We start from the raw sequence: 113,623 nt of genomic DNA on the forward strand, positions 1-113,623 counted from the left end.
CACGTCCGGCTGCCCGTCACCGACGCCGGCGCCATGACCGTCGGCTCCGTGGTGCTCGTGTTCCGCGACAGCCTGGAGAAGGCGGAGAGCCGGACCCCGACGGTGCTCGCGCACGAGGAGCAGCACGCCTGGCAGTGGGCCTACTGCCTGGGGCTGCCGTTCCTGCTGTTCTACTTCGTGCAGGTGGGCTGGTCGCTGCTCCGGACCGGAGACCGGGCGGCGGCCAACTTCTTCGAGGTGCAGGCCGGCCTGGCCGACGGCGGCTACCGGGAACGTGCGCGGCGCCCGCTCCGGGAAGGCATCGCGGCGCTGCTGCGCCAGGGCCGTTGAACCGTGCCCCGGACGCCACCCTTACCGACCGACGCCACCCGTAACGACGGCCGCCACCCGTAACGACGGCCGCCACCCGTAACGACGGACGCCACCCGTAACGACGGACGCCACCCTTCTTCGCACCTGCCACCGCCATGGCGGTGGCATGTGTCGAGACGGGTGGCGTCTGCACGGAAGGGTGGCGTCTGCACGTAAGGGTGGCGTCCGGGGCGGTGGTGGCAGCGGTTCCCCTCGTCAGCGCTGGCGCGCTTCCTCGGCGCCTTTCGACAAGCTCAAGGAACCGGACAGGACGAGCTCGAGGAACCGGACAGGACAAGCTCGAGGAACCGGACAGGACAAGCTCAAGGAACCCGACAGGACAAGCTCAAGGAACCGGATCGTTGAGCTTGTCGAAACGCCCTGAGCGGAGCGAAGGGGCCGACTCAGCCCTGCAGCCGGCGGGCTGACCGCGCAGACTGGCGCTGGACGCGCATCCGGCGCAGGCGCTTCACCAGGAGCGGTTTGTAGGCCAGCGCCTCAGGGGTGTCGATCAGCGTGTTCAGGTGCTGGTAGTACCTGGCCGCCGTCATGGAGAAGTGCTCCATGATCGCCTGCTCCTTCGGCACCGACGACGTGAACCAGCTGTCCTCGAAATCGAGGATGGCGGCGTCACGCTCGGCCAGATCGGCTGCGCCGGCGAAGGAGAGGGCCTCGGACATGGCCGCCATTCTAGGCGCAAACCACACCCATGTCATTCACCCCGGCCCCAAGCCCGCGCACAACTGTGACCTGGCCCCAGCACTCGGGCTGTACGCGCTTGCTGGGGGCCAGGCCACTCTTCTGCACGGGAAGCCGGGCGATAGGGAGTCAGGCAGCGGGCAGCGGCCGCACGGCGGGCGACGAAGCAGCGGGCGGGCGGTGGCTCTGGGCTGCGACCGCGGCACTTTCGTGCCCCTCTCCACCGCTCGCCCGGGCGGACGTGTTCTGGTCGCGCTAGTCTCATAGCGCTGAGAAGAACTGACCATCAACGACGAGGACAAACAGATTCCATGCGCAGACTGAACGGATTCGTGCAGCGCTTCGCCTGGGGCAGCGAGGACGCCATCCCCGGAATCCTGGGGGTGGACCAGGACGGACTCCCCTGGGCTGAGTACTGGCTGGGCACGCATCCGAACGGGCCGGCCACGCTCGACGACGGAAGCCCGCTCTCCGAACTCCTGATGGAAACCCCCGAGTGCCTCGGCGAGGCGACGCGCACCTCCTTCGGGGGCAGGCTGCCCTTCATGGTCAAGCTGCTGTCGGCCTCGTCTCCGCTCAGCCTGCAGGCGCACCCCTCGAGGGAGCAGGCGGTCGTCGGCTACGCGAAGGAGTCTCTGCAGGGTCTGCACCCGAGCGACCCCCGCCGCTCGTACAAGGACGACTGGCCCAAGCCGGAGGCCATCGTCGCTCTGACGCCCTTCGAGGGCCTCCTCGGGTTCCGCGCCCCTCAGGAGACCGCCGGCCTGTTCGAGGCGCTGGGCGTCGACGAGGAGCTGACGTCGGTCATCGGCCCGCTCCGCGACCGCCGCGACGCCCCCGCGCTCCAGGAGGTCTTCCTCGACGTGCTGTCGATGGAGGACCGACGACACCTCGTCGACGTGGTGCTCGCCGCCGCCGTCAACCACCTCGACTCTCCCGGCCGGCTCGGCATGTTCGCCCGTACGGCCGTCGAGCTCGACGAGCACTTCCCCGGCGAGCCGGGGATCCTGGCTGCACTGCTGCTGAACCGCTTCTCCCTGCAACCCGGAGAGGCCGTTGCCCTCGAGGCGGGCGTGATGCACGCCTACCTCCGCGGCACCGCCATCGAGGTGATGGCTAACTCGGACAACGTGATGCGCGGCGGCCTGACGGCCAAGCACATCGACGTCGACGGGCTGCTGCAGGTAGTGGACTTCGAGCCCCGCCGCCCGAACGTCCTCCTGGCGGAGGGCGCCGACGGCGTCTACGTCTACCCGACGTCCTTCCCCGAGTTCGAACTGTGGCTCGTGGCCCCCGTCGACTGCCGCCCGCTGCTCGTCCCCCGCGGCGACTGCGGGCGCATCGCGCTGGTCGCCTCCGGCGAGTTCACCTTGGAGGGTGACGACGGCGCGTTCCCGCTGCGCTCGGGCGAGGCCGTGTTCATCCCCGCCGACGAACAGGTGTTCGCGCAGGGCAACGGGCAGCTGTTCATCACCGCTTCCGGCGCCTGACTTCGCACCCCGCGGGCAAACTTGGCACAATGGGTGCCCGCGCCTCCTTAGCTCAGCGGCCAGAGCGCTCGCCTTGTAAGCGAGTGGTCGAGGGTTCGACTCCCTCAGGAGGCTCCATCGCGGGCGGATCGACGCCCACGGCCGGTGCGGCACAATGGCGGGCATGACTGTTGAACCCAGCAAGTGGACCCGCATCATCGAGGCGGACCCCGGGCACTCCCAGCGCTACATCCAGCGCTTCAAGATCATGGAGGCCAACGGCGCCGACCTGTACGGCGAGGCCCGCACCGTCGACGCGATGGCCTCCCGCAACTCCCGCATCCTCGACGCGGGCTGCGGCCCGGGCCGACTGGGCACCTATCTCCACGAGCGCGGGCACCGGGTCGTCGGCATCGACGTCGACCCCGCGCTCATCGAAGCGGCCGAGGCCGACCACCCCGGACCGACGTGGGTCGTCGGCGACCTGGCTGAGATGGATCTCCCGGCGCGCGGCATCGAGGCGGACTTCGACGTCATCGTCAGCGCCGGCAACGTCATGGGGTTCCTGGCCCCGTCGACCCGCGTCGACGTGCTGACGAACATCGCAAGGCACCTGGCCCCGACGGGCCGCGCGATCATCGGGTTCGGCGCCGGCCGCGGCTACGAGTTCGGCGATTTCCTTGCCGACGCACAGCAGGGTGGCCTCGACCTCCAGGTGGCCCTGTCGACGTGGGACCTGCGCCCGTTCGAGCAGGACTCGGACTTCCTGGTCGCGATCTTCGGCCGCGCCTGAGCGGACGGCCGGGCCGGCTCAGGCCTGCCCGGCCTTCTTGGCCTTCTCCCTCTTCGACTGCGTCACGAAGGTGCTGACGATGATGAAGACCACCAGCGCGATGGCCACGTAGCCGGCGTACCGGGCGTAGATCTCGAGCACGTCGACGACGGGGGCGCCGAACCGCCAGCCGAGCCAGAAGTAGAAGACGAGCCAGATCGTCGAGGCCACGTAGTCGTAGAACAGGAACCGCTTCAGGCTCATGCCCGCGGCGCCGGACAGCACGAAGACCACCTGCATCAGCGGCAGCGGGATGGGGATGTAGGCGATGAAGAAGCCCAGCGGGCCGAGCTTCTCGGCCCAGCGCTCGGCGCGGGCGTAGTTGCGGGCCGCACGCTTCGAGTTGGAGGCCCAGACCTCGATCATGCCGCGACCCCACAGCTTGCCGGCCCACCAGTAGATCCAGTCGAACTTCAGGCTGGTCAGCGACGCGACGAACAGCACGACCGGCCAGTGCCCCATCTGCCCGACGGACGCGACGGCGCCGCTCAGCGCCACCGAAGTGCGGCCGCCGGTCACCATCGCGAAGATGTCGGGGAACTGGGGGATGAACGCGCGCAGCGGCAGCAGGATGAAGGAGAAGACGGCGATGACGCCGAACCACGCGAGGCACGCGTAGTCGGCCCTGCCGGGCTTCTTCTTCCACGGCATGCCGTCGGACTCCCACCATTCGGGTTCCGTCGACTCGTCGGACGCGGTCTCTGCGACGCGGTCCTCAGGCTCACCGTCGGCCGGCTTCTGCTGCTCACTCACGCGCTGCATCGTACGTGACGCGGCGGCGACGGCCACCCTTCGGTACCCCGCGGTGGCATCTCTTGCGGGACACGCTAGAGTCATTCTCGGAACTCCTCCATGAGGAGGACTTCCTCCACTCGGATCGTCGGGCACGTACCTGCCCGTGGAAAGGAATGTGGCATGGCCACCGTTAGCTACCGCGACGCCTCGCGCGTCTACCCCGGCTCCGACCGCCCCGCGGTCAACAAGCTGAACCTCGAGATCGAGGACGGCGAGTTCATGGTGCTGGTCGGCCCCTCCGGCTGTGGCAAGTCCACCTCGCTGCGCATGCTGGCCGGCCTCGAAGAGGTCAACTCCGGCTCCATCTTCATCGGCGACCGCGACGTCACCGACCTGCCGCCCAAGGACCGCGACATCGCGATGGTCTTCCAGAACTACGCGCTGTACCCGCACATGACCGTCGCGGACAACATGGGCTTCGCCCTCAAGATGCAGAACGTGCCGAAGGCCGAGCGCCAGCAGCGCGTCCAGGAGGCCGCGCACCTGCTGGGCCTCGAGGACTTCCTCAACCGGAAGCCGAAGGCCCTCTCCGGCGGTCAGCGTCAGCGCGTCGCCATGGGCCGCGCCATCGTGCGTCAGCCCCAGGTCTTCCTCATGGACGAGCCGCTGTCGAACCTCGACGCCAAGCTGCGCGTCTCCACCCGTACCCAGATCGCGGCTCTGCAGCAGCGCCTGGGCGTCACCACCGTCTACGTGACGCACGACCAGGTCGAGGCCATGACGATGGGTGACCGCGTCGCGGTCATGAAGGACGGCGTCCTGCAGCAGGTCGACACCCCGCTGGCCCTGTACGACGCGCCGGTCAACCTGTTCGTCGCCGGCTTCATCGGCTCGCCCGCCATGAACCTCATGTCGGGCAAGCGCGTCGAGGACGGCGTGCAGATCGGCGACTTCGTCGTCCGCATCGCGCGTGAGACCCTGGCGAAGGCGGACGGCGAGGAGACCCTCACCGTCGGTATCCGTCCCGAGCAGTTCCAGATCTCCACCGAGGGCATCGGCCTGGACGTGGCGGTCGTCGAGGAGCTCGGCGCCGACTCGTACCTGTACGGCCACCTCGCCGGCCTGCACGACGACGAGGTTGTCACCGCCCAGCAGTTCGTCGCCCGCGTCGGCGCCCGCACCGCCCCGGAGAAGGGCCAGGTCGTCCGCCTGTCCGCCCCCGCCGACCAGGTGCACGTGTTCAGCAACAAGACCGAAGAGCGCATCTCCTGATCCGTCTCTGATGTCCCGCCCGAGGGGCCGCAGCTTTCGAGCTGCGGCCCCTCGCCCGCGTCCTGGGGCGGACACGACGGATCGACACCGCCCGGGGTCGGCTACCGTGGCGGACATGGCTGAGCTGGGACGTTGGACACGTGGGATGCGAGCTGGCATGGGGGCCGACCCCGCCTACCGGGCGGTGGTCCCGCCGATCTACCTGAGCACCAACTACGTCTTCCCCGATCCGTCGACCGCTGGCCCATACGACTACTCGCGCTCGTCCAATCCGACGCGGGACCAGCTGACCGACGCGCTCGCCACCCTTGAGGGCGGAGTCGGCGCCACCGCGGTGGGCACCGGGCTCGCGGCCGTGACGCTGATCGCCGAGGCGTTCGTGCCGGGCGGCGGTCGCGCGATCGTGCAGCACGACTCCTACGGCGGCACCTGGCGCCTGTTCAGCTACCTCGCCTCACAGGACCGGTTCGAGGTGGAGTTCGTCGACTTCAACGACGAGGCCGCCTTCTCCGAGGCCCTGGGCCGCGGAGCGGATCTGGTCTGGATCGAGACCCCGAGCAACCCTCTGCTGCGCATCACCGATCTGGCCAGAACCTCCGAGAAGGCGCACGCCGTGGGGGCGGTGGTGGTCGCCGACAATACCTTCCTGACGCCCCTGCTGCAGCGGCCGCTGGAACACGGCGTCGACATCGTGGTGCACTCGACGACCAAGTTCATCAACGGCCACTCCGACGTGGTGGGCGGCGCGGCCATCGCCGCGGATCCGCAGGTGCACGAACGCCTGCGGATGTGGGCCAACGCGCTGGGCCTGACGGCCGGGGCCTTCGACTCCTACCTTGCGCTGCGCGGGCTGCGCACGCTCGACGCGCGCCTGCGCGTGCACGCCGAGAACACCTCGGCGCTCATGACGCTGCTGGACGGGCACCCCGCCGTGTCGAAGCTCCACTGGCCCGGCCTCAGATCGCACCCGCAGCACAAGCTCGCGAAGCGGCAGCAGTCCGGGTTCGGCTCGCTCTTCAGCCTTGAACTGGTCGGCGGCGCGCCCGCCGTCGGCGCCTTTCTCGACGGCCTGCAGATCTTCCACCTAGCCGAGTCCCTCGGCGGCGTCGAGTCCCTGATCTGCGTCCCCGCGACCATGACCCACGCCGGCATGACGCCCGAGGCGCGTGCGGAAGCCGGCATTTCCGACGGCCTCCTGCGGTTCAGCGTCGGCGTCGAATCCGCCGACGACCTGATGACGGTCGTCGACGAGGCGTTGGCGCGGGCGCTCGCCGTCAGCTGACTTCGACTCCGGCCCACTGCGCCCGACGGAGGCGGCCGAGTAGGCTGGAGGGCGTGCCCAGATTCCTCGCAGCCCGGCCTGACGCTGACCTGATCCGGCTGCCCTGGCAGGTTCCGCTAGCGGACTGGCCGACGCAGCACCTGGTCGCGCTGCCCCGCGGCATCTCCCGCCACGTCGTGCGCTTCATCCAGGTGGGTGACCAGTTCCTCGCGGCGAAGGAGATCCTGGAGGAGGTCGCGGTGCAGGAATACCGCCTGCTCGGCGAGCTCAAGCGCCTCGGCGTCCCATCGGTCGAACCGGTCGGCGTGGTGCTGGGCCGGGTCGACGTGGAGGGCAACCCCCTCGATCCCATCCTGCTGACCCGGCACCTCCCCTTCTCCCTGCCGTACCGGTCGCTGTTCTACCCCGGCGTGAAGCACGAGACAGTAAACCGCCTCCTCGACGCCATGGTCGTCCTCTTCGCCCGGCTGCATCTGAGCGGCTTCTACTGGGGCGACGTCTCCCTCTCGAACATCCTGTTCCGCCGCGACGCCGGCGAGTTCGCCGCGTACCTCGTCGACGCGGAGACCGGAGAGTTGCACGACCAGCTGACCGACGGGCAGCGCGCCCACGACCTGCAGAACGCCCGCACCAACCTGTTCGGTGAGTTCCTCGACCTCGAGGCGGGCGGCATCCTCGACCCGTCCCTTGACCCGACGTGGCTCGTCGAGACCATCGAGGACCGCTACGAGCAGCTGTGGGCGGAGCTCACGGGGGTCGAGGAGTTCGACCAGTCCGAGCTGTACCGCCTCGAGGGCCGTGTGCGGCGGCTCAACGCGCTCGGGTTCGACGTCGCCGAGATCGATATCGACGCGTCGCCCGACGGCGGGACGATCCGGATGCGGCCGAAGGTGGTCGACGCCGGCCACCATGCCCGCCGCCTGATGCGCCTGACCGGCCTCGACGCTGAGGAGCACCAGGCCCGCCGCCTACTCAACGACATGGACACCTTCCGCGCGAAGGTCGTCCCGCACGCTCCGGAGTCCGTTGCCGCGCACAAGTGGCTGGTCGAGGTGTTCGAGCCCGCGGTCAATCGCATCCCCTCGCACCTGCGGGGCAAGCGGGACGCGGCGCAGTTCTACCACGAGGTGCTCGACTACCGCTGGTACCAGTCGCAGCGCGAGCAACGCGAGGTGCCCACTGAGGAGGCCGCGGCGGGATACATCCACGAGATCCTCGCGACGCTGCCCGACGAGAAGCTGGGCGACGTGGACCGCGTCGGCGGCGAGCTCCGGGACAAGTACGACCCCTCCAAGGGTTTCATCGACGATGACGACGACGAGAAGCCCTACGACCCGTGGGAGGACGAGGCAAACGCCCCGGACGTTCCGGTGATGCAGGGCTTCGACATCAACGCGCTGCGCGCCAAGGCCGCAGCCAAGGACAAGAAGGGCTGAGGCCGGTCAGCAGCCGTCGGGGCCGCAGGCATCGCCCGACTCGCCGACCGTGATCAGCCGAGGGGTCTGCTCGGCGCGGGCCTGCTCCAGCACCTGCAGGAAGACCTCCGGAGGCTGCGCGCCGGAGATGGCGTACTTGCCGTCGACCACGAAGAAGGGCACCCCTCGGACACCGATCTGCGCGCCGAGCCGGATGTCGGCCTCCACGGCGTGGTCGAGTTCGTCCGACGAGGCGGCGGTCTCGGCGTCGTCGGGCGCGATGCCGACCTCCTCGGCCAGCGCGGCCAGCACCTCGATGTTTCCGATGTCGAGGGCCTTCTCGAAGTGCGCGGCAAGCAGCAGCTCCTTCAGGTCCGCGGCGCGCGTGCCTCCATCCCCGGCATCGATGTGTTTGGCCAGCTGGAGCAGGCGGTGCGCGCGGCGGGAGTTGGCGACGACGAGGTGGTCGAAGTCGTAGTGGAGCCCCTCGCCGAGCGCGTTCTCGGCGACCTGGCCGATCATCTGCTCGACGCTGGCCCGCGGGATGCCCTTGGCCTCGACGAGGTAGTCGACCTCGGAGCGGTCGTCGTGCTCGGGCAGCGTCGGGTCGAGCTGGAAGCTGCGCCAGGTCACGGTGACCTGCTCGCGCTGCGGGAACTGCGCCAGCGCCGTCTCGAGGCGGCGCTTGCCGATGAAACACCAGGGGCAGGCGATGTCGGACCAGATCTGTACGTCGATGCTCACCAGTTCATTGAATCATGAACTATCGGTGTGGGGAGGTCGGCAAGAAGATCACCGTAAGAGGTCACCGGCAGGAAGTCCAGCTACACCACCGCGACGAAGGCCTCCAAGGCCACCGCTAAGGTCGCCTGATCGACTCCCGACCGCCCCGGCCCCCTCCGCACCCGCGCAGGGGGTCGGGGCGCTTGTCACGGTAGACTCCGCTGCGTGACGCTCAAGCTCTATGACACCGCGACGCGGTCCGTGCGCGCCTTCGTCCCGCTGAACGAGGGACGGGTGTCGATCTACCACTGCGGGTTGACGGTGCAGGCCTCCCCGCACCTCGGTCACATCCGCAAGGAGGTCGTGTTCGACGTCCTGCGCCGCTGGCTCGAGGCCAAGGGCAACGAGGTCACCGTCGTCGCCAACGTCACCGACATCGACGACAAGATCCTCGCCAAGTCCGCCGAGCTGGGCACCCCGTGGTTCGCCCACGCCTACCACTTCGAACGCGAGCTGCACGCCGCCTACGCATCGCTCGGCTGCAAGCCCCCCACCTATGAGCCGCGCGCCACCGGCCACATCCCGGAGATGATCGAGCTGATCTCCGTCCTCATTGATCGCGGCCACGCCTATCCGGCGCCCGACGACTCGGGAGACGTGTACTTCGACGTCAAGAGCTGGCCCCGCTACGGCGAGCTCAGCGGCCAGAAGGTCGACGAGATGGAGTCCGCCGCCGACGCCGACCCGCGTGGCAAGCGTGACCCCCGCGACTTCGCCCTCTGGAAGGGGCACAAGCCCGAGGAGCCGCTCACCGCGTCGTGGCCCTCCCCCTGGGGACGCGGCCGTCCCGGCTGGCACATCGAGTGCTCCGCCATGGCGGGCAAGTACCTGGGCGACACCTTCGACATCCACGGCGGCGGCATCGATCTGCGCTTCCCGCACCACGAGAACGAACTCGCCCAGTCGGCGGCGGCGGGCCACGGCTTCGCCCGCTACTGGCTGCACAACGCCTGGGTCACGATGGCTGGCGAGAAGATGAGCAAGTCGCTCGGCAACACGGCGCTGGTCTCCGAGGTGACGCGGGCTTACGACCCGCGGGCCGTGCGCTTCTTCCTGCTCTCGCCGCACTACCGTTCGACGATCGAGTTCTCTCCCGCCGACGAGGCCTCCCGCGGCTCGCTCGAGGAGGCGGAGAAGGCCATCGACCGCATCGACAACTTCGTCGGCCGGGCGCGCGGGTTCCTGGGCGATGACTGGGAGCCGACCGAGGCCGTCGCCCCTCAGTGGGAGGCGTTCCGTGCCGCCATGGACGACGACCTCGCCACTCCCGCCGCGACGGCGGCCCTGTTCGATGCCATCAAGGCCGGCAACCAGGCGCTCGCAGCCTCCGACCGCGCGCAGGTCGGGGTCCTCAGCGACGCGGTCACCGCGATGTTGGCGGTCTTCGGCCTCGACCCGGAGGCCCCCGAATGGGCGGGAGACCCGCGCGGCTCGGCCGATCTCGTCCCCGTCGTCGACGGGCTCGTCGGGGCGTTGCTGGAGCAGCGGTCCGCGGCGCGTGCCGCGAAGGACTGGGCGGCCGCCGACACGATCCGCGACACTCTCACCCGGCTCGGCCTGGTGATTACCGACACCCCCACCGGGGCGTCCTGGAGCTTGGAGAAGTAGATGGCAGGCAACTCGCAGCGTCGTGGCGCTGGCAGCAAGGGAAAGAGCAAGGCGGCCGGGTCGGGTGGGCGCATCCGCCGCTCGCTCGAGGGGCGCGGCCCCACCCCCAAGGCCGAGGACCGCACCTACCACAAGGCCTACAAGGCCAAGCAGGCCGCGCAGCGCAAGCAGCAGACCGCGCCGAAACGGGCGAACCGCTCCGCCGTCGGCGCGGACTGGGTCGTCGGCCGCAACCCCGTGTACGAGGCGCTGATGGCCGGCCTGCCGGTCAAGCAGGCCTACGTCGCGGAGGGCGCCGAACGCGACGACCGTCTCCGGGAGATCTTCAAGTTCGCCGCGGAGAAGAGCCTGCCGCTGCTGCAGGTGACCCGCGGGGAGCTGGACCGTGTCACCGGCGGACTCGTGCACCAGGGCGTCGCGCTGCAGCTGCCCGCCTACGAGTACGCCGACGCTCAGGACCTCCTCGCCGAGGCCGCGCAGACCGACGGCATCGTCGTGGCCCTCGACGGCATCACCGACCCACGCAACCTGGGCGCGATCATCCGGTCCGCCGGCGCGTTCGGCGCGGTCGGCATCGTCATCCCCGCCCGCCGCTCCGCCTCCATGACGGCCGCGGCGTGGAAGACGTCCGCCGGGGCCGCCGCCCGCGTCCCCGTCGCGATGGCGACGAACCTGAACCGCGCGCTGGAGCAGGCGTCGAAGATGGGATTGACCATCGTCGGCCTGGCCGGCGAGGGCGACGTGCCCGTCTCCGGCATCCCCGGCGCCGACGGGCCGCTGCTGATCGTCGTCGGCTCGGAGGACGAGGGCCTTGCCCGGCTCACGCGGGAGAAGTGCGACGCGCTGGTATCCATCCCGATCGCGTCCGCCGTCGAGTCGCTCAACGCGTCGGTGGCCGCCTCCGTGGTGCTGTACGAGGTGTCTCAGCAGCGGACGGGGCTCCCCACTAAGTGACGATCAGAGGGTAGGCCGGGATAGAGTTGGCGCAACCCGTCGCCTTCATTCAAGGAGCACCGTGAGCGACCTCCAAGCGATCTCTTCGGCCTACCAGACCCTGCTCGGCATGATCGGGGAGGTGGAGCCCCGCATCGCCCAGGCGACGCGCCAGGAGCTCACCGACCAGCGAGGTTCCCTGAAGCTGATCGCCTCCGAGAACTACGCCAGCCTCCCCGTGCTCGCCACCATGGGCACCTGGCTGAGCGACAAGTACGCCGAGGGCACCGTCGGGCACCGCTTCTACGCCGGCTGCCAGAACGTCGACACCGTGGAGACCGTCGCGGCGGAGCACGCCCGCGAGCTGTTCGGCGCCGAGTACGCCTACGTGCAGCCGCACTCCGGCATCGACGCCAACCTGACCGCCTACTGGGCCATCCTCGCGAACCGCGTCGAGACGCCCGCACTGTCCGAGTTCGGCGTCAGGGGCGTCGCGGACCTCAGCGAGCAGGACTGGGAGACGCTGCGCCACCGCTTCGGCGACCAGCGGCTGCTCGGCATGTCGCTCGACGCGGGCGGCCACCTGACGCACGGCTTCCGCCCGAACGTCTCCGGCAAGATGTTCCACCAGCGCTCCTACGGCACCGACCCCGAGACGCAGCTGCTCGACTACGACGCGCTCGCCGCCCAGGCCCGCGAGTTCAAGCCGCTGATCATCGTCGCCGGCTACTCCGCCTACCCGCGCCGCGTGAACTTCGCGAAGATGCGCGAGATCGCCGACTCGGTCGGCGCGGTGCTGATGGTCGACATGGCGCACTTCGCCGGGCTCGTCGCCGGCAAGGTGTTCACCGGCGAGGAGGATCCGGTCCCCTACGCCCACGTCGTGACCACGACGACGCACAAGTCGCTGCGTGGCCCGCGCGGTGGCATGGTGCTGGCCACCGAGGAGTTCGCCCCCAGCGTCGACCGCGGCTGCCCGCTCGTGCTCGGCGGCCCGCTGTCGCACGTCATGGCCGCCAAGGCCGTCGCGCTGGCCGAGGCCCGCACCGAGGCTTTCCGCACCTACGCCCAGAACGTCGCCGACAACGCCAAGGCGCTCGCCGAGGGCCTGCTGACCCGCGGCGTGAACCTCGTCACCGGCGGCACCGACAACCACATCGTGCTGATGGACGTCGGCAGCTTCGGCATCACCGGCCGTCAGGCCGAGGCCGCGCTGCTCGAGTCGGGCATCGTCACCAACCGCAACTCCGTCCCGAACGACCCGAACGGCGCCTGGTACACCTCCGGCGTCCGCCTCGGCACCCCGGCCCTGACGTCGCGTGGCTTCACCACCTCAGACATGGACGCCGTCGCGGACCTCATCGCGGGCGTGCTGAAGCACACCGTGCCGACGACCACCGCGAAGGGCGAGCCGAGCAAGGCGAAGTACGACCTGTCGGCCGACGCGCGTCAGACCTCGCTCGACGGTGCCGCCGCACTGGTGGGGGCTCACCCGCTTTACCCGGGCTTCGAGATCTGAGTCGCGGTTCCCTGAGCCGGTCGAAGGGCCACCACACCGGTTCCCTGAGTCTGTCGAAGGGCCACCACACCGGTTCCCTGAGCTTGTCGAAGGGCCACCACACCGGTTCCCTGAGCCTGTCGAAGGGCCCTGAGCGCAGCGAAGGGTTCTCCTCTCGCTCCGCTCGAGGCACCTCGACAAGCTCGGCGACCCGGTCTCTGGTTCCCTGAGCCTGTCGAAGGGCCACCACACCGGTTCCCTGAGCCTGTCGAAGGGCCCTGAGCGCAGCGAAAGGGTTCTCCTCTCGCTCCGCTCGAGGCACCTCGACAAGCTCGGCGACCCGGTCTCTGGTTCCCTGAGCCTGTCGAAGGGCCACCACACCGGTTCCCTGAGCCTGTCGAAGGGCCACCACACCGGTTCCCTGAGCCTGTCGAAGGGCCCTGAGCGCAGCGAAAGGGTTCTCCTCTCGCTCCGCTCGAGGCACCTCGACAAGCTCGGCGACCCGGTCTCTGGTTCCCTGAGCCTGTCGAAGGGCCACCACACCGGTTCCCTGAGCCTGTCGAAGGGCCCTGAGCGCAGCGAAGGGACGACCGGGCACGATCAGGCGAGCGCAGCCTGCAGTTCCCGGATGATGGTCTCCACATCGGCCTGCGGGATGTCCGGGTCGGCGCCGACGTAGAAGGCCTCATCGCCGGCGACGAAATAGCAGCTGGGGTCGCTGGCCGACGCGTCGCAGAATGACGAGTCGTCGATCGGCTTCGCCTCGACGCCCAGCGCCGTGAGCAGATCGTCGAAGTTGTCGGTGCTGCCCATGGACATGACGTAGATCATGGGCGTCGACGCGTCGCCGCTGGTGCTGTAGTTGATGCCGGTGATCTCGTTGGCGAAGGCCGTGTAGTCGCCGATCGTCGCGGGCACCGTGTCGATGCTGAGTCCGGAGGCGGAGTCCTCGGTGTCGTCGGACGTGTCGTCCGCACTCTCGCTGGCGGCGTCGTCAGGGCCCTCGGCCGAGGGGCTCGCCTCAGCCGGTCCCGTGGCAGGGGAGGCATCCTGGCTGGGCGAGGCGGCGGAACTGCTCGTCAGGCCGGTGGCCGTCGGGGTGCCCGCCTCGTCGGCCGAGCCGCAGGCACCGAGCGTGAGAGCCACCGCCGCGACGACGGCGCGGATCGGCCTGTTCGTCATGGTGCGTCCTTTCCAGGTCAGAAGGCTACCTGCTCCCGGTTCCTCTACCGCCCCGTCCCCCCTGGCACCCCTTCCGCAGACGCCAACGGTATGCACGGACGCCAACGATATTCGCGTGAATATCGTTGGCGTCCGTTAACTTCGTTGGCGTCTGGGAAATACTGTTGGCGTCCGCAGGGGCGGGGCGGCGGGCTGGGTGCAGCGTCAGCGGGAGATCAGCAGGCCCTGCACCGTCGTGATGAACTGCGCCAGCGACGACGGCAGGTCGCGCAGGTGCCAGGTGTCCGGCGCGTGATACCAGTCCAAGGCCGTCGGGTCGGGACTCTGGTCGGCGTCGAACTCGACGAGGGCCTCCAGCCATCGTCGTGTGCCGCCCAGCACGACGGCGTAGCCGAGCACGCGCGACGCCTCCTCGAGCTCCCGGTCGCGTGGCAGCTGCCGGGTCGGCACCGTCGCGAGCTGACCGGCCAGCGTGCGCAGCCCGGACAGCGCCGCGGTCCCCTTCGCCGTGCGGCGCGGCATCTGGTCGGCGAGCCAGAGCGTCGCGGCGCCCAGCCCCAACAGGACCAGCGCGAGCAGACCCAGGCTCGTGAAGGCGATCAGCAACGCGGCCGCCAACACCGCCACAGCCAGCGCGACGACGCCGATGCGGCGCCACGTCGATCTGGTCGAGTCGGGGCGCGACGCGAACCAGCCGCGGCGCACCACGTCGTCGTACAGGGCGTCGCGGACCTCCGGCAGCGCGCCGGACACGGCGGCGGGCAGCTCGGACACCAGCGTGGACCCGCCGATCGGCGCCACGGCCTCCAGCATGCGGGTCTCGAAGGCGGCCGTCTCGTCCCCGCCAGTGCGGCGCTCGAGACGCCAGTCGGTGGCGCCGTGCGCCGTGCGCGGCAGCTCGACGATACGGAGATGTCCCCGCACCGCGAGGTCGATCAGGGTGGCGGTGATGTCGACGGGGTCGACGGTCTCGTCGGCCAAAGTCCCGACGTGTCCGGGCCGCACTCCCTCGACGGGCCGCAGCACGGCCTCCCCATCACCGACGGGAGTGAACAGGGCGACGGGGCTGGAGGCTCCGTCGGCCTCGTCGAAGCCCGTGCGCCGGTAGAGCAGCACCAGCACTGCGCCTCCGACGACCGCCGCCGCCAGCGCCGCGAGGGTTTGACGCCAGCCCAGCGTGAACGCCCGGTCGAGGCTCCAGCGGTGGACGAGGTCTTCCGTCACCGCGACGTGGGTCGCCGGGTAGCCGACGGTGAGCACGACCTGCTCCCCCGCGACGCGCGCGCCGTCCTGGAACGTCGCGTCGGCGGAGTCGACGGTTCCCGCGCTGGTCAGCGCGCACTTGCCGACGCTGCCGACCGGGCCGGACTGGCAGTCGATCAGTTGCGCGACGGCCGGACCGGTCACGGTTCCCGTGACCGACCCGACACCGACGCTCAGCCCGCTCAGCACCGGCCAGGCGACGACCGTCAGGTCCCCGCTCGCGTCCCGGCTGGCGAAGGTGGCGCCGGCGACGGTGTAGCTCAGGGTGAGCGGGTCGGCCGTGTCTGAGGCGATACGCACCTCAATCCCGCCGGGGACGTGGGAGGTGGCGACCGTCGCAGCGTCAGGCTCGACGGCGACGTCGGTGATGACGAAGCGACGGGTGCCGTCGGAGTCGGACTCGGCGGATGTCGGCAGTACCTGGACGATCTCTCCAGGCGCCGCCGGGAACGTCAGCGTCTGCGTGACGGCCAAGGTCCCGTCGGCGGCGACCGCAACGGTGTAGGTCGCCTCGTCGGCGACGACATCGGCGTACGCCGGGAGCGCCCAGACAACGGTCAGGAGCGTGGCCACGACCATCAGAGCCAGTCTGCGCACGATGCTCCTAGACGGGTGTGACGGCGGCCACCGCCATCGCAGCGACGCCCTCGCCGCGGCCGGTCAGCCCGAGGCCGTCGGTGGTCGTGGCGCTGACGCTCACGGGGGCCCCCACAGCCCCGGACATCGCCGCCTCGGCTTCGCTCCGGCGCCCTGCCATGCGCGGCCGGTTGCCGATGATCTGCACCGACACGTTGCCGATCTCGAACCCGGCCGCACGGACGCGCCGAGCCGTCTCGGCGAGGAAAGCGGCCCCGCTCGCGCCCGCCCACTCCGGCTCTGCAGTGCCGTAGTTGGAGCCCAGGTCACCGAGCCCTGCCGCGCTGAGCAGCGCGTCACAGGCGGCATGTGCGGCGACGTCCCCGTCGGAGTGTCCGGCGAGCCCCGCTGATTCGTCGGGGAAGTGCAGCCCCGCGACCCACATCTCGACGCCCGGTTCAAGCCGGTGGACGTCGGTGCCCATGCCGACCCTCATCATGACTGCCGCCTCTGTTCCAGGATCGCCTGGGCAAGCACCAGGTCGATCGGTTCGGTGATCTTGAGCGCGTCGCGGTGCCCGGGCACCAGCGTGACGCTGAGGCCGGCGTATTCGCACACGGCCGCGTCGTCGGTGACCTCGACGCCGTCACGCTCCACGAGGGCGTGCGCGTCGCGCAGCGTCTGCAGCCGCGCGGCCTGCGGGGTCTGCACCGCGCGCAGGTCAGCGCGATCGACGATCTCGTTCCCCTCGACGGTCACCCGACGAACCGAGTCGACGACGGGCATGACGGGGATGACGCAGTCGGCCCCGGCGCGGACCGCGGCGACGACGCCGCGTACCGTCTCGGCCGGCACCAGCGAGCGGGCGGCGTCGTGCACGAGCACGATCGCGTCCGCAGCGGCGCCCAGCGCGGCCAGTCCCCGCCGGACCGAGTCCTGGCGGATCCGGCCGCCGACGACGGTCGCGACGCGAGCCGGGGCGCCGCGCAGCGCCTCGGCGAACGCGTCGACCATACCTTCCGGGATCGTGACGACGATCTCGTCGATGCCGGCCTCGGCCAACGCATCGACGGCGCGACGCACCAGCGTCACGCCGTCGAGTTCAACGAGCGCCTTGGGGACGGCGGCGCCCAGCCGGGAACCAGAACCGGCCGCCACCACAACGGCGACGGCCGGCGCATCAGAAGATGTCACGGATGTGTCTGGGATCTTCAGGAGGCGAGAACCTCGTCCAGCATGATCTCCGCCTTGTCCTCCTCGACGTGCTCGGCAAGCGCGAGCTCGGCGACCAGGATGGCGCGGGCCTTCGCCAGCATCCGCTTCTCGCCGGCCGAGAGGCCCTTGTCGCGATCGCGGCGCCACAGATCGCGGACGACCTCGGAGACCTTGATGACATTGCCGGAGTGGAGCTTCTCCATGTTGGCCTTGAATCGACGCGACCAGTTGGCCGGCTCCTCGGTGTGCTCAGCGCGAAGGACGGAGAAGACTCTCTCCAGCCCGTCAGCGTCAACGACGTCGCGAACACCCACGAGGTCGAGGTTGCAGGCCGGGACCTTGATCACAAGATCGTTCTGGCCGATTACTCGAAGAACGAGGAAGAGCTTGTCCTCACCCTTGATGGTCCGATTTTCGATGTCCTCGATGACCGCAGTACCGTGATTGGGGTAGACAACGGTCTCACCGATCGAAAAAGTCATACTAGAAGACCCCTTTCCACAGCCAATTCTAGCAGTCCGGACCGCCTCCGCCCAGAGTCGTTCGCTGGCAGCGCTGGCTTTGTGACGCGGTGCCGCACACCGTCACCCCGATCTGGCTAGGATGTGGCCACCCACGCCCCGCTTCCGGAGGTCCCTGAAATGAGCAAGCCCCTGAGCCGTCTGACGGCTCTCGTCGCGTCCGCAGCGCTCGCCGTTTCGCTGAGCGCCTGCACGGCAAGCGGCTGGCAGGAGGAGGCGCCGCCCGCGGCGGGCGCGCAGACCGACGTCGGCGGCCTCAAGCTCCGCAACTTCATGATCGTCTCCGACGAGGCCGGCGACGCGATCGTCGCCGGCGGCATCACCTCGCGAGACGAGGCCGCCGAGGTGGTCGGCATCAGCGTCGCCCCGCAGGCCGAGGACGGCTCGTTCGGGACCGCGCAGACCATCGCCTACACCGCGGACCTGGCCAAGGGCGCGACCGTCACGCTGGACGGCGCCGATACGATGTTCTCCGATCCGGCGCTCATCCTCGGCCGCAACGCCACCATCACCGTCGCTTTCGCCGACGGGCAGAGCGCTGCCGTCGAGGCCCCCGTCTACTCCTCGGAGCACCCGGACTTCGCCGAGGAATGGTCGGCGGCCCAGGGCGCCGCCTGACCCCTCAGGCCTCGAACTTGTAGCCGAGCCCGCGGACCGTCACGAGCCGTCGCGGCTCGGCCGGATCCTGCTCGACCTTCGCACGCAGCCGCTTGACGTGGACGTCGAGGGTCTTGGTGTCGCCCACATAGTTGCTGCCCCAGATCCGGTCGATGAGCTGCCCCCGCGTCATGACCCTGCCCGCGTTGCGCAGCAGCAGCTCCAGCAGCTCGAACTCACGCAGGGCGAGGTGCACGTCGTTGCCGTCCACCACGACCTGGTGACGCTCCACGTCGAGGCGGACACCGCCGACCTCCACTACATCGGGCAGCAGCACAGCCTGCTCCTGGCCGCGCCGCAGGACGGCCCTGATGCGGGCCACCAGCTCCCGATGGCTGAACGGCTTGGTGACGTAGTCGTCGGCACCGATCTCCAGCCCGACGACCTTGTCGACCTCCGCGTCGCGGGCGGTCACCATCACGATGGGCACGCCGCTGCGGGCACGCAGCTGACGACACACCTCAAGCCCGGAGATGCCCGGCATCATGAGGTCGAGCAGCACGAGGTCGGCGCCCTGGGCGTCGAACAACGCGATCCCCTGGGTGCCGTCCGAGGCTGTGACGACCTCGAAGCCCTCCTTGCCGAGCATGAAGCTCAACGCCTCGCGGTAGGACTCCTCGTCCTCGATGATCAGGATCCGGGCCATCAGCTGCCCTCCATTTCCAGTTCTCGGTAGTGCGGGTCGGCGCGGTTCAGCGGCAGCCGCAGCGTGAAGGTCGACCCATGTCCCGGGCGTGACCATACGCGAACGCTGCCGCCGTGCGCCCGCGCGATGTGCTTGACGATGGACAGGCCGAGCCCGGTGCCGCCCGTCTCGCGGGAGCGCCCGTAATCGACGCGGTAGAACCGCTCGAAGATCCGGTCCTGGTCCTCGGGGCGGATGCCGATGCCGTTGTCGGAGACCTTGATGTCCGCCCAGCTCTGCCCGTCCTCGAACATCTCCACGAGGCTCACGGCGACGCGCGCGCGTTGGTCGGAGTAGTTGATGGCGTTGACGGTCAGGTTGGTGACGGCGTCGACGAGCTGCCAGCGGTCGCCGTTGACCGCCAGGTGGGCCGTGCGGGCCACGGTCAGCGTCACGTGGCGGGCTGCGGCCTTCTCCCGCGACCGTGAGACGGCCTCGTCGACGACGTCCCAGAGATCCACGACCTCGCGAGTCAGCATGGGGTCCTCGGTCTGCAGGCGGGACAGGTCGATGATCTGGTTGGTGAGCTCGGCCAGCCGCGCGGTCTCCCGTTGCAGCCTGCCGGCGAACCTCTCGACGGCCTCCGGGTCGTCGCGGGCGGCCTCCACAGCCTCGGCCAGCACGCTGATCGCGCCGATCGGGGTCTTCAGTTCGTGGGAGATGTTCGCGACGAAGTCCCGGCGGGCCGCCTCGATGCGGCGCAGCGTCGACTCGTCGACGGCGATCACGAGCACCTTGTCATCGCTCAGCCGGACCACGTTGACTGACAGTTCGAGCTTCTCCTCGCCGGGCTGCCGCTCACGCAGCACGACCCCGCTGAACGGATGCCCGTCCTCGCGGACGCTGCGGACCCGCTCCAGCAACGCCGGGAATCCGACGCGCGTGCCTCGGGCCAGCGTCATGGCCTCTCCGACGTCGTTGACGACGAGGACCTCGTCGTCGGCCCCGACGAGCAGTGCCCCGTTGCGGATGGCGGTCAACGCCTCCCGCAGCTCAGGCGAGACCCGGTCGGCGTTCCGCTGTGCCTCGAGCTGCCGCCACGCCTCACGTCCCCGGTGGATCAGGTAGGCGAACAGGCAGCACAGGAGGGCGAGTCCGGCCCCGATGAGACCGGCAAACGCTGGATGCATGGCTGCCATCATACGGTGATCCGGCGGCCCCGGCCTGAGCGTGATTCCCGACGGGTGGGACGCCTCCGGCGAGGTTTCACGCGTCGTTCACCTGTGGTTCACGCCATGAAGACCCCCGTTCATCTGCCTGGTCTAGCCTCGGTGCCGATCGTCGCGCCCGGCTAGACTCGGCGCCACCCACAAGGAGGAGCGACAGCACCATGCGCACCAGCTACCACGAGGAGCTCGATTCGATCATCGACCGCCTCGTCCACATGGCCGAGCTCGCGGAGGCAGCCATCAAGACGGCGTCCGAGGCGCTGCTGACAGCCGACCTGACCAAGGCCGAGACCGTCATCACGAACGACGCTGAGCTGGACCGGCTCCACGAGGAGATGGAGTACAAGTGCCTCTCCCTCCTCGCGCTGCAGGCTCCTGTCGCCGGCGAGCTGCGCATCATCGTCTCCGCGATCCGCGTCGTCTTCGAACTGGCACGCATGGGCGACCTGGCTGCGCACGTCGCGAAGATCGCCCGACTGCGCTATCCGGCGCACGCCGTCCCGCCGCAGTTCCAGGCGAGCTTCGCCGAGATGGCTGACATCGCCATCGAGGTCATCGACGTGGCCAGGCTCTCGCTGCACGACCGCGACGCGAACCAGGCCAAACGGCTGGTCGAGATCGACGAGCGGATGGATGATCTCCGCGCCGACCAGTTCACCACCATGCTGGCGGAGGACTCGGACATCAGCATCGAAGGTGCCGTGGATGTGGCTCTGCTCGGCCGCTACTTCGAGCGCTACGCCGACCACGCGGTCGCCGTCGGTCGCCGCGTCATCTACATCATCACCGGCCAGGTCCCGGAAGGCGAGGACTGGCCCAACGCCTGACCGTGGGCCCCGCCCCGGGCCCAGGGTCCGACCCGGCGACGACCACGCTCCGATTGGTCGTCGCCGGGTCGCGTCGTATTGTCGGCACGGTCGTCTTCCCCAGGAGGTGCAGAAATGCCCCTGCAGCGCGTCGCGCTCGCAACCGTCGCCGCTGTCGCCGTGGCCCTGACCGCATGCGCCCCGGCCGGGCTCACGACCGTCGCGGGCGACGCGGCCCAGGGCTCGGGTTCCAGCCCCGTCGCCTCGTCCACCGCCTCGCCATCCATGCCGGCCACCACGCGGTCGACGACCCCGACCTCGGCCCCGCCGACCTCGCCGCTGCCGACGAGTGCGTCGCCCCACAGCCCGGCCGGCCCGACGCAGCCGGCAACCGCCACACCAGGCACGCCCACCGCCGATGCCCCCTCAGCGAAGGTGACCGATCCCCCGGCGGACCTGACCCTGCTCAGGCCCGGCACGAACCACAGTTGGGCCGCCGACAAGGCCGGCTATGTCTACCCGGCCAGCACCGTCAACGCCTGGCTGACCGGCAGGAAGCGGCGCCCCGACAAGAAGATCGTCTTCCTGACCTTCGACGACGGCCCCAATCCGCAGACGAGCCACGTCATCCTCGATGCTCTGAAGAAGGGCGGCGTCCACGCGACCTTCTTCGTCGTGGGTTCCCAGATCGGCTCGGCGCCCGACGTGCTCTCCCGGCAGATCGCGGAGGGGCACTCGGTCAGCCCGCACAGCTGGTCGCACGACTACTCGCTGTTGTATCCCGGACGTCGGGGCAACACAGAGACGATCACGCAGGAGTGTGACCGGACGGTGGCGCGCATCCGAGAGGTGCTCGGCGAGGACTACACGCCGCAGTCGTGGCGCTACCCCGGCGGCCACATGTCCTGGACCGGGCTGAAGGGCGCGGACCGGGCGCTCGCCCAGCGCGGCATCACGTGGATCGACTGGAACTCGGACACCCGCGACAGCGCGCCCACCTCGGAACGCCCGAAGACGGTCAAGCAGACCGTGAAGAACGCCACGATCCAGGTCCGCGAGGGCTATCACGTGATCGTCGTGCTCGGTCACGACACACATGAGAAGAAACTGACGTCCGAGTCCGTCGGCGCGATGATCACGGCGTTCAAGCGCGCCGGCTACTCCTTCGGCACCATCTCCTGACACCGCGCGCACCCGCGGCGCATCGAACCCATGCCGCCCCGGGAGCGCTCCGGTGCCCGTTGTAGGGTTGGGGCCATGACCGCGAAGTTGATCCTGCTCCGCCATGGCGAGAGCGAGTGGAATGCCAAGAATCTCTTCACCGGTTGGGTGGACGTCGACATCAACGAGAAGGGCATCGCGGAAGGCAAGAACGCCGCGAAGCTGCTGAAGTCGGAGGGCCTGCTCCCCGACATCCTGCACACCTCGCTGCTGCGTCGCGCCATCCACACCGCGTATCTCGCGCTCGACGGCTGTGACCGACACTGGATCCCTGTCAAGCGCAACTGGCGCCTGAACGAGCGCCACTACGGCGCGCTGCAGGGCAAGGACAAGGCCCAGACGCTGGAGACCTACGGCGAGGAGCAGTTCATGCTCTGGCGCCGCAGCTACGACACCCCGCCGCCGCTGATCGACATCGACGACGAGTACTCGCAGTTCCACGATGCCCGCTACGCCGACATCCCCGAGGCCGAGCGCCCCCGTACCGAGTGCCTGAAGGATGTCGTCGCCCGCCTGCTGCCCTACTGGGAGGCGCACATCGTCCCCGACCTGGCCGAAGGCAAGACCGTGCTCGTCACGGCGCACGGCAACTCGCTGCGCGCTCTCGTCAAGCACCTCGATGGCATCTCGGACGAGGACATCGCCGGCCTGAACATCCCGACCGGCATCCCGCTGTTCTACGAGCTGGACGAGAACTTCAAGCCCGTCACGCCTGGCGGCCGCTACCTCGACCCTGAGGCCGCGAAGGCGTCCATCGAGGCCGTGAAGAACCAGGGCAAGAAGAAGTAGTCGCCACACGCCACCCTTACCGGCAGACGCCACCCTTCGTCGCATATGCCACCGCCCAGGCGGTGGCATCGGTCGACAGGGGTGGCGTCCGTCGTTAGGGCTGGTGTCTGGCGGGAGGGGTGGCGGGGGTCAGGGGGAAGGGGCCTAGAGTGAGGGCCATGCCTACCGCACTCGTCACCGGAGCAAGTTCAGGAATCGGCGCCGCCACCGCGCGCCGCCTCGCAGCGGAGGGTTTCCGCGTCGTCTGCGCGGCCCGCCGCGCGGACCGGGTCGAGGCCTTGGCCGCGGAGATCGACGGCGTCGCCGTCGCCTGCGACATCACCTCGGCCGACGACGTCGCACGCCTCGCCGCCGAGGTCGGCGACACCCTGGACGTGCTCGTCAACAACGCCGGCGGGGCCGTCGGGCTCGAGCCGGTCGCTGAGGCCGACCTCGACGCGTGGGAGCAGATGCTCGCCACGAACCTGATCGGCACGACCCGCGTCACCAAGGCCCTCCTTCCGGCGCTCACCGCAGCCGGCGGGGCCATCATCTTCGTCACCTCGACCGCCGCCGACTGGGGCTACGAGGGCGGCGCCGGCTACTGCGCGGCGAAGGCGGGCGAGCGCGCCGTCGTGGAGGCGCTCCGCCTCGAGCTGTTCGACCAGCCGGTCCGAATCATGGAGATCTGCCCCGGCATGGTGCGCACCGACGAGTTCGCGCTGACCCGCTTCGCCGGCGACAAGGAGAAGGCCGACAAGGTCTACGCGGGCGTCGACGAGCCCCTGACGGCCGACGACGTGGCGGACACCATCTCGTTCATGGCGACACGCCCCGCGCACGTCAACCTCGACCGGATCACCATCCGGCCGCGCGCGCAGGCCGCGCAGTACAAGGTGTTCCGGGGCTGACCTACTGGTCCGCGTCCCCACGGCGCCGCCACGGGCGCGGCAGGGACGGCAGCCGCGGCCTCCCGGTGGCCGATCGCGGCCCCGCGGCGGGCACGTCTGAGGCCGCATCGTCGGGTTCCGTGGCCTGGTGCGGGGTGTGGGTCGCGACGGGATCGTGACGGAGCCGGGCCAGCGAGAGCGCCGCCCGGAACAGGACAGAGGCCCGTTCGGACTCCGAGGCGACGTGCTGCCCCTCGTCGGTGGCCCAGGCGATGTCGCCCGCAACCTTCTCCCCCGTCCTGAGGTCCGTCAGGTCCCCCAGGTAGCGGAACACGACCGCGAGCACGGCGACGACGGGCACGGCGAGGAACATGCCGATGATGCCCGCCCACACGCCGCCGAGCACCACGCTGATCAGGATGACCACGGGGTGCAGCTTCATGACCTTCGACTGCAGTAGCGGCTGGAGGACGTTCCCCTCCAACTGCTGCACGCCGATGATCAGGATCAGGACGAACAGGGCCGTGTAGAAGCCGTTCGAGACGAGCGCGACCAGGACGGCCAGCGTGCCCACCGACACGGCACCGACGACGGGAATGAACCCCGCCATGAACGTCAGGACGGCGATCGGCATCGCGAGCGGGACGCCGAGCAGCACCAGGCCCAGCCCGATGAAGAAGGCGTCGACGAAGCTGACGATGGCCTGCGTGCGGATGTACCCGGACAGCGTGTTCCACATCCGCGTCAGCAGCTCGGAGGCGTGGAACCCTGCGCGGCGCCCGACAACCCCCTGCACCACACCGATGAACTTCACGCCGTCCTTCAGGAAGAAGAACGTCAGCACGAGCGTCAGGAGGAGCTTCACGACCCCGCTGCCGACGCTGCCGCCGAGGCTGACGGCCTGCCCGAGCAGCTCGCTGCTGTGAGTCTGCAGCCAGTTCAGCGCCTGATCGATCCAAAGGTTCAGTTCGTCGTCGTGCACGTTGAAGGGCGGCCCGGCGACCCAGTCCTGCAGCCTCCGCACGCCCGTGATGGCGGAACTCCACAACTGCGGCCACTGCGACACGACCGACGGCGCGACGTAGGACAGCATCGCCGCGACGAATCCGGCGGCCAGCAGCAGGGCGATCAGCGCGCCGAGGCCGTGGGGGACGCGCCACTTCTTCAGCTTCGCCACGACGGGCCACAGGACCGACGAGATGAGCAGCGCGAGCAGCAGCGGAAGGAGCCCGTCCCAGACCTTGCTGAGCCCCCAGCCAAGCACCCCGAGCGCCGCGGCGATCAGGAGGAAGCGCGCGCTCCACTCGGAGACCTTGCGGCCGCCCTCGGCGATGACCTCCGCCCGGTCGACGGGCTCCATCGGGTCGGGCGCCGGGAGCGCCCCGGCCGCGTGCTCGTCGAACTGCGTCGGCGACGTGTCGTCGCCGAGGGGCGCTGGCGACTGGTCACTCATCCGGTCTCCTTGCATGCGTCGGTCATCTCCCAGACTAGTGGGGCCGATCCTCAGGAAAACGCGGCGGCGCCCCGGACGGGGAGACCCGTCCGGGGCGCCGCCCGCTGTGCTGCGAATCAGAGCTCGATGAGAGCCTGACCACCCTGGACCGCGTCGCCGGGGGCGACGAGGATCGCAGAGACCTTGCCCGCGGCAGGCGCGGTGATCTCGGTCTCCATCTTCATGGCCTCGAGGACGAGGAGGACCTGGCCGGCCTCGATCTCGTCGCCCTCGGCCACCAGGATGCGGGCCACCGAACCGGCCAGCGGCGCCACGACGGCGTTGCTGCTGACGGCGGTCACGGACGCCTTGGTCGGGATGGGGTTGGACCCACCGTTGACACCGATCACGATCGGGCCGAGCTGAGGACGCTCCTCCTGCTCCACCTCCACGTCGATCTCGTACTCCGTCGCGTTGACGGTCACCTTGAGCTTCATTCTTCTTCCTTAGCGGACGTGCGGGACGGAACGGTCGTGGACGCGCTCGCGGGCGGCGGTGGCCCACTTGGACTGCGAGCCGAAGCGGATGGCGCGCACCTTCGGCGCGTAGCCGAAGTATGCGGCCAGGGCCGCGCCGATCGCGACGAGGTCCTCTTCGGGGATCTGCTGCTGGGCTTCCAGCCGCTGGATCTTCGTCTCGAGGGTCGAGACCTTATCCGTGAGCTGCGCGACGAGGTGGCGCAGCTCCTTGAGCGTTTCGTCTTCCATGGCTGTTCCGATCACGCCGGCCCGAGGCCGTGCTTCTTCGCGGGACGAAGCTCACGCTTGCCGACGAGGAGCTCCAGCGCCATCGCGACCTGGCGACGGGTGTCGGCCGGGTCGATGATGTCGTCGACCAGGCCACGGCTCGCGGCCATGTACGGCGTGGAGAACGTCTCGCGGTACTCCTCGACCAGCTCGGCCCGCTTGGCCTCCTGGTCCTCGGCCGCGTCGATCTCCCTGCGGAACACGACGTTGGCCGCGCCCTCGGCGCCCATCACGGCGATCTCGGCGGTCGGCCAGGCGAACACCTTGTCGGCGCCCAGGTCCTTCGAGCACATGGCCAGGTACGCGCCGCCGTAGGCCTTGCGCAGCACGACCGTGATCTTCGGGACCGTCGCCGCGGAGTACGCGTACAGCATCTTCGCGCCGTGGCGGATGATGCCGTTGTGCTCCTGCGCGACGCCGGGCAGGAAGCCGGGGACGTCGACGAGGTTCAGCACCGGGATGTTGAACGCGTTGCAGAAACGGACGAACTTGCTGGACTTGTCCGAGGAGTCGATGTCGAGCACGCCGGACATGACGCTCGGCTGGTTGGCGATGATGCCGACGGTGCGGCCCACGACGCGGCCGAAGCCGACGACGATGTTCATGGCCCACCCGGCCTGGACCTCGAGGAAGTCGCGGTGGTCGACGATCTCGTTGATGACATCGCGGACGTCGTAGCCCTTGTTGCTCTCGACGGGGATGATGTCGCGGAGCTTCGGGTTCGACTCCACCACGTCGTCGGGATCGACGATCGGGGCGTCCTCGGTGTTGTTCTGCGGCAAAAAGCTCAGGAGCTTCTGCGCGATCAGGATGGCCTGCTCGTCGTCATCGGCCACGAAGTGGACGACGCCGGAGCGGGACATGTGCGCGTCGGCACCGCCGAGCTCGTCCTGCGTGACGTTCTCTCCGGTGACCTGCTTGATGACGCCAGGGCCCGTGATGAACATGTGGGCCTTGCGGGTCTGGATGATGAAGTCGGTCAGGGCGGGCGAGTAGGCCGCGCCACCGGCGCAGGGGCCGGCGATGATCGAGATCTGCGGCACGGCGCCGGACAGCAAGACGTTGGCGTAGAACACCTTGCCGTAGCCGGACAGCGAGTCGATGCCCTCCTGGACCCGGGCGCCGCCCGAGTCGTTGATGAACACGAACGGGGTGCCCGTCTGCAGCGAGGCCTTCAGTGCCTCAGTGACCTTGATCGAGTGCGCCTCGCCGGCGGAGCCGCCCATGACAGTGAAGTCCTGGGAGGCGACGTGCACCGGGCGTCCGAACACCGCGCCGGAACCGGTGACGACGCCGTCGGCGGGCATGTCGGCCTTGTCCATGCCGAACGTGGTGGTCCGGTTGCGACGGAAGGCGCCGGTCTCCTGGAACGAGTTCTCGTCGAGCAGGGCCGCGAGGCGTTCGCGGGCGGTCATCTTGCCCTTCTCGCGCTGCTTCTCCAGCTTCTTCTCACCGCCTCCGGCCTCAACCTTGGCTCGACGCTCGGCGAGCTGCTCGAGGCGCTCGTCCATCGTGTGCTGCTTAGCCATTGGTCCTCCTTCAGGCCGGCTCGACAGTCACGCTGTGCGACTGACCGGCGATGGTGACGTTGTAGTTGACGGGGACCTTGATGCCGGGCACGTTGCCCGCGGCCTTCGCGGCCTCGGCAGCGAGCTGGGCGGGGGTCTTCCCGACGTTCTTGGGGCCTTCGGCGCGGGACGCGAAGAACTTGGGCGCGACACCGGGGAACATCGCGTTGGTGAGCACATCCTCGTCGGACCCGTCGAAGCCGTCGAGGTTCGACGCGTCGGAGACCAGCTTGTCCCACTCGGGCTCGAGCAGGTCTGCGGGGCGGACGGTGATCGGCTCCTTCTTGGTCTGGACCTTGGCCAGCTCCACGACCTCGGGGTTACGCTCGCCGAGGCACTCGCCGTAGTAGCCGAGCATCAGGTCGGCGAACTCGCCCGTCATGACCTTGTAGCGGCCCATGAGGACGTTGAAAACGGCCTGGGTGCCGACGATCTGCGACGACGGGGTGACCAGTGGCGGGTGGCCGGCGTCGGCCTTGACCCGCGGGACCTCGGCCATGACCTCGTTGATGCGGTCGCCCGCACCCTGGGCCTTCAGCTGCGACTCCATGTTCGACAGCATGCCGCCGGGGATCTGCGAGGAGAAGATGTTCGTGTCGACCAGCGTGGCGGACTCGAACTCCTGGTACTTCGGGCGCACGGCCGCGAAGTGGTCACGGATCCTCAGGAGGCGGTCCATGTCGAGGTCGGTCGTGTACTCGGTGCCCTCGAGCATCGCCACGAGCGACTCGGTGGGGTTGTGACCCGGGCCGAGCGACATGGACGAGATCGCGGTGTCGACGACGTCGGCGCCAGCCTCGATGGCCTTCATCAGCGAGACGAGCGTCACGCCTGTGGTGGAGTGGCAGTGCACGTTGATCTGCACATCACCGTAGGTGTCCTTGATGCCCTTGACGATGTCGTAGGCGGGCTGCGGCTGCAGCAGTGCAGCCATGTCCTTGAGCGCGATCGACTCGGCGCCCATGTCCAGCAGCTGGCCGGCGAGCTTGATGTAGCCGTCGACGGTGTGGACCGGGGAGATGGTGTAGCAGATGGTGCCCTGGGCGTGCTTGCCCGAGGCCTTCACCGCCGCCATCGCCCGCGCCATGTTGCGCGGATCGTTCAGCGCGTCGAACACGCGGAACACGTCCATGCCGTTCTCGGCTGCCTTGTCAACGAACTTCTCGACGACCATGTCCTCGTAGTGGCGGTAGCCGAGGAGGTTCTGGCCGCGGAGCAGCATCTGGAGCCGCGAGTTGGGAAGCAACTCACGGAACGTACGCAGGCGCTTCCAGGGATCCTCGTTGAGGAAGCGGATGCAGGCGTCGAACGTCGCCCCGCCCCAACACTCAACCGACCAGTAGCCGGCATTGTCGATGTCCTCGCAGGCGCCGACCATGTCTTCCATGGCCATGCGGGTTGCCATCAAGCTTTGATGCGCGTCACGGAGCACTACCTCGGTGACGCCGATCTTCCGAGCTGTCATAGGGCAATCCAACCACGCCACCGGTCCCGGGCTGAGCCCGCCCCCCGCTAACAGGGGCCGGCCGTGCAGACGTGCAGGTCCACGTCCTCCGCCTGTGGAGAAGGTGCAGGAAGAGCCATGTCAGCCACGTTTCGCCCGGAAGGCGAAGCATGGCAGCCACGCCAGGCGGGCATGAAGAACGGGGCCGCCCATGAGGGCGGCCCCGTCGTCTAGTTCTGGATGCCAGGATGCGCCGGCGCTACTTGTCGCCCTTGGCGGTCAACTTGTCCTTGAGAGATTCGACCGTGTCGGCCAAACCGCTGCCCACGTCACCCATACGCCTCTTGGCGTCATCAGCGACTTGTTTGGCGTTGGCCTCGATTCGATCCTTGACTCCGTCTTGGCGAAGGTCCTCGTTTCCGATGGCCTCGCCGACGCCTTCCTTGGCCTTACCGACGGCCTCTTGGGCCGCATCATCGATGCCCATAGATTGCCTCCCGAGTGGTAGGGGACGGGTACGAGATTCACCATACGCCGGTGGGGGACCAGGGGGAACAGGTTCGGAGAAATCTCTACATAAACCCTTGTCAAGGAGATTTCGGCAGCGACTCGGGGACCCTGGCCCACCCATGCAGCCGACCACCTCGCGCCCGCCCCGTCCCCACCTGGCCCCTGGAGACGCTCGGAAAATCGGTCAGTGGTCGATTCTCCCCGGTCCGCCTCCGAAAACCGCCCACAGCCCCATGCCCGACGACGACCGCCACCAGGGCACCGTCACCCAAGGATCTGCACGCAAGGCGACACGCCGTGTCGGCTAGGGTTTTCTCCTCTGATTCCTCGAGACCTCTTGCCAAAGCCGAGCCGGAGGAGTAGACACTCCTGTACGAAAACCCGCGAGGGGATTCGCGAGGACAGCCAGACCGACGTCCATCACCTCCTCAGAGGGCACGCGCAGCGGCGGTGCGAACACACGGCGGACAGTCCTCAGGCGGTGGAACGCTGACCACGGCCTCACACCGAGAGATGCACCGGAGCTCCTCACCTGGAGCGGGCGTCAAGCCCGCGGGGCCGCAGAGACGAGGCGGCGGGTAACGGTACATCGATCAGATCCGGACGGTCGTCCCGGGCGGATCACCCGACGGAAGAGTCCTTCTTCCTCGTACCCGCAGGCTGCGGCCCGCGGGGCTCCCAGGGCATGGGGGCGAGGAATACCCGGATGTCCGTCAGATCGGCGACGGCCCACCGTCGGTCAACACACAGGGACCCGAGCAACTCATATTTGCTCGGGTCCCGCCCTATTGTGCGACGTGTCGTCCCCGTCGGCGAAATCGACGCGCGGCCTGGTCCCAGAATCTGGACGCCGGCCCCGGCTCTCTGCCTGCGCACCCATCAAAAACCCAGACGCCACCCTGCTTCACCGACGCCACCGCTCTTCACACATGCCACCGCCATGGCGGTGGCGTGTGTCGAGAAGGGTGGCATGTGTCGGGAAGGGTGGCGTCGGCAGAGTCAGCTGCTCAGCATCACCTGACCGCCGGTGACCGGAAGCGCCTGGCCCGTCTCGTACTCCTGCTCGACGAGGTAGTACAGCGCCCGCATGACGTCGGAGCCGTAGGTCCCGCGGTTGAGGGGCACCTTGGCCTCGTAGAAGCGGCGGACCTCCTCGATCGTCGTGGCGCCGGGCACCTTGCCGGAGCGCAGGTACTGCACGAACAGGCCGCGGTCGGGGTCGGACCACAGCGGGCCGTCGAGAAAGTTGCCCGGGCAGATCGCATTCACCTTGATGCCGTGCTCGACCAGCTCCAGCGCGAAGCTCTGCACCAGCCCGATGCCCCCGAACTTGGACCCGGCGTACGCGCCGTTCTTGTTCGATCCGACGAGGCCCGACTTGGAGTTGATCTGGACGATGTCGGTGGTCCAGGCGGGCGCCGTGCGGCGCTGGGCAGCCATCAGGCCGCCCAGGTGCTTGGTGACCAGGAAGAACGCGACGTAGTTGATGTCGGTCGTGAGCCGGAAGGCGTCGGCGTCCTGCTCCAGCACACTGCCCGCGCGGACGATGCCCGCGTTGGACACGACGAGGTCGAGGCCGCCGGTGGTGGCCGCGATCTGCTCGGTCATGGCCGCCACCGATTCCTCGTCTGCGACGTTGACCGTCAGCGCCGCGGTGTGCGGGCCGAGCTCATCGGCGAGCTTCGCAGCCCCGTCGGCGTTCAGGTCGGCGATGTAGACGAAGGCCCCGGAGGCGACGAGCCCACGGACGATCTCCGCACCGAACCCCTGCGCGCCGCCGGTGACGAGCGCCACCTTCCCCGCGACGACCCGGGACCGCGGCTCCGCGGCCGACGCCTGCGCGTCCTTGCCGTGCGGCAGCGGCGACACATCCCCGACGGTGTGGGCGCGGAACCCGTGCCGCTCCCCCGACACCGTCACCGCGACGGTGTCCGGCAGGTCGACGGGGAACGCCTCGGCCAGCTGATCCACCGACTCGACGCTCAGCTCCAGCTCCGTCTCGTCCGACGGCGACAGGATCACCGGCACGTTGCGGGCGGCCAGGTAGGCGCCGCGGACGAGCGGCGCGATCTCCAGGATGCTCATGCTGCTTCCTTCCTCAGGGCGTCGGCGGCCTCGCCGACGGTGCTGGTGCCGGCCACGAGCGACCGCCCGACGGCGCTGTAGCGACGGACGCGCTCGGAAAGCGGGAGCGAGGCCAGCGGGCCGGCCTCGGCGAACAGACCGAGGCCGAGGTCGGCCTCGGCGAGCCGCTCGTGGGCGACCATCGCCCAGGTCGCGTCGTTCAGGTGCGCCAGCTCCTGGCGCTGCAGTTCCGGGCAGTTGAACTGCTGGCGCGGGGTGTTGATGTCGACGCCGGAGACCTCGAGGAGGCCGTTGTCGGCGGCGAGCGACGCGAGGCGCGCCATCTGCTCCGCGGTGTTGCGCGGCGGCATGTACGTGATGGCGGGCATCCCGAGCCTGCGGAGCTCTGCGACCAACTCGTCGAGGAAGTCGTCCTCGAACTTCTCGGCCTTCTTGTCGCCCGTCGGCGACGCGGTCACGTCGCCGAGGTAGGCGTAGGCGGGAATGGCGCCGACGGACGTCGCGAAGGCCGCGACCTCCGCCATCGTCGGGCACTCCTCCCGGTCCGGGACGAGGTAGATCTGGTCGAGGAAGCCGGCCTTCATGACGCCGAGCAGGTCGAACTCCAGGTACGGGTTCGCCTCGTCGCCCAGCTGGGCCGCGACCTTCTCCGACAGCTCGAGGCCGAGCTCGCCCAGCCCATCGACCAGCGCCCGGCCGCGGCCGTAGCGCTCGATGAGCTTGTCGGCGATGCCCGCGAGCAGGTGCCGCTCGGTCACCTCTCCGCCGTTTGAGTACTGCGACCGGTCGACGACGTCGCGCTGGAAGTCCAGCACGGGCGCCCCGAGGCCCTCGAGGATCGCGTTGGCCCGCTCGACCATCCGTGCGGTCCGCGCGAGGCGGGCGGCACGGATGGGCGCCAGGTATTCGGCGACCCGTTCGCGCTGCGACGCCGGGATGCCCTGCACCGTCATGTAGGCGATGCCCGCGGTGTCGGGGTTGTTGAGCTTGCGGTCGTGCAGCGGCGCGCGGCCCTCGGCGACCTCGTCGGCGCTGTACAGGTAGACGCGACACTCGAAGCCGGTCACCGACCCGAGGCCGACGGCGGCGGCGGCCGCCGCCATCTCGCCCGCGCCCGCGGCCGAGTCGTGGTCGACGGAGCCGACGACCATCAGCCCGGCCTCTCGGGCCCGTAGCGCCGCCATCGCGGGCGTGTACGGGCTGAAGCTGTAGATGGTGTGGACGTGGTTGTTCGACTCGGTCACGAAGCCCGGGAACGCGGGCGAGCCCTGCAGGTACTCCTGCAGGGCCGCCACGCGCTCGGCGGGCGTCAGCGACGGGTCGTTGATGCGCTCGCGGAGCATGTCTCTCCTTGTCAGAGGCCCTGCCGCGAACGGCGGGCGATCTCGGCGTCGGTCTGGTTGGTGGTCGGGACGTGGCCCTTGAGCGGCAGCACGCGCTCGTGAATCGCGTCGAGCAGCCACTCGGGCTGCGGGAAGAACTCCTTCTCCAGCTCGGCCGCCGGCGTGATGGCGTTGCGGGAGCCGACGACCGTGACGGGCGCGTCGAGGTGGTCGAAGGCGAGGGTCTGGATCTGCGACGCGACGGTGTGGAGGAACGAGCCGCGGTCCACCGCGTCGGAGGTCAGCACGAGGCGGCCGGTCTTCTTCACCGACTCCACGATGGGGTCGAGGTTCAGCGGGGCGACGAAGCGCAGGTCGATCACCTCGGTGGAGATGCCGTACTTCTCCTGCAGCAGGTCGGCGGCCTCCATCACGCGGTAGAGGGTGGGGCCGATGACCGCGATGGTCAGGTCGGTGCCCTCGCGGCGCACGACGGGCTCGCCCTCGGGGACCTCGTAGTAGCCGGTCGGGACGCCGTCGGCGACGAACTCCTCAGCCTTGTCGTAGAGCAGCTGGGACTCGAAGAACACCACCGGGTCGGTGCCGCGCAGCGCGAGGTTCATCATGCCCTTGGCGTCGTATGGGGTCGACGGGTAGTAGACCTTGAGCCCGGGCATGTGGGCGACCAGCGCCGCCCAGTCCTGCGAGTGCTGGGCGCCGTACTTGGAGCCGACGGAGACGCGCATGACGAGCGGCATCTTGAGCAGGCCTGCGGACATGGACTGCCACTTGGCGGCCTGGTTGAAGATCTCGTCGCCGGCGCGGCCGAGGAAGTCGCAGTACATCAGCTCGACGATCGCCCGGCCGCCGGACAGCGCGTAGCCGACGCCGGCGCCGATGATCGCGGCCTCGGAGATCGGCGAGTTGAACAGGCGGTGGTACGGCAGCAGCTCGGTCAGGCCGCGGTAGACGGCGAACGCGCCGCCCCAGTCGCGGTTCTCCTCTCCCCAGGCGGCCAGCGTCGGGTCGGTGGCGAAGCGGTGGGCGACGGCCTCGAACAGCGCGTCGCGGTAGGAGTAGGCCTTGGCCTTGCTGACGGGCTTGCCGTTGGCGTCGGTGGCGGTGCGGACCTTGGCGGCCAGCGACTTGACGCGGGCGTTCTCCTCGAGCGGCTGCTTGAGCTCGGGGGCGCGGTCGTCGAAGGCCTCGACGTTGCCATTGGAGTACATGACCGACTCGATGAAGTCCATGCCCACCCGGGGCGAGGAGACCTCGTCCTTCGTGGCGATGGCGATAACCTTCGTGAGACGCTCATCGAACTTCGCCTGCAGGTCGTCGACCTCGCCCTGGCTGAGGACGCCGTTCTCGACGAGATAGGCGGCGTAGTTCTTCAGGCCGTCGTGCTGCTCCCACAGCTCGACCTCCTCGCGGGTGCGGTAGGAGGACGCGTCCGACGGCGAGTGCCCGGAGAAGCGGTAGGTGATGGTGTCGGTCAGGACCGGGCCGCGACCCTCGACGAGGAGCTGGCGCTTGCGGGCGACGGCGTCGGCGACGGCGAGCGGGTTGAGCCCGTCGACGCGCTCGGCGTGCATCGCCTCGGGGTTCACGCCCATGCCGACGCGGGCGAGGATGTCGTAGCCCATGGTCTCGCCGGAGGTCTGGCCGCCCATGCCGTAGAAGTTGTTGAAGAAGTTGAACCAGATCGGCGGGTTGCCGTTCACGCCGTCATTCCAGAGGCTGCGGTACTGGTCCATGGACGCCATGGCCATGGCCTCCCAGACGGGGCCACAGCCCATGGAGGCGTCGCCGATGTTGGCGATCACGATGCCGGACTTGCGGTTGATCAGCTTGAACAGCGCCGAGCCGGTGGCGATGTCGGCCGAGCCGCCGACGATCGCGTTGTTCGGCATCGAGCCGAAGGGCGCGAAGAAGGCGTGCATGGAGCCGCCGAGGCCGCGGTTGAAGCCGGCCTTGCGGGCGAACGTCTCGGCGACGGTGCCGTAGAGGATGAAGTTCTCGGTCAGGTCGGCGGCACTGTCGTAGCCGACCTGCTCGGCGAAGGCGAGGGTCTCACCGTCGAGGAACGTCTTCATGATGTCCTCGACCTGCGCCGGGTCGAGCTTGCGGGCAGCCGAGAAGCACTTGGCCAGGATCTCGCCGTGGCTGCGGTGCGAGCCGAACAGGAAGTCCTCGGGGTCGAGCTGCGAGGCCTGGCCGACCACGGCCGACTCCTGCCCGATCGACAGGTGCGCGGGGCCGCGGTGGTTGTACTCGACCCCGTTCCACGCACCCGTGGTCTTGATCGAGTTGAGCATGGTCTCGAACTGCCGCACCGCGATCATGTCGTGCAGGATGTCGATGAGCCCCTGCTTGCCGTACTTGTCGAGCTCGGCGGCGAAGTTCGGCCGGTACTGGTTGACCGGGATCTCGGGGGCCGTGATGGTCGAGGCGGAGCGGACATTGCTCGGGTCGACGATGAGGTTCTTTGGCATGTTTCGTATCTCCTTGTCGGGGCTCAGGCCTGGGCGGCCCAGGCGGCCTCACGGATGAGTTCGCTGACGGTGGGGTGGGGGAAGACGACCTGGCGCAGGTCGGTGATGCTGAGTTCGGTCTCGAGCACGACGGAGGCGCCCCAGATCATCTCGGAGGCGTAGGAGCCGAGCACGTGGATGCCGAGCACCTGGCCGGTGGCGCCGTCCCAGATGAGCTTGGCGGCGCCGGGAGCCTTGACGCCGGCCTCGGCGACGAAGCGACCGGACAGGTAGCCGGGCACGGTCACGGACTTCGCGTCGATGCCCTTGGCCTTCGCCTGGGCCTCGGTGAGACCGATGCCCGCGGCCTCCGGGTTGGAGTACACGGCCCACGGGATGGTGTTCCAGCGCATGATCTCGCCGCGCCTGAACGCCTCGGGGTCGAGGATGTTCGCGACGGCGATCTCGCCCATCCGGTAGGCGGCGTGCGCCAGGAGCGAGCGGCCGGTGACGTCGCCCACGGCCCACACGTTGGGCAGGTTGGTGCGCATCCGGTCGTCGACGACCACGCCCTTACCGGAGAACTCCAGGCCGGAGTCCTCGGCGCCCCAGCCGGCGACGGCGGGACGGCGGCCCACCGCCATCAGCACCACGTCGGCATCGACCGACTCGGCGGTGCCGGACATGGTCTCGTAGTGGACCGTGCCGCCGTCGATGCCGGTGACCCTGCACTCGAGCTTCACGTCAATATCGGCCAGGCCCTTGCGGAGCTGGGCGGCGAGCTCGTCGTCCATGAAGGGGACGACCTCGGGCAGCATCTCGATGACGGTGACCTCGGAGCCGAGCATCGCGAACAGGCTGGCGAACTCGAGCCCGATGACGCCGCCGCCGATGACCGCGAGCCGCGCCGGGATCTCGGGAACCGACAGCATGCCGGTGGAGTCGAGCACGCGGGGGTTGTCCGCGGCGCCCGGGATGGGCGGCATGACCGGGACGGAGCCGGTGGCCAGGATGACGTGCTCGGCGGTGTAGGTGGTGCCGTCGACCGTGACGCGTCCGGGGCCCTCAAAGCGGCCGTACCCCTTGACGACGGTGACGCCGGCCTTCTTCTCGGCCGCGCCGACGCCGCCAACCAGGGTGGCGACGGTCTTGTTCTTCCACTTCTGCAGCTCGGCCCAGTCGACGCTGGCGCCGTCGACGCGGACGCCCAGCTGGGCGCCGTGCACGGCGTGCTCGTAGGTCTTCGCCGCGTTCAGCAGCGCCTTGGTGGGGATGCAGCCGACGTTGAGGCAGGTGCCGCCCAGGGCGTCGGCCTCGATGAGGAGGACGTTCTTCTTCGCGTGCCCGAGGCGCTCGGCGGCGATGTAGCCGCCGGGGCCGCCGCCCAGCACGATGACGTCGAAGGTGGTGCTCATGTGGGTTGCTCCTTGTCTCAGCCGAGGACGGTGATGTCGATGTTCTCGACGTAGGCGACGAGGTCCTGCAGGAAGCGGGCGGCGTCGGCGCCATCGATCACGCGGTGGTCGGCGGTCAGCGAGAAGCCGATGCGCTGCTCGACGCCGAAGCTGCCGTCGGCGTTCACGACGGCGCGCGGGAAGATCGCGTCGACGCCGAGGATGGCGACCTGGGGCACGTTCAGCAGCGGGGTGAAGGACTCGATGCCGAAGCCGCCGAGGTTGCTGACCGTGAAGGTGGCGCCCTGCAGCAGGTCGGGGCTGATGCTGCCGCCGATGGCCTGCTGTGCGAGGTCCTTGCTGGCGGCGGAGAACTCGCGCAGCCCCATCTCGGAGGCGTTGCGGACGGTCGGGACCAGCAGGCCTCGCGGGGTGTCGCAAGCGAAGCCGAGGTGGACCTGCTCGAAGACGGTGAGCTTGCCGTCGGCGAGGTGGGCGTTGTGGCCGGTGTTCTTGGCCGCGGCCTTGACGGCGGCGTAGCCGACCAGGTCGCCGATGGTCACCTTGCTGAGGCCGAGCTCCTCGGGCGAGCCCTTGAGCTTCTTGCGGAGCGCGAGCAGGCCGGCCGCGTTGGCCGTCGAGGTGTAGGTCAGCTGGGCGGAGCTGGCCAGCGAGTGCATCATGCGATCCGCAATGGTCTTGCGGATGCCCTTGAGCGGCGTCGTCGTCGAGGCTCCGGGGAACTCGCGGGAGCCGGCCGCCGGCGTCGCCGGTGCGGTCGTCGTGGTCTCCGCGGTCTGCGTGCCTGCGACGAGGTCCGACGTGGTGACGCGGCCGCCGAGGCCGGTGCCGGTGGCCCCCGAGCCGTGGGCGCCGGCGCGGGCCGATCCCTTGGTTGCGTGGGCGAGGGCAGCGGTGACGTCGCGCTCGATGACGCGTCCGCCGGGGCCTGAGCCTTCGGCGACGTCGTTGATGTCGAGGTGGCTGGCTGCGGCCAGCGTGCGGGCCCGCGGGCTGGAAGCGCCGGTGGAGGCGACACGCTCGACCTGGGCCGCGGGGGCCTCAGCGTCGGGAGCGGCCTCGGCTGCGGCGGCTTCGGGAATGGCAGCTTCGTCGCCGTCCCTGCCCTTCCAACCGGCTGCGGCCAGGGCGTCGGCCGGGTCCTCGCCCGCCACGCCGACCACCAGGAGCGGCTCCTTGACGGGGACGTCGTCGCCCTCGTCCCAGAGGATGGCGAGCACGGTGCCGGCGGCCGACGTCGGGACCTCCATGGAGGCCTTGTCGGTCTCGACCTCACACACGATGGCGTTCTCGGCGATCTCGTCGCCGAGACCCACCTGCCACGACACGATCAGGCAGGACTCGACAGAGTTGCCGAGCTGCGGCATGACTACGACGGTTGCCATAGACGTTGACCTTCCCTAGACGATGCACACGCGTGTGTGCTCTTGCAGTGCTTCAGCGGCCCCGGCGACGAGCCCGGAATCGGTGATGATCCCAGTGACCTTGTCGAGGGGCAGAAAACTGACGAACCCGGCCTGACCGAACTTGGAGGAGTCGGCGACCAGCCAGGTCTCCTCGGCGCGACGGCTCATGAGCGCGGCAACCTGGGCGCCGTCGACGAAACGGGTGGTGAGTCCCCGCTCGGGGGAGAACCCGTCGGTGCCGAGAAAGGCGAGACGGGTGTTGAAGTCGGAGACGGTGCGCTCCGCGTCAGGGCCGACGAGCGACTCGGACTCTCGGCGGAACACTCCCCCGGCGAGGATGATGTTGAGCGCGGGGTTGGTGCGGGCGACATTGAACACGAGCGTCGAGTTGGTGACGATCTGGACGTCGCGACGCTGCGCGAGGTGGCCGGTGATCGAGGCGACGGTGGTCCCCGCTTCCATCATAACGGTGTCACCGTCGGTGATCATCGACGCGGCGAAGGCCGCGATGCGCTGCTTGGCCTCGACGTTGACCTTCTCGCGCTGGAGGATCGTCTTGAAGGAGCTGGGGCGTGCTCCGCCACGCGTCCGCACCAGCATGCCGCGCTGCTCGAGGGCGCGGAGATCGCCGCGGATGGTGACCTCGGACACGCCGAGCTTCTCGGCCATGGAGGCGACGGTGAGCGTGCCGTCGTCGGTCAGGCGCGTGAGGATCGCCTCTTCGCGGCTGGCTCTCTCCTGCGTCACTTCGAAACCTCGTTGTCTTCGATTGCCTTTCGTTTCACGAGCGTAGCAGTTTCGAAGCGGTTTCAAAACAGGGGGCGGTTCGAAAGTTCGGAAAACCCGGGCATAGGCTGGGACAGTCCCGCGACGAAGCTGGTGTTTGAGCATCCGCCCTGCTCGGGGCTGGCGCTCCGCACCCGGCTCCGTGGTGGAATGGACCAGCTTCCGCACCTCGAAAGGCGACCATGGACATCCTGTTCGACACGGCCAACCTCGACGACATCGAGCGCCTCACGCCCATCTACCCCGTCACGGGCGTGACGACGAACCCGTCGATCCTGAAGAAGGAGGGCCGGGTCGACGTCTACAAGCACCTCCGCCGGATCCGCGAGATCATCGGCCCCGACCGCACGCTGCACGTGCAGGTGCTGCAGAAGACGGCTCAGGGCATGATCGACGACGCGCACAGGCTGCTCGACAAGATCGACGACAAGGTCTACCCCAAGATCCCCACCACCGAAGCCGGCATCCTCGCCATGCGCACCCTCAAGGCGGAGGGCGTCCACGTGACCGCGACCGCGATCTACTCCAAGACGCAGGGCTTCCTCGCCATCGCGTCCGGCGTCGACTACCTCGCGCCCTACTACAACCGGATGCAGTCGCTTGACATCGACACCAAAGGCACGCTGACCGCGTTGTCCGGTTTCATCCGTCGTTTCGACGCCCCCTGCAAGATCATGGCCGCCAGCTTCAAGAACATCGTGCAGGTGTCGCACGCTCTGGAGGCTGGGGCCGACGCCGTCACGCTGTCACCCAAGCTGCTGCGCCAGGCGCTGTCGGTGCCGGACATCACCAACGCCGTCGACACGTTCATCGCCGACTGGGAGTCCGTCTACGGCACCCGCTCCCTCCCCGACGACTGAGCCCGCCTCTCCCCGACTACTGACCCCGCGTCTTCCCGGAGAATCGGGCAGTGGTCGATTCTCCCCGGTCCGGCGCCGAGAAACGCACACAGCCTTCCCCAGCTGACCCATCGAGAGACCTGTCGGCCGCTCACCCGGGGGCGGCGCGCCATCCCGTGCAGAAAAGTGGGTGGGGCCGCAGCACTCGGAAAGACGACGCGTGCTCCGGCTCCAGCCACAGTTGTGCTCGACGGGGTACCTGGCCGGCATCGTCGGCGGCGGGCCCGGCGCGCCCCTCGACGACTAGGCTCCGGGCATGAGCGAGTCGCAGGGCGTGCGCACCACGGGCCGGGTGCTGCTGATCCGGCACGGGCAGACAGAATGGTCGATGACGAACCGGCACACCGGTCGGACCGACATCGACCTGACCGAGAAGGGCGTCGCTGACGCGCGGGCGCTCGTGGGAATCAGGGAGAGGCTGGGACTCATCGACCCGTACGTCTTCGCCTCCCCACGCATCCGGGCACAGCGGACGGCTGCGCTGGCTGGACTCACGGTCGACGAGACCGACGACGTGTTCGCCGAGTGGGACTACGGCGACTACGAGGGCCTGACCCGCGCGCAGATCCACGAGCAGGGTGCACCCGGGTGGACGATCTGGACCGGCGGAGCCCCCGGCGGAGAGTCCGTCGACGACATGACGGTGCGGGTGGACCGCGCAGTCGAGGTCGTCTCCGAGCGTCTCGAGAGTTCCGACGTCGTCGTCGTGTCACATGGGCACTTCTCCAGGTCGTTCGTCTGCCGATTCCTCGGCTGGCCCGTGTCTCTCGGCATCGCGATCGACCTTCGCCCCGCAGGTGCGGCCCTTCTGATGGAGTTTGGCGGCCCTGCCGACCGGCGCCTCTGCACGCTGGTCGGCCCCGAAGGCGCGGCCGCCACACGCTCTTCGCTCTGACGCCGTCGTCACAGGGCGTCCCGCCCTGTGGGCATGCCATCGGCATCCCCACCGACTGCCGGCCAGGCAGCCCCGAGGCCCAACGCACTGACGTCGGCAACCTCCAGACGGCTCACCGCATGCGACCCGACGTGGGGCGGTGGGCGAAACTCGATGCCGGACCGGGGAGAATCGACCACTGAACGCTTTTCGCGCCAAGCGGCACCCACCCGGCCGGGGGCGGTGGGCGAAACTCGGCGCCGGACCGGGGAGAATCGACCACTGAACGATTTTCGGAAGTGGACCACCGACACAACCGCCGACAAGGGAGTGACAGGAGGAGTTCGGCGCACGCCCGAGGATGGACTCAGGCGAGGGACAGCGAACGGCGCACGCCCGAGGACGGGCGAGGGACACGCACACCCGACGGTGCATGTACGGGGGATGGGACCCCGCGGTGGAGAAAGCTGCTCTGACAAGGCGGAATACAGGTATCCGGCGATCGGGCGGTAAGGTACTACCCAGCGGTCCGCCCAGTCTTACCCCGGGCCGCCGGCGCGCAGGCCACTCCAAGCCCTGCCTCAGTCGCCTTCCAGCTCTTCGAAGCTCCTCCATCGGTGAGACACTCCCGATAGGTCACAGACACCTTGTCAGAATCCTTCGCGCGCCTCGGCGTGCCCACTTCCCTCGTCGACGCCCTCGCAACCCAGGGCATCGACACCCCGACCCCCATCCAAGCTGCGACGCTGCCTGACTCGCTGGCCGGGCGCGACGTGCTCGGCCGCGGCCGCACCGGCTCCGGCAAGACCTTCGCGTTCCTGCTCCCGCTCGTCGCGCGACTCGTCGCTGACCCCAAGCGCCCGCAGCCGAAGCGCCCCCGCTCCCTGATCCTTGCGCCGACCCGCGAGCTCGCCACGCAGATCCACGAGTCGCACGTCATCCTCGAGAAGACCACGCGCCTGACCTCGACCGTCGTCTTCGGTGGCGTCGGCCAGAACCCGCAGGCCAAGGCGCTGGCGCGCGGCGTCGACGTGCTCATCGCGTGCCCCGGCCGCCTCCTCGACCTGATGGGCCAGGGGCTCGTCGACCTCGGCTCGGTAGAGATCACCGTCATCGACGAGGCCGACCACATGGCCGACATGGGCTTCCTCCCCGGCGTCCGCAAGATCCTCCAGGCGACGCCCGGCAGCGGACAGCGCATGCTCTTCTCCGCCACGCTCGACTCGGGCGTCAACACGCTGGTAAAGCAGTTCCTCCACAACCCCGTCACCCACGAGGCCGACTCGGAACTGTCCCCCGTCGCGACGATGGAGCACCACGTGCTGCGCATCGACGGCGACGACCGCACCCGCGTCGTGGCCGAGCTGGCCGCAGCCCCCGGCAACACCATCGTCTTCACCCGCACGAAGTACGGCGCCAAGAAGCTCGCCAAACAGCTCAACGGCCTCGGCGTTCCCGCGGTCGACCTGCACGGCAACCTGAGCCAGAACGCCCGCACGCGCAACATGGAGGCGTTCCACTCCGGCCGCGTCTCGACGCTCGTCGCTACCGACATCGCCGCCCGCGGCATCCACGTCGACGACGTGTCGCTGGTCATCCACGCCGACCCGCCGGCCGAGCACAAGGCCTACCTGCACCGCTCGGGCCGCACCGCCCGCGCCGGGCAGTCCGGCAAGGTCGTGACGCTGCAGACCCCGTCGCAGCGCGCCGACGTCGCGACCCTGATGCGCCAGGCCAAGATCAAGCCGCAGGTCGATGACGCCGCCCCCGGCGCGCAGATCCTGCAGGACATCACCCCTGGTGACCGCGTGTTCCTGTCCGCGACCGAGGCCGCGGAGCTGGCCGGCGTCGCGTCGAAGCAGCCCCAGCAGCCGCAGCAGCCGCAGGGCAACGGTGGCGGCCGCGGTCGTCGCGGCGGCTCGCATCCCGCGAACGGTTCGGGTCGTGGCAACGGGTCGGGTCGCCCGAACGGGTCTGGTCGAGGCCGCTCCTCTGATCGACCCTCGTCGCCCTTGCGCGACGACTCGCACCGCGGTCAGAGCAAGCCCGCCCGCGACGGCTCCCGCCAGTCGCGTCGACCGGCACAGCACTCGTCGCACAGCGCGGCGGACTTCTCCGCCAACCGCCGCCGGGGTCGCTGACCCGACGGCGGCCTGCCACGTGCGGGCCACCACCAGAGACGCCACCCTTATCGACAAACGCCTCCCTTCTTCACACATGCCACCGCCAGGGCGGTGGCATGTGTCGAGAGCGGTAGCGTCGGTCGATAAGGGTGGCATCTTTGCCTTCTCGCGGAGCCGGGTCTCCGAGCCTGTCGTGGAGCCTTGAGCGAAGCGAAAGGACCCAGCCCGACGTCGGCCCCGGGCAACCCTTCGACGAGCTCAGGGAACCGAGTGGGGCTCAGGCCCTTCGACAAGCTCAGGGAACCGAGTGGGGCTCAGGCCCTTCGACAGGCTCAGGGAACCGAGTGGGGCTCAGGCCCTTCGACGGACTTTGCAACGGATCTCCGAGCCTGTCGAGGAGCCTTGAGCGAAGCGAAAGGACCCAGCCCGACGTCGGCCCCGGGCAACCCTTCGACAAGCTCAGGGAACCGAGGTAGGTCCCGGGCAACCCTTCGACAAGCTCAGGGCCCTTCGACGCTGATACTTGTTAGGTCCTCGTCTCGGCGGGGTGTGGCTCTCCCTTCGACTGACTTCGTGTCTTGGGTTTGATCTGTCCACTCCGCCCGGGGCGGGGACACATTCTCGGAGTCCTGCCCGGGGACCCGTGGCATGTCTTGATAGGAGCCTGGGGCTTGATTGGCAAGCCGCCGTCAGCGTCCTGACTGCCTGGTCCCCGAGCAGGTGTCACCCCCCTTGAAAGGCGACACCTCACATGATGCCAACCCATCCATCCACAGTGGTAGCGGGAGTCGATACCCATCTCGCCACCCACCACGTCGCGGTCCTCGACCACACCACCGGGGCACTCCTCGGCGACCTGGAGATCGAGACCAGTCTCACCGGGTACCGCCAGCTGCTGGACTTCGTCACTTCGTTCGGGACGGTCGCACTGGTCGGGGTCGAGGGAACCTCGTCGTATGGGGCGGGCCTGTCCCGGTTCCTGACCCGGGCCGGGATCGCAGTGCGTGAGGTGATCCGCCCGAAACGCGCCGCCCGCAGACTCCATGGCAAGACCGACCCGTTGGACGCGATCCTGGCCGCCCGCACCCTCCTGACCGGCGAGACCCTCCCCCTGCCGAAACCCGGCACCGGCAATGTTGAAGCGATCCGGGTCCTCCTGACGGCGCGGGAGTCCGCGGTCAAGGCCCGCACCCAGGCCATCGTCCAACTCAAAAGCCTGCTCGTGACCGCCCCGGACCAGGTCCGCGACACCTACCGCCGACTCACTGGGAAGGCCCTCCACGCGAAGCTGGCCGCCTGCCGACCCCACGGCCCCGTCGACCAGTCCTCCACCATGACCGCGCTGCGGTCCCTGGCGCGACGGATCCGTGACCTCGACGACGAGATCAACCTCCTCAACCCCCAGCTGCAGACCCTGGTCGCCCAGACAGCACCCGGCGTCCTCGATCTCGTCGGGGTCGGGGTGATCTCCGCCGCCCAACTGCTGGTCACCGTCGGCGACGACCCGACCCGGATCCACTCGAAGGCAGCGTTCGCGAAACTCTGCGGCGTCGCCCCGATCCCCGCCTCCTCCGGCAAAACCCACCGGATGCGCCTCAACCGCGGCGGAGACCGACGCGCGAACCGGGCCCTACACACCATCGCCCTGGCCAGAGCCCGCATCGATCCTGACACGATCGCCTACCTCGCGAAGAAACAAGCAGAAGGCAAAACCCGCCGCGAAGCGACCCGCTGCCTCAAGCGCTACATCTCCCACCTGATCATCACCGCGATCTGGACCCCACCCGTGGTCCCACCCATCAACGACCTCAGACCCCTCCGCCACGCCAAAGGCCTCACCACCACCCAAGCCGGCCACGCACTCGGCGTCTGGCCAGCCCGCATCTCCGGCATCGAACGCGGAACACTGCGCAACGACACCCTCACCACCCGCTACAGAGAATGGCTCACAACCGCTTGACACCACATAGGAGCATCAAGCTCAGGGCACCGAGTGGGGCTCAGGCCCTTCGACGGACTTTGCAACGGATCTCCGAGCCTGTCGAGGAGCCTTGAGCGAAGCGAAAGGACCCAGCCCGACGTCGGGCCCGGGCAACCCTTCGACAAGCTCAGGTCAGCCCTGGACACCCTTCGACAAGCTCAGGGCCCTTCGACAAGCTCAGGGAACCGGGTCAGCCCTGAACACCCTTCGACAAGCTCAGGGCCCTTCGACAAGCTCAGGGAACCGGGTTGGCTCAGGGAACCGGGGTTGGCTCAGGGAACCGGAACCGGGGCCGGAGAGGGAGCCGCGGATCACTCCGCGGTCGGGTCGCCGATCCTGGCCAGGAACAGCGGCCAGCCGGTGCGGGTGTCAAGCACCCGCAGCACATAAGGGCGGTCGAGCGTCAGTGTGTGCTCGGGCATCACTGCGCTGGACTCCGTCGCCGCCTCGGTGACGGCGGCGCCGACCGTCCCCTTCGCGCTCACCGCCAGCCGTGCCTGCTGGACCCACTGGCCGACGTAGGTGCCGGGCGAGATGCTGCCCACGTCGCCCAGGTCGACGGACGGCAGGGCCTTGAGTAGGTCGATCTTCGACGCGAGGTCGAACGTCGGCATCGTGACGGTCACCGCCTCGGGAGTCTCGCCGTCGAGCGCCTCGCGCACGTCGGCGAGGTCCTCCGCGGTCAGGTCCGACGGAGCCAGTCCCGTCGCAGGCAGGATCACGTCCGCGGCCAGCGCGTCGTCGTAGGGCAGGCGGGCGGCGGCCCAGCGGTCCGTCTCCGCGTAGGCGACGTCCAGCGTCTCGACCACCCCGTCGACCGGCGCCGACCCGCCCTCGCGCGCGAAGTCGAGCACGGTGTCCGAGCCGAACGGCGTGCGCCAGGCAGCCGCGAACAGGACCGCGTCCTGCACGACGGCGCGGGTGTCGCCGCCCACCTCGATCCCCGACTTCTCGATCAGCCCGGCCGTGTTCTTCTTCACCCACGCGTCGAGCACCGCCTGAGCGTCGCCCGGCTCGGCCTGGGTCGCGCCGGCGTCGTAGTAGGTCTTGATCCGCTCGAGGAACTCGCGTCCGACGGGCGCGGAGATCGCGACGACCTGGCTGGCCTGATGCACGAGCGGGGTCTTCGGTGGCGAGTCCGCCGACACCGACTTCGGGAGGTCCTCGTAGTCGGTCAGCGCCTGGCGGAGCGCGCCGAAGGCCGCCGACCGCTCGTGGCCGGCGAGTCCCGTCGCCTGTTCGATGCTCGTCTGCGACGCGCCCTCCGCGCCCTCGCCGAGGAGCGCGATGGACATCGACAGCGAACTCGGCGAGACGATTGCGTTGGCGCCGTCGACGGCACGCGCCACGTCCCAGCCGAGGCGTTCGCTCGCGGCGGCCGCGTCGGAAACGCGGGGCGTCGTGTCGAAGGGCAGGTCCAGCACCGCGCCGGAGCCCTCGACCTCCTCGCCTCCGCCGCTCCCGCAGGCGGCGAGCATCGCCGCGACGGCCACCGCGGCCGCCACCTTGGCGCTCCATCGAATCAGTCGCATCATCGCGTCCTCCCACCTTCAGCGTAATCGCACCTGCGCGGACTCGGTAGGCTCGGGCCCATGCGTGGTGAATACAAGGTCCCTGGCGGCAAGCTGGTCGCCGTCGACGTCGAGACGGCCGAGGGCGTGATCTCTTCGGCCTTCGTGTCGGGCGACTTCTTCCTCGAGCCCGCCGAGGCGCTCGACGACATCAACTCCGCCCTCGTCGGCCTCGCCGACTCCTCCTCCGTCGCCGACATCGCCGCGGCCATCACGGGGCGGCTCGACCCGGCGACCCGGATGATCGGCTTCACCCCCGAGGCCATCGGCATCGCGGTGCGCCGCGCCCTCGGCCACGCGATCGACTGGTCCGATCTCACGTTCGACGTCATCGGCCCCGTCACGATGGACCCGCGGATGCACGTCGCGCTCGACGAGGTCATCGCCGCGGAGCTCGCGCAAGGCGAGGTCCGCCCAAGCCTGCGCATCTGGGACTGGGACCAGCCGCTCGTCGTGATCGGCTCGTTCCAGTCGTACCGGAACGAGATCGACGACGAGGGCCGCGAGCGGCACGGCATCAACGTCGTGCGCCGCATCACCGGCGGCGGCTCGATGTTCATGGAGCCCGGCAACTGCGTCACCTACTCCCTGGTTGTCCCGACTTCGCTAGTGGAGGGCCTGAGGTTCGAGCGCAGCTACGAGTTCCTCGACCAATGGGTCATGGGAGCCCTGAAGACCCTCGGCGTCAACGCGCGCTACATCCCCCTGAACGACATCGCCTCCGACAAGGGCAAGATCGCCGGCGCGGCCCAGCGCCGCGTGACGGGTGGCGTCGTGGTGCACCACGTGACCATGGCCTACGACATCGACGCGGACAAGATGCTCGAGGTGCTGCGGATCGGGCGCGAGAAGCTCTCCGACAAGGGCACGAAGTCGGCCAACAAGCGCGTGGACCCGCTGCGCTCGCAGACCCAGCTCCCCCGCGACGAGATCATCGCGGCGTTCCTGGCGCACTTCGAGTCGCTGTACACGACCACCCGACGCGACTACTCGGAGTCCGAGCTGGCCAGGGCGAAGGAGCTCGTGGAGACGAAGTTCTCCTCCGACGAGTGGACGAAGCGGATCCCCTGAGGTAGCTGCGGCATCCGTCACGACATCACGGTGGACGCTCACGGCGTGGGATCAGGGCAACGGCAGGGCCGCGGCCTCCTCGAGTTCTGCACGCAGCTCGGCACCCGGGGTCCAGACGCGGGCCGCGTCGCCGGCATAGAACAGGAATGAGCCGTCGTCGAGCGCGTCGAGGCTGAGCAGTGAGCCCTCGTCGTCGAAGAGTTGCAGCGTGGTGACCCGGTCCGGGTAGGTGATGGCGTCTGGTGCCGTCGTGGCCGTCTCCGAGACGGACAGGCCGACGGCGGACGCCTGCTCGGCCGTCAGCCGCGACGCGACCCGGTTGCCGTCGGCGTCGGCCTGGCACAGCGCAGCCGACGTCGCGTCGGCCGGATCCGCGACCTCGCCCATGGTGGCCGTCATGGTGCAGGGCTCCACCTCGGCCACGAAGTCCTCCCCGCGGTTCTCGGCCCACAGTTTCTGCAGCAGCGCGTAGAACTCGTCGCCGCCCGACCGGATGGTTGCGCCGTCGGTCACGGTGCGGCAGCCGTGCAACTGACCCTGGACCGGGGCGATCGAACCGTCCTCATACTCGAAGGCGACGGTGTAGGCGAGGATGTACTCCATCGTGCAGGCGGCCATGGGGTCAGCCTCGGGAGCGTCGAGATACCAGGCGATGGCCTCGTCGACCCCCTGGGTGATCGGGTAGGTGGGGCCGGCCGTCCCGAACGCGCTTCCCTCCTCGGTCTGCTCGTCGCCGCAGAGCCACGCGCGCACCGCGCCCTCCCGCACCGCCTCCCCGCCCTCGACGGCGAAGGCCTCGGCCTGGGTCCGCGCCTCGGCGCACGCCTCGGCCGCGGTCAGCGTCGAGGCCTCGGCCGGCGAAGCGATCTGGGCGGGACGGTTCAGCAGCGTCGCGCCCAGCGGCACCGCCAGCGCGAGCGCGAGAACGCCGGCCGCGACCCCGGTCAGGACCCGACGGCGGCGCCGACGACCACGGACCGCATCGGCCCAGCCGTGCGTCGAGGGCACCTCCGGCGCGTTCGCGGCGAACAGGTCACGGATGTCGTTGGAGCTCATCGGTTCTCCTGGCTCAGGTGATGGGAGCCGCGCAGGGCCGCGCAGCCGCGTGAGGCGTGGGTCTTGACCGTCGACTCGGAGACCCCGAGCAGGTCGGCGGTCTCGGTGACGGAGCGGTCCTCGAAGTAGCGCAGGACGAGCACGGCCCGCTGCATCTTCGGGAGTGTGTCGAGGGCCCGCGTCAGGTCGAGCCTGGTACTCGTGTCCGTCCCCGCGGACGGACCTTCGGGCAGCTCTGCCGTGGGCACCTCGGCGTTCCAGCGGCGTCGCCACCAGCTGACGTAGGTGCGGTAGAGCGTCGTGCGGACGTAGGCCTCGAAGGCCTCGTCGTCCGGCAGCGTCGGGTAGCGGCCGAACGCCTTCGTCAGCGCCGTCTGGACCAGGTCCTCCGCCTTGTGCGGGTCGCCGGTCAGGAACCAGGCGGCCCGGTACAGGCGGCCTCCGCGGACCTCTACGAAGCGGTCGAAGCTGCGGCTGCCGTCCAGGACCAGCGCCCGGTCGGCCGGGGGGATGGTGTGGGTCATGGTCCCTCCTCATACGAGTCAACGCTTCGGACCCCTCAGCCGGTTGACACGAGTTCCACACGGACTCCCGGTCGGCGCGGTAAGCCATCGAGCCTAGTCGATACCGTCTGCGCCCACCCGCCGGCGCATGTGACGGATCTGCACTGTCCGACGGGGTCGGGAGCCCTCAAACCACAGGTCGACCACAGGTTCGGCCCATCGTCGACACAGACGACGGGCAGAGGATGACATCGGCCCGGGAACTGCCAGGCCGAACCACGCCCAGGAAGAACAGATGAGCGAGACTGTCGAAACTGACGAGACACCCAAGCCCAAGCGACGCCGACTGCGGCTGTGGCCCAGATCGCGCAAGGGCAAGGTGATCGCCACGCTGGCCACCGTGGTGGTCCTCGCGGGTGCCGCGACCGGTACCTGGTACCTGGTCAGCAGGCCCGACACGACGGCCGCCGCCTCCACGACCCAGACACTGACCGTGTCCACGACGACGCTGAAGACCACGGTCGAGGCGACGGGCACGCTCTCCCCCGAGCGCGAGGCCGACCTCAGCTTCGACTCCTCCAGCACCGTCGAGAAGGTCAAGGTCGAGGTCGGCGACACCGTCGAGGAGGGCGAAACGCTCGCCACGATCGACGACTCGTCGCTGCAGATCGCCTACAACTCCGCGAAGGCGGACCTGACCGCGGCCAAGGAGACCCTCGCCGACCTCGAGGACGACGACGACTCGAGCGACGCGGCGATCAAAGCGGCCGAGGCCTCCGTGCAGGTCAAGAAGAACGCGGTCACCACCGCGAAGGCCAACCTCGCCAACGCCACCATGACCGCCCCCTTCGACGGGCTGGTCGCCGAGGTCAACATCGAGGAGGGCGACTCGACCGGCTCCTCCTCCGGCGGCAGCTCCAGCTCCGGCGGCTCGACCTCCGCCATGGGCGGCTCTACCACGACGAGCACCACCTCGTCGGCGGCCATCGTCCTGATCTCCAAGGACGCCTACACCGTCTCCACCACCGTCTCCAGCTCGGACATCGCGTCGGTGAAGACCGGCCTCCAGGCCGAGCTCACGGTCGACGGCGCCTCCGACACCCTCTACGGCACCGTGACCTCCGTCGCGGTCACCGCGTCGTCGACGAGCTCCGGCACGGCATCGTTCCCGGTGACCATCTCCCTGACCGGCAAGCAGGAGGGTCTCTACTCCGGGTCCAGCGTCACCGCCGAGATCATCGTCTCTCAGCTCTCGGACGTCATCGCGATCCCGGCCTCGGCCATCACCACCACCGACGGTGCCACCACGGTGCAGAAGCTCGTCGACGGCGTCGCCACCACCACGGAGGTCACCACGGGCGACACTGTCGACTCGACGGTCGTCATCACCGACGGCCTCGCCGAGGGCGACCAGATCGAGGTCACCATGGCCACCCGCGGTGCGGGCAACAGCTCCGAGTCCGGCCAGACCGACGGCCAGTTCCCGACCGACGGCCAGATGCCGGACTTCAGCCAGATGTCCGGCGGGCAGATGCCCGGCGGTGGCTCAGGCGGGCTCCCCGGCGGTGGCCAGGGCGGGGGCCCGAACCAGTGAACGTCCTCGAACTGAACGACGTCACCAAGACGTACTCGAACGGCTCGCTCGAGGTACAGGCGCTCCGTGGCATCACGATGAGCGTCGCCGAGGGCGACTACGTCGCGATCATGGGCCCCTCCGGGTCCGGCAAGTCCACGCTGATGAACATCCTGGGCTGCCTCGACATCCTGACCACCGGCACCTACCAGCTCGGCGGGCAGAACGTGGCAGACCTCGACGAGGACGAGCTGGCGGAGATCCGCAACCGCTACATCGGCTTCGTGTTCCAACAGTTCAACCTGCTGCCGGCCCTGTCGGCGTGGCGCAACGTCGAGCTTCCGCTCGTCTACGCGGGGATGCCGGCCGCCGAGCGCAAGGAGCGAGCGATCGAGGCGCTGGGCCGTGTCGGGCTGGAAGGCCGCATGGGGCACCGCCCCGGTGAGCTGTCCGGCGGCCAGCAGCAGCGGGTGGCCGTCGCCCGCGCCCTGGCGTCCGACCCGGCGATGATCCTCGCCGACGAGCCCACCGGCAACCTCGACTCCAAGTCCACCGACGATGTCCTCGGCCTGTTCGACGAGCTCCACGCTTCCGGCCGGACCATCGTGCTGATCACGCACGAGGCCGAGGTCGCCGAGCGGTCGAGCCGCATCCTCCACGTCCGCGACGGGCTGATCACGGACCACCTGATGGCGGTGACGCAGTGAACTTCGGCCAGACCTTCAAGGTCGCGCTCGAGGCCGTCCGCCTCAACCGCACCCGCTCCATCCTGACGATCCTCGGCATCATGATCGGCATCGCATCGGTCACCCTGTCCGTCGGCCTCGGGCTCGGCGCGCAGCAGTCCGTCAAGGACCAGATCAGCGCGCTGGGATCCAACCTGCTGATCATCTCCCCCGGCAGCTCCACCAGCGACGGTGTCCGCGGCGGCTTCGGCTCCGCCACCACCCTGACCAGGGCCGATGCCGAGGCGCTGGCGTCCTCCGACGTCGCGCCGAGCATCTCGGGCGTGGCCCCCGTCGCCTCGACCAGCCAGACGCTGAGCGCCAATGACACTACCTGGACCTCCACCGTCGTGGCGGCAACCCCGTCGTGGCTGGATGTGCGTTCCCGCGCCGTGTCCGTCGGCCGGTTCCTGACAGACGAGGACGTGAGCGAGAACGCTCGCAAGATCGTGCTCGGCCCCGACACGGCGGAGGAGCTGTTCGGCAGCGCCGCGATCGCGGTCGGCCAGACCGTGAGCATCAACGGGGCGGACTTCCAGGTCGTCGGAGTCCTCGAGTCCACCGGCAGCACCTCGGACACCAGCAGCGAGGACGACACCGTCCTGATGCCGTGGTCCACCGCCGCGCTGACCGTCGGCACGTCGGCATCGACCGTCTCGACGATCTACATCACCGCCGAGGACGAGGCGCACCTGTCGGCCGCCTACCAGGAGGCCACCGCGGCGCTCACCACCCGACACGATCTGACGGCGGACGACGACGCGGACTTCAGCATCACCACCCAGGAGTCGCTGGTGTCGGCGGCAACGTCGACCGAGCAGACCATGACGATCCTGCTGGGCGGCATCGCGGCGATCTCGCTGCTCGTGGGCGGCATCGGCGTCATGAACATCATGCTCGTCAGCGTCACTGAGCGCATCCGGGAGATCGGACTGCGCAAGGCGCTGGGCGCCCGCCAGCACACCATCCGCAACCAGTTCCTCACCGAGGCCGCCGTGCTCGGCTTCACCGGGGGCGTCCTCGGGCTCGGCATCGCGTTCCTCGGCGCCTGGCTGCTGCCCGCGTTGCTGGACCAGCCCGTGACGCTGGCCGGCTGGGCCATCGTCGGGTCGCTGGTCGTCGCCGTGGGCGTCGGCCTGGTCGCCGGCGTCTACCCCGCGAGCCGAGCGGCCAAGCTCGCCCCCATCGACGCCCTGAGGCGCGACTGATGACCATCACTTCGAACAGGACACCACACATGACCACGCGCACCTTCCGCATCGCCACCTCGATCGCCGCGGTCGCGGCACTGGCGCTGGCCGGCTGCTCAGGCACCACCACCGCCGAGACCAGCACTGCCCCGTCGGCGCAGTCGACCGGGCAGCCCGACGCGGCCGCCTCCGGCGCACCGGGCAGCGGAGGCCAGGGCGGCGGCATGCAGATCAACGGCACGTTCGGGATCATCGCCGCCGTGCAGGACTCGACGCTGCAGGTGCAGGGCGACGACGGCCAGACGGCCGTCACCTACACCGACGACACGACGTTCACGACGCAGGTCACCGGCTCCATTGACGACCTCGCCACCGGGCTGTGCGTCAGCGGAATGGGCACCGGCGACGACTCGTCGGTGACCGCGTCGTCGCTCACCGTGACCGAGGCGACCGACGACGGGTGCACGGGCGGCTTCAGCGGCGGGTTCGGCGGAGGCGGCGAGCGCCCGTCCGGTGATGCGAGCGGCGCCCCCAGCGGGATGCCGAGCATGGACCCGAGCTCGATGCCCACCGACATGCCGAGCGACATGGCCAGCATGGATCCCGGGTCGATGCCGTCGGGCGCCCCCGAGGGCGGCGGCATGGGCGGCGGGTCGTTCATCTCGGGCGAGATCACGGCCGTCGACGGAGACACGGTCACCGTGAACGGCCCGGACGACACCGAGAGCACCTTCACCGTGAGCGACGACACGACGATCACGACCACCACGGACGCGTCCTTGGACGACGCCGTCGAGGGCGTGTGCGCACTGGCCCAGGGCGACACGGATGACACCGGGGCCGTCACGGCCACCTCGATCGCGCTGAGCGAGGCCACCGACGGCGAGTGCTCCATGGGCAGTCGCGCCATGGGGGGGTGGTAACCGATGACCAGGGCTGAGGCGAAGCGGCGGGCACGGACCCGCCGGATCGTGCTGACCGGCGCGACCGTCGTCGCGCTGGGCCTCGCCGGCACCGGCGCCTGGGCGCTCAGCCGACCCTCCCAAGCCAGCACGCTGGTCACCGGCACCGTCACGACCGGAGAGGTGACCCAGACGCTCAGCAGCACAGGGACGGTCGCGGCCGTCGGAGACGTGAGCGCCTCCTTCCCGGCCAGCGCCGAGGTCACCTCCGTGTCGAGGCAGGTCGGGGACACCGTCGAGGCGGGCGACGAGATCGCCACCATCGACACCACCGACCTCTCCGATGCCCTCGACGACGCGGCCCTCACGCTCGCGGAGGCCGAGGAGGCCCTGGAGACGGCGCAGGAGGCGGCCGACTCCGACGACTCCAGCTCCTCGAGCACGTTGGACGAGTCCAGCTCGAGCACCGGTTCCTCCAGCGGAAGTACCGGCAGCACGTCGGGCGCGACGGGTTCGGCCTCGGGCTCGACCGGCTCGACCTCCGGCTCCACCGGGTCGAGCACGGACTCCGCCGGGTCGAGCACGGACTCCGCGGGCAGCGGCTCCTCGACCACCCCCAGCGCATCGGCCACGGAGACGCCCTCGGGGGACACGACCACGTCCCCGTCAGACGAGACTCCGCAGGCGGAGGACACGTCGGCGGCGGACCTCAAGGCGGCCAAGAAGCGGCTGAAGGCGGCCCGCGCCGCCTACGCGAAAGCGTGGCAGAACCTGACCTCCGCGGTCGGCTCGGCCACGTCGACCTGCACCGCGACCGCCGAGGAGACCACAGCGACCAACTCCTCCAGCACCACGGACCTGGTCATCACGAACGCGGACTACTCCACCGAGGATCCGTCGGCCACGCCGTCGGCCACGACGACCGCCAGCCCCACGCCGGAACCGACGGAGACCGCCACCGCGAGCGCCTCGCCGTCCGCCACAGCGACGGAGTCGACGTCGGAGCCCACCTCCGAGCCGACGACGTCGGCCAGCGAGTCCGCCAGCGCGGTGCCCAGCGCCACGGCCGGCACCGACACAGATGACAACACCGCCTCGACGGTCGACCTGACCGCCTGCATCACGGCGCTCGAGGGGCTGAGCACCAACGAGCAGTCGGTCAACGACGCGACCACCGAGTTGAACGACGCGATCGATGTCCTGGTCGCCTGGGCCGATGCCGCCGTCGCCGACACCACGACAGGGGGCTCGGACTCGGGCAGCACGCAGGGCGGTTCGGGCACGCAGGACGGTTCATCGACCGGCTCGCAGACCGGTTCCACCGACTCGCAGAGCGGCTCGGCCGGGCAGTCCGGCTCCGCCGACTCACAGACCGGCTCCACGGGTTCGCAGACGGGTTCCACCGACACCCAGAGCGGGTCCGCGGCCTCCGGCTCGTCTGCGGCGTCTGGTTCCTCCGCCTCAGGCTCGTCCGCGTCGGGCTCCTCGGCCTCCGGTTCCGCCGCGTCGGGTTCGGGCTCCGTCTCCGGCGGCGGTTCCACCGGCGGCACGTCGCAGACCGTGGCCCAGGCCGAGGTCGCGCTGCAGCAGGCCGAGCTGGATTACGCGTCCGCTGAGCTGGCGCTCGAGGGCGCGACGCTCGTCGCGCCGGCCGACGGCGTGCTCACGGCGATGCCGTTCGTCGTGGGCGGGACGGCCGCCACGTCCGACGTGGCCACGGTGAGCACCGAAGACAGCGTCTCGATCCCCGTCGAGGTGGCCGTCACCGACATCGGCAAGGTCGCGGTCGGCCAGGAGGTCTCCGTGTCCGATGCCACGGGCGGCACCTCCGAGGGCACCGTCGGCACCATCGCGCTGATGCCCACCTCGGGCGCGACCACCTACACCGTGAGCGTCGTCGTCGCCGAGCCAGCGGCCGGACTCGTGGCGGGGACCTCGGCGAACCTGACAATCACCGTCGCCTCCAGCGCCGACGCGCTGCTCGCACCGATTTCGGCGATCACCCTTACAGGGTCCGACTCCGGCACCGTCAGGGTCGTGTCGGACGGCCAGGTCTCCACCCAGGACGTGACGCTCGGCATCCGCGGCACCACGCATGTCGAGGTCACCGACGGCCTGGCCGACGGCGACACGCTTGTCCTCTCCGATACCTCCGAGGCGATCCCGACGTCCGACTCGTCCAAATCCTCCATGGGAGGCGGCATGAGCGGCGGATCCAGCTTCGGTGGCGGCTCGTCGTCGTTCGGCGGCGGGTCCTCGTTCAGTGGCGGCCCCCAGCGCTGATCCGCCGACGCCCGCCGGCCCGGTCTCCTCGCGGCAGGGACCGGGCCGGTTGTCGTCCCGCTGCCCAGACGCAGCGCTCAGATCACGGCGCAGACGGGTGCGCCGACCGGGCGCGGGTGGCGCCCGTGATGGCCGCGATGATCTCCTCATAGCTGGCTGCGCCGGACTGGAAGGAGCCGTTGTTGCGGCCGTGTCGGAGCACCTCGATCCGGTCGGCCACCGCACGCACGTCGCTGAGGTTGTGGCTGATCAGGATCACGCCGAGGCCCATGTCGCGGAGGTCCTCGATGTAGCTCAGTACCTCGGCGGTCTGGCTGACCGAAAGCGACGCGGTGGGCTCGTCCAGCACGACGAGGCAGGGGTCGCTCACCAGCGTCCTGGCGATGGCGACGCACTGGCGCTGGCCGGCCGAGAGCCCGCGCAGAGGCTGGTCGAGGTCCGCGATGCGCGTCCGCAGGCGCCCGAGGTAGCTGCGGGCGAGCTCATCCATCCTCGTGCGGTCGAGGAGCCCGCCCGAGACGATCTCGCGGCCCAGGAAGATGTTGCTCGTCACGTCCAGCTGCTCGACGAGCGCGAACTCCTGGAACACCGTTGCGATGCCCATCGCGATCGCGGCCTTGGCACTCGGGATGCTGACGATCTCGCCCTTGAGTTCGATGGTGCCGTGATCGGGCTGGTAGACGCCGGCGATCAGCCGCGCGACGGTCGACTTGCCCGCGGCGTTGTCGCCGACGAGTGCAACGACCTCGCCGCTGCGCACCTCAAGGTTCACTCCCGTCAGGGCGTGCACACCCCCGAAGACCTTGTCGACGTCGGTGAGCCTCAACAACGCCGTGGAGTCTCTCATCATCTCTCCCTGTTCCTCAGAGGGTCCATGCCGTCACTGGCCACGGCCAACGCGCCGCGCGCCTCCGCGTCCTCACACTCCCCGACCACGACGAAGCCTTCGCCCGACGGCAGCAGCGGTCGCGTCCTGAGGACCGCGCGGACAGCGTCGGTGAACAGATCCCCGGTGGCCGTCAGCGCCCCGGTGAGGCAGATGCGCTCCGGAGCAAGCAGAGTGGCCGCGTCCGCGATGGCCGTACCTATGGCCGTCGCCGCGTGCGAGACCACCTGACGGCACCCCGGGTCACCGTCGTTCGCCCGCTGCACAATCGCGCGGAGGCTGAGTGGGCCGTGCGTCACGCGCAGCAGGTCCGCGAGCGCGAGGTGCGAGGCCACGGTGTTGAGACAGCCGCGCGCACCGCACCGGCAGATCCGGCCTGCGGGGTCCGCGGAAACATGACCGAGAGCCCCTGCCGCGACACCGAGCCCCTGCAGCGGCTGCCCTCCGACGAGCAGCGACGACGTGGTGGTCGAGGAGGCACGCACGACGAGCGCCGACCCCACTCCGCGCAGCGCCCCGTACCGCGCCTCCGCCACCGCGGCCGCCGCTACCTCCGGCACCGCGAGGACGCGACGCCCGAGGATGCGGGTCAGCTGGTCCGCGACGTCGAGCTGCTCCCACCCGGTGAGCGTCTCGTATGCGGCCCCGCCCACGCCCGGCATGGTGAGCCCGACGGCGGCGACGTCGTCGAGCGACGCTCCGACCTGCTCCGTGAGTTCCCCGACCAGCAGCGCAATCCGGTCCAGCGTCGTGTCGTCGCGGTGGTCCAGCGGTAGCGGAAGATGCTGATTCGCGTTGACGGTCCATGAGGCGTCCGCGACGATCACCTCGACGCGCCGGCGCCCGATGTGCACGCCGACGGAGAGGTCCGAGGATCGCACGAGGGAGACGGCCTGTGCCCGTCGCCCAGAGCGGACGGTTGCGGTGGTCTGGACGACCCCGGCGGACTGCAACGTCTTGACGAGGTTGGAGACGGTGGCGGGCGACAGTCCCGTGACCGCCGCGAGTTCCACCTGGGTGATCTGCCCGTACTGCCTGACCGCCTCGACGACGGCCGCGCTGTTGGCTTCGCGCAGCGAAGACTGCGAACCCCTGGCGCCGATACCGTCGATCACGCGTCGAAGCCTATCATCACGCTCCGAATCCAACTGGAAACGTTAACAAGCGCCTCGGCGGGCTTGGCTTCAAGCTACGAATCCCGGCCTGACACCGCGCCCGATACGCGTCGAACATTGATCAACTAGGTGTGCGACCGCTCATGACGGCCCACCGGCACAGCTCCTCGTGAGGAACTTGGTCACATTCTGATAACAGGCTGTGTTTAGTTGTTGACGCCATGAATCCATGCCGCTTAACGTTGGCTTCAGTAGTCAAACCCAGCCGATTCGGAGTCGAACGGCTTGAGTCATCGAAGACGGGAGGCAACGTGACGGACAACCCAGTGCTGCTGGAGATGGTGGGGATCACCAAGGAGTTCCCCGGCGTCAGGGCGCTCGACAACGTGACGATGCAGGTGCGCCGTGGCGACATCCACGCGATCTGCGGTGAGAACGGAGCCGGCAAGTCCACCCTCATGAAGGTGCTCTCGGGCGTGTACGCCCACGGCACGTACGACGGCCGGATCCTGTTCGACGGCGAGGAGATGCGGTTCGCATCGATCCGCGAGTCGGAGGAGCGGGGAATCGTCATCATCCACCAGGAGCTGGCACTCATCCCCGAGCTGTCAGTGACAGAGAACATCTTCCTCGGATCCGAGGTCGTCCGCGGGATGCTGATCGACTGGGACGCCGCCCGCACTCAGGCGGCCGAACTCCTCGCGCGGGTCGGCCTGGACGTCGATCCCGACACCCCCGTCAAGACCCTCGGCGTCGGCCAGCAGCAGCTCATCGAGATCGCCAAGGCGCTGTCGAAGAACGTGCGCCTGCTGATCCTCGACGAGCCGACATCAGCCCTCAACGAGGACGACTCGGAGAACCTGCTCGACCTGATGCGGGGGCTGAAGGGCCGCGGCATCACGTGCATCATGATCTCGCACAAGCTCAACGAGATCGCCGAGGTCTCCGACGCAGTCACGGTGATCCGCGACGGCAAGACGGTGGACACGTACGACGTCGTGGCCGGGCAGGTTGACGAGGACCGGATCATCAAGGCGATGGTCGGCCGCTCGATCGAGAACCGCTACCCCACCCGTGAGCCGCACATCGGAGAGACCCTCTTCGAGGTGCAGGGCTGGACTGTGGAGCATCCGTCGCTGCCGGGGCGGCTCGTGGCGAAGAACGAGTCGTTCACCGTGCGCCGCGGGGAGGTCGTCGGCTTCGCCGGCCTGATGGGGGCCGGCCGGACCGAGCTGATGCGCTCGCTGTTCGGGCGCTCGTACGGCACCTACCTGGAGGGTCGGATGTGGCTCGACGGTAAGGAGATCGCGCCCACCAGCGTTCAGCAGGCCATCACCTGCGGGCTCGCATATGTGACGGAGGACCGCAAGAGTCTCGGCCTCAACCTCATCGACTCCATCAAGTCGACCATCGTGCTTGCCAATCTGAAGGGCATCGTCTCGCGAGGTCTCCTCCAGCTCGACAAGGAGGCGGACGTCGCCGAGACATACCGACGCGATCTGCGCATCAAGACCGCCTCCGTCGACTCCGGGGTCGCCACGCTGTCGGGCGGAAACCAGCAGAAGGTCGTCCTGGCCAAGTGGATGTACACCTCGCCGCAGGTGCTCATCCTCGACGAGCCGACCCGTGGCATCGACGTCGGCGCCAAGTACGAGATCTACAAGCTGATCCACGCCCTCGCCGACGAAGGCAAAGCCGTGATCGTCGTCTCGTCGGAGCTGCCGGAGCTGCTCGGCATCACTGACCGCATCTACACCATCCGGGAGGGCGAGATCACGGGTGAGCTCGCCTCGGCCGAGGCCGACCAGGAGACCCTCATGCGCCGCATGACCACCACTTCCACCGCGCCGGCGGACCCGGCACAGATCTGAGAGCCAAGGACCGGTACACAACCATGAAGCATCTCAAGCAGGTGTTCGGAGGAAGCCTCCAGCAGTACACCATGGCGCTTGCGCTGGTCGCGCTCGTCGTCATCTTCGACGTCATCTCCGGCGGCCGCATGCTGACCGCCTCGAACTTCCAGAACCTCATCTCAGGAAACGCCTACGTGCTGGTGCTCGCCATCGGCATGGTGATGGTCATCGTGGTGGGGCACATCGACCTCTCCGTCGGCTCGGTCGCGGCCTTCGTCGGCATGAGCGTGGCCATCAGCATCCGGGACTGGGGACTCCCCTGGTGGGCTGGACTCCTGCTCGGCATCGTCGTCGGCATCCTCGTCGGCGCGTGGCACGGCTTCTGGCTGGCGAAGATGGGCATCCCGGGCTTCATCACGACGCTCGCGGGCATGATGATCTTCCGTGGCCTCGTGATCTGGATGTCGCACTCGATCTCCGTGCCCGTTCCGCGCGAGTTCCAGGTCCTCGGCGCCGGCTACCTGCCCGAGTGGGGCCCCGCCTTCACGGGGATGAACAACTCAACACTCGTGCTCGGCATAATCGCCGCCGCCTGGTTCATCTACCACGAGCTGCGTCGCCGGGCGAGCCTGCTGGCCCGCAACCACGAGGCCCCGCTCTGGGCGACGGTCGTCAGGCTCACGCTCATCGTCGTGGTCATCGGATACCTCACGTACCTCTTCGGCTCCGGGCGACCCGGCACGTCGTTCCCGATTCCCGGCCTGATCCTCGTCGCCCTGGTGATCATCTACCACGTCATCACGCAGCGCACCCGGCTCGGCCGCCACATCTACGCCGTCGGCGGCAACAAGGCCGCCGCCGCTCTCTCCGGGGTCAGCGTCCCGAAGGTCTACTTCGTCGTGATGATGAACATGTCCTTCCTCGCGGCCATCGCCGGCATCCTGTTCGTCGGACGCGCCACCTCCGCCGGTCCCTCCGACGGCACCATGTGGGAGCTCGACGCCATCGCCGCGGTCTTCATCGGCGGCGCCGCCGTCTCGGGCGGCATCGGCACGGTCGTCGGATCCATGATCGGCGGCCTCGTCATGGCCGTCCTGAACAGCGGCCTGATGCTGATGGGCGTCGGGGCCGACCAGACGCAGGTCATCAAGGGCCTCGTTCTACTCGCCGCCGTCGCCTTCGACGTCCGCAACAAGGTCCAGGGCAAGCCTTCGGTGATCGGCGCCATGACACGCCGCTTCGCCAAGGACAAGCCGAACCCCGTGTCGACCACCGACTGACCGAAGCCCCAACCACCAATCCTCAGTGGGCCGACCGGCCCACTGGCAACCAACCCCTCATTTACCCATCCGGGAAAGGAAACCACGATGAAGTTCAGAGCAGCACCCCTCATCGCGTCGCTGATCGTCGCCGGCATGAGCCTCACGGCCTGCGGTGGCGGCCGCGAGGGAACGACCGCGGAGGCGACCGGAAGCGGCTCCGCCGCAGCCGGCTTCGCGGCCGACGCCACCGTCGGCGTCGCGCTCCCCTGGCTCGGCACCCAGAACTGGAAGGAGGCGGAGACCATGTTCGAGGACCAGCTCACCGAGGCCGGTTTCAAGCCACTCATCCAGGCCGCAGACAACAAGGTCCCGCAGCAGCAGCAGCAGATCGAGGCCATGATCGAGCAGGGCGCCAAGGCGATCGTCGTCGGCCCCATCGACGGCACCCAGCTCGGCTCCGTCCTCGAGACGGCCCACGATGCCGGCGTCAAGGTCTTCGGCTATGACCGCCTGATCGAGAACACCACCGCGGTCGACGGAGTGATCCAGTTCGGCTCGGTGCGCACCGGTGAGCTGCAGGGCCAGGCCCTGCTCGACGGCCTGGCCGCCGAGAAGGGCGACGGCCCGTACAACATCGAGCTGTTCGGCGGCGGCCCCGCCGACCCGAACGCGCCGAAGTTCTTCGAGGGCGCGATGAGCGTCCTGCAGCCGAAGATCGACGACGGCACGCTCGTCGTGGTGTCCGGCCAGAAGGACTTCACGCAGGTCGCCACGCAGGACTGGGACAACTCGAAGGCCCAGGCCCGCATGGACTCGCTGCTGTCGGGCTTCTACTCCGACAAGAAGATCGACGGTGTGCTGTCGCCCAATGACGGCATCGCCCGCGCGATCATCACGTCCGCGGAGCAGGCCGGTCAGGACATCCCCGTCGTCTCCGGCCTCGATGCCGAGAACGAGTCGATCAGCTGGATCGCCCAGGGCAAGCAGTACTCGACCGTCGCCAAGCCCACCGAGGACCTGGTCAGCAAGACCGTTGAGCTGATCGTCGCCGCTCAGAAGGGCGAGGAGCTCCCGGCCCCCGACGCCACCGAGGACAACGGAGCCACCGACGTCGCGATCTACCAGCTCGACCCGATCGTCGTGACGAAGGACAACCTCAAGGATGTCTTCGCCAATGACGCGGAGCGCATGAAGCTGATCGAGGCCGCCGAGGGCTGATCCCGAGGCTGACTCCGGTCAAGAGCAGGCCCGGCCCCCAAGGGGGGTCGGGCCTGTTGGCGTCACGCACTCGAGTCGTCGCCACCGCCCCGTACACAACTGTGGCCAGAGCAGCAGCACGCGGACGTACGCGACGACCCGTCCGCGAGGGCTCCTCACCCTGTCGCGGCTGCGAAGGGACTGACTGGTGGATGACTGAGTTTAGGCGCAGCACGGCATTGACTATGATCGGCAGGGCCGTCGCGCCTCCAGGTGTGTCCTTCAACCGCGTCTTCCGCGTCCGGGAACCCGTGCATAAGAATGCCTATGTCGGATCCGCTGCGATATAGGTACAGCCGCCCTGAAATGGGCATTGTTGTGCACGACAGGGGCCCTCTCGACAAGCTCGAGGCCCTCGACAAGCCTGTGCTGAGCCTGTCGAAGTGCCTGTGCTGAGCCCGTCGAAGTGCCTGTGCTGAGCCCGTCGAAGTACTCAGGGAACCGGGCTCCGTCACTCGCCCGGGGCGCGGACCCCGACGGTGAGCAGCACGTTGGCGTAGAGGCGCTGGTCGGCGGTCACGACGACGACGGAGACGTCGCTCGTCTTGGCCGCGTCGTAGAAGTCCCAGCGCGGGATCATGGCCACCTCGACGCCGGGCAGGGCCGCGCGGTACTCGTCGTGGGCCGGGATCGACTCCGGCAGCTCGATGCCCTTCGCGTCGGCCGCGGGGACCATGAGTCCCAGCTGTTCGATCGGGATCGTCTGCTTGACGACGTCGAGGACCTGCGAGACGGTCAGGAGGCCGGGCGCGAGGTTCAGCCAGATCCGCTCCGCAGCCGGGTTCGCGCCGCTGACGCCCGGGTAGTTTCCGTCGGTGATGAGGATCCTGCCGCCGTGGCCGGCGCGGGCGAGCGCCCCGATCAGCTGGGGATGAAGCATGGGTCCGTACAGCATGGTGTTCCTTTCAGGTGGATCTCTGCCGATGCGATGGGCGTCGGCTCACGTGGACTCCCGGACGATCAGGTCGGCGTCGACGCGGATCGCCCCGACCTCGACCTCGTCGGCGGTGAGCAGCCGGTGCAGAGACTGGACGGCGAGCTGGCCGATGGCACGGAAGTCCTGCCGGACCGTGGTGAGGCCCGGATTCAGGAACCCGACGCCCGCCATGTCGTCGAAGCCGACGACGCGGACGTCTCCGGGCACGCACAGCCCGCGCTTCTGCAGCGCCGTCATGGCGCCGAGTGCGAGCTGGTCGTTGGCCGCGAACACCGCGTCGGTGCCCTCGGGCAGCCGCCCCATCAGCGGACCGGCGTCCGCGGCGTCCCAGGTTCCGGCGTGGAGCACGACCGGCTCGAGGCCGGCCTCGGCGATGGCCTCGTGGTAGCCGGCCAGCCGCTCGTAGGCGTCGATCCAGTCCTGCGGCCCGGCCACGTGGACGATCCGGCGGGCGCCGCGGTCGATCAGGTGCCTGACTGCGGAGATGGCGCCGGCCCTGTGATCGAGCGAGACCCCGGCGGAGTGCGGCGGCAGCGAATGCACGCGTCCGATGAGGACCGTGGGCATCCGCGCGGCGACATCCACCACCCAGGGCGACGGGTCCGTCCTACCGCCCAGGATGATGACCCCGTCGGCCGTGACGGGGATGAGGTCCTGCAGGTCCGGCACGACGCCCTCGAGAGGCGGCGCGATGCTGGCGACCGCATGCAGCTGCAGCTCGGCCAGCTCCTGGCAGACCTCGACGAACGTCGTCGCGTGGCCGTAGAGCAGAGGAACGGCCACCAGCACGATGACCTGGCCTGTGCGGTGCGCCGACAGCGAGCGGGCCGCCAGGTTCGGGCGGTACCCCAGCCGCTCGACGCTGGCCATAACCCGGGCTCGGGTCTCTTCGGCGACGACGTTGATCCCGCGCACGACGCGGGACACGGTCTGGATGGACACGCCTGAGTCCTCCGCGATGTCGCGCAGGTTCACGCGCCTGGATTCGGGGGTCATGCCTGCACCCTATGGGCCGCGACCGGGCTGACGGAGGCGACCCCGCCGAGGATCTCCGCGCTCATGCCCGTGGCCGGTACTCGACGGTGCGGGCGGTGGCCGCGATGACGGCGTTGCGGTCGGCCGGGTCGAGATGGCCGAGCACCTCGAGCTGCGCGATGAGCGAGCCCAGCGCGGACGCCTCGACGGGCCCCGCGATGACCGGCACGCCCGTCCGGTCGGCGGTCAGCTGGCACAGCAGGGCGTTGCGGGACCCGCCGCCCATGAGGTTCAGCTGACGGGCGGGAGCGCCTGTGAGCTCCGCCAGCTCGGCGAGCCCGCGGGCGTAGCGCTCGGCGAGCGACTCCAGCACCAGGCGGACGACAGCCCCCTGCGTCAGCGTCGCGGCGTCGATGCCCTGCCCGTCCAGCGCCGCACCGATCCGGGCGAGCATCCCGCCCGCCTGCGCGAAACAGGGCTCGTCCGGGTCGATCAGCGCGCCCAGCGTCGGGGCCTCGGCGGCCAGCTCGACGAGCCGGGCGATGTCCGCCTCCCGACCCTCGGCGGCCCACTCGCGCTGCAACTCCTGCAGGATCCACAACCCGGTGATGTTGAACAGCGGCCGCAGCCCGCCGTCGGCGGTGGCTTCGTTCGTCAGGCCGATCTCACGGGCGCGTGCGCTGAGCAACGGCTCGTCGCGCAGCACTCCCAGCACCGACCACGACCCGCAGCTGAGGAAGTACGACTCCTGTGTCACGTCGCGCAGCAGCGCATGCGTGGCGCATGCCGTGTCGTGAGCGCCGGCGCGCACGACGGTCAGAGCAGCCAACCCGTCGACGGAGCACGGACCGACGGCATCCAGCTCGGCGGTCACATCGCCGAACCAACCTCGCGGGATGCCCAGTGCGCCGAGCACGTCGTCGGAGAAGTCACGGACTCCGGGCGTGCACAGGCCGGAACTCGAGGCGTGCGAGCGGGACCAGCCCTTCACCCCGGACAACTTCCACGTGAAATAGTCGGGCAGCAGGAGGACGCTGGCCGTGCGGGCGGCGGCGTCGGGCTCCTCCGTGAGGAAGGCGAACAGCTGGTTGGCCGTGTTGATGGTGGCCGGCGCGATGCCGGTCGCGGCCCAGGCGGCCCCGTCATCCAACCTGGAGCGGAAGGCCTCGTGCGTGCGGACGGTGCGCTCGTCGCGGTAGCACCGGCCGGGAGCGATGGGGAGGTCCGCGGCGTCGAGCGGCACGTAGTCGACTCCCCAGGTGTCGACGGAGACGCTGACCGCGCCCGGGAACTGCTGGACGGCCTCGCGCAACCCTGCGACGATCTCGGTCCAGATCGCGTCAAGGTCCCAGCAGAGGTACCCGTCGACGAGGGTGGCCCGGTGAGGGAAGCGGTGGACCTCGGTCTCGGTGATGGTGGCGCCGTCGAACGTTCCTGCGACGATGCGCCCGGACGACGAGCCGAGGTCGACGGCGAGGGCAGTGACGGGGGGCACGCGATCTCCTGGTTGGTAGGGGTGGGAAGGGGCGGACGCGCGGACGCCCGCCCCTCCCTGTCGGTGGCGCCTCAGACTCAGCCGTAGAGCGGGCCGTAGGCGTCGCAGGCGCGGAAGTCGGCGCCCTCGAGATCGCGCGTGCCGAACGCGGACCAGGCCTTCGGGCGGAACACCTGCTCGTCAGGCACGTTGTGCATGTTCACCGGGATGCGGAGCATCGAGGCGAGCGTGATCAGCTTGGCGCCGATGTGGCCGTACGCGATGGCGCCGTGGTTGGCGCCCCACTGGTTCATCACCTCATAGACGCTGGTGAACGCGCCCTCGCCCGTCAGGTTCGGCACGAACCAGGTGGTCGGCCAGGCGCGGTCGGTGCGGACCTCGATGGTCGTGGCGACCTCGTCGGGCAACTCGACGGTCCAGCCCTCCGCGATCTGGAGGACCGGGCCGAGCCCGTCGACCAGGTTGATGCGGCACATCGTCACGGGCACCTCGCCGGCCGAGCGGAAGTGCGTGGAGAAGCCGCCCCCACGGAAGTACTCGACGTTGGCCGGGTGGAAGGTGGTGGAGTCCAGCATGGCCTGCGTGTCCGCCTCGGTGAGGTCCCACCAGTTCTTGATGACGTGCTCGCCGTCCTGCGTGGCCGCGAAGGTGCCATCGAGGGTCGTCGAGCCGGAGTTGCGCAGGTCGATGATGCCGCCGGACGCGCGGCCCTCAAGCTTGTACCCGGTGACGCGTTCGACGGCCTCGGGGCTCCAGAACGTGCGGACGTCGCTGAACAGCTGAGCCTGGTTGGTCAGGAGGTGGTTGAACAGCATGGAGGCGCCGTTCAGGGCGTCGTTCTCGGTGGCCATGACGTAGGCCGGGCGGGGGCCGTTCCAGTCGAACTGCGTGTTCAGGATGGTCTCCATCACATCGCCGTTCGGCATACCGTCGGTCCACTGGCGCTGGCCCTGGAAGCCCGCGGCGATCGCGCCGTGGCCCCCGGCCTCCTCGCCGAAGCCCAGCTCCGCGAGACGCGGGTTGCCGACCATCAGGTCACGGGCGATGAGCGTCATCTTGGTGCAGTAGATCCACCAGTCCTCGTGCTTGTCGCTCATCTTCAGCGCGTCGGGGTTGAAGTCCTCGCCCTGCGTGAAGTTCTCGCGGATCCAGGCGTATGCCTTGTCGAACTCCTCGGGATCGAAGATGTTCTCGCGGACGCGGCGGTCGAACTCGCTCATGTCGATGTACTCGTTGCGCATGCCGAGGTACTTGCTCCAGAAGTCGTCCTTGACGACCGAGCCGGCGATGCCCATGGAGACCCCGCCCATGGCGAGGTAGGAACGGCCGCGCATCTGGGCGACGGCCAGGCCTGCGGTGGCGTAGTCGAGGAGCCGGGAACGGACCTCGTCGGGGATGGTCTCGTCGTCGGCGTCCTGGACGTGCTCGCCGTAGATGCCGAAGGCGGGGATGCCGAGCTGCGCGTGGCCGGCCAGGGCGGCGGCCAGGTACACGGCGCCGGGCCGCTCGGAGCCGTTGAAGCCCCAGATCGCGTGCGGCATGGTGCGGTCCATGTCGATGGTCTCGGTGCCGTAGCACCAGCAGGGGGTGACGCTCAGGGTCAGTCCGACGCCCTCGAGGCGGAACTTGGTCGCGGTGGCCTGGGCCTCCGCGACACCGCCGATGGTCGAGTCGGCGATCACGACCTGGACGGGGGTGCCGTCCGGGTACCGCAGTTCGGCCTCGTACAGCGCGGCGACGCGCCTGGCCATGTTCATCGTCTGGTCCTCGAGGCTCTCACGGACGCCTCGACGACGCCCATCGATGATGGGGCGGATGCCGATCTTCGGGTAGTTGGTCACGGATGACACCTTCTCTGGTCGTGCTGGGTTCCGGCCCTTGGCAGGCGGGCCGGGGAATGTCGATGGGTGCCGGGTGGCCGCCGCTGGGACGGCCACCCGGATTCCCGCTGGGCAGGACCCAGCAGGAGGTCACTCGTAGAGGTTGGCGGCGATGTCGGGATCGTCGATGTTGGACTTGTCGTACCAGGCGAAGCCGGAGTCGATCGTCGCGGGCACCTCGAGGCCGTCGATGGCGCGGATGGCGGCAACCACGGTGAGGTAGCCCATCTTGACCGGGGACTGCGTGATGGCGCCGGCCTGCTCGCCGTTGCGGATAGCGTCGAGTTGGGCCTTGCCGGAGTCGAAGCCGACGACGGTGAGGTCCTTACCGGACTCCGTGGTGCCCTGCAGGGCACCGATGGCAGCGGCCTCGTTGGTGCCGTAGATCCCGACCATGTCCGGGTTGGCGGTGATCATGGCCTTGGCAGTGTTGGCGGCCAGGCCGACCTCACCGGCGTACTGCGGCTCCAGCAGCGTGATGTCGGGCGCGTTGGCCTTCATCCAGTCCTGGAAGCCCTGGCAGCGCTCCTGGCCGGTGCGCGACGTCTGGTCGTGGCAGACCAGACCGACGGTGCCCTTGCCACCGATGAGCTCGCTCATGTGCTCGGCGGCGGCCGCAGCGGCGGCGGTGTTATCGGTCGACACGGTGGTCAGCGGGATGTCGGAGTCGACGCCGGAGTCGAAGGCGATGACGGGGATGTCGGCGGCCTTGATCTGGTCGAGGACCGAGCTGGCGGCACCGGAGTCCAGCGCGGCGAAGCCGATCGCGGCCGGCTTCTGCTGGAGGGCGGTGGTCAGCTGATCGAGCTGCTGGGTGACGGCCTGCTCGTTCTCGGGACCGACGAACTCGACCTTGTAGCCGAACTCCTCACCTGCCTGCTCTGCGCCCTCCTTGACGGCCTGCCAGAAGCGGTGCTGGAAGCCCTTGGAGACCAGGTAGATGGTCTTGGTGCCATCGCCCTTGGTGATGTCGGCGGTCAGGTCATCGGTGTTGACCGGCGCGGAGGAGGCGGACTCCGTCGCGGCGGCGGAGGTCTCGGTGCCGGTGGCCGGCGACGACGACGTCGTCGTACTCGAGGTGGAGCAGGCCGTCAGGCCCAGGGCGAGCACTGACGACAGTGCCAGTGCGGTACGCAGCATGCGCATGGCGGGTTTCCTTTCTGTTCCGGGAGGTGGATCCTCCCGGCGGGTATGGGTGTTGAGAATCTGACTCGGGGCCTAGACGGCCGTGGAGCGCTTGCGGCGCAGGATGTCGGCGTAGACGGCCAGCAGGACGATGACGCCGGTGACGACGAGCTGCCACTGGTTGGGGATGCCCATCATCTGGAGGCCGACGGTGAGGGTCATCATGAGCAGTGCGCCCATCATGGTGCCGATGATGTTCGCCCGGCCACCCGACAGGGACGTGCCGCCGATGACGACGGCCGCGATGACCTGCAGCTCCATGCCGAGGCCTTCCGCGGGCTGGACGAAGCCGAACCGCCCAGAGTAGAGGATTGCGCCGAGCGCGGTGAAGATGCCGGCCGTGACGTAGACGAGCATCTTCCACAGGCGCACGTTGATGCCGGACAGGCGGGTCGCCTCCTCGTTGGAGCCGATCGCCAGGGCGTAGCGACCGAGCAGCGTCTTGCCGAGCAGGAAGGCCGCCACGATGCCGAGCACAACGAAGATCAGCGCCGCGTTCGACAGGAACGGCAGGATGCGGCCGTTCGAGATCGCGGAGTAGTCGGGGTTCTCGATCTTGATCGACGAGGACTTGGAGATGATGAGCGACAGGCCGCGGGTGACCATCATCATGGCCAGCGTCGCGATGAACGGCGGGATGTCGAGGTAGGCGATCAGGAAGCCGTTGACCAGGCCGATGGCGATGCCGACCAGGATGGTCAGCAGCAGGCCGATGCCGAGCGGCAGGTTCATGAAGGCGCTGGACATGAACACGCCCGCCATCACGGCACAGAAGGTCATGCCCGTGCCGACCGACAGGTCGATGCCGCCGGTGGCGATGATGAACGTCGCGCCCAGTGCCATGGTGCCGATGGCGGCGGCCTGGAGCAGGATGTCAGGGATGATGCCCGGGCCGAAGTTGTTCGCGAAGATCATGAAGAACACGAACACCACGATCAGCGCTGCGAAGACGAACAGCTGCTGGAGCGAGGATTTCAGGATCTGACCGGCCTTGGACGGGGCTGCGGTCGGGGCGGCGGCTGCGGTGCTCACGCTGCGGTTCCTTTCGACTGGGACTTGCCGACGGTGGCGAGCTCCATGATGTTTTCCTGGGTGGCGTCCTCGTTGTCGAGGAAGCCGGTGATGCGGCCCTGGGCCATGACGGCGATGCGGTGGGACAGGCGCAACACCTCGGGCAGCTCGGAGCTGATGACGATGATCGCCTTGCCCTGCGCGGACAGCGACTCGATCAGGTCGTAGATCTCCTCCTTTGCGCCGACGTCGATGCCTCGGGTGGGCTCGTCGAAGATCAGCACGTCGCAGTCGCGGACCAGCCACTTGGCGATGACGACCTTCTGCTGGTTGCCGCCGGAAAGCTTGCCGATGATCTGGTTGACGCTCGGCGTCTTCACGCGCAGGCGCTTGCTGTAATCCTCGCCGACCTCGCGGATTTTGGCGTCGAGGATGTAGCCGGCCCTGCTGAAGGTGCTCATGGCGGCCATCGCGGTGTTGGCCTTGATGTCCTGGTCGAGCAGGAGGCCGAACTGCTTGCGGTCCTCGGAGAGGTACCCGATGCCGGCGCGGACGGCGTCAGCCGCCCCGTGGATGGCGACCTTCCTGCCGTGCATGTGGACCTCGCCTGAGGTGCGGGGGTCGGCGCCGAAGACGCAGCGGGCGACCTCGGTGCGGCCGGCGCCCATCAGGCCGGCGAAGCCGAGGACCTCGCCCTTGCGGACCTCGAAGCTGACGTCCTCGAGCAGGTTGCGGGTGCTGACCCCCTCGACCTTGAGGACGACCTCGTCGGAGGTGACGTGCGTACGCGGGCGGGCGTCGCCGGAGACCTCGCGGCCCACCATCATCGAGATGATCTCGCGCATCTCGACCTCCTTGGTGGTCACGGTGCCGACGTACTGGCCGTCGCGCAGGACGGAGACGCGGTCGGTGATCTCCTCGATCTCGGGCATGCGGTGCGAGATGTAGATCAGGCCAGTCTCAGGCGTGACGAAGTCGCGGATCATGCCGAACAGAGCATCGGTCTCGGCGAGGGTGAGCGCCGCGGTCGGCTCGTCCATGACGAGGATGCGGGAGTTGTAGGACAGGGCGCGCGCGATCTCGACCATCTGCTGACGCGCGACGGACAGGTCGCGGATGCGCGCCTTGGGATCGAGCGTCATGCCGAGCCGGTCGAACAGCTCGCCCGCGCGGGTGTTCAGCTTGTCGTCACTGATGAAGCCGCCCTTGTGACTGCCGGAGCGGCCGAGGAACAGGTTCTGAGCGACCGTCAGGTCGGGGACCATGTTCAGTTCCTGATGGATGATCGACAGGCCGAGTTCGCGGGCGTGGTTGACGCCCTGCACCTGGACCTGCTGGCCCTGCAGCCAGATCTCGGCACCCGGGTCGGGTGTGTAGATGCCGGTCAGGATCTTCATCAGGGTCGACTTGCCCGCGCCGTTCTCGCCGCACAGGCCGAGCACCTCGCCCGCATTGAGGTCGAGATGCACCCCCTGCAGCGCCTTGACGCCTGGGAACGTCTTGGAGACGTTCTTCAGCTCTAGAAGTGTGGTCACCTGTACTCCTTCGTACCCGGATCACGGCCGCGGCAACGGTGCCTCGACTTGAACGATGTTAACGCTAGCAGTCGTTCTCAGGGAACACCACCGGTCGTTACTGAATCGTGATGATCAGTCCTGCAGGAAGGCGTTTGACAAGGAGTTTCATCTGCACGATGAGCAGATGCCCAGGACGACGGGGGCATCAGTGGCGACCAGGGACGTCACCGCCCCCTGCCGCCCCTGCCGGGGATCAGCCGCGCCGAGTTGAGAATGAACGCCGTCTCGCTGCCGACGTGCACCAGCGCAGCCGCCACCGGGCCGAGGATGCCGAAGGCGGCGAGCAGCCGACGAGGTCGACGGCGATCGTGCCGGCGAAGTTCGCGAGCACGATCCGCCGCGCCCGGCGTGCCACGTGCACCGTGTGAACTAGGTCCGCCAGGTCGGAGCTGATGAGCACGACGTCGGCGCTCTCCCGGGCGATGTCGGTGCCGCTGCCCATGGCGATGCCGACGTCGGCACGGGCGAGTGCGGGTGCGTCGTTGACGCCGTCGCCGACCATGGCCAGCCGGTGCCCGGCGGCGCGCTCCGCGTCGACGGCTGCGAGCTTGTCCTCCGGCAGCAGCCCTGCGCGCACCTCCCGGATGCCCAGCTGGACGGCGACGGCACGCGCCGGCCCCTCCTGGTCGCCGGTGATCATCACGGTGCGGAGTCCCCGCCGGTGCAGCTCTGCCACGGCCGCCCTGGCGGACGGCCGGACGGGATCGGCCAGCAGGATCGTCCCCGCGTGGCGGCCGTCGACGCCGATGTGCACCGCGGTGGCCACGCCGTCGAACAGCCCCGTCGGGGCGTCGGGGACCAACCCGGTGGCCCCCGCTACGACCGCGACCCCCTCGACAACGGCGGCGACCCCGAGGCCGGGCCGGTAGATGAAGTCAGCGGCCGCGGGAGGCGTGAGTCCCCGGGCGCGCGCGTCCGCGACGATCGCGCGGCCCAGTGGGTGCTCCGAGTACTGCTCGACCGCCGCGGCGAGGCGGAGGAGTTCGGCCTCCGACAGGCCGTCAGCCGACCGGACGCCAACGACTGCTGGGTCCCCCATCGTCAACGTGCCCGTCTTGTCGAAGACGACGGTGTCGACCGCCGAAAGGGCCTCGAGGTGGGCTCCGTCCTTCACGAAGGCGCCCGAGCGGGCTACGCGCGCGATGGAGGCGAGCACCGCAAGGGGCGTGCCGGCCGCGACGCCGCAGGCACCGGCGACGACGACCACCGAGATCGTGGCGGTGAGGTCGCGCGTGACGAGGAATGTGAGGGCGGCGCCGCCCAGCGCGAGGTAGACGAGCCAGGCCGCCAGCCGGTCGGCGAGCCGCTGGACGGGCGGCTCCGAGGCCTGCGCATGGCGCACGGCCTCGACGATGCGGCCGTAGGAGGAGTCCTCCCCCACCCGGACTGCGGAGACCTCGACGGCCCCGACCTGGTTGATGGACCCGGCGTAGACGTCCGCCCCGGGACCGACGTCCACCGGCAGGGACTCCCCCGTGATGCGCGACTGGTCGAGCGTCGAGGACCCCGCGACGACCACGCCGTCGACGGGCACCCGGCCGCCCGGCGCGACGAGGACGACCTGCCCCACCCGGACATCGACCAAAGGGATCTCCGCCGCGCCGTCGCCGGTCCGGATCTGCACCGTCTCCGGCAGGAAGGTCATCAGGTCGGTGAGGGCGTCGCGGCCGCGGTCCATCGAGAGGTCCTCGAGGATCTCCGCCGCGAGGACGAAGGTGGCGATGAGCAGCGCGGTCGTCCACTCGCCGATGAGCGCGGCCGCGACGATCGCGATGAGCATGGACAGCTCCATGCTCATCCGCCGGTGACGCACGTCCTCGACCGCCTCCGTCAGGATGGGCCAGCAGCCGATGACGAGGCCGAGCACCGCCACCGCGGGAGCTGCGGGCCAGGTGAGGCCGAGCGCCGTGATCAGCGTGCACACCGCGACGAACGCGGTGCGCAGCGCGTCGCCCCTGTCGACCCGACGCCAGAGGCTCGCGGCGCCGGTGGCCTCGACGGCCTCGTCGGCCGCCTCCCTGGTCGCGGTCACTGGGCCGCGGCCTCGACGGAGACCGCGCCGTCGGCCGCGACGTGGTGCTTCGGCACCCCGCCGACGACGTGCTCGGCCTGGAACACGGCGTGGGTGACGAGCTCGCGGGCGTGCTCATCGATGAGGCTGTAGAAGACGCGGTTGCCGTCCTGCCGCGCCTGGACGATCTTGCCCCAGCGCAGCTTGGCGAGGTGCTGCGACACGGCGGTCGGCGCCTTGCCGACGCGTTGCGCCAGCTCACCCACGGGCAGCTCCCCCTCCCGCAGCGCCAGAATGATCCGGATCCGGGTGGCGTCCGACAGCAGGGAGAACACCTCGGCGGCGAGGTCGACGTACTGGCTCTCCACCCCGAAGCTGCATGTCTTCGTATCTGCGCTCATACGCAGATACTAGCGCCGCCGGCACCATCGGTCACCCCTCGACCATCACCCCAGCGAGTCCAGAATGTCGACCTCCTCCGCGGCAGTCAGGCCGGACCGGCGGCCCCGGTCGACGCCGCGGGCCACCTCGTCGGCCAGGGTCCGGCGCAGGGTCTCGGTCAGCGGTCGCACCACGCCGCCCGCCGACCGGAAGGCGGCGCCCCTGCGCCGGGCGAAGCCGGTGTCCTCAACCGGGATCCACAGCGGCAGCGACCTGGGACCCGCCCAGTACCGGACGTTCCGCGCGAGCAGGTCCTCGTCCGCCACGTGCACGAGGTCCTGCGGGTCGAACCCGGCGGTGTCGCACGCGGCGCGGAAGAACTCCTCCATCGGCATCGACTCGCCGACGACGTCGAACACGCCCGCCAGCCTACGGCCCCCCGCCTCGACGACCCAGGACGCCAGGTCGCCGACGTCGATCACCTGCACGTACCGCCCGACCGCGATCGGGGCGAGCGCCTTCCCGCCACGCGCCAGGCGCGCCATCCAGTAGCCGAACCGGTCGGACGGGTCGCCGGGGCCGACGATGAGGCCGGGGCGAGCGATCAGCAGGCGTTCCCCGACCCACGAGGCAGTGGCCCGCTCCGCCGCGGCCTTGGCGTCGGGGTACTGCGCGAGATCGGCCGGCTCGACGAGCTCGGCCGACTCATCCGCGTCGGGCTCGTCGTTGCGGGCGTAGACCGAGACGGTGGACACGAGCGTCCAGTGACGGGCCTGGTCGGCGAGCGCGCGGAGCGCCGGCTCGACCAGCTTCGGTTCGTAGGACAGCTCGACCACCTCGTCCCACCCGCCGTCGAGCGCGTCATAGGCGCCCGGCTCCCGCCGATCCGCGCGCACGAGTCGGGCGCCGGCGGGGGCGTCGGCCGAGGTGCCGCGCGCGAGGCAGGTGACGTCGGCTCCGGCCGAGACCCAGCCGCGCGCGATCTCGGCCCCGAGCCAGCCGGTGCCGCCGAGGATCAGGACTCTGGTCATGCGCCCACCATCCCACGCGGCACCAAGCACGCTCGGATGACCTCGGCTCAGCCCTCGACGGGGCCCTCCCAGTTGGGCTTCCAGCCCAGCTCGGGCGCGACGTACTTCGCGAAGGACTCGAGCACGTGGAGGTTGTAGTCGACGCCGATCTGGTTCGGGATGGTGAGCATCACGGTGTCGGCATTCATCACGGCCGAGTCCTGCCTCAGCTGCTCGATGAGCTTGTCCGGCTCGTCGGCGTAGGTGCGGCCGAAGGTCGACTGGAGGTTGTCGATCACGCCGATCTGGTCGCGGCCCCCTCCAGAGACGCCGAAGTACTGGCGGTCGCGGTCGTCGACGATCGGGAAGATGCTGCGCGAGACGGACACGCGGGGCGCGCGCGCGTGGCCGGCCTCGCGCCAGGCGTCGCGGAAGATCTGGATCTGCTCGGACTGCAACTCGTGCAGCGGCTGCCCGGTGGCCTCGGTCAGCAGGGTCGAGCTCATGAGGTTGAGCCCTATCTTCCCCGCCCACTCGGCCGACGAGCGTGACCCACTCCCCCACCAGACGTGCTCGGGCAGCGTCTCGGAACGCGGCTCGATCGCCAGCCGACCTGCGGGACCGGTCTGCGGGTCCGCGTCGGCGACCGTCTGCCCGTTGATGGCGCGCCAGAACGTCTCGAAGTGGTCGCGGGCGATGTCGGCACCGCGCGGATCGGCCGACCCGGTGTATCCGAAGGCCTCGTAGCCGCGCAGCGCCGTCTCCGGGCTCCCCCGGCTGACGCCGAGCGCGAGTCTGCCGTCGGACAGCAGGTCCAGGGCGGCGGCCTCTTCGGCGAGGTAGAGGGGGTTCTCGTAGCGCAGGTCGATCACTCCGGTGCCGACCTCGATGCGCCGAGTGCGGGCCGCCATGGCGGTCAGGACCGGGATCGGCGACGCGGCCTGCCGCGCGAAGTGGTGCACGCGGACGAAGGCGCCGTTGACCCCCAGCTCGTCGGCGCCTTCGGCGATCTCGACCGTCTGCCTCAGCATGTCTCCGGCGGAGCGGGTCTGCGACCCGCGCACCGGCGAGTAGTGCCCGAAGGACAGGAATCCGAATGCTCTCATGACCCCACCCTACCCGAGATCGTCAAACATTCAACAACCTGCCCGGCGGGGCAGGAACGGAAACGGCGGCCGGACCCCGAGGGGACCGGCCGCCGTTGTCAGGTCAGACGGATCAGGCCATCTTCGTGCCGGCGGAGCGGAGCTGCTCGCAGGCCTCGACGATGCGCTTGGCCATGCCGGACTCGGCAGCCTTGCCCCAGGCGCGGGGGTCGTACTGCTTCTTGTTGCCGACCTCGCCGTCGATCTTCAGGACGCCGTCGTAGTTGCGGAACATGTGCTCCACGACCGGACGGGTGAAGGCGTACTGCGTGTCGGTGTCGATGTTCATCTTGATGACGCCGAAGTCGACCGCGTCGGAGATCTCCTGCGGGGTCGAGCCCGAGCCGCCGTGGAAGACCAGATCGAACGGGGACGCCTTGCCGTACTTGTCGCCGACGGCCTGCTGGATCTCCTGGAGAACAGCGGGGCGCAGCTTGACGTGGCCCGGCTTGTAGACGCCGTGCACGTTGCCGAACGTCAGGGCCGTCATGTAGCGGCCCTTCTCGCCCAGGCCGAGGACCTCGGCGGTGCGCATGCCGTCCTCGACGGTGGTGTACAGCTTGTCGTTGATCTCGCCGACGACGCCGTCCTCTTCGCCGCCGACGACGCCGACCTCGATCTCGAGGATGATGTTCGCCTTCGCGCAACGGGCGAGGAGCTCGTCAGCGATCTGGAGGTTCTCCTCCATGGGAACGGCCGAGCCGTCCCACATGTGCGACTGGAACAGGGGCAGCTCGCCGCGGGCGACGCGCTCCTCGGAGATGGCCAGCAGCGGACGCACGAAGGAGTCCAGCTTGTCCTTGGGGCAGTGGTCGGTGTGCAGGGCGACCGTGACGGGGTAGTTCTTGGCAACTTCCTGCGCGTAGGCCGCGAACGCGGCAGCGCCGGTGACCTTGTCCTTGATGGTGGGGCCGGACATGTACTCCGCGCCACCGGTCGAGATCTGCAGGATGCCGTCCGAGCCGGCCTCGGTGAAGCCCTGGAGAGCGGCGTTCAGGGTCTGGGAGGAGGAGACATTGATGGCCGGGTAGGCGAACTTGCCTGCCTTGGCCCGATCGATCATCTCCGCGTAGACCTCGGGAGTTGCAACTGGCATGGAAGCCTCATTTCTTGATGTGAACTCGAAGAATCCTTCAGCGCGCCCAGCCTATCGCGTGCCCCTTGGCAGCCAAAGGGTGACCCTCGCGGGACGGGCGGCGCTCAGACCACGCGGTCCAGCGCGCTGGTGTCGAGGTGGACGCGTCCGAGCGAATAGGCACGTGCCGCGGAGTCGATGATCTCCGGTGCGGCGTCGATGAACGACACCGGGACCTTGGCGATGTGGGCTCCGTCGGCCTCGAGCGAGACCGACGGGCCGGCCCCGGACTGGCGACCGACCAGCCTCAGCGCGGACACGTTCTCCCAGGGGACGCGCGCGGCGACGGGAGTGACGAACTCCACGCCGCGGCCGTCGAGGTAGAACGCCACTCCCTCCTGGATGGCGGCAAGGTCGCGCTTGGCGTTGGCCAGCCCGACCGCGGACACGACGAGCCAGAAGACCGACGAGGCGGTCCACAGGGCGACGACCACGATGGTCCAGGTGCGCGGCCAGTCGCGGCCGAGGAAGTAGATGACGAGGCCGAGCACGACGGCGGAGATGACGGTCGAGATGATGCGCCAGCGCAGCGCCGAACGCTGCTGGGTGACGCGGGCGGCGGTGGGCAGCGGGGTAAGCCCTGCGGCGAATCGCTCTGGCATGCTGCTCACTCTACGTCCGCGACGCCGGGTGCCCCGACTTCGACAGGGGGATGCTGCAGGCGCCAGTGGTACATGGCGATGGCCGCGGCGGCCCCGGCGTTCATCGACCTGGTCGACCCGGTCTGCGTGATGGCGACGAGCGCGTCGCACCCGGCGACCATCACCTCGGTCAGGCCCGGCCCCTCGGACCCGAAGACCAGGCAGCAGTCGGCGGGGAGTTGTGCCGTCTCCAGCGGCACGGAGCCCGGCAGGTTGTCGACCCCGACGGGGGTGACGCCGCGCTCGCGGAGCCAGTCGAGCAGCTCGGCCTCGTCGGCGTGGTGGTGGACGTGGAGATAGCGGTCGGTGACCATGGCGCCGCGGCGGTTCCAGCGCCGCCGGCCGACGATGTGCACCCCGGCGACGTTGAAGGCGTTCGCCGTTCGCACGATGGACCCGATGTTGAAGTCGTGCTCCCAGTTCTGGATGGCGACGTGCAGCCCACTTCGGCTGTGGTCGAGGTCCGCGACGATCGCCTCGAGGCGCCAGTACCGGTACCGGTCGACGACGTTGCGCCGGTCGCCCCCGGCGAGCAACTCGGGGTCGAGGCGGTCGTCGTCCGGCCAGGGCTCCGGGTGCGGGCCGACGCCGACCGTCGGTGCGGTGGGGTCGATCAGTGCGTCGCTCACGGGTCGAGAGTAACGACGGATCCCCCGCCCTGACGGGCGGGGGATCCGAAGGTGGCAGTCAGATCAGGCTCAGGCCTGGGCGATCGCGGAGATCTCCAGCTCGAGGGTGACCTTGTCGGAGACGAGGAAGCCGCCGGTCTCCAGGGCAGCGTTCCAGGTCAGGCCGAAGTCGGAGCGGAGCACCTGCACGGAGCCCTCGAAGCCGACGCGGGTGTTGCCGAAGGGGTCCTTGGCCTCGCCCTGGTATTCCAGCGGGAAGGTGACGGAGCGGGTGACGTCCTTGATGGTCATGTCGCCGGTGACCTCGACGACGTCGCCCTTGACGGCGAAGTCGGTGCCCTTGAACGTGATGTAGGGGAACTGCTCGGCGTCGAAGAAGTCGCCGGAGCGAAGGTGCGCGTCACGGTCGGCGTTGCGGGTGTCGACCGAGGCGGTCTCGATCTTGACGTCGAGAGAGGAGGCGGCCGGGTTGGCGGCGTCGACGACGGCGGAGCCTTCGAACTTCTCGAAGGAGCCGCGGACCTTGGTCACCATCGCGTGGCGGGTCACGAACGACAGGGTCGTGTGGGTGGGATCGAGAACGAGGGTGCCCTTGAGATCGGCGAGGCTCATGTTGGTGTCCTTTCGGGGTTGTTGACACAACCGTAGCTCAGTTTGATTGATGTTTCAACCACCTGGAGGGATTTCACCCAAGGCGAACAGTTCTGGGGTGTGGGATACCTCCCGGCGGTTTCGGGTCCAGAGTGAAGCCAGGCGTACCGTAGGCACGTGACGACATTGGTCCCCCTGCTCCTGCCCGCCTGGATGGACCCCGAGTTCCTCATCAACGCGATGGGCAACTGGGCGCTCTGGGGCTGCGCGCTGGTCATCTTCGCCGAGTGCGGCCTCTTCTCGATCCTGCCCGGCGACTCGCTGCTGTTCACCGTCGGGATGTTCGCCGCGCTCGGCAGCATCAGCTTCGGCGGCCCGATGCCGACGCTGATCGTCTCGGCACTGGTGCTGACCTGTGCCGCGATCGCGGGCAACGTCGCGGGCTACTGGCTGGGCACCGTCGTCGGGCCGCCGATCTTCAAACCGCGCGACGGGCTGATGGGCAAGGTCCTCGACCCCAGGCACGTCGCCCGGACGCACGCGTTCTTCGACCGCCACGGGCCCAAGGCCCTGATCCTGGCGCGCTTCGTGCCCATCGTGCGGACGATCGTGACGCTGGTGGCGGGCGTCGCGGGTATGCCCTTCCGGCGGTTCATCTCCTACACCGCGATCGGCGGGGCCCTGTGGGGCGTCGGCGTCACGACGCTGGGGTACTTCCTCGGTCGCGTCGAGCTGATCCGCGACCACATCGACGCCGTGCTGGTCCTCATCGTGCTCGTCTCGCTGGTCCCGATGGGAATCGAGTTCGCCCTCCAGCGCCTCAAGGCGCGGAAGGGCGAATCGGAGGGTGTGGCTGCCTGAGCGGGCTCAGCCCTGGAACGGACCCTTGTTCTGGTTCTCCCGGGCGAACGGGTCCGTGGAGATCTGCGGGGGCGCCGACGGCGGCTGCACGGGGGGCTGCTGGGTGTTGGTCGGCAGCTGCTGCGGCTCGGTCGAACCTGCGGGCCGCTGCGAGATCTCGCCGAAGTTCACGCCGGGCGCCTGTCGCACCGCCGGGTCGTTGACCTCGAAGTACGTGGCCTTCTCGAACTTGGCGAAGCCCGCGATGACGTTGGTGGGCACAGAGTCGATCTTGGTGTTGTACTCGCGCACGTTGGCGTTGTAGAAGCGACGCGCGGCGGCGATGCGGTCCTCGGTGTCGGTCAGCTCGCGCTGCAGCTCGAGGAAATTGGTGTTGGACTTCAGATCGGGGTACGCCTCGACCGACACCATGAGGCCGTGCACGGCCTGCGTCAGCTCCTGCTCGACCGCGGCGCGCTCCTGCGTCGGAGCACCCTGCGCGGACGCGGCCAGCTGGCGGGCCTGGTTGCGCAGCGCGGTGATCTGCTCGAGAGTGTTGCGCTCGTGGGCCGCGTAGCCGCGCACGGTCTCGACCAGGTTCGGGATCAGGTCGTAGCGGCGGTTGAGTTCGACGTCGATCTGACGCCACGACTCCTGGATCACGTTGCGGCTGCGTACGAACGAGTTGTACGAGCCGACGCCCCAGGCGATGATGCCGACGATGACGACGAGAACGATGATGAGGGCGATCACGGTTGGCCTCCTAGTAGGTCGCCCTTCACGGTAGCCGACCTGACCGTCCGTCAAAAGGGGAACCGCCCTTGACGGGGCTAGAGCCCCAGGTCCTCCAGACCGACGGCGAAGCGGTACTCCAGCCCTGCCTCGGCCACGCGCTCCGCGGCCCCCGTGGCGCGGTCGACGACCACGGCGACGGCGACGACGGTGCCCCCGGCCTCGCGGACCGCCTCGACCGCGGTCAACGCCGAGCCGCCCGTGGTGGAGGTGTCTTCGACGACCAGCACGCGGCGGCCGGCGACGTCGGTGCCCTCGATGCGGCGCTGGAGCCCGTGCGCCTTCGCCTCCTTGCGCACGACGAAGGCGTCGAGTCGCCCGCCCGCGGCCGCCCTTGCGTGGAGCATCGCGGTGGCGACGGGGTCGGCGCCGAGCGTCAGCCCGCCGACGGCGTCGAAGTCGAGGTCGGCGACGAGCTCGTTCATGACGCGCCCGACGATGGGCGACGCGACGCCGTCGAGCGTGACGCGACGCATGTCGACGTAGTAGTCGGCCTCCTTGCCGGAGGCGAGGGTGACCTTGCCGCGGACCACGGCGAGGTTCCCGATGTGCGAGATGAGTTCGGTGCGGTCGGTCATGGCGTCTCCGTCTTCGTCAGGGTGCCGAAGCCCACGGAGCGGTCGCCCGTGGGCACGAGGTCTTCGGCGGTGGTCAGGGTCAGGAAGGCCTGCGTCGGCACGATGTCGACGTGGCCGGGCACGGGGTCGAGGACCCACGAGTCGTCGGAGGCGACCGTCAGGTCGGCGGGGGCGACGGTGAGCGTGTACGTGAACGTCGCCTCGGGCGTCTCGATGATCACCTGGTCGCCGGCGGCCAGGCTCATGACGTCGCGCAGGAAGGCTCCGCCGGTGACACGGTTTCCGGCCAGCGCGAAGTTGCCCGCCTGGCCGGGGAGCGACGTGCCGGGATACCAGCCGAGCCCGCGGTCCAGGTCGGAGGGCTCGACGCCCGCGATGACGGGCGCCTCCAGGCCGATGGCGGGGATGCGCAAGATCCAGGCGGCGGTCCCGGTGGCGGGCCGGGCGACCTGCGGCGCCTCGTCCGTCTCGATGGCGGTCGGGGTCGCCTCGGCGATGGCGTTCCGCAGGCCAACCAGCTCGTCGGCCGCGGCCCGCTGGGCGAGCACGTTGCTGCCCCAGTAGCTCCAGGCGATCCAGCCGCCGAGAGAGAGGGCTGCGATCGCCAGGGCGATGAGGAACACCGCAAGCGGGGAGGTGCCTCGCTTCCCGGTCTTCTTCTTCGCCTGCACGGGCCCCATTCTTGCAGGTCCGTCGTTGGGCACGGCGCGCCGCCTACCAGCCTCGGCCGCGCGGGCCCGGCGAGGTGGTCGCATCGTCGTCGGTCATGGGTTCGGCGCCGCCCGGCCAGTCGCGGGCCCGTGCGCCGACGATCCAGCGGTAGCCGATGGTCAGCCCGGCTGAGGCCCGTTCGATCGCCGCGGTGTCGGCCCGCTTGTCGCTGGCCGCGAGGACGACGTTGCCGAACCGTTTTCCCTTCATGACGACGGGTTCCATGCCGACGATCAGGTTGCGCCAGCGGGCCGACAGCCCTGCCGCCAGGCCCTTCGCCCATTCGAACGGCGCTCGGTCGGTGACGTTGTAGATGACGACGGCGTCGCCGCGGCTCACCCTGCGCAGCTGGTCGAGGCACTCGACGGTGGCGAGTTCGCCCGGCACGCTCGGCCCGTCGAACGCGTCGACGATGATGACGTCCGCCCACGCCTCCGGCATCGCGGCCAGCCCCGCGCGGCCGTCGACGTCGCGGACCTTGATGCCCGAGCGGGGAGGCAGCGGGATCTTGCGCCGGACCTCGGCGGTCAGCTCGACGTCCGGCTCGCACACGACCTGCGCCGTGCCGGGGCGGCGCCAGGCCACCCAGCGGGGTAGCGACATGCCCGCGCCGCCGATGTGCACGATGCGCAGCCGATGGTCGGCTGGCGTGTCGAGCACGGTGTGGTCGAGGACCATCGCGATGTGCTGGACGTACTCGAAGGCGAGGAAGTCCGGGCGCGACGGGTCGACCCAGGACTGCTGGGTGGGGCCGAACCGGACCCAGAACGCGCCGGGGACGTCGCGGTCGGGGGCAAGGCGCTCGCTCATGGGCGAGACCCTACCGGCCGCCCGCGAGCGGTCAGAGGTCGACGACCTCGAACTCCAGGAGCTGCGCGCCGCTGGCCACGGGCCGCCGCTCGGCGCCGCCCGCGTGGGCCGCGCGCGCACCGTTGTCGCGCCACGCGACGAAGTCCTCCTCGGTGGCCCACTGCGTCAGGACGAAGTAGCGCGACTCCCCCGCGACGGGACGCAGCAGTTGGAACCCGAGGAACCCCGGGGACCCGTCGACGGCGTGCCGACGCGCCGCGAAGCGCTTCTCCAGCTCCGGTCCGGCACCCTCGGGCACCTCGATGGCGTTGATCTTGACGACGGCCACGTCTACTCCTCCCGCGGGGCCGCATCGGCCCCGGTTCGCCCCGAGGCTACCGGCAGGGGCCCGCCCGCGGCGGCGATACTCTGACTGCGCCATGAATCTCACGCGCCGCATCCTGTCCCTCGCCGTCCCCGCCTTCGCCGCGTTGCTGGCGCAGCCGCTGATGGTGCTGGCCGACACCTGGATCGTCGGCCGGCTCGGCACCCTGCAGCTGGCCGGCCTCGGCGTCGGCAGCGGCCTGCTACTGACCGCCGTCGGGCTGTGCATCTTCCTGGCCTACGGGTCGACGTCGGTCGTCGGCCGGTACGTCGGCGCGGGCGAGCGCCGCCGCGGGCTCGAGCTGGGGATCCAGGCGATGTGGCTCGCGTTCGCCATCGGGGCCGTCGTCGCGGTGGTCATGTGGCCGTTGGTGCCGTGGCTGTGCGCGGCGCTGGGCGCTTCCGGTGACGTCCTCCCCTACGCCGTGACCTACCTGAGATGGTCGCTCCCCGGCCTGCCGCTCATGCTCGTCACGCTCGCGGCGACGGGCACCTTCCGCGGGTTCTCCGACGCCCGGACCCCACTGGCGCTGTCGGTGTCCGCCGCCGCTGCCAACTTCGTGCTCAACCTCGGCTTCGTGTTCGGCCTCCAGCTCGGCATCGCCGGAGCGGCGCTCGGTACGGCCGTCGCCGAGAGCGGCATGGGGCTGACGGCCGCCTGGCTGGTGTGGCGACGCGCCAGGCCGACGGGCGCCCGGCTCGCGCCGCACTGGGGAGACATGGCGATGAGCCTCGGGATCGGGTTCCCGCTCTGGCTGCGGACCGTGACGCTGCGGGCCGCGTTGCTCATCACGACCTACGTCGCAGCCCGGCAGGGCGCCGAGGCGCTCGCGGCCCACGTGATCGCGATGAACGTGTGGAATCTGCTGGCCTATGCCCTGGATGCCCTCGCCATCGCGGGCCAGACGATCATCGCCACCGCGCTCGGGGCGGGCGACCGGTCCGGGGCGCGGCACTTCACCCGCGTGATGACCCGATGGTCGGTGGGCGCCGGGGCCGTGCTGGGACTCGCCGCCATCGTGTTGCGGGGCCCGATCGCCTGGCTGTTCTCCACCGACGACGCGGTGCGCGGGATCGTCGCGTCGCTGCTGCTCGTCGTCGGCGCCACGCTGGCGCTCGCGGGCTACGTCTATCTCCTCGACGGTGTGCTGATCGGGGCCGGCGACGGCGCCTACCTGGCGAAGGCGGGCCTGATCACGCTCGTGGTCTACGCACCGCTGGCGCTCATCGCCCTGCTGCTGCCCACCGGCCTGCCGGCGCTGCTGTGGCTCTGGGGGTCGTTCACGCTCGGCTTCATGGGCGCCCGGGCCGTGACGCTGGGGCTGCGGGCCCGCGGGGACGGGTGGATGAAGAGCGGGCTGTGACCGCTCCCGACGCGCCCCTCCGGCCGGACCACCACACGCGCCCGGGCCGCGGGGCCGGGGAGACCTGACCCCGCCACGGCTAGCGTCGAGGCATGAGCAGCCGACTCCGTCTCCCGGCCGCCGCGGCTCTGCTCCTGGCGGCCTGCTCCACCATCGACGACTCCCCCGCCGACTCCCCGTCGGCCGGGGCACCCAGCGTCTCCGCGCCGTCCTCCCCCTCCCCGTCGGCGTCGGCGAGCGGTTCCGCGGTCGCGTCGCCGGAACCGGCCAGCGCGTCTGTCAGCCCCGTGCCGGAGACCCACGAGTTCGAGGTGACCGAGCACGAGACGTTCGACGAGCCCTGGGCGATGACGTTCCTGCCCGGCACGGACGCGATGGTCATCACGGAGCGCCGCGGCGTGCTCCTGATCCGCGACGACCGGGGCATCGAACCGGTGACGGGCACGCCGGAGAGCATCACGGTCGCCGGGCAGGGAGGGCTCGGCGACATCATCGCGGGCCCGACCTTCGCCGCCGACGGCACCGTCTACCTCAGCTGGGTGAACTCGGACTCGTCAGGACGCAGCGGGGCAGTCGTCGGGCGGGGTCTTCTCGACGTCGAGCAGCGCACCCTCACAGGGCTGGAGGTCATCTGGCGGCAGGTCCCGAAGACCACCGGCGACGGTCACTTCGGGCACCGGCTGGCCGTGCACGACGGCCACCTGTACGTCACCTCGGGCGAGCGTCGGCAGATGACCCCCGCGCAGGACCTCGACACCAACCTGGGCGCGATCTTGCGGCTCACGCTCGACGGGGACCCGGCACCCGGCAACCCCTGGGCGGGTGAGGGCGACGACGTGACCGACGAGCTGTGGTCGAAGGGCCACCGCAACCCCCTGGGCATCTCGTTCGACGCCGACGGCAGGCTGTGGGAGACCGAGATGGGCCCGATGGGCGGCGACGAGCTGAACCTGATCGAGGCGGGCAGCAACTACGGCTGGTCGGAGGTCAGCAACGGCACGCACTACGACGGCACCGACATCCCCGACCACGCGAAGGGCGACGGCTTCGTCGCGCCGAAGGTCTGGTGGAACCCGTCGATCTCCCCCGGATCGCTGCTGATCTACCAGGGCGACCTGTTCCCGGCCTGGACCGGCGACGCGTTCATCGGCGCGCTGTCGGGCGAGGCGCTGATCCGCGTCGACCTCGACGGCGTGAAGGCGACCGAGAAGGAGACCTGGAGCATGGATGCCCGGATCCGGGCCGTAGCGGAGGCGCCGGACGGGTCGATCTGGCTGCTGCAGGACGGAGAGGACGCGAAGCTGCTCGAGTTGCGGCCCGCGTGAGGCGTCAGGGCTGCAGCCGCGTCGCGGACCAGGCGCCCGCGCCGTCGCGTTCGAAGCGGACTCGGTCGTGGAGCCGGCTCGGCAGCCCCTGCCAGAACTCGAAGGTGTCGACGTCGACGAGGTAGCCGCCCCACTCGGGAGGGCACTCGACGTCGCGACCCGCGAACCGTGCCTCGGCCTCGGCGAAGGCCGCGGCCAGCTCGTCGCGCGATGGGAGGGGCGCCGACTGGTGTGATGCCCAGGCCTCCAGCTGGCTGGCGCGCGGGCGGGTGGCGAAGTAGGCCTCGGACTCTTCGCGGGGCAGGCGGCTCACGGGGCCGGTGGCCCGGACCTGCCGCGTCTGGGGGGCCCACCAGAACGACGCGCTGGCGACGGGATTCTCGTCGAGGTCGCGCCCCTTGTCGGAGCCGTAGTCCGTGAAGAAGACCAGCCCACGGGGCGAGTACTCCTTGAGCAGCACGATCCGGGCCGACGGCCTCCCGTGCGCGTCGGCGGTGGCCAGCGTCACGGCCGTCGCGTCGGAGATCCCGGCCTCCAGCGCCTCCCGGACCCAGCTGGCGAAGAACCGCCACGGGTCGAGGCCGGAGAGGTCCTGCGGGAGGGGCTCGCCGGTGTAGTCGCGTCGGATGTCATGCAGGGAGGCCATGGGGCCATCCTGCCACCGGGTCAGCGGCCGAGTTCCCGCGCCATCGCCGCGACGGTCATCTTCGCCGTGAACTGATCGGCGCCCGTCAGGTCGCGGTAGCGGGCCTCGGCCTGCGCCGGGCTGCCGGTGCGGATGTAGTACATGATCTGCTCGCGCTCCTCGTATGTGAGCGGGCGGCGGGGCGCGGGCGGTTCGACGGGGGTCCGGCGCTTGACCATCTGGGGGTAGATCACCCAGACCCAGAGCGCCGTGAGGAGGACGAGACCGCCGAGCCGGCCGTCGGACATCCCGGTGAGTACCATGGCCACGATGACCATCCACCACTGCGCGTACCAGGGTTTGCCCAGCTTCGCGACCGGCTCCGGCAGCGCGGAGGGGACTCCGTACTGCACGGGCAGGCCCAGCGGCTGCGGGGCGGGGCCGGCCGATGCCGCGGCCTGTCCCGGCTTGCGCCCAGGGAGGTCGTTGAAGAGCACGGCCAGGTCGGGGGCGACCTTGGCCTCGAGCGCCCGGCCCATCCGGTCGTCGAACTCCTCGTTCGAGAGTCGGCCCGCTGCATGATGCTCCTGCAGGATCGCGATGGCCTCGTCGCGTTCTGCGTCACCGATGCGGATGTAGTCGGGCATGGCTCCAGACTACGGCGCCCCTGGGAATCCGGCGCGTCGGGGACCGGTCAGCGGCCGAGTTCGCGGCCGAGGGCCCACACGGCGCGTCGGGCGGACTCGGGGTCGGCTCCGGTCACCTCCATGAAGGCCGCGACGGCACCGTCGGGGTTGCCGAGGCTCAGCTGCTGCATGACGGCCTGCTTCCCGGCCACCGTCAGGGGTCGAGGGAAGCGGCCACGCGGCCTTCCGGACAGCATCCGACGGGTCCGCGCCTTGTGGCCGGCCAGCACCGCGACGATGACCACGAGCGGGAACCCGATGAAGTGACCGGTACCGACGCCCATCACGAAGAGGAGCACCAGGACTGCGCCGAGCGCCCACCACAGTGCCCTGGACCGGTCGGAGGCCTGTTCGACGGGCGGGGCCCACTGCTGCGGGACGGGCATCCCGTAGCTGACCGGCGCGGGTGCGGACTGCTGCCCGGGGCGCTGGCCGGGCAGGTCGACGAAGAGCGCCGTCAGGTCGTCGGCGACCTTGGCCTCGAGGGCCTTCCCCATCCTGTCGTCGAATTCCTCGGTGGAGAGCCGGCCGGCCGCGTGGTGGTCCTGCAGCAACGAGACGGCCTCGTCGCGCTCTGCGTCACCGATGCGGATGAAGTCGGGCATGCGTTCCAGGGTACGCGGCCTGGCGGAGGGGCGCCTCCGGGCTCCCCCGGGTTCACTTCCCGGAACCGCCCTGAGAGCCCCGGCCCCTGACACGACTCGACCCACCCCGAAAAACGACCAGTGCCCGGTTCTCCCCGGTCCGCCGAGGAGAACGGGGCACTGGTCGATTCTCGCGAGTCGGCCGCGCATGGGCAGTCAACGGTTCTCTGCCCCGGACCGGGGAGAAGCGACCACTGCCCGATTCTCGTCGGTCGGCCGACGGGATCCGCCGACGTCGCCCGCCGACGTGGTCCGCCGACGTGGTCCGCCGACGTGGTCCGCCCGTTGTCGTGCGGTACCCCGTGAAGTCATCGTCGCCGCACATACCGGGCTCTCGCATGTGACGCACTCCGGCGGTCGCGTGACTGGTCGCTACTCTGGGCCGATGTCACTGCAGCAGCTCTTCGGACTCGACGGCCGCTCCGCGCTCGTGACGGGCGGCAGCTCCGGGATCGGGCGGGCCATCGCACTCGCCCTGGCGGAGGCCGGGGCCCACGTGGTCGTCGCCGCACGGACCCGCTCGGCGATCGACGAGACGTTCGAGACGATCCGCGTCGGTGGCTGCTCCGCCGCCGGCGTCGTCGCAGATCTGTCGTCCCGGGTCGGCGCGCACGGGCTCGCCGACGAGGTCGGGGCCGTCGACATCGTCGTCAATTCTGCGGGGATCAACCTCCGGCCGTCGATGCCAGAGCTCGACGAGGACACCTGGGACGCGACGATGAGGGTCAATCTCGACGCGCCGTTCGTGCTCGGGCAGCGCCTCGCCCCCGGCATGGCACATCGCGGCTATGGACGCATCATCAGCATCAGCTCGCAGCAGGCCCATCGCCCCTTCGCAGCCAGCGGCGCCTACGGGGTCTCCAAGGCCGCGCTCGAGGGCCTCGCCCGGTCCCAGGCCGAGGCCTGGTCCTCGCAGGGCGTCACGTCGAACGTCCTGATCCCCGGCTTCGTGCAGACACCGTTGAACAGACGCCTGAGTTCTGACCCTGAGACCGTCGCTCGACTAGCCGCGCGGACCCTCGTTGGCCGAAACGGCAGCCCGTCGGACTTCGCCGCCGCGGCCGTGTTCCTCGCGGGACCCGGCTCGGCGTACGTCACGGGACAGTCCATCGCAGTCGACGGCGGCTTCTCGGTGCACTGACGAAGCGTCCAAAGTCAACGGCGCAGCCGCAGCACCAGGGCCTCTCGGGTGCAGCTGACTAGGCCTGACGGCGCGCCCAACTCGAAGGCGCAACCGCTGCTGAGTCGGTCGTGCACCCACAGACCGAGTCCGTCACGCAGCCGCAGGCGGGTGGGCAACCACAGACCGAGTCGGTCACGCAGCCGCAGGCGGAGTCGGTTGCGCCGCGCAACCAGCGTCGGGGGACGCTTCAGCCCCATCAGACGGGATCCCCACCCGGGTCCCACCGCGAGAATCGACCAGTGACCGCTTCTCCTTGGTGGACCGGGGAGAAGCGGTCACTGGTCGATTTTCGGGAACGCGCAACCGTCGCTCCAAGCAGGACGCCAACGATGTCACCGACGCCAACGGTATTCGCGTGAATATCGTTGGCGTCGGTGCAAATCGTTGGCGTCTGCGAACAGAGGGACCACCGGCGGTGGCGGCTGCGATCAGAGGGGCCCCTGCGCTGGCGTAGGCGCTCGGAGGGGCCCCAGCGCTGGCGTCAGACGATGGCCACGCCGTCGCCGGAGCGGTCGATCGTGACATGGCTGCCGTCGTGGATCTCCCCGGCGAGCAGGCCGCGCGCTAGGGCGTCCTCGATGGTCGACTGGACAAGCCGACGGAGCGGGCGGGCGCCGTAGACCGGGTCGAAGCCGACGTCCCCGAGCCAGGTGCGGGCCGCTTCAGTCACGTCGAGCGTGATGCGGCGGTCGGCGAGGCGACGGTTCAGGCGGTCGATCTGGATGTCGACGATCCGGGCCAGGTCCTCGGCGCTGAGCGCGTCGAACAGGACGGTGTCGTCGAGGCGGTTCAGGAACTCCGGGCGGAACGCCTGGCGCACCACGCCCATCACCGAGTTGCGGCGCGTCTCCTCGTCCAGCAGCGGGTCGGCCATGAACTGGCTGCCCAGGTTGGAGGTCAGGATCAGGAGCGTGTTGCGGAAGTCCACCGTGCGACCCTGGCCGTCGGTCAGGCGCCCGTCGTCGAGGACCTGCAGCAGGATGTTGAACAGGTCGGGGTGCGCCTTCTCGACCTCGTCGAGCAGGATCACCGAGTACGGACGACGGCGCACGGCCTCGGTCAACTGGCCGCCCTCCTCGTAGCCGACATAGCCCGGAGGGGCGCCGACAAGCCGTGCGACCGAGTGCTTCTCCGAGTACTCGCTCATGTCGATGCGCACCAGCGCGGTCTCGTCGTCGAACAGGAAGTCCGCCAGCGCCTTGGCCAGCTCGGTCTTGCCGACGCCCGTGGGGCCGAGGAACAGGAACGAGCCGGTGGGCCGGTTCGGGTCCGAGATCCCGGCGCGCGAGCGGCGCACCGCGTCGGAGACGGCCTTGACGGCGGCCTTCTGCCCGATCAGGCGCTCGCCGATGCGCTCCTCCATGTGGAGCAGCTTGTCCGACTCGCCCTCAAGCATGCGGCCCACGGGGATGCCGGTCCAGGATGCGACGACCTCGGCGATGTCGCCGGAGCCGACGTCCTCCGAGACCATCGACGGCGCGGCGTCAGGCGCCTCGGCGTCGGCAAGCTGCTTCTCCAGCGCGGGGATCTCACCGTAGAGGATCTCGGAGGCCTTCGCGAAGTCGCCGCCGCGCTGGAACCTTTCCGCCTCCGAGCGGAGCTCGTCGATCTTCTCCTTGATGTCGCCGACCCTGTTCAGCCCGGACTTCTCCGCCTCCCAGCGCGCCTCGAGCCCGCGCAGGTTCTCCTGCGCGTCGGCCAGCTCGGCGTTCAGGGCGGCGAGGCGCTCCTTCGAGGCGGCGTCCTGCTCCTTCTCGAGGGCGAACTTCTGCATGGTCATGCGGTCGACGTCGCGGCGGAGCATGTCGATCTCCTCCGGCGACGAGTCGATCTCCATGCGCAGCCGCGACGCGGCCTCGTCGATCAGGTCGATGGCCTTGTCAGGCAGCTGGCGCGACGTGATGTAGCGGTCGGACAGCGTCGCGGCGGCCACCAGCGCGGAGTCGGTGATCCGCACCTTGTGGTGGGCCTCGTAGCGCTCGCGCAGGCCGCGGAGGATCGCGATGGTGTCCTCGACGCTGGGCTCACCGACGAAGACCTGCTGGAAGCGCCGCTCCAGCGCGGGGTCCTTCTCGATGCGCTCGCGGTACTCGTCGAGCGTGGTCGCGCCGATCATCCGCAGCTCGCCGCGGGCCAGCATGGGCTTGAGCATGTTGCCCGCGTCCATGGCGCCCTCGCCGGACGCGCCAGCGCCGACGACGGTGTGCAACTCGTCGATGAACGTGATGACCTGGCCCTCGGCCTCCTTGATCTCGTTCAGGACGGCCTTCAGGCGCTCCTCGAACTCGCCGCGGTACTTGGCCCCCGCGACCATCGAGGCCAGGTCCAGCGACACCAGCCGGCGGCCCTTCAGGGAGTCGGGCACGTCGCCAGCCACCAGCCGCTGCGCGAGGCCCTCGACGACGGCGGTCTTGCCGACGCCGGGCTCGCCGATCAGCACCGGGTTGTTCTTGGTGCGGCGCGCGAGGACCTGCACCACGCGGCGGATCTCCGAGTCGCGGCCGATGACGGGGTCGAGCTTCCCGTCGCGGGCGCGCTCGGTCAGGTCGACGGAGTACTTGTCCAGCACGGACTCGCCGCCCTCCGACTCCGCGGACGTGACGCGCTTGCCGCCACGGGCAGCCTGGAAGGCCTCGGTGAGGGCCTTGGCGGTGACGCCGTGGCGCGCGAGGATCTTCTTCGCATCCGAGTCGATGTCGGCCAGCGCGATCAGCAGGTGCTCGGTGGCGACGAAGTCGTCGCCGAGCGTGTCGGCCAAGGTCTCGGCCGCCGCGAGCACGCGGGCGAAGGGCCCGCTGAGGGCGGGCTGCGAGACCGAGTTGCCGGAGGTCGACGGCAGCTTGCCGATCGCCTCGACGGCGGCGTTGTCGACGACGGCGGCCTTCGCGCCGACGGCCTCCAGCAGCGCGCCGACGGTGTTGTCGGGCGTGAGCATCAGGCCGTGCAGCAGGTGCACCGTCTCGGAGTTGGGGTTTCCGTTCGTGAGAGCCCGGCGGACCGCCGCGGTGACGGCGTCGCGGGACTTCGTCGTGAGCCTCTCGGTGTTCATGAGTATGGGTCTCTCCTCCTCGAAATGCTAAGTTGAGTCTACTTCACTCAACCCTTTCGGCAAGGAGGATATTCCCTGATCCGACCCTGATTGATCAGGGGTTGAACAGCTTGACCTTGTAGCTGTAGCTCGACGACGACGTCCCCTTGATCCCCGTCACGGACACCGTGTAGGTGGCGACGGCCGACCCCTTCGGCATGCTGAGCCCGGACACCTTGAAGCTGATCGTCTCGGGCCCCATGTAGGACACGACGCCGTACTTCTTCACGGAGAGCTTCCTGCCGCTGGACGTCTTGACCGTGACCTTGGCCTTCGAGAAGTCGGCCCCCGCCGCGGAAGCAGACAGCGACCAGCGGCCGTCGGGCTCGATGCTCGCCGGGAAGTACCCCGCCGACGGCCACTCGAGCCAGGTGGGCTTCGCGTTGTACTTCGACGTGGCGAGCCCGCTCTTGCCGATGACGGTCAGCGTGCTGGCCCGGTTCGTCGAGCCCGTGCCCATGACGGCGATCGACGGCTCGAGGATCCAGCGACGGTGGCCGACGACCGTGTTGTTGCTCCCGGCGTCGACCATGTAGCCGACGATGCCGCGGGCCCCGGTCGTCACGGCGGGCAGCGACCCGCCCCACTGCAGCGCGATGTTGGACCGGCCTGCCGCGTCGGCGCCGACGGTGCTCCAGCAGGAGCCCGACTTCGTCGGGTAGTGCGTGATCTCGCCGCGCGCCTCCATCATCAGCGAGTTCCGCAGCGCCTCCTTGTTCCAGGTGCTGTTGAAGCGGACTCCGTCGAGCTGCACCATGGCGCGCATGAAGTTGACCGCGTCCAGCGTGGCCTTCTTCGACGAGGAGGACTCCGTGCCGACCTTGCAGCTGGACGTCCTCCCCGTCCAGCCGGTGCTCTTCTTGAGCGCCGGCAGCAGGATCTTCGTGTAGGCGGCGTCCACCGACGCCTTGCTTGAGGTGTCGACGAGCTTGACCTGCTTCGTCACGGCCGAGTCCCGCTTCACCGTCGGGTAGCCGGACCTGGAGCCCGTGACGCGCGCGAAGATCTTCTTGCCCTGCTGGCTGGTCGTGACGGTGAACGTGGTCGACGTGGCGCCCGGGATCGCGACGTTGTCGGCGTACCACTGCACCTTCAGCTTGGCACCCGACGTCCAGGTGCCTCGCTTGACGGTCAGCTTCGAGCCCAGCTTCGCCGAGCCGGTCACCTTGGGGGTCGGCGCGAGGATGACCTTCTTCGTGGCCGCCGACGTCTTCGACACGGATGTGTACCCCGACTTCGAGCCCGTGACCGTGACGGTGATCCGCCTGCCCTTCTGCGTCGTGGTGGGCTTGAAGGTCTTCGACGTGGCCTTCGAGATCGCCTTGCCGTCGGCGCGCCACTGGTACTTCAGCGTCGCCCCCGAGGTCCACGAGCCGGCCTTCGCGGTCAGCGTGGAGCCGACCCGCGGCGTGCCCGAGATGGACGGCGTGGCCGACGAGACGTCCGGGCCCTCCGCAACCGCGGGCACGACGCCCGCCGCCAGCACCACGGCCAGGGCGGCGACGAGCGACAGGACGCGTCTCTTGACGACGGCGGTGGCGTGCATGGCTGGTCCTCATCTCCGGGACCGGGCGGCCCGTGCCAGCATTCTGCACGACGCGGGCTCAATACTCCCGACCGCGTCCGGGTTCTAGAGCTCGTCGTCGCGGGTCGCCAGCTCGACGCTCAGCACGCCTCGCACCTCGCTCAGCTGCGTCATCACGTCGCGCAGCGGCGGACCCTTGCGGAACCGCATCTCGGCGCGGACCGCGACCGTGTCGTCGACGTGCGTCTGCCGCGTGTTCACCAGCGTCGTCTCACACCCGAGATCGGTCGCCACGGCAAGCACGTCGCGCAGCACGCCACGGCCGTCGGCATAGGTCAGCAGCACCGTCGACCGCTCCCCCGCCGTCGGCATCAGGCGGGCCAGCGGCGCCACGACAAGCACGGCGACGAAGTGCAGGATCGTCGCGAAGACGGCCAGCGGCAGCAGCCCCGCCCCGCACGCCATGCCGATCGCGGCGGCCAGCCAGATCGACGCGGCCGTGGTCAGACCCCGGACGACATCGCGGTTGACGAAGATCACGCCGGCTCCGAGGAAGCCGATGCCCGAGACGATCTGCGCGGCGATGCGAGAGGGGTCGCGCGTGACCTGGTACTCGGCCAGGTAGATGAACCCCTCGACCGAGATCAGCGTGAACACGCAACTACCCAGACCGACGAGAGCATGCGTGCGGACGCCGGCAGACTTGTGCTGGAACTGCCTCTCAATGCCGATGCAGGCGCAGAGCAGGAACGCTGCGGTCACCAGACCCACCTGCAGCGGAACGGCCGACCAGTCGAACAGCATGGGGCACCTCCTCGCCCATCTTGGCACGGCTGATACTCACGCGGATCGCGGATCCGTACTCAGCCGGATGCCGCCCCTGCGACCGGACGCGCCGCTAGGGTCGAGACAACTGAAGGAGGGCCGATGGGCGCTGAGGTGGACGTCGAGATCGAGGCTGGCCGACTGGTCAGGGTAGGAATCCGCAACGGCTGGCGGGACCGCACCGATACCAGGGGTCTCTCCGAGGAACTCACGGCGGCCATCCGAGCCGCCCTCCCCGAAGACGAGACGGCGCCGCCCCCCGCCGAGGGCGACGACGCCACCCGACGGCAGGTCTCACCGCAGCGGCTGCGCGAGTACATGGCGATGCACCGCGAATGGATGCAGCGGTCCCGCGACTACCTGCGCCGATCGAGGGCGGGCGAGTTCGCGGCCGCCGGGGCCGACGAGGTCGTCGACGACCAGCGCCACGTCGCCATCTTCCTCGACGGGGGTCGCTTCGACTCCGTAGCCCTCGACCCCGAGTGGGCCGGGCGCGCCACGCTCCAGTCTCTCGCCGACACGCTGCTCAGCGCCTTCGCCGGCGTCGACCTCCTCGGGCGCGACCCCGGCCGCGAGGAGCGGGAGGCGCTGCGGCGCCTCGACCGCCAGATCCGCGAGCTCGTGAGCTGAGGCGGGCATGCCGGACAACGAGTCGTACGACGCCGCACTGGTCATCAAGCAGTCCTGCGACGACATGGTCGACAGCTACGAGGATCTCGTGGAGGCCGGGGCGGCCGTCATGGGCGACATCAAGTCCACCATCGGACAGCTGAAGCAGTACAAGTACGAGAGCTGGGCGTCGGGGCAGTACCTCGGCGTCGAGTACCGCGACAACAAGTACAGCGGCTGGGACAAGTTCTGGATGCGCGTCGGCGGTCTCAGCTTCACCGAGGAGGAGGTCCCGCACCCACGCCGGCAGGAGGCCTACGATGCCCTCGAGAACGCCCAGGGCATCGTCGACGAGGTCGATGAGAAGTTCGAGCTGGATTCCAAGGACATCCGCGACACCGTGGGCAGCGTCGCGGACCACATGAGCGGCTGGGTCGACACCGTCGCGAAGCTCTCTGCTCTGGTGTTCCCCAGCAGCATCACCCAGATCAGCACCACGGGGGACACCACCGGCTGGCAGAGCCCCTCGGCGATGGAGACCTACCGCGACAACGTGACGCTCCAGGACTCCGCTCACTCCACGACGCAGTCGGTGATCCGGGCGCTGCTCGAGCGTGACGCGGCCTTCCTGCAGAACATGACGGAGTCGCTGACGGCCTTTGCTGACCTCGTGCGGGAACAGAACCAGTCCTACATAGACCTGGCCACGGGTTCGTGGAAGCCCGAGGACCTGAGCATCGACTTCGTGCTCGGCAAGATCGGCGACGTGGCCACGTTCGTCAACGACTACAAGTCGCGGCAGACCGAAAAGGCCACCGCGATGATCAACACGCTCAACAATGCGGTCACGGCGACGCTGAAGACCGAGGAGCTGCGGGGACAGATCAACGCGATGAGCGAGCCGACGGGAAGCGGAGGCAACGGCTGGCCGATGCCGGCCAACCTCTCGGGGTACCGCTCCCCCGATCAGTCCGGGTTCGAGGAGCTGCGGTTCAACACCCGCTGGTTCAAAGACCACATCGAGTTCTGGGAGGACCTCTCGGACGACTTCGACCCCGTCATCTCGACGGCGTCCGGCACCCCCGCGATCGCGCCGATGTTCCTGCAGTTCCCCGGCTTCTCCGCCACCGCGACCTCGGGGCTGAACACGCTGGCCCAGGACCTCCGCGAGAAGGCACTGGCCCGGGGCCAGTCCGCAACGCAGGACATGTCGGAGAAGCTGGACGCCACGATCCGCAACTACCTCGCCGGCGAGGCACTGAACACCCAGGAGGCCGAGCAGTTGCAGCGGATGCTCGATGAGTGATGCCCGCGGGCTTGCCCTGGCGACGGCCGTGGCGGTCACCGGGATCCTCGCGGGCTGCACCCCGGCCGAGCGGGAGGAGCCCGCGATCGACCCCGCGGCCGCGGTCGTCCCCGCGCTGGAGGCGCTGGCGGCCGACCAGGCCACATCCCTCGGATCCCTGACGTGGACCCCCGACCAGCTGAGCATCGTCACCTCCTCGGCCGACGGGACCCTCTCGCGCATCCTGGCGCCACGGAGCCTCGACCCGCAGCCCACCAGCATCAAGGTGGCGGCGCTGGCCGCCGACTCGCTGGACCCCGAGGCGTTGGGCGCCGAGCTCACCGCACTGAAGGAGTCGTGTGACGAGTCGTGGTACCGCGTCTCGCTGTACGCCGTGACGGCCTCGTCGCACGTGTCATCCATGCAGTGCGGCGCCGATGCCCAGTCCGTCACCGGCGCCGATCCGGTCGCCTCCCGGCTCGACGGCAAGCTCGTCTCTGCCCTCACCGGGCAGTGGTCGGCCGAGGAGCTGCAGACGGCGCTCGACGAGCTGACGCTGCTGGCGCCGTCGGGGATCGTGCAGTCGGTCCAGTTCAGCCCCGACCGTGTCACCGCCCGCCTGACGAGGGCCGACGCCAGCAACGGCTGCCAGCCGGAGGTGTGGCGTAGCCTGGACGGCACGGACGTCGGCACGGTGTGCTGGTCGGGGACAGCCGAGCCCGGCGTAGACCTGGCCGGCCTCACGGGTGAGGCTCTCGCCGACGCCCTCTACGCGGCCTCGGCCGGCGAGGTCCTCACCGACCCGACGATCACGCTGACCGTGCAGGACGGCACGCCGACGGTCGCGGTCGCGGGCATCGGCTCCGCCCCCGTCTCCTGAGCCTCAGATCAGGCCGAGGGCGCGCACGGCGTCGCGCTCGCCCTGCAGCTCACCCAGGGACGCGTCGATCTTCGCCTGCGCGAAGGCGCTGATCGGCAGGCCCTGCACGATCGACCAGTCCCCCGCCGAGCAGGTCACCGGGAACGACGACACCAGGCCGTCCGGCACCCCGTACGACCCGTCGGAGGGCACGGCCATCGACGTCCACTCGCCCTCGGGAGTCCCGAGCAGCCAGTCGCGGGAGTGCTCGATCGTCGCGTTCGCTGCGGAGGCGGCGCTCGAGGAGCCGCGGGCCGCGATAACCGCCGCCCCGCGGCGGGCGACCGTCGGGATGAAGTCGAAGTTGATCCATCCGTCGTCGGCGATCCACCGGTCGGCCGGAACTCCGCACACCTTCGCGTTGAAGACGTCCGGGTACTGCGTGGTGGAGTGGTTGCCCCAGATGGTCATGCCCGTGACATCGCGCACCGGCCTCCCGGCCCGCTCCGCGAGCAGCGCGCGGGCCCGGTTGTGGTCCAACCGGGTCAGCGCGGAAAAGCGTTCCCGGGGGATGCCCGACGCGTTGTGGTACGCGATCAACGCGTTGGTGTTGGCGGGGTTGCCGGTCACGACGACGCGCACGTCGTCGGCCGCCGAGGCCGCCAGCGCCCTCCCCTGTTCCGTGAAGATCGCGCCGTTGGCCGTGAGCAGGTCGGAGCGCTCCATCCCGGCCTTGCGCGGCATGGCGCCGACGAGCATCGCCAGGTTGGCACCGTCGAACATCCTTCTCGGGTCGGAGCCGATCTCCACGCCGGCCAGGTTCGGGAAGGCGCAGTCGTCAAGCTCCATCACGACCCCCTCGAGGGCCTTGAGCGCCGGCTCCACCTCCAGCAGTCTGAGCCGCACCGGCCGGTCGCCCAGCAGGTCGCCCGACGCCAGCCGGTAGAGCAGCGCGTACCCGATCTGCCCGGCCGCCCCGGTGACCGCGACGGTGAACGGAGTAGACATCAGCGGATGTTGAGGTCGTCGACCAGGACGCAGCGACGGGTCCGCGCGAAGTTGCGCGTGCGGGTCAGCCCCTCGCCCGTGGGCCCGGCGATCGTGAACGTCGAGTAGCCCTCGCCGCCGATGCCGATGCCGTTGAACGACGGGCCGTTCTTCACGAAGATGGTCGTCTGGATCTCGCGGCCCATCTTGGTGAGCTTCTTCACGTCGCGCGAGTGCATGATGGCCGTGTGCCGGTTGCCGTGCTCCAGCTCGACGGCCAGCTCGATCGCCGCGTCGACGTCCGGCACGCGCACCAGGCCGAGGACCGGCATCATCAGCTCGTGCACCACGAACGGGTGGTCCGCGGCGGCCTCGAAGACCACGAGGCGCACTCCCGCAGGCGGCTCGATGCCGATGGCCTGCAGGATCTCGCAGGCCGGCTTACCGACCCATGCCGTGTTGGGGCCGGTCCCCTTGGCGTTGAGGATGATGGACTCGAGCTGCTTCGCCTGCTCCGGCGTGATCTCGTAGGCGCCGTTCTTGAGCAGGTTGAACTTCAGCAGGTCGGCGATGGAGTCCACCGCGATGATCTCCTTCTCCGCCGTGCAGGGAAGGTTGTTGTCGAAGCTGGCGCCGTCGACGATGCACTTGGCGGCGTGGGCGATGTCGGCCGTCTCGTCGACCACGACGGGCGGGTTGCCCGCGCCGGCTCCGATCGCCTTCTTGCCGGAGCTGAGCACCGTGTGCACGATGCCGGGGCCGCCGGTGGCGACCAGCATCCGCACGTCCGGGTGCGCGATCATCTTGTTGGTGTTCTCGATCGACGGGTCGGAGACCGTCACGATCAGGTTGGCGGGGGCCCCGGCGGCGGCGAGGGCCTTGTTGAGCTTGCGGACCTGCCACAGCGACAGGTTCTTGGCGCGCGGGTGCGGCGAGAACACCACCGCGTTGCCCGCGGCCAGCATGCCGATGGCGTTGCAGATCACGGTCTCGGTCGGGTTGGTCGTCGGCGTGATGGCTCCGATGACGCCGTAGGCGGAGTACTCCACGGTGGTCAGGCCGTGGTCCCCGGACCACGCCGAGGTCTCGAGGTCCTCCACGCCCGGCGTGTTCTCCGCGGCGAACTTGTTCTTCAGGTACTTGTGCGCCACGTCACCCATGCCGGTCTCGATCACCGCCTGGGCCGCCATGTAGTCGAGGTTCTCCGGCAGGGTCATGCAGTCGCGGATGGCCTGGACGAAGCGGCGCCGCTCCGCCAGCGAGCAGGCACGGTAGTTCTTCGCTGCCGTCGATGCCGCGGCGACGGCAGCATCCATGTCGTCGAACACGCCGTCGCCCGAGGCCGACGGCTTCTCGTCGGCGGGAAGTGCCGCCAGCACCTTGCGGACGGCTGCTTCGAGCAGGGTCGGGTCGATCGTCATTTCTGTGCTCCCATCACGGTTGTCAGTGCATAAGTGGCGACGTCGCAGTCCTCGTCGACGGTGCCGCCGGAGATGCCGAGGGCGCCGATGACGGCACCGTCGACGATGAGTGGGACGCCGCCTCCGAAGAGGACGACGCGTCCCGAGTTGCCCCCCGCCAGTCCGGGGAGGGCGCCGCCCTCGGCCGCCAGCGGCCCGAGGTCGGCGGTGGGCATCTTGAACGCGTTCGCGCTCCAGGCCTTGTTGGCGGCGATCTCCAGGCTCGCGATCAACGACCCGGGCATCCGGTGCAGCAGCACCTGGTTACCCGCCGCGTCGACCACGACGATCACCATGGGCACGCCCAGCTGCACCGAGCGCTTCTCGGCCGCGTCGGCCAGGTCCTTGGCGAGCCTGAGCAGCGCCTCGGGCGTGCGTGCGTCGCAGTGCGTCCGCATCGCCCCCCAGCGGGAGGTCTCAGCCGGATCGTTGAGCTTGTCGACACGCGACGAACCTGAGACGCCTTCCCCTTCGACAAGCTCAGGGCCCTTCGACAAGCTCAGGGAACCGGAGGGGCTCAGGGAACCGGAGGGGCTCAGGGAACCGGAAGGGCTCAGGGAACCGGAAGGGCTCAGTAAACCGTCCAGCTGCGGCCAGTACCTGGCGACGGTGTCGCGGACGACCTGCTCGACGTGCGCCAGCTCGTACCACGTCTCCGTGAGGCGGGCGACCGAGTAGACGGCGTCGGAGAGTCGGTTGAGGAACTTGATGAGTTCCGGCCGGACGGGCTCATGCTCGGCAAGGGTCAGGCAGCGGCGCTCGGCCCGGCGGATGACGGTGCGGGCGACATGGAACGGGGCGGAGACCTCGTCGCGCCCTGGCACCACGAACGAGCGCTGCGGGCCCGTGATGGCCAGGCAGTCGTCGATCAGGTGCTCAAGGCCCTCGATGTCTGCGGTGGAGATCTTGTTGTCCAGGATCTCGGCGCCCTTGGCGTCGGAGGCGAGTTCCGCACCCGCGACGAACATGCGCTGCTGGATCGCGTGGATCCGGTCTCGCCACGGCCCCGGCTCGAGCCCGGCCTTCGCCGCGCCCAGCGCCGCGTTGGCCTCGTCGACGGTCCCGTATGCCTCGACGCGCAGGCTCTGCTTGATGACGCGGGAGCCGCCGAACAGGCCGGTGGTCCCCTTGTCGCCGGTGCGGGTGTAGATGGCGGGCATCGGTCAGCGCTCGTCGATCTCGACCGCGTCGACGATGCCGACGATCGTGGAGTCGATGGGGGCTTCCTTGCGATCGGCCGCGAAGCGGGCCGAGGAGCCCTTGGTGACGATGACCGTCTCCCCGTTGCCCGCGCCGACGGTGTCGACACACACCTCAGGGGTTCCGGTCAGCGCGCCGGACTCGTCGAGGCGCCGGGTCAGCATCAGCTTGAAGCCGACGAGACGGGGGTCCTTGCTGGTCGAGACGACGTTCCCGATGACCTTGGCCAGGTACATGTCAGTGCTCCCTCTCGATGATGATGTTGCGCGCCGCCGCGGTCTCGCGGGCGAGCGCGGTGATGAGCGCGCGGCTGCCGATACGCAGCGTGGTGCCGGGCTCCAGCGTCTTCACGATCCGGTCGTGGATCAGCCGCTCGGGGCAGGAGACCGGGTCGTTGAGCTTGTCGAAGCGCGTTGAGCCTGTCGAGACGTCCCCTTCGACAGGCTCAGGGCCCTTCGACAGGCTCAGGGAACCGGCTGGGCTCAGGGAACCGGCTGGGCTCAGGGAACCGGGGTTGTCAGGGCCCTTCGACAGGCTCAGGGAACCGGCTGGGCTCAGGGAACCGGCCGGGCTCAGGGAACCGGGGTTGTCAGGGCCCTTCGACAAGCTCAGGGAACGGACCGCCTCGTCGAGCGTCTCGGACGAGGCCAGGGTGACGCCGAAGGAGGCGAGCGCCTCGAGATTGCCCTGCAGCATGCGCGAGTAGCCGGCGGGCAGGTCGGGGAACCAACCTCGCTTGTCCGGGGTGTCTCCGCAGGCGTTGACGGACAGGACGACCGGCTTGTCGAACATGATGAACTCGGCCATCACGTTCGAGGCGAGGCAGTCGCCGATGCCGTGTGCGACCTTCGCGACCATGTTCACGGTCGCGGTCGGGATGATCAGCATGTCGTGGCCCATCACGAGCGATTTCTCTGCCGGGCACATGCCGATGGACTCGATGGCCTGCTGGTCGAGGATCTTGGATGCGGAGTGGGTCTGGGTCCAGTCGAGGTTGACAAGACCCGTCGCCTTGAGCCGCCGCAGCGACTCGAGCGAGGCCTCGAACCCGAGCAGCGCGCCGGTGAACAGCACCAGCGCATTGCGGGGCTGGGGGCGCGCTGGGGCCACGTCGGCGAGCACCTCGACGACGACCTGCCTGATCAGGGAGCGCAGCTCCTGCTCTGTCACCTGTTCCTCCTCATCGCCGTTCCCAGCGGGGTGGGGAACAGCGGCTCGTCCGGCCGGGTGACGGGGCGCCGGAGGACGCCCTCGAACACGGCCGGGGACTGCGGGTAGGAGCTCGAGCCGCCCACGAGGTAGACGGGGAACTCCTCGTAGCCGACCGTCGCCTCCGCGGCGATGGTCGCCATCTTCTCGAGCGTCGGGCGGATCAGGCCGATCACGAGATCGCCCTGCGCGGGGTCACGCTTGAGCTGCTCTGCGGCCTCGTAGTCGATGCCGAGTGCGCCCGAGATCACCAGGGTCATGTGGTGGCCACCGGTGGCCTGGTCCACGGATTTCAGCACCTCGGAGTCCCGCAGGATCGAGACCCCGGTGGTGCCATGACCGACATCGATCACGACGCCGTCGGTGACGCCGAGCGCCGTAGCCGCGGCGACGGGCTCGTCGACGACCTCGGACGCCTCGAGCCCACATGCCTCCAGCACGTTGGTGAACACCTTGGTGGTGCCCGCGTCGATGCCCGGAGGAATCGCGACCGCGGCCTCGCGGAACGTGACGCCGAGCTTCCCGGCGAGCGTGTCACGCAGCTGACCGACGGCCCTCACGGCCCCCAGCCAGTCGACCACGACCCCGTCACGGACGACCGTCGAGCGGAGCCAGGCCCCGCCGACGGGATGGTCGTCCCCGTCGACCACGGCGAGCACGATGTTGCCCGTGCCGAGGTCGACGCCCAGCCGGCACGCGCCGCTGGGCGCGACCGTCCGACCGGACCGCACCTGGCGGGCGAACCGGTCGAGCTGGGACGTGGGCGTCGTGGTCATGGTGCTCATCTCGGGCAGATCGTCACGTAGTCGCCGGTCTTGGCGCCGATGGCGTTGGCCTCGTCGGTGTCCAGGTGCAGCTCGAGGAGGTAGGAGTCCTTGACCCGCACGAGGAAGTTGTCGAAGCGGCCGCCGCGCTCTCCCGGGAAGACGACGCTGACGCGGTCCTGGTCCTTGAGCCCGAGTGCCTCCGCATCGGCGGGTCCCATGTGGATGTGTCGACCGGCGACGATCGCCGCGTGGTCGAGAGCGACGCGTCCTTCGGGCCCCTCGATCTCGATCGGCGCGGCCTCAGACAGGTGCCCGGACTGCGCCATCGGCGCGTCGAGGCCGAGCGCACGGCAGTCGGTGCGGCTGAGCTCGACCTGCGTCGCCGACCGGTTCGGACCCATCACGCGGACCCGCTGGAACGACCCCTTGGGGCCGTGGATCGTCACGGACTCCTCCGCTGCGAACTCCCCGTGCTGCCGGACGTACTTCTTCACGACGGGTCGGTCGTAGCCGAACAGGGTGGCGAAGTCGGCGTCGGTCAGGTGCACGTGCCGGTTCGAGATTCCGACGATGACCTTCGTCGGGTCGGCCTCGTTGAACCTGGCGACGACGCGCTCGACAATGGTGGAGATCAGCTGCGCTTCGGACATGATCAGACCTGCGGGAGCAGCTTCTCGACGTCGGCGTGCGGCCGCGGGATGACGTGCTGCGAGACGAGCTCACCGACGCGCGAGGCTGCTGCCGCGCCCGCGTCGACGGCGGCCTTGACGGCACCGACGTCGCCGCGGACCATGATCGTCACGAGGCCGGAGCCGATCTTCTCCTGGCCGACGAGGGTCACGTTGGCCGACTTGGTCATGGCATCGGCCGCCTCGACGGCGCCGACGAGACCCTTGGTCTCGATGAGGCCCAGTGCCTGGCTCATGGGTTACTTCCTTCCGGTCGTGGCCTTGGCGGCCGCGGTCTTCCGCGCGGTGGTGGCCGGGCGGGTCTTGGGTGCCGCAGACTGTTCGTCGGCGGTGTTTTGGGGGGTGTCCTCGACGACCTCAGTGACGTCGGAGTCGAGCACCGCGGTGGGCACAGGCTCCGGCTCCGGTGGGGGCGTGGGGGCGGTCCAGCCGCGCGTGAGCTTGTTGCCCACCAACGGCTCGATCTGGTCGTTCGGCCGCGGGATGACCAGCTTGCTGACCACGCGGTTGATCTTCGCGGCCGCGACGGCGGCGGCGTCGATCGCGGCGGAGACGGCGCCGACCTGGCCGAGGACCTTGATGGTCACGAAGCCGCCGCCCTTGGCGAGTTCGTAGCCGACCAGGTCGACGTTTGCCGACTTGCAGGCGACGTCTGCCGCCTCGAAGCCGGCCGCGAGGCCGACGACCTCGATGAGTCCCAGTGCTTGCATCAGTGGTTCCTTTCCGGTGCGCTTCGAAGTGGGATGCGTTTGACGATCCGGGCGGCGTTCGAGCCGATGACCCGGTCCTGTTCGGGGCATTCGCCGAGGAACTGCGCGATGTACGGACGCCCCTCGTCGAGCTTCTCTGTGGTGGTGACGACGTAGTCGAGCGAGACGCCCAGCCCGATCCCCAGCCGGGAGGAGACGGCGGCCTCATGCGCCAGCGTCAGCGGGTTCAGCTCGTCGAAGCGGTGCACCTCGACCGGCACCCCTTCCTCCTCGATGCCGAGCAGCAGCGACGTGAGGGCAGGCTCTGGGACCCGCGCGTTGACGTGGCACAGGATGGCGGGCGGGGTCGGCTTTCTCGTCATTTCCGCTGCTCCGCGAAGCTCAGGGCGAGCCCGGTGGCGACCGCGTTGCGCGGCCCCTCGGTGCCGCGGATGTTGGCCCGGCCAGCGACGACGCGGTACTCGGCCAGCGCGTGCGTGACGAGCTGCGGGATCTCGAAGTCGAGGGCAGAGCCTCCGACGAGCACGACGAAGTCGATGTCGCGGACGTTGTCGGTGGGGCTGACCTTACGCAGCGCGCGGATGGCGTTGGTGACGAAGACACGCTCCTTGGCGCGGATGCGCACCTGGCGGATGGCCTCGACGGGCAGGCTGAGGTCGAGCGGGACTAGGCCCTCAGGCTTCAGGATGACTGTGCGGGCGTAGACCTGCGGGGGCAGCGGCTCGTCGAAGAACTGGACGGTGCCGTCCTCGTGGCGGATGTTGAAGACCGTCTCGACCTTGGCCAACGGGTACCGCTTCACGTCCTCGGCGGTGTCGAAGGTGTCGAGGCCGAGCTCCGACTGGATCATGAGTGTGACCATGTTGCCGGCCCCAGCCAGGTGGATTGACGTGCCGGTTCCGTCGGAGCGCATGACGGACGCGTCCGTGGACCCGGCTCCCATGTCGAGGATGGCAATGGGTGCGGCGGTGCCGGGCGTGGTCAGCGCGCCCCGGATCGCCATGTCGGCCTCGACGCCGCCGACCTCCACGTCGATGCCGAGCTCGGAGGCCATGTGCTGCGCGATCTTCTGCATCTGCAGCCGGTCGGTCTTGACCATGACGGCGATGCCGACGGCGGCCTCCATCGAGAACTCGTTTGCGATGCCGCCTGCGACCTGCTGGGGCACCTGGGTGTCGACCGCGAGCAGGTCGGTGATGTTGACGTCGCGTGGCTGCAGGTTGGTGAGCTGCGCCATGGTGACGCGGACCTTCTCCATCATGCCGCCGACGTTGGTGCCCGGCTCGCCGACGACGTCCGTCACATGGCGGACCTTGCCGACGGCGTGCATGATCTCCTCGGCCCCGCGGTCGACGTCGACCTCGGCCTTGGTCGAGTCGCCGAGCACCGTGAGCCTTCCGGCGGGAATGCGGCGCTCCTGCACGTCGCCCTTGGGGGTCTTGATGACGACCGCCGAACGGTTGCCGACCAGAGAACGGGCGAGCGGGACGACCTGCTTGGTGTCCTGCGCGTCGAGCCCGAAGAGGGTCGCGATGCCGAAGGGGTTGGCCAACGTCTCGACGATGCGGCCGACCTCGGCCACCTCGATCGCGGCAAGCATGCCGAGCGGGACCTTCTCGATCAGGCCGACCTCGTCGACGATCGGGATCTTGCGGTCGAGCCGGTTGTGGACCAGGACGCCGTCATCGGCCTGCAGGATGGCGCCGGTCACGTCGACGTGGGCCTCGTTGATGCGTCGCGCGACCTCGTCGTAGGCGAAGGAGCGGTCGGCGACGACGATATACGGCACGCCGACGGGCGCGGTGGCCAGGTGCGCGATGTCGATGGTGGTGCCGACTCCGATGCCGAGCCCGCCGGGCGTCGCCGGGTTGTGGCCGATCATCGTCGACTCGGTGATGATCGTCTCGGTGATGGTCTCCATCGCGACGTCGCCGATGACGGGGGCGGCCTCGTTGATGCGCACCAGGTCGAGGTCGGCGAGCTGGCGGCCGCCGTTCTTCAGCGCGACGTTGAGCGCGTGGAAGATGCCCTGGATGTTTGCGTCGGTGCCCTTGATGCCCGTGGTCGGGATCGTCGAGCTGGCCAGGAACGTGAGCTTATCCCCGTCCGCCTCAGCGAGCGCGACCTCCGTTGTCGCGTTGCCGATGTCGATACCGGCGATCAGGCGCATGCTTCGTCCTTCAAATTCTGTGGGTGGGTCGTCGATGACCCGGGGTGTGAATGTGTCCCCGGTCGGGCCTGTGGGGGGGCAGGTCCGACCGGGGCACAGAATGGGTGTCAGTCGACGCGGAGGCGTCCGCGCGACTCGTAGACGTCGGCGGCCTCCCGGACGAATCCGGCGGACACCTTGGCACCGTAGGTGCCCTCGAGCTCTGCGGCGATGTCGTACAGCTCCGCCTTGGTGGAGCGGTACGGGCGCAGGGCGTTGTAGATGGCAAGCAGTCGCTCGTCGGGGACTGAAACGAGCTCGGCGGCGCGACGCATGTTGCGCGCCAGCGGGCTACGGCCGGAGTCCTCGGCGATCTGCGCCTGGAGCTCAAGGGTCTCCGCGGAGATCTTGAAGTCCGAGGCCTTCAGCTGGCCGCTCTTCAACTTGTCGAACGTCAGGTCAGTCAGCCCGAGACCGGAATCGGTCTTGACCAGCTGGGGGTTCTTCTCGGCGAGCGGGTACTCCGCCACACCGACCTTCCGTCCGGAGGACGCCGGGGTGGCAGCAGCCGCCGCGGGGGCCTTCTTCTCGAAGGTGACGTTGTCGTTGCCGCCGAGGTTCTTCATGACCTCGGACATGATCTGTCGAATCAGTTGCTCTTGATCCATGTCGCTTCTCCTAGCCGAAGCTGATCTGAAGCGCCTGGGGCTTCTTGTTCAGATCGCAGAGGGTCGTTTCCTTGTTGTGCAGCAGCGCCGCCTTGGCCTGGTACTTCGGCCGGGCCATCTGGTCGTTGCGGATCGGCACCGGGGCGGGGTTCTCGCCCTTGGCGTACTTGGCGGCGTTCTTGCCGATGGCGCGGAACGTCGCCTCGTCGATGAGCGGGGACTGGCTGAACAGCTCCACGTTCGACAGCGGCGGCAGATCCTTCTGGTGGATGACCGTCGTGCCGCGCGACTGGATGCCGATGCCGATGCCCGAGCCGGACAGCTTGGCCGCCTCGTGGGCGACGAAGCCGACGTCTGCCGTCTTGTAGAGGCGGACGAAGCGGTACTTCAGGCCCTCCTCCTCGATGCCTGCGCAGATCTCCCGGAGCACCGCGGCATGCGGGATGCCGATGATGGTCTCGTGGATGGTGCTGCTGAAGGCGGGCGACAGCGCGATGACGACCTCCTTGGGATCGGTGCCGCGCTGGGCGTCGCCGGTCTCGGTGATGCTCAGGTTTCCGCCGACCGTCGGCGTCTTGGTGGCGACGCCGCCACCAGCGGGGGCCGCCGAGCCGCTCGACTCGGCGACGACCTCACGGATGACCGTCTCGATGAGACTCTTCAGTGTTGCTTGGTCCATGGCAGTGATCCTCCTCAGATGCTTTCCGGGCTGATCGCCTGGCGGATGGTCTTCAGCCGGTCCCACTTCTCTTCCGAGATCTGGTAGCCGGTCTTCGGCCCCGCGTAGTCGTTCAGATTGTTGACCGCCGAGTTGATCTCCCACTTCTCGTTGAAGATCGCCGACGTGTGCAGGTAGTCGCCTGCGACACGGTGCTTGAGCAGGTTGAACACTGCCTCGCCGACGTCCTCGAAACCGCCGGCGATGAGCGCCTTGGCAACGTCGAGGCCGGTGACCTCGCGGGCCATCATCTCCTCCGCAGCCTTCAGGTCCTCCACGACGTTGCGGGCGGGCATGTCCTTCGACCCGTTGGCGTAGGTCGCGGCCTCCACCTCGGCGTCCGTGATCTCCGGCAGGCCGAGCTGCTTGAACGTGGCCTGGATCGCGCGGGCTGCCTTGCGGCGGATCGCAACGACCTCCTCCTCGCCGGCAGGCAGCAGGCCGCCGTCGATGTGCAGGTCACGCTGCAGGATGATCCAGTCGTCGAAGTCCTCAGCGTCCCAGTTCGAACCGGCGAACATGTTGTCGTAGTTCGGGGTGGCCGAGTAGCCCGAGCAGATGAAGTCCGTGCCAGGCACGAACTGCATCAGGGTACGGGCGACGCGACGCAGGTCGGAGTGGGTGAAGGTCTGGTCGTTTGACGACGCACACTCGAGGTCGAGCATGATCGCGATCAGGTTCTCCGCCAGGATCGCGCGGATTCCCTGGGGAACGGCGGCGGGCACGCCGACGCAGCTCACGGATCCGTTCTGGGTGCCCTGGGAGCCGGCGGCCTTCGTGACGAACAGACAGCGGGACTCGAGGTAGAGCATCGACTTGCCCTCCGCGAAGCCCATCTGCACCTCGGAACCCGTGCCGGACGTGAATCGCATCTTCAGGCCGCGGGACGCGTAGCAGGAGGCGAGGAACGCCTTCGACCACGGGGTGTCGTCGCCATCCATGAACACGGCCTCGGTGCCGTACACCGAGACGGTCTCGGCGTAGGCGGTCAGACCGCGCATGCCGAGCTGCAGCTCCGTGGCCTCCTCGACCGCACACTGGGTCAGGATGCCGGGGCGTCCGGTCTGCGCGCCGACCAGGATCGACAGCGCGTTGAACGGGGCGTAGCGCACGACGCCGACGGTGGTCTCCTGCTCGGCGAAGCCACGGATGGCCGCCTCGGCGGCGTCCGCCGCGATCTGCACCGGGTTGTCGGCCAGGTTGGTGACGTGGCACTGGTTGGCTGGCGTCTTGCGGGCACGCATCTTGGTGACGGCGCTCATCAGCTCCAGGACGCTCATCTGCGAGACGACCTCGGCCGCCTTCGCGGGCGTCATGGCGGTGGTCAGCGGGACGAGCGTGGCGCGCGGCACGTTGATGTCGCACAGCATGTGGGCCAGCTGCACCGAATCCATGGCGTTGACCTCGGCGGCACGGTCGAGGTTGATGCCGTAGTCGGCGATGAACGTGTCGAGCATGTCGAACTCGGCGCGGGTCTTGCCGTCGAGCTCCACGACCTTGCCGCCCTCGATGCGGATCGAGGGCTTGGGGTCATTGGGGCCGTCCATGGCGATGAGCCCGACTTCGGGCCATTCGGTGACGTAGCCGTCCTGGTTCACAGGTCGGGCGTCGAGCACCTCAAATCTCTTGGACTTCACGTTGACGACCTCAGATGTAGGGGGTGGTGGTCGACTCGGGGTAGTCGCCGAGGGCTCCGAGGAGCTGGCGGCCGACCTCGCGGGCGGCGATGATCGCCTGGCGCACGGCACCGGAATCACCGGAGAAGGCGGAGATGACCTCATTGGAGAAGCTCGTGCCGGAGGCAGGGCTGGAGTACGCGACGACGTCGATCGTCGAGGCCTTGACCGCCGTGTCTGCGAGCACGACGCCGATCGCGGCGGGGGCGCCCACCGTGATGCCGAACGACTTGCCGAGCGGGGCACCGAACGCCTTGTTCAGGGCGTGGCTGGCGCGGGCCGTGTACTGGAACTCCAGGTGGCCTGCGTCGTTGCCGTACACATCGCCGAACGTGCGGTCCAGCTCCGACAGCGCGACCTCGACGGCGCGGCGGGCGTCGGAGACGTCCTCGGCGCCGAACACGATCAGGGAGCCGTGACCAGCGCCACCCTTGGTGTCGCGGGGCAGCTCGATTGTCAGGATCTCGGTGTTGGTGGCCTTGACCGCCTCGTCGGCCGCGAAGATGTGCGGGCCGGCGCCGGTGCGGGCACCCAGAATGCCGATCGAGCGGTACTTCTTGTCGAGCCCCATCATCTCGTGGAGCTGCGGGTCGACGTTAGCGATGACCAGGCCGATCGTGTCGCCGAGCGCGTTGGTGCCGACGAACTCGGTGACGCCGGGGCGGGTGCCGGCGGCGGGGGCGGATGCGGCCTCGGGTGCGACCTTCTTCATGACCTCGGCCATGACCTTGTTGATCAGATCTTCAGACATGACTCAGCTCACTTCGCCGCGGGGAGCAGCTTCTCGACGTCGGTGTGGGGGCGCGGGATGACGTGGCACGAGACAACCTCGCCCACCTTCGCCGCGGCTGCCGCACCAGCATCGGTCGCGGCCTTGACCGCGCCGACGTCGCCTCGGACCATGACGGTCACGAAGCCGGCGCCGATCTTCTCGCTGCCGATCAGCTGGACATTGGCCGACTTGACCATCGCATCGGCGGCCTCGACCGCACCTACGAATCCTTTGGTCTCGACCAGTCCGAGTGCTTCCTGCATGTTGGACTCCTTCGTCTCGTTTTCCCAGGGATGGGGTCACTCGTCGACAAGGGTAGGCAGGGATCAGATACACGATCTGAGACTGTTGTTACACAATCCGGCCTCAGCCCGGGGCCCCATTGAGCCACCCCGGACCCCTGTCTAGAGTGGCGTCAGAAGCAACGACGCGGAGGTGTGCCCTCATGGATCCCATGAGCGACAAAGCGAGGATCATCCAGGAGTTCGTACCTGGCAAACAGGTGACCCTCGCGCACATCATCGCGAACGCCGACCAGCAGCTCTTCGCCAAGATCGGGCTGATGGACAAGACGGCAGGATCCGTTGCCGTCCTCACCCTGACCCCCGGCGAGGCCGCCATCATCGGCGGCGACATCGCGACGAAGTCGTCCGCGGTGCAGCTCGCCTATGTCGACCGTTTCTCCGGTTCGCTGCTCCTTGTGGGGCAGCTCTCCGACATCGAGACGGCCGTCCGTGACGTCGTCGACACCCTGCGTGACGTGCTCGGTTTCACCCCGGCCCCCATCACGAGGACCTAGTCGCGGTGCGGCACATCCTGCTCATCGGCAGCGTGGGCGTCGGCAAGACCACCCTGCGCCAAGCAATCCACGGGGAGGATCTCGACTACGCAAAGACGCAGGCGATCGAGGTCAAGGCCGGCGTCGTCGACACCCCAGGTGAGTTCCTCGAATCCCGCTTCTACAAGCACGCTCTGATCACCGCCAGCTATTCCGTGGACACTGTCGTCCTCGTGCAGGCGGCCGACGAGCGCGGCACCCGCTTCCCCCCAGGCTTCTCGACGGCCTTCAACAGGCCCGTCATCGGTGTGATCACCAAGAGCGGCCTCGGCACCCCCGAGACGATCCACGAGGCCGAGGGGCAGCTGCGGCTGGCCGGCGCCCGGGACGTGTTCATCGCCGATGCCTTCACCGGAGAGGGCATGGACGAGCTCAAGGAGATTCTGTGTCAACCATCAACATCGGCGATCTGACCACCCACGAGGTGACAGATCTGAGGCAGCTGGTCGACGTCGACAGGCTGCAGCAGATCCAGGACGAGTTCGCGGCCGAGACCGGGCTGGCGATGATCACTGTCGACTCCATGGGATCGCCCGTGACAAGGGCATCCGAGTTCAGCGAGTTCTGCCAGTTCCTGCGCCGTGACCCCGCGGTCCGCCGCCTCTGCTACACCTGTGACGCGCACGGCGGTTTCCAGTCCTCACTCGAGGGGCGACCCGTGGTCTACCAGTGCCACGCGGGGCTCGTGGACTTCTCCGTGTCCATCACGACGGGCAACCGCTTCCTGGGGGCGGTGCTTGCGGGTCAGGTGCTACTGAAGAGCGGCCAGGACAAACTGCAGCAGCTGCTGACGGCGAAGGAGGCCTGGCGCGGGGACCCGGAGATCGAGGAACTGACGCGCAACCTCAAGGTCGTGGACCTGGAGAAGCTCCACAAGGCAGCCGACGCGATCATCTCGCTCGCGAACGAGACCCTCGGCAGGGCACACCCCACCATGGTGATCGCGTCCGGGCCCTACCTCGGACGCCTGCCGGGCATCCCCAGTGCCACCGGGCACGACCGCACCGTGCTGGCACCGCTGTTGGAGGGCCGCAGCAAGGCGCTGCCTTTGATGCCCATCGAATCGCCGCCCTCGACGCTGGACTCGGCCCGTGTCGCGCGAAACCTCCACCGTCGCAAGGTTGCCGACAACCTGGAGATCGTGAGCCGCCACCTCGACGACCTGCTGCCTCGCTGGAGCCAGAAGATCCCGCGCGACGACCTCACGCCCTTCGAGGACATGCTGATCGGTGTCGCCACCAGCGAGGGCCTTCAGTACGGCCGCGACCTGACCGTGGAGGTCATGCGGAACCGGGGCAGCCGCCGCTCCCCCATGAACCGCTACGAGTGTCAGCTGTACTGCGAACGTCTCGTCATCAAGCTGCACGACCTCGTCGAGCCGCGACTGACGGTCAAAGACCGCACGGTCGACACGCTCATCAACGAGATCGAGAAGGACCCCACGTCGTTCCTGACGGTGCAGAGCGCCGCGAACTACCTGGTGCTGTCGGAGTCGCACTTCGCGCGCCAGTTCAAGCAGCACACCGGGCACAGCTTCAACTCCTATGTCTCGGCCAAGCGCCTCGACCGAGCCAAGCTGCTGCTCGCACACACCACCAAGCCCGTGCTGAGGATCGCGACCGAGTTGGACTTCCAGCCGGTCAACTACTTCTCGCGCTGCTTCAAGAAGCACTTCGGCATCACGCCGAGTCAGTACCGCAACCAGTTCTCCGGAGGAACCGCATGAGCACCTTCTCGCTGCACACCGAGATCCACTTCGGGAACGGCTCGTTGGAGGAGCTCCGGGCCTACTCCACCGATCGCGTGCTGCTGGTGACGGACGAGTTCCTGGCGACGACAGGGCTGTTCGCACAGGTCCTGCACTACCTCGGGCCGGACACGACGGTGTTCAAGGAGGTCGTCCCAAACCCGACGGTCTCCCTGATCGCGAAGGGGGTGGCCTGCTACCTGTCCATCGAGCCCGCCGTGGTCATCGCCCTAGGCGGCGGCTCGTCCATCGACGCCGCGAAGGCGATGCACAAGGCCGCCCTCGACAGTGGCTTCGGCGCGCCACTGGGGCTTGTCGTGGTGCCGACGACGTCGGGGTCCGGGTCGGAGGTGACGAGCTTCGCCGTCGTGACCGACGAGGCCACCCACGCGAAGCTCCCGATGATCTCCCGCGACATGCTGCCCGGCGTCGCGATCCTCGACCCGCAGTGCGTGGTCGGCGTGCCGCCCAAGGTCACGGCGGACTCCGGCATGGACGTGCTGACGCACGCTGTCGAGGCCTACGTCTCGACCGCCGCGAGCGACTTCTCGGATGCGTGCGCCGAGAAGTCCGTACACCTCCTGTGCGCAAACCTGCAGCGCTGTTACGACGAGGGCACGGACCTGTCAGCCCGCGAGCGGATGCACAACGCGTCGACCCTGGCCGCGATGGCCTTCAACAACTCGAACCTCGGCATCAACCACTCCCTCGCCCACGCCCTGGGGGGCCACTTCCCCGTCGCGCACGGGCGACTGAACGCCATGCTGATGCCGCACGTCATGGCCTACAACGCTGACCGCAGCGAGCGCGCGGCGACGAAGTACGCGTGGCTGGCGCACCTTGTCGGCAAGTCCACGGGGCCGAACGTCAAGGCCGGTGTGCTGTCGTTCATCACGGCCATCGAGAAGCTCAACAAGGCGCTGGGCATCCACCCCCGGCTCGCCGACGAGGGCATCGACCCGGCCGAGGTGCGCGCGAAGCTCGACGAGATGGCCGAGCAGGCGCTGGCCGACACGTGCACGCCCACCAACCCCGTCGCGCCGACGCATCAGGACCTGGTCACGATCCTGCGTCAGCTGCTCTGAGCCGTCAGCTGGCGTAGCGGGCCGCGCCACGGGC

The 113,623-nt window shown here is 69.3% G+C and carries 108 protein-coding genes and 1 tRNA gene (1 of these 109 only partly in view); 39 read left to right on the forward strand and 70 right to left on the reverse strand.

Features of this window, described 5'->3' with window-relative positions; genetic code table 11:
• Positions 1-330, forward strand: partial view of a hypothetical protein gene (locus QH948_RS11710; RefSeq protein ID WP_281144548.1) — the 3' portion only. Its footprint begins 126 nt before the window's first position; the window shows 330 of its 456 coding nt (coding positions 127-456); its start codon lies beyond the left edge, outside the window; its stop codon occupies positions 328-330.
• A 425-nt stretch (positions 331-755) separates the two neighbouring features.
• On the opposite strand, the gene QH948_RS11715 is transcribed toward QH948_RS11710, so the two are convergent.
• Entirely contained in the window at positions 756-1,031 is a 276-nt protein-coding gene (locus QH948_RS11715) for a DUF3263 domain-containing protein (RefSeq protein WP_219083194.1), read from the reverse strand.
• Between the two features lie 330 nt (positions 1,032-1,361).
• On the opposite strand from QH948_RS11715, the gene manA reads away from it, so the two are divergent.
• From manA to QH948_RS11730, 3 genes are all read left to right on the forward strand, one after another.
• Positions 1,362-2,540 carry a mannose-6-phosphate isomerase, class I gene (manA, locus tag QH948_RS11720; RefSeq protein WP_281144549.1) on the forward strand — a complete coding sequence of 393 codons (1,179 nt, stop codon included), beginning with the start codon at positions 1,362-1,364 and terminating at the stop codon, positions 2,538-2,540.
• 41 nt (positions 2,541-2,581) lie between these two features.
• Positions 2,582-2,657 (forward strand) — tRNA-Thr (locus QH948_RS11725).
• Between the two features lie 46 nt (positions 2,658-2,703).
• Positions 2,704-3,312 carry a class I SAM-dependent methyltransferase gene (locus QH948_RS11730; RefSeq protein WP_281144550.1) on the forward strand — a complete coding sequence of 203 codons (609 nt, stop codon included), beginning with the start codon at positions 2,704-2,706 and terminating at the stop codon, positions 3,310-3,312.
• A gap of 18 nt (positions 3,313-3,330) precedes the next feature.
• Here QH948_RS11730 and QH948_RS11735 read toward each other — a convergent pair whose 3' ends face one another.
• Positions 3,331-4,113 carry a DedA family protein gene (locus tag QH948_RS11735; RefSeq protein WP_438874098.1) on the reverse strand — a complete coding sequence of 261 codons (783 nt, stop codon included), beginning with the start codon at positions 4,111-4,113 and terminating at the stop codon, positions 3,331-3,333.
• Between the two features lie 153 nt (positions 4,114-4,266).
• Here QH948_RS11735 and QH948_RS11740 point away from each other — a divergent pair, with 153 nt between their 5' ends.
• The 3 genes from QH948_RS11740 (at position 4,267) to QH948_RS11750 (ending at position 8,076) form a co-directional block, all read left to right on the forward strand.
• Positions 4,267-5,358, forward strand: a complete 1,092-nt coding sequence (locus QH948_RS11740; RefSeq protein WP_281144552.1) for an ABC transporter ATP-binding protein — start codon at positions 4,267-4,269, stop codon at positions 5,356-5,358.
• 157 nt (positions 5,359-5,515) lie between these two features.
• On the forward strand, positions 5,516-6,640 hold the full coding sequence (locus QH948_RS11745; RefSeq protein ID WP_281144553.1) for a trans-sulfuration enzyme family protein: 1,125 nt from the start codon (positions 5,516-5,518) through the stop codon (positions 6,638-6,640).
• 53 nt (positions 6,641-6,693) lie between these two features.
• The gene (locus tag QH948_RS11750) at positions 6,694-8,076 is read left to right on the forward strand and encodes a DUF4032 domain-containing protein (RefSeq protein ID WP_281144554.1); all 1,383 of its coding nucleotides are present in this window, start codon (positions 6,694-6,696) and stop codon (positions 8,074-8,076) included.
• A gap of 6 nt (positions 8,077-8,082) precedes the next feature.
• Here the strand turns inward: QH948_RS11750 and QH948_RS11755 are convergent, their stop codons facing one another.
• Positions 8,083-8,799 (reverse strand): DsbA family oxidoreductase, encoded by a 717-nt coding sequence (locus tag QH948_RS11755; RefSeq protein ID WP_281144555.1) that lies wholly within the window; start codon positions 8,797-8,799, stop codon positions 8,083-8,085.
• Between the two features lie 204 nt (positions 8,800-9,003).
• On the opposite strand from QH948_RS11755, the gene cysS reads away from it, so the two are divergent.
• The 3 genes from cysS to QH948_RS11770 all read left to right on the forward strand — a co-directional run bounded on the left by cysS (position 9,004) and on the right by QH948_RS11770 (position 12,898).
• The gene (gene cysS, locus QH948_RS11760) at positions 9,004-10,446 is read left to right on the forward strand and encodes a cysteine--tRNA ligase (protein WP_281144556.1); all 1,443 of its coding nucleotides are present in this window, start codon (positions 9,004-9,006) and stop codon (positions 10,444-10,446) included.
• Positions 10,447-11,400, forward strand: coding sequence for a 23S rRNA (guanosine(2251)-2'-O)-methyltransferase RlmB (rlmB, locus tag QH948_RS11765; protein WP_281144557.1), 954 nt, complete (start codon positions 10,447-10,449; stop codon positions 11,398-11,400).
• Between the two features lie 61 nt (positions 11,401-11,461).
• Positions 11,462-12,898 carry a glycine hydroxymethyltransferase gene (locus QH948_RS11770; protein WP_281144558.1) on the forward strand — a complete coding sequence of 479 codons (1,437 nt, stop codon included), beginning with the start codon at positions 11,462-11,464 and terminating at the stop codon, positions 12,896-12,898.
• Positions 12,899-13,477: 579 nt separating this feature from the next.
• On the opposite strand, the gene QH948_RS11775 is transcribed toward QH948_RS11770, so the two are convergent.
• The 5 genes from QH948_RS11775 to QH948_RS11795 all read right to left on the reverse strand — a co-directional run bounded on the left by QH948_RS11775 (position 13,478) and on the right by QH948_RS11795 (position 17,595).
• Positions 13,478-14,059, reverse strand: a complete 582-nt coding sequence (locus tag QH948_RS11775) for a hypothetical protein (protein WP_281144559.1) — start codon at positions 14,057-14,059, stop codon at positions 13,478-13,480.
• A 204-nt stretch (positions 14,060-14,263) separates the two neighbouring features.
• Positions 14,264-15,919: a DUF2207 family protein gene (locus tag QH948_RS11780; RefSeq protein ID WP_281144560.1), complete on the reverse strand. Its 1,656-nt coding sequence runs from the start codon at positions 15,917-15,919 to the stop codon at positions 14,264-14,266.
• Between the two features lie 7 nt (positions 15,920-15,926).
• Complete coding sequence (gene ispF, locus QH948_RS11785) at positions 15,927-16,394, reverse strand: 2-C-methyl-D-erythritol 2,4-cyclodiphosphate synthase (protein ID WP_281146196.1); 468 nt, start codon at positions 16,392-16,394, stop codon at positions 15,927-15,929.
• Positions 16,394-17,092: a 2-C-methyl-D-erythritol 4-phosphate cytidylyltransferase gene (gene ispD / locus QH948_RS11790; protein WP_281144561.1), complete on the reverse strand. Its 699-nt coding sequence runs from the start codon at positions 17,090-17,092 to the stop codon at positions 16,394-16,396. The genes ispF and ispD overlap by 1 nt, the downstream gene beginning before the upstream one ends.
• Positions 17,093-17,109: 17 nt before the next feature.
• On the reverse strand, positions 17,110-17,595 hold the full coding sequence (locus tag QH948_RS11795) for a CarD family transcriptional regulator (protein ID WP_219083157.1): 486 nt from the start codon (positions 17,593-17,595) through the stop codon (positions 17,110-17,112).
• A 159-nt stretch (positions 17,596-17,754) separates the two neighbouring features.
• Between QH948_RS11795 and QH948_RS11800 the strand changes: the two genes are divergently transcribed.
• The gene (locus QH948_RS11800; protein WP_281144562.1) at positions 17,755-18,252 is read left to right on the forward strand and encodes a hypothetical protein; all 498 of its coding nucleotides are present in this window, start codon (positions 17,755-17,757) and stop codon (positions 18,250-18,252) included.
• A 4-nt stretch (positions 18,253-18,256) separates the two neighbouring features.
• Here the strand turns inward: QH948_RS11800 and QH948_RS11805 are convergent, their stop codons facing one another.
• Together QH948_RS11805 and QH948_RS11810 are read right to left on the reverse strand one after the other, a co-directional pair.
• A complete protein-coding gene (locus QH948_RS11805) occupies positions 18,257-18,937 on the reverse strand; it encodes a response regulator (protein ID WP_281144563.1) in 681 nt (226 codons plus the stop codon).
• Complete coding sequence (locus QH948_RS11810) at positions 18,937-20,106, reverse strand: sensor histidine kinase (RefSeq protein ID WP_281144564.1); 1,170 nt, start codon at positions 20,104-20,106, stop codon at positions 18,937-18,939. The genes QH948_RS11805 and QH948_RS11810 overlap by 1 nt, the downstream gene beginning before the upstream one ends.
• A 200-nt stretch (positions 20,107-20,306) precedes the next feature.
• On the opposite strand from QH948_RS11810, the gene phoU reads away from it, so the two are divergent.
• From phoU to QH948_RS11830, 4 genes are all read left to right on the forward strand, one after another.
• Positions 20,307-20,972, forward strand: a complete 666-nt coding sequence (gene phoU / locus QH948_RS11815; RefSeq protein WP_219083149.1) for a phosphate signaling complex protein PhoU — start codon at positions 20,307-20,309, stop codon at positions 20,970-20,972.
• 114 nt (positions 20,973-21,086) lie between these two features.
• The gene (locus QH948_RS11820) at positions 21,087-22,133 is read left to right on the forward strand and encodes a polysaccharide deacetylase family protein (protein ID WP_281144565.1); all 1,047 of its coding nucleotides are present in this window, start codon (positions 21,087-21,089) and stop codon (positions 22,131-22,133) included.
• Between the two features lie 75 nt (positions 22,134-22,208).
• The gene (locus QH948_RS11825) at positions 22,209-22,961 is read left to right on the forward strand and encodes a phosphoglyceromutase (protein ID WP_281144566.1); all 753 of its coding nucleotides are present in this window, start codon (positions 22,209-22,211) and stop codon (positions 22,959-22,961) included.
• A 158-nt stretch (positions 22,962-23,119) separates the two neighbouring features.
• Entirely contained in the window at positions 23,120-23,851 is a 732-nt protein-coding gene (locus QH948_RS11830) for an SDR family NAD(P)-dependent oxidoreductase (protein ID WP_255556119.1), read from the forward strand.
• A gap of 1 nt (position 23,852) precedes the next feature.
• Here QH948_RS11830 and QH948_RS11835 read toward each other — a convergent pair whose 3' ends face one another.
• From QH948_RS11835 to QH948_RS11890, 12 genes are all read right to left on the reverse strand, one after another.
• Positions 23,853-25,283 carry an AI-2E family transporter gene (locus QH948_RS11835; RefSeq protein ID WP_281144567.1) on the reverse strand — a complete coding sequence of 477 codons (1,431 nt, stop codon included), beginning with the start codon at positions 25,281-25,283 and terminating at the stop codon, positions 23,853-23,855.
• Positions 25,284-25,399: 116 nt separating this feature from the next.
• Positions 25,400-25,759 carry a biotin/lipoyl-containing protein gene (locus tag QH948_RS11840; RefSeq protein WP_219083138.1) on the reverse strand — a complete coding sequence of 120 codons (360 nt, stop codon included), beginning with the start codon at positions 25,757-25,759 and terminating at the stop codon, positions 25,400-25,402.
• 9 nt (positions 25,760-25,768) lie between these two features.
• Positions 25,769-26,029: a hypothetical protein gene (locus QH948_RS11845; protein ID WP_281144568.1), complete on the reverse strand. Its 261-nt coding sequence runs from the start codon at positions 26,027-26,029 to the stop codon at positions 25,769-25,771.
• A gap of 11 nt (positions 26,030-26,040) precedes the next feature.
• Complete coding sequence (locus tag QH948_RS11850; RefSeq protein WP_219083134.1) at positions 26,041-27,597, reverse strand: acyl-CoA carboxylase subunit beta; 1,557 nt, start codon at positions 27,595-27,597, stop codon at positions 26,041-26,043.
• 10 nt (positions 27,598-27,607) lie between these two features.
• Positions 27,608-29,101, reverse strand: coding sequence for a methylmalonyl-CoA carboxytransferase subunit 5S (locus QH948_RS11855; RefSeq protein ID WP_281144569.1), 1,494 nt, complete (start codon positions 29,099-29,101; stop codon positions 27,608-27,610).
• 238 nt (positions 29,102-29,339) lie between these two features.
• Positions 29,340-29,567 carry a CsbD family protein gene (locus QH948_RS11860; RefSeq protein WP_281144570.1) on the reverse strand — a complete coding sequence of 76 codons (228 nt, stop codon included), beginning with the start codon at positions 29,565-29,567 and terminating at the stop codon, positions 29,340-29,342.
• A gap of 1,022 nt (positions 29,568-30,589) precedes the next feature.
• The gene (locus tag QH948_RS11865) at positions 30,590-31,675 is read right to left on the reverse strand and encodes an SDR family NAD(P)-dependent oxidoreductase (RefSeq protein ID WP_281144571.1); all 1,086 of its coding nucleotides are present in this window, start codon (positions 31,673-31,675) and stop codon (positions 30,590-30,592) included.
• Positions 31,672-33,018 carry a PHP domain-containing protein gene (locus tag QH948_RS11870; RefSeq protein WP_281144572.1) on the reverse strand — a complete coding sequence of 449 codons (1,347 nt, stop codon included), beginning with the start codon at positions 33,016-33,018 and terminating at the stop codon, positions 31,672-31,674. The genes QH948_RS11865 and QH948_RS11870 overlap by 4 nt, the downstream gene beginning before the upstream one ends.
• An 11-nt stretch (positions 33,019-33,029) precedes the next feature.
• Positions 33,030-35,489 carry an alpha-ketoacid dehydrogenase subunit alpha/beta gene (locus QH948_RS11875; RefSeq protein WP_281144573.1) on the reverse strand — a complete coding sequence of 820 codons (2,460 nt, stop codon included), beginning with the start codon at positions 35,487-35,489 and terminating at the stop codon, positions 33,030-33,032.
• A gap of 23 nt (positions 35,490-35,512) precedes the next feature.
• Entirely contained in the window at positions 35,513-36,883 is a 1,371-nt protein-coding gene (gene lpdA / locus QH948_RS11880) for a dihydrolipoyl dehydrogenase (protein WP_281144574.1), read from the reverse strand.
• Between the two features lie 17 nt (positions 36,884-36,900).
• Entirely contained in the window at positions 36,901-38,268 is a 1,368-nt protein-coding gene (locus QH948_RS11885) for a dihydrolipoamide acetyltransferase family protein (protein WP_281144575.1), read from the reverse strand.
• 15 nt (positions 38,269-38,283) lie between these two features.
• Complete coding sequence (locus tag QH948_RS11890) at positions 38,284-39,036, reverse strand: DeoR/GlpR family DNA-binding transcription regulator (RefSeq protein WP_281144576.1); 753 nt, start codon at positions 39,034-39,036, stop codon at positions 38,284-38,286.
• A gap of 221 nt (positions 39,037-39,257) precedes the next feature.
• On the opposite strand from QH948_RS11890, the gene QH948_RS11895 reads away from it, so the two are divergent.
• From QH948_RS11895 to QH948_RS11910, 4 genes are all read left to right on the forward strand, one after another.
• The gene (locus tag QH948_RS11895) at positions 39,258-39,935 is read left to right on the forward strand and encodes a fructose-6-phosphate aldolase (protein ID WP_281144577.1); all 678 of its coding nucleotides are present in this window, start codon (positions 39,258-39,260) and stop codon (positions 39,933-39,935) included.
• Between the two features lie 295 nt (positions 39,936-40,230).
• The gene (locus QH948_RS11900; RefSeq protein ID WP_281144578.1) at positions 40,231-40,869 is read left to right on the forward strand and encodes a histidine phosphatase family protein; all 639 of its coding nucleotides are present in this window, start codon (positions 40,231-40,233) and stop codon (positions 40,867-40,869) included.
• 653 nt (positions 40,870-41,522) lie between these two features.
• On the forward strand, positions 41,523-42,989 hold the full coding sequence (locus QH948_RS11905) for a DEAD/DEAH box helicase (RefSeq protein WP_281144579.1): 1,467 nt from the start codon (positions 41,523-41,525) through the stop codon (positions 42,987-42,989).
• Between the two features lie 733 nt (positions 42,990-43,722).
• Positions 43,723-44,931, forward strand: a complete 1,209-nt coding sequence (locus tag QH948_RS11910; protein ID WP_281143793.1) for an IS110 family RNA-guided transposase — start codon at positions 43,723-43,725, stop codon at positions 44,929-44,931.
• Between the two features lie 332 nt (positions 44,932-45,263).
• Here the strand turns inward: QH948_RS11910 and QH948_RS11915 are convergent, their stop codons facing one another.
• Complete coding sequence (locus QH948_RS11915; protein WP_281144580.1) at positions 45,264-46,487, reverse strand: serpin family protein; 1,224 nt, start codon at positions 46,485-46,487, stop codon at positions 45,264-45,266.
• A 57-nt stretch (positions 46,488-46,544) separates the two neighbouring features.
• Here QH948_RS11915 and lplAB point away from each other — a divergent pair, with 57 nt between their 5' ends.
• Positions 46,545-47,594, forward strand: a complete 1,050-nt coding sequence (lplAB, locus tag QH948_RS11920) for a lipoate-protein ligase LplAB (RefSeq protein WP_281144581.1) — start codon at positions 46,545-46,547, stop codon at positions 47,592-47,594.
• A 51-nt stretch (positions 47,595-47,645) separates the two neighbouring features.
• Here the strand turns inward: lplAB and QH948_RS11925 are convergent, their stop codons facing one another.
• Both QH948_RS11925 and QH948_RS11930 read right to left on the reverse strand, forming a co-directional pair.
• Positions 47,646-48,650: a hypothetical protein gene (locus QH948_RS11925; RefSeq protein ID WP_281144582.1), complete on the reverse strand. Its 1,005-nt coding sequence runs from the start codon at positions 48,648-48,650 to the stop codon at positions 47,646-47,648.
• On the reverse strand, positions 48,647-49,174 hold the full coding sequence (locus QH948_RS11930) for a SigE family RNA polymerase sigma factor (RefSeq protein ID WP_281144583.1): 528 nt from the start codon (positions 49,172-49,174) through the stop codon (positions 48,647-48,649). The genes QH948_RS11925 and QH948_RS11930 overlap by 4 nt, the downstream gene beginning before the upstream one ends.
• A 274-nt stretch (positions 49,175-49,448) precedes the next feature.
• Between QH948_RS11930 and QH948_RS11935 the strand changes: the two genes are divergently transcribed.
• Genes QH948_RS11935 through QH948_RS11955 form a run of 5 tightly spaced genes read left to right on the forward strand, consistent with a single transcriptional unit; the run spans position 49,449 to position 55,826 of the window.
• A complete protein-coding gene (locus QH948_RS11935) occupies positions 49,449-50,747 on the forward strand; it encodes an efflux RND transporter periplasmic adaptor subunit (protein WP_281144584.1) in 1,299 nt (432 codons plus the stop codon).
• The gene (locus tag QH948_RS11940) at positions 50,744-51,433 is read left to right on the forward strand and encodes an ABC transporter ATP-binding protein (protein ID WP_281144585.1); all 690 of its coding nucleotides are present in this window, start codon (positions 50,744-50,746) and stop codon (positions 51,431-51,433) included. The genes QH948_RS11935 and QH948_RS11940 overlap by 4 nt, the downstream gene beginning before the upstream one ends.
• Entirely contained in the window at positions 51,430-52,659 is a 1,230-nt protein-coding gene (locus QH948_RS11945; RefSeq protein ID WP_281144586.1) for an ABC transporter permease, read from the forward strand. The genes QH948_RS11940 and QH948_RS11945 overlap by 4 nt, the downstream gene beginning before the upstream one ends.
• A 29-nt stretch (positions 52,660-52,688) precedes the next feature.
• Positions 52,689-53,564, forward strand: a complete 876-nt coding sequence (locus tag QH948_RS11950) for a hypothetical protein (protein ID WP_281144587.1) — start codon at positions 52,689-52,691, stop codon at positions 53,562-53,564.
• A gap of 3 nt (positions 53,565-53,567) precedes the next feature.
• On the forward strand, positions 53,568-55,826 hold the full coding sequence (locus QH948_RS11955) for a permuted SH3 domain-containing protein (RefSeq protein WP_281144588.1): 2,259 nt from the start codon (positions 53,568-53,570) through the stop codon (positions 55,824-55,826).
• Positions 55,827-55,908: 82 nt separating this feature from the next.
• On the opposite strand, the gene QH948_RS11960 is transcribed toward QH948_RS11955, so the two are convergent.
• Together QH948_RS11960 and QH948_RS11965 are read right to left on the reverse strand one after the other, a co-directional pair.
• On the reverse strand, positions 55,909-56,676 hold the full coding sequence (locus tag QH948_RS11960) for an ATP-binding cassette domain-containing protein (protein ID WP_281144589.1): 768 nt from the start codon (positions 56,674-56,676) through the stop codon (positions 55,909-55,911).
• Positions 56,673-57,827: an ROK family transcriptional regulator gene (locus QH948_RS11965; protein ID WP_281144590.1), complete on the reverse strand. Its 1,155-nt coding sequence runs from the start codon at positions 57,825-57,827 to the stop codon at positions 56,673-56,675. The genes QH948_RS11960 and QH948_RS11965 overlap by 4 nt, the downstream gene beginning before the upstream one ends.
• A 311-nt stretch (positions 57,828-58,138) precedes the next feature.
• On the opposite strand from QH948_RS11965, the gene mmsA reads away from it, so the two are divergent.
• The 3 genes from mmsA to QH948_RS11980 all read left to right on the forward strand — a co-directional run bounded on the left by mmsA (position 58,139) and on the right by QH948_RS11980 (position 62,160).
• Complete coding sequence (gene mmsA / locus QH948_RS11970) at positions 58,139-59,698, forward strand: multiple monosaccharide ABC transporter ATP-binding protein (RefSeq protein WP_281144591.1); 1,560 nt, start codon at positions 58,139-58,141, stop codon at positions 59,696-59,698.
• A gap of 23 nt (positions 59,699-59,721) precedes the next feature.
• Positions 59,722-60,960, forward strand: a complete 1,239-nt coding sequence (locus QH948_RS11975; protein ID WP_281144592.1) for a sugar ABC transporter permease — start codon at positions 59,722-59,724, stop codon at positions 60,958-60,960.
• 87 nt (positions 60,961-61,047) lie between these two features.
• A complete protein-coding gene (locus QH948_RS11980; protein ID WP_281144593.1) occupies positions 61,048-62,160 on the forward strand; it encodes a substrate-binding domain-containing protein in 1,113 nt (370 codons plus the stop codon).
• A 490-nt stretch (positions 62,161-62,650) separates the two neighbouring features.
• Here QH948_RS11980 and QH948_RS11985 read toward each other — a convergent pair whose 3' ends face one another.
• The 15 genes from QH948_RS11985 to QH948_RS12055 all read right to left on the reverse strand — a co-directional run bounded on the left by QH948_RS11985 (position 62,651) and on the right by QH948_RS12055 (position 78,823).
• A complete protein-coding gene (locus QH948_RS11985; RefSeq protein WP_281144594.1) occupies positions 62,651-63,094 on the reverse strand; it encodes an RbsD/FucU family protein in 444 nt (147 codons plus the stop codon).
• A gap of 45 nt (positions 63,095-63,139) precedes the next feature.
• Positions 63,140-64,132 (reverse strand): LacI family DNA-binding transcriptional regulator, encoded by a 993-nt coding sequence (locus QH948_RS11990; protein ID WP_281144595.1) that lies wholly within the window; start codon positions 64,130-64,132, stop codon positions 63,140-63,142.
• Positions 64,133-64,193: 61 nt separating this feature from the next.
• Positions 64,194-65,606 carry a rhamnulokinase gene (locus tag QH948_RS11995; protein ID WP_281144596.1) on the reverse strand — a complete coding sequence of 471 codons (1,413 nt, stop codon included), beginning with the start codon at positions 65,604-65,606 and terminating at the stop codon, positions 64,194-64,196.
• A 77-nt stretch (positions 65,607-65,683) separates the two neighbouring features.
• The gene (locus QH948_RS12000) at positions 65,684-67,543 is read right to left on the reverse strand and encodes an L-fucose isomerase (protein ID WP_438874099.1); all 1,860 of its coding nucleotides are present in this window, start codon (positions 67,541-67,543) and stop codon (positions 65,684-65,686) included.
• 33 nt (positions 67,544-67,576) lie between these two features.
• Positions 67,577-68,632, reverse strand: coding sequence for an ABC transporter substrate-binding protein (locus QH948_RS12005; protein WP_281144598.1), 1,056 nt, complete (start codon positions 68,630-68,632; stop codon positions 67,577-67,579).
• Positions 68,633-68,704: 72 nt separating this feature from the next.
• Positions 68,705-69,703 (reverse strand): ABC transporter permease, encoded by a 999-nt coding sequence (locus tag QH948_RS12010; protein ID WP_281144599.1) that lies wholly within the window; start codon positions 69,701-69,703, stop codon positions 68,705-68,707.
• Positions 69,700-71,217, reverse strand: a complete 1,518-nt coding sequence (locus QH948_RS12015; protein WP_281144600.1) for a sugar ABC transporter ATP-binding protein — start codon at positions 71,215-71,217, stop codon at positions 69,700-69,702. The genes QH948_RS12010 and QH948_RS12015 overlap by 4 nt, the downstream gene beginning before the upstream one ends.
• Positions 71,218-71,452: 235 nt before the next feature.
• Positions 71,453-73,291 (reverse strand): heavy metal translocating P-type ATPase, encoded by a 1,839-nt coding sequence (locus QH948_RS12020; RefSeq protein ID WP_281144601.1) that lies wholly within the window; start codon positions 73,289-73,291, stop codon positions 71,453-71,455.
• Positions 73,288-73,671, reverse strand: a complete 384-nt coding sequence (locus QH948_RS12025) for an ArsR/SmtB family transcription factor (protein ID WP_281144602.1) — start codon at positions 73,669-73,671, stop codon at positions 73,288-73,290. The genes QH948_RS12020 and QH948_RS12025 overlap by 4 nt, the downstream gene beginning before the upstream one ends.
• Positions 73,672-73,716: 45 nt before the next feature.
• Positions 73,717-74,682, reverse strand: a complete 966-nt coding sequence (locus QH948_RS12030; protein WP_281144603.1) for an NAD-dependent epimerase/dehydratase family protein — start codon at positions 74,680-74,682, stop codon at positions 73,717-73,719.
• A gap of 47 nt (positions 74,683-74,729) precedes the next feature.
• Complete coding sequence (locus QH948_RS12035; protein WP_281144604.1) at positions 74,730-75,767, reverse strand: LLM class flavin-dependent oxidoreductase; 1,038 nt, start codon at positions 75,765-75,767, stop codon at positions 74,730-74,732.
• Between the two features lie 112 nt (positions 75,768-75,879).
• Positions 75,880-76,902: a class II fructose-bisphosphate aldolase gene (gene fbaA / locus QH948_RS12040; RefSeq protein ID WP_281144605.1), complete on the reverse strand. Its 1,023-nt coding sequence runs from the start codon at positions 76,900-76,902 to the stop codon at positions 75,880-75,882.
• Positions 76,903-77,006: 104 nt separating this feature from the next.
• Positions 77,007-77,543: a hypothetical protein gene (locus QH948_RS12045; RefSeq protein WP_281144606.1), complete on the reverse strand. Its 537-nt coding sequence runs from the start codon at positions 77,541-77,543 to the stop codon at positions 77,007-77,009.
• 5 nt (positions 77,544-77,548) lie between these two features.
• On the reverse strand, positions 77,549-78,211 hold the full coding sequence (locus QH948_RS12050) for a TrmH family RNA methyltransferase (RefSeq protein ID WP_281144607.1): 663 nt from the start codon (positions 78,209-78,211) through the stop codon (positions 77,549-77,551).
• A gap of 69 nt (positions 78,212-78,280) precedes the next feature.
• On the reverse strand, positions 78,281-78,823 hold the full coding sequence (locus QH948_RS12055) for a YceI family protein (RefSeq protein WP_281144608.1): 543 nt from the start codon (positions 78,821-78,823) through the stop codon (positions 78,281-78,283).
• Between the two features lie 192 nt (positions 78,824-79,015).
• Between QH948_RS12055 and QH948_RS12060 the strand changes: the two genes are divergently transcribed.
• A complete protein-coding gene (locus QH948_RS12060) occupies positions 79,016-79,663 on the forward strand; it encodes a DedA family protein (protein WP_281146197.1) in 648 nt (215 codons plus the stop codon).
• A 6-nt stretch (positions 79,664-79,669) separates the two neighbouring features.
• On the opposite strand, the gene QH948_RS12065 is transcribed toward QH948_RS12060, so the two are convergent.
• The 5 genes from QH948_RS12065 to QH948_RS12085 form a co-directional block, all read right to left on the reverse strand.
• Positions 79,670-80,395, reverse strand: a complete 726-nt coding sequence (locus tag QH948_RS12065) for a LemA family protein (protein WP_281144609.1) — start codon at positions 80,393-80,395, stop codon at positions 79,670-79,672.
• 77 nt (positions 80,396-80,472) lie between these two features.
• The gene (pyrE, locus tag QH948_RS12070) at positions 80,473-81,012 is read right to left on the reverse strand and encodes an orotate phosphoribosyltransferase (protein ID WP_281144610.1); all 540 of its coding nucleotides are present in this window, start codon (positions 81,010-81,012) and stop codon (positions 80,473-80,475) included.
• Entirely contained in the window at positions 81,009-81,683 is a 675-nt protein-coding gene (locus QH948_RS12075) for a sortase domain-containing protein (protein WP_281144611.1), read from the reverse strand. The genes pyrE and QH948_RS12075 overlap by 4 nt, the downstream gene beginning before the upstream one ends.
• A gap of 43 nt (positions 81,684-81,726) precedes the next feature.
• Entirely contained in the window at positions 81,727-82,533 is an 807-nt protein-coding gene (locus QH948_RS12080) for a spermidine synthase (protein WP_281144612.1), read from the reverse strand.
• 31 nt (positions 82,534-82,564) lie between these two features.
• On the reverse strand, positions 82,565-82,861 hold the full coding sequence (locus QH948_RS12085) for an antibiotic biosynthesis monooxygenase family protein (protein WP_281144613.1): 297 nt from the start codon (positions 82,859-82,861) through the stop codon (positions 82,565-82,567).
• 91 nt (positions 82,862-82,952) lie between these two features.
• On the opposite strand from QH948_RS12085, the gene QH948_RS12090 reads away from it, so the two are divergent.
• Positions 82,953-84,260 (forward strand): MATE family efflux transporter, encoded by a 1,308-nt coding sequence (locus tag QH948_RS12090; protein WP_281144614.1) that lies wholly within the window; start codon positions 82,953-82,955, stop codon positions 84,258-84,260.
• Positions 84,261-84,352: 92 nt separating this feature from the next.
• Positions 84,353-85,585 (forward strand): PQQ-dependent sugar dehydrogenase, encoded by a 1,233-nt coding sequence (locus QH948_RS12095; RefSeq protein WP_281144615.1) that lies wholly within the window; start codon positions 84,353-84,355, stop codon positions 85,583-85,585.
• Between the two features lie 4 nt (positions 85,586-85,589).
• On the opposite strand, the gene pdxH is transcribed toward QH948_RS12095, so the two are convergent.
• From pdxH to QH948_RS12110, 3 genes are read right to left on the reverse strand one after another with little or no spacing between them, the layout of a single operon-like run.
• Positions 85,590-86,231 (reverse strand): pyridoxamine 5'-phosphate oxidase, encoded by a 642-nt coding sequence (gene pdxH / locus QH948_RS12100; RefSeq protein WP_281144616.1) that lies wholly within the window; start codon positions 86,229-86,231, stop codon positions 85,590-85,592.
• Between the two features lie 20 nt (positions 86,232-86,251).
• Positions 86,252-86,857 (reverse strand): DUF1707 SHOCT-like domain-containing protein, encoded by a 606-nt coding sequence (locus tag QH948_RS12105; protein WP_281144617.1) that lies wholly within the window; start codon positions 86,855-86,857, stop codon positions 86,252-86,254.
• Positions 86,858-86,904: 47 nt separating this feature from the next.
• Positions 86,905-87,501 carry a DUF1707 SHOCT-like domain-containing protein gene (locus QH948_RS12110; RefSeq protein WP_281144618.1) on the reverse strand — a complete coding sequence of 199 codons (597 nt, stop codon included), beginning with the start codon at positions 87,499-87,501 and terminating at the stop codon, positions 86,905-86,907.
• A 424-nt stretch (positions 87,502-87,925) separates the two neighbouring features.
• Here QH948_RS12110 and QH948_RS12115 point away from each other — a divergent pair, with 424 nt between their 5' ends.
• Positions 87,926-88,681, forward strand: coding sequence for an SDR family NAD(P)-dependent oxidoreductase (locus QH948_RS12115; RefSeq protein WP_281144619.1), 756 nt, complete (start codon positions 87,926-87,928; stop codon positions 88,679-88,681).
• Between the two features lie 14 nt (positions 88,682-88,695).
• Here the strand turns inward: QH948_RS12115 and QH948_RS12120 are convergent, their stop codons facing one another.
• The 4 genes from QH948_RS12120 to QH948_RS12135 form a co-directional block, all read right to left on the reverse strand.
• Complete coding sequence (locus tag QH948_RS12120; RefSeq protein WP_281144620.1) at positions 88,696-88,920, reverse strand: hypothetical protein; 225 nt, start codon at positions 88,918-88,920, stop codon at positions 88,696-88,698.
• 284 nt (positions 88,921-89,204) lie between these two features.
• Positions 89,205-91,772 (reverse strand): ATP-dependent chaperone ClpB, encoded by a 2,568-nt coding sequence (clpB, locus tag QH948_RS12125; protein ID WP_281144621.1) that lies wholly within the window; start codon positions 91,770-91,772, stop codon positions 89,205-89,207.
• A gap of 94 nt (positions 91,773-91,866) precedes the next feature.
• Positions 91,867-93,357 carry a CAP domain-containing protein gene (locus tag QH948_RS12130; RefSeq protein WP_281144622.1) on the reverse strand — a complete coding sequence of 497 codons (1,491 nt, stop codon included), beginning with the start codon at positions 93,355-93,357 and terminating at the stop codon, positions 91,867-91,869.
• An 84-nt stretch (positions 93,358-93,441) separates the two neighbouring features.
• Entirely contained in the window at positions 93,442-94,140 is a 699-nt protein-coding gene (locus QH948_RS12135; protein ID WP_281144623.1) for an MgtC/SapB family protein, read from the reverse strand.
• A gap of 123 nt (positions 94,141-94,263) precedes the next feature.
• On the opposite strand from QH948_RS12135, the gene QH948_RS12140 reads away from it, so the two are divergent.
• From QH948_RS12140 to QH948_RS12150, 3 genes are read left to right on the forward strand one after another with little or no spacing between them, the layout of a single operon-like run.
• Positions 94,264-94,791, forward strand: a complete 528-nt coding sequence (locus QH948_RS12140; RefSeq protein ID WP_281144624.1) for a hypothetical protein — start codon at positions 94,264-94,266, stop codon at positions 94,789-94,791.
• A 7-nt stretch (positions 94,792-94,798) separates the two neighbouring features.
• Positions 94,799-96,076 (forward strand): hypothetical protein, encoded by a 1,278-nt coding sequence (locus QH948_RS12145; RefSeq protein ID WP_281144625.1) that lies wholly within the window; start codon positions 94,799-94,801, stop codon positions 96,074-96,076.
• Complete coding sequence (locus tag QH948_RS12150; protein WP_281144626.1) at positions 96,069-96,935, forward strand: hypothetical protein; 867 nt, start codon at positions 96,069-96,071, stop codon at positions 96,933-96,935. The genes QH948_RS12145 and QH948_RS12150 overlap by 8 nt, the downstream gene beginning before the upstream one ends.
• Positions 96,936-96,938: 3 nt before the next feature.
• Here QH948_RS12150 and QH948_RS12155 read toward each other — a convergent pair whose 3' ends face one another.
• The 16 genes from QH948_RS12155 to pduA form a co-directional block, all read right to left on the reverse strand.
• Complete coding sequence (locus QH948_RS12155) at positions 96,939-97,925, reverse strand: malate dehydrogenase (protein ID WP_438874142.1); 987 nt, start codon at positions 97,923-97,925, stop codon at positions 96,939-96,941.
• Positions 97,922-99,322, reverse strand: a complete 1,401-nt coding sequence (locus QH948_RS12160) for an aldehyde dehydrogenase family protein (protein ID WP_281144628.1) — start codon at positions 99,320-99,322, stop codon at positions 97,922-97,924. Before QH948_RS12160 ends, QH948_RS12155 begins: the two co-directional genes overlap by 4 nt.
• The gene (locus QH948_RS12165; RefSeq protein ID WP_281144629.1) at positions 99,319-100,521 is read right to left on the reverse strand and encodes a cob(I)yrinic acid a,c-diamide adenosyltransferase; all 1,203 of its coding nucleotides are present in this window, start codon (positions 100,519-100,521) and stop codon (positions 99,319-99,321) included. Before QH948_RS12165 ends, QH948_RS12160 begins: the two co-directional genes overlap by 4 nt.
• Positions 100,522-100,524: 3 nt before the next feature.
• Positions 100,525-100,797 (reverse strand): EutN/CcmL family microcompartment protein, encoded by a 273-nt coding sequence (locus QH948_RS12170; protein ID WP_219083005.1) that lies wholly within the window; start codon positions 100,795-100,797, stop codon positions 100,525-100,527.
• Position 100,798: 1 nt separating this feature from the next.
• Positions 100,799-101,731 carry a flavoprotein gene (locus tag QH948_RS12175; RefSeq protein WP_281144630.1) on the reverse strand — a complete coding sequence of 311 codons (933 nt, stop codon included), beginning with the start codon at positions 101,729-101,731 and terminating at the stop codon, positions 100,799-100,801.
• The gene (gene eutJ / locus QH948_RS12180; RefSeq protein WP_281144631.1) at positions 101,728-102,555 is read right to left on the reverse strand and encodes an ethanolamine utilization protein EutJ; all 828 of its coding nucleotides are present in this window, start codon (positions 102,553-102,555) and stop codon (positions 101,728-101,730) included. The genes QH948_RS12175 and eutJ overlap by 4 nt, the downstream gene beginning before the upstream one ends.
• Positions 102,552-103,187 (reverse strand): phosphate propanoyltransferase, encoded by a 636-nt coding sequence (gene pduL / locus QH948_RS12185; protein ID WP_281144632.1) that lies wholly within the window; start codon positions 103,185-103,187, stop codon positions 102,552-102,554. Before pduL ends, eutJ begins: the two co-directional genes overlap by 4 nt.
• A 2-nt stretch (positions 103,188-103,189) precedes the next feature.
• Positions 103,190-103,462: a BMC domain-containing protein gene (locus tag QH948_RS12190; RefSeq protein WP_219082998.1), complete on the reverse strand. Its 273-nt coding sequence runs from the start codon at positions 103,460-103,462 to the stop codon at positions 103,190-103,192.
• Positions 103,463-103,465: 3 nt separating this feature from the next.
• Positions 103,466-103,936, reverse strand: coding sequence for a BMC domain-containing protein (locus QH948_RS14245; RefSeq protein ID WP_438874100.1), 471 nt, complete (start codon positions 103,934-103,936; stop codon positions 103,466-103,468).
• Complete coding sequence (locus QH948_RS12200; RefSeq protein WP_281144633.1) at positions 103,936-104,298, reverse strand: glycerol dehydratase reactivase beta/small subunit family protein; 363 nt, start codon at positions 104,296-104,298, stop codon at positions 103,936-103,938. The genes QH948_RS14245 and QH948_RS12200 overlap by 1 nt, the downstream gene beginning before the upstream one ends.
• On the reverse strand, positions 104,295-106,106 hold the full coding sequence (locus QH948_RS12205; protein ID WP_281144634.1) for a diol dehydratase reactivase subunit alpha: 1,812 nt from the start codon (positions 106,104-106,106) through the stop codon (positions 104,295-104,297). The genes QH948_RS12200 and QH948_RS12205 overlap by 4 nt, the downstream gene beginning before the upstream one ends.
• 107 nt (positions 106,107-106,213) lie before the next feature.
• Positions 106,214-106,753 carry a diol dehydratase small subunit gene (locus QH948_RS12210; RefSeq protein WP_281144635.1) on the reverse strand — a complete coding sequence of 180 codons (540 nt, stop codon included), beginning with the start codon at positions 106,751-106,753 and terminating at the stop codon, positions 106,214-106,216.
• A gap of 10 nt (positions 106,754-106,763) precedes the next feature.
• Positions 106,764-107,432 carry a propanediol/glycerol family dehydratase medium subunit gene (locus tag QH948_RS12215; RefSeq protein ID WP_281144636.1) on the reverse strand — a complete coding sequence of 223 codons (669 nt, stop codon included), beginning with the start codon at positions 107,430-107,432 and terminating at the stop codon, positions 106,764-106,766.
• Positions 107,433-107,446: 14 nt separating this feature from the next.
• Positions 107,447-109,108: a propanediol/glycerol family dehydratase large subunit gene (locus tag QH948_RS12220; RefSeq protein WP_281144637.1), complete on the reverse strand. Its 1,662-nt coding sequence runs from the start codon at positions 109,106-109,108 to the stop codon at positions 107,447-107,449.
• Positions 109,109-109,118: 10 nt separating this feature from the next.
• Positions 109,119-109,898 (reverse strand): propanediol utilization microcompartment protein PduB, encoded by a 780-nt coding sequence (pduB, locus tag QH948_RS12225; RefSeq protein WP_281144638.1) that lies wholly within the window; start codon positions 109,896-109,898, stop codon positions 109,119-109,121.
• A gap of 8 nt (positions 109,899-109,906) precedes the next feature.
• Positions 109,907-110,182 carry a propanediol utilization microcompartment protein PduA gene (gene pduA, locus QH948_RS12230; RefSeq protein ID WP_219082984.1) on the reverse strand — a complete coding sequence of 92 codons (276 nt, stop codon included), beginning with the start codon at positions 110,180-110,182 and terminating at the stop codon, positions 109,907-109,909.
• Between the two features lie 191 nt (positions 110,183-110,373).
• Between pduA and QH948_RS12235 the strand changes: the two genes are divergently transcribed.
• From QH948_RS12235 to QH948_RS12250, 4 genes are read left to right on the forward strand one after another with little or no spacing between them, the layout of a single operon-like run.
• A complete protein-coding gene (locus tag QH948_RS12235) occupies positions 110,374-110,718 on the forward strand; it encodes a BMC domain-containing protein (RefSeq protein WP_281144639.1) in 345 nt (114 codons plus the stop codon).
• A gap of 5 nt (positions 110,719-110,723) precedes the next feature.
• The gene (locus QH948_RS12240) at positions 110,724-111,170 is read left to right on the forward strand and encodes a EutP/PduV family microcompartment system protein (protein ID WP_281144640.1); all 447 of its coding nucleotides are present in this window, start codon (positions 110,724-110,726) and stop codon (positions 111,168-111,170) included.
• On the forward strand, positions 111,143-112,483 hold the full coding sequence (locus QH948_RS12245) for a PocR ligand-binding domain-containing protein (protein ID WP_281144641.1): 1,341 nt from the start codon (positions 111,143-111,145) through the stop codon (positions 112,481-112,483). The genes QH948_RS12240 and QH948_RS12245 overlap by 28 nt, the downstream gene beginning before the upstream one ends.
• Positions 112,480-113,589, forward strand: coding sequence for a 1-propanol dehydrogenase PduQ (locus QH948_RS12250; RefSeq protein WP_281144642.1), 1,110 nt, complete (start codon positions 112,480-112,482; stop codon positions 113,587-113,589). The genes QH948_RS12245 and QH948_RS12250 overlap by 4 nt, the downstream gene beginning before the upstream one ends.
• Positions 113,590-113,623 lie beyond the last annotated feature (34 nt).

The sequence above is a fragment of the Tessaracoccus lacteus genome (assembly GCF_029917005.1).
GTDB classification, from domain to species: Bacteria; Actinomycetota; Actinomycetes; order Propionibacteriales; family Propionibacteriaceae; genus Arachnia; species Arachnia lactea.

Coding starts and splice junctions, on each gene's coding strand:
- QH948_RS11840 (WP_219083138.1), bottom strand. CDS start 25,759: ATGAAGCTCAAGGTGACCGTCAACGCGACGGAGTACGAGATCGACGTG.
- QH948_RS12055 (WP_281144608.1), bottom strand. CDS start 78,823: ATGAGCCTCGCCGATCTCAAGGGCACCCTCGTTCTCGATCCCACCCAC.
- QH948_RS11795 (WP_219083157.1), bottom strand. CDS start 17,595: ATGACTTTTTCGATCGGTGAGACCGTTGTCTACCCCAATCACGGTACT.
- QH948_RS11740 (WP_281144552.1), top strand. CDS start 4,267: ATGGCCACCGTTAGCTACCGCGACGCCTCGCGCGTCTACCCCGGCTCC.
- QH948_RS12160 (WP_281144628.1), bottom strand. CDS start 99,322: ATGACGATCGACCCGACCCTGCTCGAAGCAGCCGTCCGCAAGGTGCTG.
- QH948_RS12025 (WP_281144602.1), bottom strand. CDS start 73,671: ATGAGCGCAGATACGAAGACATGCAGCTTCGGGGTGGAGAGCCAGTAC.
- QH948_RS12045 (WP_281144606.1), bottom strand. CDS start 77,543: ATGCCAGAGCGATTCGCCGCAGGGCTTACCCCGCTGCCCACCGCCGCC.
- QH948_RS11935 (WP_281144584.1), top strand. CDS start 49,449: ATGAGCGAGACTGTCGAAACTGACGAGACACCCAAGCCCAAGCGACGC.
- QH948_RS12005 (WP_281144598.1), bottom strand. CDS start 68,632: ATGCGCATGCTGCGTACCGCACTGGCACTGTCGTCAGTGCTCGCCCTG.
- QH948_RS11875 (WP_281144573.1), bottom strand. CDS start 35,489: ATGCCAAAGAACCTCATCGTCGACCCGAGCAATGTCCGCTCCGCCTCG.
- QH948_RS11825 (WP_281144566.1), top strand. CDS start 22,209: ATGACCGCGAAGTTGATCCTGCTCCGCCATGGCGAGAGCGAGTGGAAT.
- QH948_RS11810 (WP_281144564.1), bottom strand. CDS start 20,106: ATGCATCCAGCGTTTGCCGGTCTCATCGGGGCCGGACTCGCCCTCCTG.
- QH948_RS11930 (WP_281144583.1), bottom strand. CDS start 49,174: ATGACCCACACCATCCCCCCGGCCGACCGGGCGCTGGTCCTGGACGGC.
- QH948_RS11915 (WP_281144580.1), bottom strand. CDS start 46,487: ATGATGCGACTGATTCGATGGAGCGCCAAGGTGGCGGCCGCGGTGGCC.
- lpdA (WP_281144574.1), bottom strand. CDS start 36,883: ATGAGCACCACCTTCGACGTCATCGTGCTGGGCGGCGGCCCCGGCGGC.
- QH948_RS12205 (WP_281144634.1), bottom strand. CDS start 106,106: ATGCGCCTGATCGCCGGTATCGACATCGGCAACGCGACAACGGAGGTC.
- QH948_RS12120 (WP_281144620.1), bottom strand. CDS start 88,920: ATGGGGCTGAAGCGTCCCCCGACGCTGGTTGCGCGGCGCAACCGACTC.
- QH948_RS11990 (WP_281144595.1), bottom strand. CDS start 64,132: ATGACCCCCGAATCCAGGCGCGTGAACCTGCGCGACATCGCGGAGGAC.
- QH948_RS12150 (WP_281144626.1), top strand. CDS start 96,069: ATGAGTGATGCCCGCGGGCTTGCCCTGGCGACGGCCGTGGCGGTCACC.
- rlmB (WP_281144557.1), top strand. CDS start 10,447: ATGGCAGGCAACTCGCAGCGTCGTGGCGCTGGCAGCAAGGGAAAGAGC.
- QH948_RS11900 (WP_281144578.1), top strand. CDS start 40,231: ATGAGCGAGTCGCAGGGCGTGCGCACCACGGGCCGGGTGCTGCTGATC.
- QH948_RS11830 (WP_255556119.1), top strand. CDS start 23,120: ATGCCTACCGCACTCGTCACCGGAGCAAGTTCAGGAATCGGCGCCGCC.
- pduA (WP_219082984.1), bottom strand. CDS start 110,182: ATGCAGGAAGCACTCGGACTGGTCGAGACCAAAGGATTCGTAGGTGCG.
- manA (WP_281144549.1), top strand. CDS start 1,362: ATGCGCAGACTGAACGGATTCGTGCAGCGCTTCGCCTGGGGCAGCGAG.
- QH948_RS14245 (WP_438874100.1), bottom strand. CDS start 103,936: ATGCAAGCACTGGGACTCATCGAGGTCGTCGGCCTCGCGGCCGGCTTC.
- QH948_RS12035 (WP_281144604.1), bottom strand. CDS start 75,767: ATGAGAGCATTCGGATTCCTGTCCTTCGGGCACTACTCGCCGGTGCGC.
- pyrE (WP_281144610.1), bottom strand. CDS start 81,012: ATGACCGACCGCACCGAACTCATCTCGCACATCGGGAACCTCGCCGTG.
- QH948_RS12090 (WP_281144614.1), top strand. CDS start 82,953: ATGAATCTCACGCGCCGCATCCTGTCCCTCGCCGTCCCCGCCTTCGCC.
- eutJ (WP_281144631.1), bottom strand. CDS start 102,555: ATGAGCACCATGACCACGACGCCCACGTCCCAGCTCGACCGGTTCGCC.
- QH948_RS11820 (WP_281144565.1), top strand. CDS start 21,087: ATGCCCCTGCAGCGCGTCGCGCTCGCAACCGTCGCCGCTGTCGCCGTG.
- QH948_RS12060 (WP_281146197.1), top strand. CDS start 79,016: ATGGACCCCGAGTTCCTCATCAACGCGATGGGCAACTGGGCGCTCTGG.
- QH948_RS11745 (WP_281144553.1), top strand. CDS start 5,516: ATGGGGGCCGACCCCGCCTACCGGGCGGTGGTCCCGCCGATCTACCTG.
- fbaA (WP_281144605.1), bottom strand. CDS start 76,902: ATGCCAGTTGCAACTCCCGAGGTCTACGCGGAGATGATCGATCGGGCC.
- QH948_RS11960 (WP_281144589.1), bottom strand. CDS start 56,676: ATGATGAGAGACTCCACGGCGTTGTTGAGGCTCACCGACGTCGACAAG.
- QH948_RS12250 (WP_281144642.1), top strand. CDS start 112,480: ATGAGCACCTTCTCGCTGCACACCGAGATCCACTTCGGGAACGGCTCG.
- clpB (WP_281144621.1), bottom strand. CDS start 91,772: ATGAACACCGAGAGGCTCACGACGAAGTCCCGCGACGCCGTCACCGCG.
- QH948_RS11715 (WP_219083194.1), bottom strand. CDS start 1,031: ATGTCCGAGGCCCTCTCCTTCGCCGGCGCAGCCGATCTGGCCGAGCGT.
- QH948_RS11775 (WP_281144559.1), bottom strand. CDS start 14,059: ATGACGAACAGGCCGATCCGCGCCGTCGTCGCGGCGGTGGCTCTCACG.
- QH948_RS11850 (WP_219083134.1), bottom strand. CDS start 27,597: ATGGCTAAGCAGCACACGATGGACGAGCGCCTCGAGCAGCTCGCCGAG.
- QH948_RS11895 (WP_281144577.1), top strand. CDS start 39,258: ATGGACATCCTGTTCGACACGGCCAACCTCGACGACATCGAGCGCCTC.
- pduB (WP_281144638.1), bottom strand. CDS start 109,898: ATGTCTGAAGATCTGATCAACAAGGTCATGGCCGAGGTCATGAAGAAG.
- pdxH (WP_281144616.1), bottom strand. CDS start 86,231: ATGGCCTCCCTGCATGACATCCGACGCGACTACACCGGCGAGCCCCTC.
- QH948_RS12145 (WP_281144625.1), top strand. CDS start 94,799: ATGCCGGACAACGAGTCGTACGACGCCGCACTGGTCATCAAGCAGTCC.
- QH948_RS11855 (WP_281144569.1), bottom strand. CDS start 29,101: ATGACAGCTCGGAAGATCGGCGTCACCGAGGTAGTGCTCCGTGACGCG.
- QH948_RS11985 (WP_281144594.1), bottom strand. CDS start 63,094: ATGCTGTACGGACCCATGCTTCATCCCCAGCTGATCGGGGCGCTCGCC.
- QH948_RS11885 (WP_281144575.1), bottom strand. CDS start 38,268: ATGGCAACCGTCGTAGTCATGCCGCAGCTCGGCAACTCTGTCGAGTCC.
- pduL (WP_281144632.1), bottom strand. CDS start 103,187: ATGTCCGAAGCGCAGCTGATCTCCACCATTGTCGAGCGCGTCGTCGCC.
- lplAB (WP_281144581.1), top strand. CDS start 46,545: ATGCGTGGTGAATACAAGGTCCCTGGCGGCAAGCTGGTCGCCGTCGAC.
- phoU (WP_219083149.1), top strand. CDS start 20,307: ATGCGCACCAGCTACCACGAGGAGCTCGATTCGATCATCGACCGCCTC.
- QH948_RS12170 (WP_219083005.1), bottom strand. CDS start 100,797: ATGTACCTGGCCAAGGTCATCGGGAACGTCGTCTCGACCAGCAAGGAC.
- QH948_RS12095 (WP_281144615.1), top strand. CDS start 84,353: ATGAGCAGCCGACTCCGTCTCCCGGCCGCCGCGGCTCTGCTCCTGGCG.
- QH948_RS12130 (WP_281144622.1), bottom strand. CDS start 93,357: ATGCACGCCACCGCCGTCGTCAAGAGACGCGTCCTGTCGCTCGTCGCC.
- QH948_RS11980 (WP_281144593.1), top strand. CDS start 61,048: ATGAAGTTCAGAGCAGCACCCCTCATCGCGTCGCTGATCGTCGCCGGC.
- QH948_RS12080 (WP_281144612.1), bottom strand. CDS start 82,533: ATGAGCGAGCGCCTTGCCCCCGACCGCGACGTCCCCGGCGCGTTCTGG.
- QH948_RS12135 (WP_281144623.1), bottom strand. CDS start 94,140: ATGCTGTTCGACTGGTCGGCCGTTCCGCTGCAGGTGGGTCTGGTGACC.
- QH948_RS12105 (WP_281144617.1), bottom strand. CDS start 86,857: ATGCCCGACTACATCCGCATCGGTGACGCAGAACGCGACGAGGCCATC.
- QH948_RS11975 (WP_281144592.1), top strand. CDS start 59,722: ATGAAGCATCTCAAGCAGGTGTTCGGAGGAAGCCTCCAGCAGTACACC.
- QH948_RS11870 (WP_281144572.1), bottom strand. CDS start 33,018: ATGCTCCGCGAGCGCATCAACGACCCGTCGCTGACGCCCGCCGAGCGC.
- QH948_RS11925 (WP_281144582.1), bottom strand. CDS start 48,650: ATGAGCTCCAACGACATCCGTGACCTGTTCGCCGCGAACGCGCCGGAG.
- QH948_RS12210 (WP_281144635.1), bottom strand. CDS start 106,753: ATGGATCAAGAGCAACTGATTCGACAGATCATGTCCGAGGTCATGAAG.
- QH948_RS12140 (WP_281144624.1), top strand. CDS start 94,264: ATGGGCGCTGAGGTGGACGTCGAGATCGAGGCTGGCCGACTGGTCAGG.
- QH948_RS12235 (WP_281144639.1), top strand. CDS start 110,374: ATGAGCGACAAAGCGAGGATCATCCAGGAGTTCGTACCTGGCAAACAG.
- QH948_RS11910 (WP_281143793.1), top strand. CDS start 43,723: ATGATGCCAACCCATCCATCCACAGTGGTAGCGGGAGTCGATACCCAT.
- QH948_RS11865 (WP_281144571.1), bottom strand. CDS start 31,675: ATGAGCATCCTGGAGATCGCGCCGCTCGTCCGCGGCGCCTACCTGGCC.
- QH948_RS11735 (WP_438874098.1), bottom strand. CDS start 4,113: ATGCAGCGCGTGAGTGAGCAGCAGAAGCCGGCCGACGGTGAGCCTGAG.
- ispF (WP_281146196.1), bottom strand. CDS start 16,394: ATGAGGGTCGGCATGGGCACCGACGTCCACCGGCTTGAACCGGGCGTC.
- QH948_RS12165 (WP_281144629.1), bottom strand. CDS start 100,521: ATGCCCGCCATCTACACCCGCACCGGCGACAAGGGGACCACCGGCCTG.
- QH948_RS12115 (WP_281144619.1), top strand. CDS start 87,926: ATGTCACTGCAGCAGCTCTTCGGACTCGACGGCCGCTCCGCGCTCGTG.
- QH948_RS12215 (WP_281144636.1), bottom strand. CDS start 107,432: ATGGACCAAGCAACACTGAAGAGTCTCATCGAGACGGTCATCCGTGAG.
- QH948_RS11805 (WP_281144563.1), bottom strand. CDS start 18,937: ATGGCCCGGATCCTGATCATCGAGGACGAGGAGTCCTACCGCGAGGCG.
- QH948_RS12200 (WP_281144633.1), bottom strand. CDS start 104,298: ATGACGAGAAAGCCGACCCCGCCCGCCATCCTGTGCCACGTCAACGCG.
- QH948_RS11955 (WP_281144588.1), top strand. CDS start 53,568: ATGACCAGGGCTGAGGCGAAGCGGCGGGCACGGACCCGCCGGATCGTG.
- QH948_RS12110 (WP_281144618.1), bottom strand. CDS start 87,501: ATGCCCGACTTCATCCGCATCGGTGACGCAGAGCGCGACGAGGCCGTC.
- QH948_RS11835 (WP_281144567.1), bottom strand. CDS start 25,283: ATGAGTGACCAGTCGCCAGCGCCCCTCGGCGACGACACGTCGCCGACG.
- QH948_RS11730 (WP_281144550.1), top strand. CDS start 2,704: ATGACTGTTGAACCCAGCAAGTGGACCCGCATCATCGAGGCGGACCCC.
- QH948_RS11860 (WP_281144570.1), bottom strand. CDS start 29,567: ATGGGCATCGATGATGCGGCCCAAGAGGCCGTCGGTAAGGCCAAGGAA.
- QH948_RS11950 (WP_281144587.1), top strand. CDS start 52,689: ATGACCACGCGCACCTTCCGCATCGCCACCTCGATCGCCGCGGTCGCG.
- QH948_RS11800 (WP_281144562.1), top strand. CDS start 17,755: ATGAGCAAGCCCCTGAGCCGTCTGACGGCTCTCGTCGCGTCCGCAGCG.
- QH948_RS12190 (WP_219082998.1), bottom strand. CDS start 103,462: ATGAGCCAGGCACTGGGCCTCATCGAGACCAAGGGTCTCGTCGGCGCC.
- QH948_RS11845 (WP_281144568.1), bottom strand. CDS start 26,029: ATGGAAGACGAAACGCTCAAGGAGCTGCGCCACCTCGTCGCGCAGCTC.
- QH948_RS12030 (WP_281144603.1), bottom strand. CDS start 74,682: ATGACCAGAGTCCTGATCCTCGGCGGCACCGGCTGGCTCGGGGCCGAG.